110 protein-coding genes, 1 tRNA gene, 1 other RNA gene, 2 pseudogenes and 1 riboswitch (2 of these 115 cut by a window edge) are annotated in these 112,360 nt (G+C 60.1%); of the genes and pseudogenes, 38 read left to right on the top strand and 76 right to left on the bottom strand.

What is annotated here, in order from left to right; all coding sequences use genetic code 11:
* The 8 genes from hscA to trmJ form a co-directional block, all read right to left on the bottom strand.
* Positions 1–168: the beginning of a Fe-S protein assembly chaperone HscA gene (gene hscA, locus ASG55_RS21275; protein WP_039761433.1), read on the bottom strand. 1,698 nt of this gene lie to the left of the window's left edge; 168 of the gene's 1,866 nt are visible here — the first part of the coding sequence; the start codon lies at positions 166–168; the stop codon falls past the left edge of the window.
* Between the two features lie 50 nt (positions 169–218).
* The gene (hscB, locus tag ASG55_RS21280; protein WP_056790165.1) at positions 219–740 is read right to left on the bottom strand and encodes a co-chaperone HscB; all 522 of its coding nucleotides are present in this window, start codon (positions 738–740) and stop codon (positions 219–221) included.
* Between the two features lie 8 nt (positions 741–748).
* The gene (gene iscA / locus ASG55_RS21285) at positions 749–1,072 is read right to left on the bottom strand and encodes an iron-sulfur cluster assembly protein IscA (RefSeq protein ID WP_003227904.1); all 324 of its coding nucleotides are present in this window, start codon (positions 1,070–1,072) and stop codon (positions 749–751) included.
* 34 nt (positions 1,073–1,106) lie between these two features.
* A complete protein-coding gene (gene iscU / locus ASG55_RS21290) occupies positions 1,107–1,493 on the bottom strand; it encodes a Fe-S cluster assembly scaffold IscU (protein WP_003227907.1) in 387 nt (128 codons plus the stop codon).
* A 100-nt stretch (positions 1,494–1,593) separates the two neighbouring features.
* Positions 1,594–2,808: an IscS subfamily cysteine desulfurase gene (locus tag ASG55_RS21295; RefSeq protein ID WP_016773324.1), complete on the bottom strand. Its 1,215-nt coding sequence runs from the start codon at positions 2,806–2,808 to the stop codon at positions 1,594–1,596.
* 50 nt (positions 2,809–2,858) lie between these two features.
* On the bottom strand, positions 2,859–3,350 hold the full coding sequence (gene iscR, locus ASG55_RS21300) for a Fe-S cluster assembly transcriptional regulator IscR (RefSeq protein WP_016773323.1): 492 nt from the start codon (positions 3,348–3,350) through the stop codon (positions 2,859–2,861).
* A gap of 240 nt (positions 3,351–3,590) precedes the next feature.
* Positions 3,591–4,367 carry a serine O-acetyltransferase gene (cysE, locus tag ASG55_RS21305; protein WP_024014221.1) on the bottom strand — a complete coding sequence of 259 codons (777 nt, stop codon included), beginning with the start codon at positions 4,365–4,367 and terminating at the stop codon, positions 3,591–3,593.
* 3 nt (positions 4,368–4,370) lie between these two features.
* The gene (gene trmJ, locus ASG55_RS21310; protein ID WP_041479930.1) at positions 4,371–5,141 is read right to left on the bottom strand and encodes a tRNA (cytosine(32)/uridine(32)-2'-O)-methyltransferase TrmJ; all 771 of its coding nucleotides are present in this window, start codon (positions 5,139–5,141) and stop codon (positions 4,371–4,373) included.
* A 144-nt stretch (positions 5,142–5,285) separates the two neighbouring features.
* On the opposite strand from trmJ, the gene suhB reads away from it, so the two are divergent.
* A complete protein-coding gene (suhB, locus tag ASG55_RS21315) occupies positions 5,286–6,104 on the top strand; it encodes a type III secretion system regulator SuhB (protein ID WP_016773320.1) in 819 nt (272 codons plus the stop codon).
* Between the two features lie 243 nt (positions 6,105–6,347).
* Here the strand turns inward: suhB and ASG55_RS21320 are convergent, their stop codons facing one another.
* From ASG55_RS21320 to queA, 6 genes are all read right to left on the bottom strand, one after another.
* Complete coding sequence (locus ASG55_RS21320) at positions 6,348–6,896, bottom strand: glycine zipper 2TM domain-containing protein (protein ID WP_041479931.1); 549 nt, start codon at positions 6,894–6,896, stop codon at positions 6,348–6,350.
* Positions 6,897–7,017: 121 nt separating this feature from the next.
* Positions 7,018–7,932: a protein translocase subunit SecF gene (gene secF, locus ASG55_RS21325; protein WP_041479932.1), complete on the bottom strand. Its 915-nt coding sequence runs from the start codon at positions 7,930–7,932 to the stop codon at positions 7,018–7,020.
* A 9-nt stretch (positions 7,933–7,941) separates the two neighbouring features.
* Entirely contained in the window at positions 7,942–9,810 is a 1,869-nt protein-coding gene (gene secD, locus ASG55_RS21330) for a protein translocase subunit SecD (protein WP_016773318.1), read from the bottom strand.
* Between the two features lie 65 nt (positions 9,811–9,875).
* Positions 9,876–10,214 carry a preprotein translocase subunit YajC gene (yajC, locus tag ASG55_RS21335; protein ID WP_016773317.1) on the bottom strand — a complete coding sequence of 113 codons (339 nt, stop codon included), beginning with the start codon at positions 10,212–10,214 and terminating at the stop codon, positions 9,876–9,878.
* Positions 10,215–10,257: 43 nt separating this feature from the next.
* Positions 10,258–11,373, bottom strand: coding sequence for a tRNA guanosine(34) transglycosylase Tgt (tgt, locus tag ASG55_RS21340; protein WP_160768392.1), 1,116 nt, complete (start codon positions 11,371–11,373; stop codon positions 10,258–10,260).
* A 14-nt stretch (positions 11,374–11,387) separates the two neighbouring features.
* On the bottom strand, positions 11,388–12,452 hold the full coding sequence (queA, locus tag ASG55_RS21345; protein WP_016773315.1) for a tRNA preQ1(34) S-adenosylmethionine ribosyltransferase-isomerase QueA: 1,065 nt from the start codon (positions 12,450–12,452) through the stop codon (positions 11,388–11,390).
* A 108-nt stretch (positions 12,453–12,560) separates the two neighbouring features.
* On the opposite strand from queA, the gene ASG55_RS21350 reads away from it, so the two are divergent.
* Positions 12,561–12,645: transfer RNA gene (locus tag ASG55_RS21350), tRNA-Leu, on the top strand.
* Between the two features lie 182 nt (positions 12,646–12,827).
* On the opposite strand, the pseudogene ASG55_RS27325 reads toward ASG55_RS21350, so the two are convergent.
* Positions 12,828–13,185, bottom strand: a pseudogene (locus ASG55_RS27325) (DUF7079 family protein).
* Positions 13,186–13,356: 171 nt separating this feature from the next.
* Positions 13,357–13,575 (bottom strand): DUF6429 family protein, encoded by a 219-nt coding sequence (locus ASG55_RS21355; RefSeq protein WP_236708192.1) that lies wholly within the window; start codon positions 13,573–13,575, stop codon positions 13,357–13,359.
* A 220-nt stretch (positions 13,576–13,795) separates the two neighbouring features.
* Here ASG55_RS21355 and ASG55_RS21360 point away from each other — a divergent pair, with 220 nt between their 5' ends.
* Entirely contained in the window at positions 13,796–14,125 is a 330-nt protein-coding gene (locus tag ASG55_RS21360) for a hypothetical protein (protein ID WP_016773313.1), read from the top strand.
* Positions 14,126–14,159: 34 nt separating this feature from the next.
* Here ASG55_RS21360 and ASG55_RS21365 read toward each other — a convergent pair whose 3' ends face one another.
* Positions 14,160–14,909: a hypothetical protein gene (locus ASG55_RS21365; RefSeq protein WP_056790170.1), complete on the bottom strand. Its 750-nt coding sequence runs from the start codon at positions 14,907–14,909 to the stop codon at positions 14,160–14,162.
* A gap of 115 nt (positions 14,910–15,024) precedes the next feature.
* Between ASG55_RS21365 and ASG55_RS21370 the strand changes: the two genes are divergently transcribed.
* The 3 genes from ASG55_RS21370 to ASG55_RS21380 all read left to right on the top strand — a co-directional run bounded on the left by ASG55_RS21370 (position 15,025) and on the right by ASG55_RS21380 (position 18,216).
* Positions 15,025–15,390, top strand: a complete 366-nt coding sequence (locus ASG55_RS21370; protein WP_016773311.1) for a hypothetical protein — start codon at positions 15,025–15,027, stop codon at positions 15,388–15,390.
* Between the two features lie 100 nt (positions 15,391–15,490).
* Positions 15,491–16,225, top strand: coding sequence for a hypothetical protein (locus ASG55_RS21375; protein ID WP_056790172.1), 735 nt, complete (start codon positions 15,491–15,493; stop codon positions 16,223–16,225).
* A 71-nt stretch (positions 16,226–16,296) separates the two neighbouring features.
* Positions 16,297–18,216 (top strand): alkaline phosphatase D family protein, encoded by a 1,920-nt coding sequence (locus tag ASG55_RS21380; RefSeq protein WP_056790175.1) that lies wholly within the window; start codon positions 16,297–16,299, stop codon positions 18,214–18,216.
* 123 nt (positions 18,217–18,339) lie between these two features.
* Here ASG55_RS21380 and ASG55_RS21385 read toward each other — a convergent pair whose 3' ends face one another.
* A complete protein-coding gene (locus tag ASG55_RS21385) occupies positions 18,340–19,512 on the bottom strand; it encodes an aspartate aminotransferase family protein (protein ID WP_056790178.1) in 1,173 nt (390 codons plus the stop codon).
* 102 nt (positions 19,513–19,614) lie between these two features.
* Between ASG55_RS21385 and ASG55_RS21390 the strand changes: the two genes are divergently transcribed.
* Both ASG55_RS21390 and ASG55_RS21395 read left to right on the top strand, forming a co-directional pair.
* On the top strand, positions 19,615–20,541 hold the full coding sequence (locus ASG55_RS21390) for a LysR family transcriptional regulator (RefSeq protein ID WP_016773308.1): 927 nt from the start codon (positions 19,615–19,617) through the stop codon (positions 20,539–20,541).
* 134 nt (positions 20,542–20,675) lie between these two features.
* Positions 20,676–21,377 (top strand): hypothetical protein, encoded by a 702-nt coding sequence (locus tag ASG55_RS21395; RefSeq protein ID WP_016773307.1) that lies wholly within the window; start codon positions 20,676–20,678, stop codon positions 21,375–21,377.
* A gap of 370 nt (positions 21,378–21,747) precedes the next feature.
* On the opposite strand, the gene ASG55_RS21400 is transcribed toward ASG55_RS21395, so the two are convergent.
* The 10 genes from ASG55_RS21400 to hmpA form a co-directional block, all read right to left on the bottom strand.
* On the bottom strand, positions 21,748–22,239 hold the full coding sequence (locus ASG55_RS21400) for a RidA family protein (protein ID WP_016773306.1): 492 nt from the start codon (positions 22,237–22,239) through the stop codon (positions 21,748–21,750).
* A gap of 187 nt (positions 22,240–22,426) precedes the next feature.
* Positions 22,427–22,741, bottom strand: a complete 315-nt coding sequence (locus ASG55_RS21405; RefSeq protein WP_041479944.1) for a helix-turn-helix domain-containing protein — start codon at positions 22,739–22,741, stop codon at positions 22,427–22,429.
* A complete protein-coding gene (locus tag ASG55_RS21410) occupies positions 22,738–23,082 on the bottom strand; it encodes a hypothetical protein (protein WP_056790181.1) in 345 nt (114 codons plus the stop codon). The genes ASG55_RS21405 and ASG55_RS21410 overlap by 4 nt, the downstream gene beginning before the upstream one ends.
* Before the next feature lie 115 nt (positions 23,083–23,197).
* Entirely contained in the window at positions 23,198–24,085 is an 888-nt protein-coding gene (gene cyoE / locus ASG55_RS21415) for a heme o synthase (RefSeq protein ID WP_016773305.1), read from the bottom strand.
* A 10-nt stretch (positions 24,086–24,095) separates the two neighbouring features.
* Positions 24,096–24,431, bottom strand: coding sequence for a cytochrome o ubiquinol oxidase subunit IV (gene cyoD, locus ASG55_RS21420; RefSeq protein ID WP_011335842.1), 336 nt, complete (start codon positions 24,429–24,431; stop codon positions 24,096–24,098).
* Positions 24,431–25,054: a cytochrome o ubiquinol oxidase subunit III gene (cyoC, locus tag ASG55_RS21425; RefSeq protein ID WP_024014230.1), complete on the bottom strand. Its 624-nt coding sequence runs from the start codon at positions 25,052–25,054 to the stop codon at positions 24,431–24,433. The genes cyoD and cyoC overlap by 1 nt, the downstream gene beginning before the upstream one ends.
* 3 nt (positions 25,055–25,057) lie before the next feature.
* Positions 25,058–27,088: a cytochrome o ubiquinol oxidase subunit I gene (gene cyoB, locus ASG55_RS21430; RefSeq protein WP_041479948.1), complete on the bottom strand. Its 2,031-nt coding sequence runs from the start codon at positions 27,086–27,088 to the stop codon at positions 25,058–25,060.
* A 3-nt stretch (positions 27,089–27,091) separates the two neighbouring features.
* Entirely contained in the window at positions 27,092–28,033 is a 942-nt protein-coding gene (gene cyoA / locus ASG55_RS21435; RefSeq protein ID WP_024014231.1) for a ubiquinol oxidase subunit II, read from the bottom strand.
* 827 nt (positions 28,034–28,860) lie between these two features.
* Positions 28,861–29,370 (bottom strand): disulfide bond formation protein B, encoded by a 510-nt coding sequence (locus ASG55_RS21440; protein ID WP_041479949.1) that lies wholly within the window; start codon positions 29,368–29,370, stop codon positions 28,861–28,863.
* A 222-nt stretch (positions 29,371–29,592) separates the two neighbouring features.
* Positions 29,593–30,774 carry an NO-inducible flavohemoprotein gene (gene hmpA / locus ASG55_RS21445; protein WP_056790184.1) on the bottom strand — a complete coding sequence of 394 codons (1,182 nt, stop codon included), beginning with the start codon at positions 30,772–30,774 and terminating at the stop codon, positions 29,593–29,595.
* 163 nt (positions 30,775–30,937) lie between these two features.
* Between hmpA and norR the strand changes: the two genes are divergently transcribed.
* The 5 genes from norR (at position 30,938) to ASG55_RS21470 (ending at position 35,486) form a co-directional block, all read left to right on the top strand.
* Positions 30,938–32,500 carry a nitric oxide reductase transcriptional regulator NorR gene (gene norR / locus ASG55_RS21450; protein ID WP_056790187.1) on the top strand — a complete coding sequence of 521 codons (1,563 nt, stop codon included), beginning with the start codon at positions 30,938–30,940 and terminating at the stop codon, positions 32,498–32,500.
* 293 nt (positions 32,501–32,793) lie between these two features.
* Positions 32,794–33,696 carry a chemotaxis protein CheV gene (locus ASG55_RS21455; protein WP_016773296.1) on the top strand — a complete coding sequence of 301 codons (903 nt, stop codon included), beginning with the start codon at positions 32,794–32,796 and terminating at the stop codon, positions 33,694–33,696.
* Positions 33,697–33,699: 3 nt separating this feature from the next.
* On the top strand, positions 33,700–34,182 hold the full coding sequence (locus ASG55_RS21460; protein ID WP_056790189.1) for a GNAT family N-acetyltransferase: 483 nt from the start codon (positions 33,700–33,702) through the stop codon (positions 34,180–34,182).
* A 144-nt stretch (positions 34,183–34,326) separates the two neighbouring features.
* The gene (locus ASG55_RS21465) at positions 34,327–34,653 is read left to right on the top strand and encodes a hypothetical protein (RefSeq protein ID WP_056790191.1); all 327 of its coding nucleotides are present in this window, start codon (positions 34,327–34,329) and stop codon (positions 34,651–34,653) included.
* Positions 34,654–34,736: 83 nt separating this feature from the next.
* Positions 34,737–35,486, top strand: a complete 750-nt coding sequence (locus tag ASG55_RS21470) for a YkgJ family cysteine cluster protein (protein WP_056790195.1) — start codon at positions 34,737–34,739, stop codon at positions 35,484–35,486.
* Between the two features lie 135 nt (positions 35,487–35,621).
* Here the strand turns inward: ASG55_RS21470 and ASG55_RS21475 are convergent, their stop codons facing one another.
* Positions 35,622–35,861 carry a hypothetical protein gene (locus ASG55_RS21475; RefSeq protein WP_016773292.1) on the bottom strand — a complete coding sequence of 80 codons (240 nt, stop codon included), beginning with the start codon at positions 35,859–35,861 and terminating at the stop codon, positions 35,622–35,624.
* A gap of 406 nt (positions 35,862–36,267) precedes the next feature.
* On the opposite strand from ASG55_RS21475, the gene ASG55_RS21480 reads away from it, so the two are divergent.
* From ASG55_RS21480 to ASG55_RS21510, 7 genes are all read left to right on the top strand, one after another.
* The gene (locus tag ASG55_RS21480; protein ID WP_056790196.1) at positions 36,268–37,428 is read left to right on the top strand and encodes an efflux RND transporter periplasmic adaptor subunit; all 1,161 of its coding nucleotides are present in this window, start codon (positions 36,268–36,270) and stop codon (positions 37,426–37,428) included.
* Complete coding sequence (locus tag ASG55_RS21485) at positions 37,425–40,538, top strand: multidrug efflux RND transporter permease subunit (RefSeq protein WP_056790200.1); 3,114 nt, start codon at positions 37,425–37,427, stop codon at positions 40,536–40,538. Before ASG55_RS21480 ends, ASG55_RS21485 begins: the two co-directional genes overlap by 4 nt.
* 7 nt (positions 40,539–40,545) lie before the next feature.
* Positions 40,546–41,223 carry a heavy metal response regulator transcription factor gene (locus ASG55_RS21490; protein ID WP_016773287.1) on the top strand — a complete coding sequence of 226 codons (678 nt, stop codon included), beginning with the start codon at positions 40,546–40,548 and terminating at the stop codon, positions 41,221–41,223.
* Positions 41,213–42,577 carry a heavy metal sensor histidine kinase gene (locus tag ASG55_RS21495; RefSeq protein WP_056790204.1) on the top strand — a complete coding sequence of 455 codons (1,365 nt, stop codon included), beginning with the start codon at positions 41,213–41,215 and terminating at the stop codon, positions 42,575–42,577. The genes ASG55_RS21490 and ASG55_RS21495 overlap by 11 nt, the downstream gene beginning before the upstream one ends.
* A 299-nt stretch (positions 42,578–42,876) precedes the next feature.
* The gene (locus ASG55_RS21500) at positions 42,877–43,098 is read left to right on the top strand and encodes a hypothetical protein (protein WP_056790206.1); all 222 of its coding nucleotides are present in this window, start codon (positions 42,877–42,879) and stop codon (positions 43,096–43,098) included.
* Between the two features lie 194 nt (positions 43,099–43,292).
* Positions 43,293–44,609 carry an OprD family porin gene (locus ASG55_RS21505; RefSeq protein ID WP_056790365.1) on the top strand — a complete coding sequence of 439 codons (1,317 nt, stop codon included), beginning with the start codon at positions 43,293–43,295 and terminating at the stop codon, positions 44,607–44,609.
* Positions 44,610–44,794: 185 nt separating this feature from the next.
* Entirely contained in the window at positions 44,795–46,303 is a 1,509-nt protein-coding gene (locus ASG55_RS21510) for a sensor domain-containing diguanylate cyclase (RefSeq protein WP_056790208.1), read from the top strand.
* A gap of 149 nt (positions 46,304–46,452) precedes the next feature.
* Here ASG55_RS21510 and lpxC read toward each other — a convergent pair whose 3' ends face one another.
* From lpxC to rsmI, 18 genes are all read right to left on the bottom strand, one after another.
* Positions 46,453–47,364, bottom strand: coding sequence for a UDP-3-O-acyl-N-acetylglucosamine deacetylase (gene lpxC, locus ASG55_RS21515; RefSeq protein WP_007916984.1), 912 nt, complete (start codon positions 47,362–47,364; stop codon positions 46,453–46,455).
* Between the two features lie 112 nt (positions 47,365–47,476).
* Positions 47,477–48,673 carry a cell division protein FtsZ gene (gene ftsZ, locus ASG55_RS21520; protein ID WP_016773283.1) on the bottom strand — a complete coding sequence of 399 codons (1,197 nt, stop codon included), beginning with the start codon at positions 48,671–48,673 and terminating at the stop codon, positions 47,477–47,479.
* 68 nt (positions 48,674–48,741) lie between these two features.
* Complete coding sequence (gene ftsA / locus ASG55_RS21525) at positions 48,742–50,001, bottom strand: cell division protein FtsA (protein ID WP_016773282.1); 1,260 nt, start codon at positions 49,999–50,001, stop codon at positions 48,742–48,744.
* 15 nt (positions 50,002–50,016) lie between these two features.
* Entirely contained in the window at positions 50,017–50,883 is an 867-nt protein-coding gene (locus tag ASG55_RS21530; RefSeq protein WP_039761388.1) for a cell division protein FtsQ/DivIB, read from the bottom strand.
* Between the two features lie 4 nt (positions 50,884–50,887).
* On the bottom strand, positions 50,888–51,862 hold the full coding sequence (locus ASG55_RS21535) for a D-alanine--D-alanine ligase (protein WP_016773280.1): 975 nt from the start codon (positions 51,860–51,862) through the stop codon (positions 50,888–50,890).
* The gene (gene murC, locus ASG55_RS21540) at positions 51,859–53,319 is read right to left on the bottom strand and encodes a UDP-N-acetylmuramate--L-alanine ligase (protein ID WP_039761387.1); all 1,461 of its coding nucleotides are present in this window, start codon (positions 53,317–53,319) and stop codon (positions 51,859–51,861) included. Before murC ends, ASG55_RS21535 begins: the two co-directional genes overlap by 4 nt.
* Positions 53,312–54,382 carry an undecaprenyldiphospho-muramoylpentapeptide beta-N-acetylglucosaminyltransferase gene (gene murG / locus ASG55_RS21545; protein ID WP_016773277.1) on the bottom strand — a complete coding sequence of 357 codons (1,071 nt, stop codon included), beginning with the start codon at positions 54,380–54,382 and terminating at the stop codon, positions 53,312–53,314. Before murG ends, murC begins: the two co-directional genes overlap by 8 nt.
* On the bottom strand, positions 54,372–55,589 hold the full coding sequence (gene ftsW / locus ASG55_RS21550) for a putative lipid II flippase FtsW (protein WP_016773276.1): 1,218 nt from the start codon (positions 55,587–55,589) through the stop codon (positions 54,372–54,374). The genes murG and ftsW overlap by 11 nt, the downstream gene beginning before the upstream one ends.
* On the bottom strand, positions 55,586–56,932 hold the full coding sequence (gene murD, locus ASG55_RS21555) for a UDP-N-acetylmuramoyl-L-alanine--D-glutamate ligase (protein WP_056790211.1): 1,347 nt from the start codon (positions 56,930–56,932) through the stop codon (positions 55,586–55,588). The genes ftsW and murD overlap by 4 nt, the downstream gene beginning before the upstream one ends.
* A gap of 5 nt (positions 56,933–56,937) precedes the next feature.
* On the bottom strand, positions 56,938–58,020 hold the full coding sequence (gene mraY / locus ASG55_RS21560; RefSeq protein ID WP_016773275.1) for a phospho-N-acetylmuramoyl-pentapeptide-transferase: 1,083 nt from the start codon (positions 58,018–58,020) through the stop codon (positions 56,938–56,940).
* Positions 58,020–59,387, bottom strand: coding sequence for a UDP-N-acetylmuramoyl-tripeptide--D-alanyl-D-alanine ligase (locus tag ASG55_RS21565; protein ID WP_056790214.1), 1,368 nt, complete (start codon positions 59,385–59,387; stop codon positions 58,020–58,022). Before ASG55_RS21565 ends, mraY begins: the two co-directional genes overlap by 1 nt.
* Positions 59,380–60,843, bottom strand: a complete 1,464-nt coding sequence (locus ASG55_RS21570) for a UDP-N-acetylmuramoyl-L-alanyl-D-glutamate--2,6-diaminopimelate ligase (protein ID WP_056790216.1) — start codon at positions 60,841–60,843, stop codon at positions 59,380–59,382. Before ASG55_RS21570 ends, ASG55_RS21565 begins: the two co-directional genes overlap by 8 nt.
* Positions 60,843–62,582 carry a peptidoglycan D,D-transpeptidase FtsI family protein gene (locus ASG55_RS21575; protein ID WP_174823877.1) on the bottom strand — a complete coding sequence of 580 codons (1,740 nt, stop codon included), beginning with the start codon at positions 62,580–62,582 and terminating at the stop codon, positions 60,843–60,845. Before ASG55_RS21575 ends, ASG55_RS21570 begins: the two co-directional genes overlap by 1 nt.
* A complete protein-coding gene (gene ftsL / locus ASG55_RS21580) occupies positions 62,582–62,875 on the bottom strand; it encodes a cell division protein FtsL (RefSeq protein ID WP_016773269.1) in 294 nt (97 codons plus the stop codon). The genes ASG55_RS21575 and ftsL overlap by 1 nt, the downstream gene beginning before the upstream one ends.
* Complete coding sequence (rsmH, locus tag ASG55_RS21585; RefSeq protein WP_056790219.1) at positions 62,872–63,819, bottom strand: 16S rRNA (cytosine(1402)-N(4))-methyltransferase RsmH; 948 nt, start codon at positions 63,817–63,819, stop codon at positions 62,872–62,874. The genes ftsL and rsmH overlap by 4 nt, the downstream gene beginning before the upstream one ends.
* The gene (gene mraZ / locus ASG55_RS21590) at positions 63,816–64,271 is read right to left on the bottom strand and encodes a division/cell wall cluster transcriptional repressor MraZ (RefSeq protein WP_056790222.1); all 456 of its coding nucleotides are present in this window, start codon (positions 64,269–64,271) and stop codon (positions 63,816–63,818) included. The genes rsmH and mraZ overlap by 4 nt, the downstream gene beginning before the upstream one ends.
* Before the next feature lie 402 nt (positions 64,272–64,673).
* Positions 64,674–65,027, bottom strand: an RNA gene (rnpB, locus tag ASG55_RS22090) — RNase P RNA component class A.
* A gap of 73 nt (positions 65,028–65,100) precedes the next feature.
* Complete coding sequence (rsmI, locus tag ASG55_RS21595; RefSeq protein ID WP_016773267.1) at positions 65,101–66,006, bottom strand: 16S rRNA (cytidine(1402)-2'-O)-methyltransferase; 906 nt, start codon at positions 66,004–66,006, stop codon at positions 65,101–65,103.
* A gap of 177 nt (positions 66,007–66,183) precedes the next feature.
* Between rsmI and ASG55_RS21600 the strand changes: the two genes are divergently transcribed.
* The 4 genes from ASG55_RS21600 to ASG55_RS21615 all read left to right on the top strand — a co-directional run bounded on the left by ASG55_RS21600 (position 66,184) and on the right by ASG55_RS21615 (position 69,627).
* Positions 66,184–67,995, top strand: coding sequence for a penicillin-binding protein activator (locus ASG55_RS21600; RefSeq protein WP_016773266.1), 1,812 nt, complete (start codon positions 66,184–66,186; stop codon positions 67,993–67,995).
* Entirely contained in the window at positions 67,995–68,357 is a 363-nt protein-coding gene (locus ASG55_RS21605; protein WP_016773265.1) for a YraN family protein, read from the top strand. The genes ASG55_RS21600 and ASG55_RS21605 overlap by 1 nt, the downstream gene beginning before the upstream one ends.
* Positions 68,358–68,458: 101 nt before the next feature.
* Entirely contained in the window at positions 68,459–69,052 is a 594-nt protein-coding gene (locus tag ASG55_RS21610; protein ID WP_008082788.1) for a phosphoheptose isomerase, read from the top strand.
* Positions 69,049–69,627, top strand: a complete 579-nt coding sequence (locus ASG55_RS21615; RefSeq protein WP_024014250.1) for a BON domain-containing protein — start codon at positions 69,049–69,051, stop codon at positions 69,625–69,627. Before ASG55_RS21610 ends, ASG55_RS21615 begins: the two co-directional genes overlap by 4 nt.
* A gap of 153 nt (positions 69,628–69,780) precedes the next feature.
* On the opposite strand, the gene ASG55_RS21620 is transcribed toward ASG55_RS21615, so the two are convergent.
* The 7 genes from ASG55_RS21620 to rplM all read right to left on the bottom strand — a co-directional run bounded on the left by ASG55_RS21620 (position 69,781) and on the right by rplM (position 74,670).
* Positions 69,781–70,194, bottom strand: coding sequence for a ClpXP protease specificity-enhancing factor (locus ASG55_RS21620; protein WP_016773263.1), 414 nt, complete (start codon positions 70,192–70,194; stop codon positions 69,781–69,783).
* A 16-nt stretch (positions 70,195–70,210) separates the two neighbouring features.
* A complete protein-coding gene (locus ASG55_RS21625) occupies positions 70,211–70,828 on the bottom strand; it encodes a glutathione S-transferase N-terminal domain-containing protein (RefSeq protein WP_007961620.1) in 618 nt (205 codons plus the stop codon).
* A gap of 146 nt (positions 70,829–70,974) precedes the next feature.
* Positions 70,975–71,757 carry a cytochrome c1 gene (locus ASG55_RS21630; protein WP_016773262.1) on the bottom strand — a complete coding sequence of 261 codons (783 nt, stop codon included), beginning with the start codon at positions 71,755–71,757 and terminating at the stop codon, positions 70,975–70,977.
* Positions 71,757–72,968, bottom strand: a complete 1,212-nt coding sequence (locus ASG55_RS21635; RefSeq protein ID WP_016773261.1) for a cytochrome b — start codon at positions 72,966–72,968, stop codon at positions 71,757–71,759. Before ASG55_RS21635 ends, ASG55_RS21630 begins: the two co-directional genes overlap by 1 nt.
* The gene (gene petA / locus ASG55_RS21640) at positions 72,968–73,561 is read right to left on the bottom strand and encodes a ubiquinol-cytochrome c reductase iron-sulfur subunit (protein WP_041479967.1); all 594 of its coding nucleotides are present in this window, start codon (positions 73,559–73,561) and stop codon (positions 72,968–72,970) included. Before petA ends, ASG55_RS21635 begins: the two co-directional genes overlap by 1 nt.
* A gap of 273 nt (positions 73,562–73,834) precedes the next feature.
* Positions 73,835–74,227 (bottom strand): 30S ribosomal protein S9, encoded by a 393-nt coding sequence (gene rpsI / locus ASG55_RS21645; protein WP_003228056.1) that lies wholly within the window; start codon positions 74,225–74,227, stop codon positions 73,835–73,837.
* Between the two features lie 14 nt (positions 74,228–74,241).
* Positions 74,242–74,670, bottom strand: coding sequence for a 50S ribosomal protein L13 (gene rplM / locus ASG55_RS21650; RefSeq protein ID WP_003228062.1), 429 nt, complete (start codon positions 74,668–74,670; stop codon positions 74,242–74,244).
* Between the two features lie 244 nt (positions 74,671–74,914).
* Here rplM and ASG55_RS21655 point away from each other — a divergent pair, with 244 nt between their 5' ends.
* Positions 74,915–75,955: an NADP(H)-dependent aldo-keto reductase gene (locus tag ASG55_RS21655; protein WP_056790225.1), complete on the top strand. Its 1,041-nt coding sequence runs from the start codon at positions 74,915–74,917 to the stop codon at positions 75,953–75,955.
* Positions 75,956–76,111: 156 nt separating this feature from the next.
* Here the strand turns inward: ASG55_RS21655 and ASG55_RS21660 are convergent, their stop codons facing one another.
* Positions 76,112–77,248 (bottom strand): acyl-CoA dehydrogenase family protein, encoded by a 1,137-nt coding sequence (locus ASG55_RS21660; RefSeq protein ID WP_056790227.1) that lies wholly within the window; start codon positions 77,246–77,248, stop codon positions 76,112–76,114.
* A gap of 250 nt (positions 77,249–77,498) precedes the next feature.
* Between ASG55_RS21660 and ASG55_RS21665 the strand changes: the two genes are divergently transcribed.
* The gene (locus ASG55_RS21665; protein ID WP_163012735.1) at positions 77,499–78,395 is read left to right on the top strand and encodes a GlxA family transcriptional regulator; all 897 of its coding nucleotides are present in this window, start codon (positions 77,499–77,501) and stop codon (positions 78,393–78,395) included.
* A 173-nt stretch (positions 78,396–78,568) separates the two neighbouring features.
* Here ASG55_RS21665 and zapE read toward each other — a convergent pair whose 3' ends face one another.
* The 3 genes from zapE to ASG55_RS21680 all read right to left on the bottom strand — a co-directional run bounded on the left by zapE (position 78,569) and on the right by ASG55_RS21680 (position 81,763).
* Entirely contained in the window at positions 78,569–79,663 is a 1,095-nt protein-coding gene (gene zapE, locus ASG55_RS21670) for a cell division protein ZapE (protein WP_016773254.1), read from the bottom strand.
* Between the two features lie 90 nt (positions 79,664–79,753).
* Entirely contained in the window at positions 79,754–81,109 is a 1,356-nt protein-coding gene (locus ASG55_RS21675; protein WP_056790230.1) for a tryptophan--tRNA ligase, read from the bottom strand.
* 24 nt (positions 81,110–81,133) lie between these two features.
* Entirely contained in the window at positions 81,134–81,763 is a 630-nt protein-coding gene (locus tag ASG55_RS21680; RefSeq protein WP_056790369.1) for an alpha/beta hydrolase, read from the bottom strand.
* 144 nt (positions 81,764–81,907) lie between these two features.
* Between ASG55_RS21680 and ASG55_RS21685 the strand changes: the two genes are divergently transcribed.
* On the top strand, positions 81,908–82,342 hold the full coding sequence (locus tag ASG55_RS21685; RefSeq protein ID WP_016773251.1) for a YhcB family protein: 435 nt from the start codon (positions 81,908–81,910) through the stop codon (positions 82,340–82,342).
* Between the two features lie 255 nt (positions 82,343–82,597).
* On the opposite strand, the gene ASG55_RS21690 is transcribed toward ASG55_RS21685, so the two are convergent.
* The 7 genes from ASG55_RS21690 to ASG55_RS21720 all read right to left on the bottom strand — a co-directional run bounded on the left by ASG55_RS21690 (position 82,598) and on the right by ASG55_RS21720 (position 93,268).
* On the bottom strand, positions 82,598–83,332 hold the full coding sequence (locus ASG55_RS21690) for an OmpA family protein (protein ID WP_041479972.1): 735 nt from the start codon (positions 83,330–83,332) through the stop codon (positions 82,598–82,600).
* A gap of 120 nt (positions 83,333–83,452) precedes the next feature.
* The gene (locus ASG55_RS21695; protein ID WP_162245422.1) at positions 83,453–84,094 is read right to left on the bottom strand and encodes an MBL fold metallo-hydrolase; all 642 of its coding nucleotides are present in this window, start codon (positions 84,092–84,094) and stop codon (positions 83,453–83,455) included.
* 63 nt (positions 84,095–84,157) lie between these two features.
* Positions 84,158–86,893, bottom strand: a complete 2,736-nt coding sequence (locus ASG55_RS21700; protein ID WP_056790235.1) for a LuxR C-terminal-related transcriptional regulator — start codon at positions 86,891–86,893, stop codon at positions 84,158–84,160.
* A gap of 175 nt (positions 86,894–87,068) precedes the next feature.
* On the bottom strand, positions 87,069–88,433 hold the full coding sequence (locus ASG55_RS21705; protein WP_024014265.1) for a DUF1329 domain-containing protein: 1,365 nt from the start codon (positions 88,431–88,433) through the stop codon (positions 87,069–87,071).
* A 27-nt stretch (positions 88,434–88,460) separates the two neighbouring features.
* Positions 88,461–90,350, bottom strand: a complete 1,890-nt coding sequence (locus ASG55_RS21710; RefSeq protein WP_056790239.1) for a DUF1302 domain-containing protein — start codon at positions 90,348–90,350, stop codon at positions 88,461–88,463.
* 337 nt (positions 90,351–90,687) lie between these two features.
* A complete protein-coding gene (locus ASG55_RS21715; RefSeq protein ID WP_056790242.1) occupies positions 90,688–92,370 on the bottom strand; it encodes a fatty acid--CoA ligase in 1,683 nt (560 codons plus the stop codon).
* 268 nt (positions 92,371–92,638) lie between these two features.
* Positions 92,639–93,268: a LysE family translocator gene (locus tag ASG55_RS21720; RefSeq protein WP_056790244.1), complete on the bottom strand. Its 630-nt coding sequence runs from the start codon at positions 93,266–93,268 to the stop codon at positions 92,639–92,641.
* Positions 93,269–93,508: 240 nt separating this feature from the next.
* On the opposite strand from ASG55_RS21720, the gene ASG55_RS21725 reads away from it, so the two are divergent.
* The 3 genes from ASG55_RS21725 to ASG55_RS21735 all read left to right on the top strand — a co-directional run bounded on the left by ASG55_RS21725 (position 93,509) and on the right by ASG55_RS21735 (position 96,343).
* Positions 93,509–94,474, top strand: a complete 966-nt coding sequence (locus tag ASG55_RS21725) for a 2-hydroxyacid dehydrogenase (RefSeq protein WP_056790246.1) — start codon at positions 93,509–93,511, stop codon at positions 94,472–94,474.
* A 33-nt stretch (positions 94,475–94,507) separates the two neighbouring features.
* The gene (locus ASG55_RS21730) at positions 94,508–95,506 is read left to right on the top strand and encodes a class I SAM-dependent methyltransferase (RefSeq protein WP_056790248.1); all 999 of its coding nucleotides are present in this window, start codon (positions 94,508–94,510) and stop codon (positions 95,504–95,506) included.
* 39 nt (positions 95,507–95,545) lie between these two features.
* A riboswitch (yybP-ykoY riboswitch) is annotated at positions 95,546–95,670 on the top strand.
* An 88-nt stretch (positions 95,671–95,758) separates the two neighbouring features.
* Complete coding sequence (locus ASG55_RS21735; RefSeq protein ID WP_041479980.1) at positions 95,759–96,343, top strand: TMEM165/GDT1 family protein; 585 nt, start codon at positions 95,759–95,761, stop codon at positions 96,341–96,343.
* Between the two features lie 157 nt (positions 96,344–96,500).
* On the opposite strand, the gene ASG55_RS21740 is transcribed toward ASG55_RS21735, so the two are convergent.
* Positions 96,501–97,319: a M48 family metallopeptidase gene (locus ASG55_RS21740; protein WP_016773242.1), complete on the bottom strand. Its 819-nt coding sequence runs from the start codon at positions 97,317–97,319 to the stop codon at positions 96,501–96,503.
* A 1,340-nt stretch (positions 97,320–98,659) separates the two neighbouring features.
* Between ASG55_RS21740 and ASG55_RS27745 the strand changes: the two are divergent.
* Both ASG55_RS27745 and ASG55_RS27750 read left to right on the top strand, forming a co-directional pair.
* A pseudogene (locus ASG55_RS27745) lies at positions 98,660–98,857 on the top strand (HAMP domain-containing protein); the annotation flags it as partial.
* Between the two features lie 111 nt (positions 98,858–98,968).
* Positions 98,969–99,712, top strand: a complete 744-nt coding sequence (locus ASG55_RS27750; RefSeq protein ID WP_371915155.1) for a methyl-accepting chemotaxis protein — start codon at positions 98,969–98,971, stop codon at positions 99,710–99,712.
* Between the two features lie 206 nt (positions 99,713–99,918).
* Here ASG55_RS27750 and ASG55_RS21750 read toward each other — a convergent pair whose 3' ends face one another.
* From ASG55_RS21750 to ASG55_RS21760, 3 genes are read right to left on the bottom strand one after another with little or no spacing between them, the layout of a single operon-like run.
* Positions 99,919–100,542: an SOS response-associated peptidase gene (locus tag ASG55_RS21750; RefSeq protein WP_039761324.1), complete on the bottom strand. Its 624-nt coding sequence runs from the start codon at positions 100,540–100,542 to the stop codon at positions 99,919–99,921.
* A 35-nt stretch (positions 100,543–100,577) separates the two neighbouring features.
* Positions 100,578–100,838, bottom strand: a complete 261-nt coding sequence (locus ASG55_RS21755; RefSeq protein WP_041479982.1) for a putative signal transducing protein — start codon at positions 100,836–100,838, stop codon at positions 100,578–100,580.
* A gap of 9 nt (positions 100,839–100,847) precedes the next feature.
* A complete protein-coding gene (locus ASG55_RS21760; protein ID WP_041479983.1) occupies positions 100,848–101,030 on the bottom strand; it encodes a CPXCG motif-containing cysteine-rich protein in 183 nt (60 codons plus the stop codon).
* Positions 101,031–101,168: 138 nt separating this feature from the next.
* On the opposite strand from ASG55_RS21760, the gene ASG55_RS21765 reads away from it, so the two are divergent.
* Positions 101,169–102,335 (top strand): 1-acyl-sn-glycerol-3-phosphate acyltransferase, encoded by a 1,167-nt coding sequence (locus ASG55_RS21765; RefSeq protein WP_041479984.1) that lies wholly within the window; start codon positions 101,169–101,171, stop codon positions 102,333–102,335.
* Between the two features lie 132 nt (positions 102,336–102,467).
* On the opposite strand, the gene ASG55_RS21770 is transcribed toward ASG55_RS21765, so the two are convergent.
* Positions 102,468–102,746 (bottom strand): hypothetical protein, encoded by a 279-nt coding sequence (locus tag ASG55_RS21770; RefSeq protein WP_016770663.1) that lies wholly within the window; start codon positions 102,744–102,746, stop codon positions 102,468–102,470.
* A 193-nt stretch (positions 102,747–102,939) separates the two neighbouring features.
* Between ASG55_RS21770 and ASG55_RS21775 the strand changes: the two genes are divergently transcribed.
* A complete protein-coding gene (locus tag ASG55_RS21775) occupies positions 102,940–103,146 on the top strand; it encodes a hypothetical protein (RefSeq protein WP_016770662.1) in 207 nt (68 codons plus the stop codon).
* A 348-nt stretch (positions 103,147–103,494) separates the two neighbouring features.
* On the opposite strand, the gene ASG55_RS21780 is transcribed toward ASG55_RS21775, so the two are convergent.
* On the bottom strand, positions 103,495–104,079 hold the full coding sequence (locus tag ASG55_RS21780; protein WP_039761315.1) for a YajG family lipoprotein: 585 nt from the start codon (positions 104,077–104,079) through the stop codon (positions 103,495–103,497).
* 205 nt (positions 104,080–104,284) lie between these two features.
* On the opposite strand from ASG55_RS21780, the gene ASG55_RS21785 reads away from it, so the two are divergent.
* Both ASG55_RS21785 and mqo read left to right on the top strand, forming a co-directional pair.
* Positions 104,285–104,518 (top strand): hypothetical protein, encoded by a 234-nt coding sequence (locus ASG55_RS21785; protein ID WP_039761314.1) that lies wholly within the window; start codon positions 104,285–104,287, stop codon positions 104,516–104,518.
* A 704-nt stretch (positions 104,519–105,222) separates the two neighbouring features.
* The gene (gene mqo / locus ASG55_RS21790; RefSeq protein WP_056790254.1) at positions 105,223–106,731 is read left to right on the top strand and encodes a malate dehydrogenase (quinone); all 1,509 of its coding nucleotides are present in this window, start codon (positions 105,223–105,225) and stop codon (positions 106,729–106,731) included.
* Between the two features lie 138 nt (positions 106,732–106,869).
* Here the strand turns inward: mqo and ASG55_RS21795 are convergent, their stop codons facing one another.
* The 3 genes from ASG55_RS21795 to ASG55_RS21805 form a co-directional block, all read right to left on the bottom strand.
* Positions 106,870–107,157, bottom strand: a complete 288-nt coding sequence (locus ASG55_RS21795; protein WP_041479985.1) for a PA4642 family protein — start codon at positions 107,155–107,157, stop codon at positions 106,870–106,872.
* Between the two features lie 63 nt (positions 107,158–107,220).
* Positions 107,221–107,700, bottom strand: a complete 480-nt coding sequence (locus ASG55_RS21800; protein WP_056790257.1) for a hypothetical protein — start codon at positions 107,698–107,700, stop codon at positions 107,221–107,223.
* 180 nt (positions 107,701–107,880) lie between these two features.
* Complete coding sequence (locus ASG55_RS21805) at positions 107,881–108,438, bottom strand: hypoxanthine-guanine phosphoribosyltransferase (protein ID WP_016773231.1); 558 nt, start codon at positions 108,436–108,438, stop codon at positions 107,881–107,883.
* Between the two features lie 164 nt (positions 108,439–108,602).
* Between ASG55_RS21805 and upp the strand changes: the two genes are divergently transcribed.
* Positions 108,603–109,241, top strand: coding sequence for a uracil phosphoribosyltransferase (gene upp / locus ASG55_RS21810; protein WP_024014279.1), 639 nt, complete (start codon positions 108,603–108,605; stop codon positions 109,239–109,241).
* A gap of 2 nt (positions 109,242–109,243) precedes the next feature.
* Entirely contained in the window at positions 109,244–110,518 is a 1,275-nt protein-coding gene (locus ASG55_RS21815) for a uracil-xanthine permease family protein (protein WP_027612217.1), read from the top strand.
* A 103-nt stretch (positions 110,519–110,621) separates the two neighbouring features.
* Here the strand turns inward: ASG55_RS21815 and hemH are convergent, their stop codons facing one another.
* A complete protein-coding gene (hemH, locus tag ASG55_RS21820; protein WP_056790260.1) occupies positions 110,622–111,647 on the bottom strand; it encodes a ferrochelatase in 1,026 nt (341 codons plus the stop codon).
* Positions 111,648–111,660: 13 nt separating this feature from the next.
* Positions 111,661–112,360: the 3' portion of a TIGR01777 family oxidoreductase gene (locus ASG55_RS21825; RefSeq protein ID WP_056790263.1), read on the bottom strand. The gene runs 203 nt beyond the window's last position; 700 of the gene's 903 nt are visible here — the last part of the coding sequence; its start codon lies beyond the right edge, outside the window — the gene reads right to left on this strand; it ends in the stop codon at positions 111,661–111,663.

Consider the following 112,360-nt stretch of genomic DNA (forward strand, 5'->3'; position numbering starts at 1 on the left):
GGCGGACGGCAGGATGACCTGCCCGTTGGCGTCGGCCAGCGGTTCGGAAAGACCACTGCGCAGCGCAGCGACCAGCGAATTGGTAGTACCCAAGTCGATGCCCACAGCCAGACGGCGCTGGTGCGGTTGAGGACTTTGGCCGGGTTCGGCGATCTGCAGTAGAGCCATGGTGATCAGGTCTTGTCTGTCTGTCAGCGTGCAATCAGGGCAGCACTGGGTTAATCGTCGAGGCGCTCTTCCAGCTGGCGCACTTCGTAGGTGAGCTTGTCGAGGAACTGCATGCGCCGCATCAGGCGTTCGGCCTGCTCGCGTTGCGCTGCATCATCCCAACAGGCTGCGAAGCTTTCGTTGAGCTGTTCCTGAGCCGTCTTCAAACGACGCTTGAATACCGCGACACCGTCGAGGTCAGCGCTGTCCTGCAGATCTTCGAGCTCTTCGCGCCATTGCATCTGCTGCAGAAGAAACTCGGGATCGTGGACGGTGACTTCCATCGGCACTTCATGCCCGCTGATTTTCAGCAGGTAGCGTGCGCGCTGGGCCGGGCTCTTGAGCGTCTGGTAGGCGTCGTTGAGCCGCGCCGATTGCTCGAGTGCCGAGCGCTGCTCGCGCTCGGAAGCATCGGCAAAGCGGTCAGGATGGACGCCGCGCGCCAACTCACGGTAGCGCGTGGCCAACTGCTCGAGGTCCAGGCGAAAGCTCGGTTGCAGCTCGAATAAAGCGAAATGACAAGGAATACCCACGACCAGCCTCAGATGTTGAAGCTTTCGCCGCAGCCACATTCACCGCGCACGTTGGGGTTGTTGAACTTGAAGCCCTCGTTCAACCCTTCCTTGACGAAGTCGAGCTCGGTGCCGTCCAGGTAGGCCAGGCTTTTCGGGTCGATGATCACTTTTTCGCCGTGACTCTCGAACACCTGATCCTCCGCCACTACCTCGTCGACAAACTCCAGCACGTAGGCAAGGCCGGAACAGCCTGTGGTGCGAACACCCAGACGAATCCCTTCACCTTTGCCGCGCCCATCGAGGGAGCGCCGCACGTGTCGAGCAGCCGCTTCTGTCATGCTGATAGCCATCGTTGACTCCTTACTCGTCGCCGAATCTTGAAATTCAGATCAAGCCTTTCTTCTGCTTGTAGTCGCGAACAGCCGCTTTGATAGCGTCTTCAGCGAGCACGGAGCAGTGGATTTTCACTGGCGGCAGGGCCAGTTCTTCGGCCAGCTGAGTGTTCTTGATGGTTTCGGCTTCGTCCAGGGTCTTGCCCTTCATCCACTCGGTAGCGAGGGAGCTGGAGGCGATTGCCGAACCGCAACCGTAGGTCTTGAACTTGGCGTCTTCGATAACGCCCTGGTCGTTGACCTTGATCTGCAGACGCATCACGTCGCCGCACGCCGGAGCGCCGACCATGCCGGTGCCGACATCAGGATCTTCCGCGTTCATCTTGCCGACGTTGCGCGGGTTTTCGTAGTGGTCGATGACCTTTTCGCTGTAAGCCATGATTCTCAATCCTCACTCATCAGGGCCGCTCTTGAGACCCTGCAACTGCGCTGCGTTAACGCCGCGTCGCTACAGGATCTGTATCCGGCGGCTTCTATAGTTAGTGTGCCGCCCACTCGATTTTCGAGATATCGACGCCGTCTTTGTACATGTCCCACAGCGGCGACAGAGCGCGCAGCTTGGTAACGGCCTCGCAGACTTTCTGCGCGGCGTAGTCGATTTCTTCTTCGGTGGTGAAACGGCCGAAGGTAAAGCGGATCGAGCTGTGTGCCAGTTCGTCGTTGCGGCCCAGGGCGCGCAGTACGTACGAAGGCTCCAGCGACGCCGAGGTGCAGGCCGAACCGGACGATACCGCCAGATCCTTGAGTGCCATGATCAGCGACTCGCCTTCAACGTAGTTGAAGCTCAGGTTCAGGTTGTGCGGAACGCGGGCGGTCAGGCTGCCGTTGACGTACAGCTCTTCCAGATGCTCGACCTGCTTGTAGAAGCGATCGCTCAAGGCTTTGATGCGCACGTTTTCAGCGGCCATGTCTTCCTTGGCTACGCGGAACGCTTCGCCCATGCCGACGATCTGGTGGGTCGCCAGGGTGCCGGAACGCATGCCGCGCTCGTGACCGCCGCCGTGCATGGTCGCTTCGATGCGCACACGCGGCTTGCGGCTGACGTACAGCGCGCCGATGCCTTTAGGGCCATAAGTCTTGTGGGCAGAGAACGACATCATGTCGACTTTCAGCTTCTGCAGATCGATTTCGACCTTGCCGGTGGACTGAGCCGCGTCGACGTGGAAGAGCACGCCTTTGGCGCGCAGCATCTCGCCGATTGCAGCGATGTCGTTGATGGTGCCGATTTCGTTGTTGACGTGCATCACCGACACCAGAATGGTGTCTTCGCGCAGTGCGGCGTCAATCATTGCCGGGGTGATCAGACCGTCTTCGGTCGGCTCGAGGTAGGTCACTTCGAAGCCTTCACGCTCCAGCTGGCGCATGGTGTCGAGGACAGCCTTGTGCTCGATCTTGCTGGTGATCAGGTGCTTGCCCTTGGAGGCGTAGAAATGTGCCGCGCCCTTGATCGCCAGGTTGTCGGATTCGGTGGCACCGGAGGTCCAGACGATTTCGCGCGGGTCGGCGTTGACCAGATCGGCCACCTGACGACGGGCGTTTTCGACGGACTCTTCAGCCTTCCAGCCGAACACGTGGGAGCGGGACGCCGGGTTACCGAAGTTTCCGTCGACCAGCAGGCATTCACTCATTTTCTGCGCAACGCGCGGATCAACCGGGGTGGTTGCAGAGTAATCAAGGTAAATCGGCAATTTCATGGACTATCTCCTAAATCAGGGCTGGCGTGCCGCGGGTAGCTCTTCGGCTGTCATTCGACGGCGGACGCTTCAATCTTGTCCAGGCGTGGCGCCTTGCTGCTGCAACGGCGCTGGTCCTGACGCTGGGCCACTTCTTGTACCTCACGGCGAGTGACAAGGTCGGCCAAGCTGATACCGCTCAGAAATTCGTGAATCTGCAGGCTCAAGTCGCACCACAGATGATGGGTCAGGCAGGTATCACCGGAATGGCAATCGCCCTGGCCCTGGCACTTGGTGGCATCGACCGATTCGTTCACCGCATCGATCACCTGGGCGACCTGGATGCCCTGCATGTCGCGGGACAACTGGTAGCCACCACCCGGACCGCGAACGCTGGAAACCAGGTTGCTGCGGCGCAGCTTGGCAAACAGCTGCTCGAGGTAGGACAGGGAGATGCCTTGGCGCTCGGAGATATCGGCCAGAGACACCGGCCCGTGCTGCGCGTGCAACGCCAGGTCAAGCATGGCGGTCACGGCGTATCGGCCTTTTGTAGTCAGTCGCATGGACAGTTACCACGGAGTTCGGAATGGGCGGGAGTATGCAATTCCCGAGCATTTAAGTCAACTATAAGACCTAGTGCTTTAGTCGGGTTTACCCGCAAAAGAGCGCGCGCACTATAGCAAAGACGGGCTGCGGACAGCCAGCGGAACCGCGTGATCGTTCTTCGCGAGCAGGCTCGCTCCCACATTGGAATGCATTGCTCTTGTGGGAGCGAGCCTGCTCGCGAAAAGCAGCGCCGCGGTTCAGCCGGCTTTCGATTCGTCCTTGCCCTTGACGCAAGCGAAGTCTTCTTCACGCAGTTCAGGCAGATCTTTCGCACAGTAATTGCTGCCCAGATCCTTCAGTGCGCCGCACATGCCTTCCAGACGCCCGTCCACTGCCTGCAGATGATCGAGCAACTGGCCAATGGCGCGAGCCACCGGGTCGGGCATGTCTTCGCTGACACCGTAGGCGTCGAAACCGATCTTTTCCGCCATGGCTTTGCGCTTGGCGTCCTGCTCTTCGTCGGTCTTGACGATGATCCGCCCCGGAATCCCCACTACAGTGGCGCCCGGCGGCACCTCCTTGGTCACGACAGCGTTGGAGCCGACTTTGGCACCAGCACCGACTGTGAACGGTCCAAGCACCTTGGCGCCAGCGCCGACCACCACGCCATCACCCAGTGTCGGGTGACGCTTGCCTTTGTTCCAGCTGGTGCCGCCGAGGGTCACACCCTGATAGATAGTAACGTCGTCGCCGATCTCGGCGGTTTCACCAATGACGATGCCCATGCCGTGGTCGATGAAGAAACGCCGACCGACCTTGGCGCCCGGGTGAATCTCGATCCCGGTCAGCCAGCGACCAAAGTTCGACACCAGCCGCGCCAGCCATTTCAGCTCGTTGCGCCAGAGCATGCCGGCCAGACGATGAATCCAGATCGCATGCATGCCGGGGTAGCAGGTCAGGACTTCAAAAGCGTTACGTGCCGCCGGGTCTCGATGGAATACGCTCTGGATATCTTCACGCAAACGCTCAAACATCATTCAATCCTTCCGCTTTAGAAGCTCGCCACGGGCCGCTTTCTGGGTTTCCGTGAGGATGCCACGCAAAATATTCATTTCCGCCCGGCTGACCGAGCTGCGTCCGTACAACCGGCGCAGGCGCGCCATCAAGTGGCGTGGCTTTTCCGGGTCGAGGAATTCGATGGCAACCAGCGTCTGCTCCAGGTGCTCATAGAATCGCTCCAGCTCATCCATGGTCGCCAGCTCGGCGCTTTTCACCGAGGCCACTTCTTCTTTCTCGACCTTGCTTGGCTGACCCTGTGCGGCCAGCCAGGCCATGCGCACTTCATAACTCAACACCTGCACCGCCGCCCCGAGATTCAGCGAACTGAACGTCGGGTCGGAAGGGATGTGCACGTGGAAGTGACATCGCTGCAGCTCTTCGTTGGTCAGGCCGGAATCTTCACGGCCGAACACCAAAGCAATCTCCGCGCCCTGCCCGGCTTCCTCGACCACCTTGTTGCCGCATTCGCGCGGATCGAGCAGCGGCCAGGGAATACGCCGGTCGCGGGCGCTGGTGCCGAGCACCAGATTGCAGCCGACCAGAGCATCTTCCAAGGTGGCGACGACTTGCGCGTTTTCAAGGATGTCACCGGCACCGGAGGCGCGGGCATCGGCCTCGTGGTGCGGGAAGACCCGCGGATCGACCAGCACCAGTCGCGACAGACCCATGTTTTTCATGGCGCGCGCGGCCCCGCCGATGTTGCCGGGGTGGCTGGTGTTGACCAGGACGACACGAATGTTCTGCAGCAAGGGAGGCGCTCTCGGACACAGGAAAGGGGGCAAATCTTACAGAACAGCCTACCGTTAAGCTATGAAAGCGAACAGCGTCCTTCACCTGAAGAAAAGTTCTGATAGAATGCGCGGCTTTCTTTAACAACCTTAGGTGACACATCCATGCAGCCCATGCTGAATATCGCGCTGCGCGCCGCCCGCAGCGCCAGTGAACTGATCTTCCGCTCCATCGAGCGCCTGGATACCATCAAGGTCGACGAAAAAGACGCCAAGGATTACGTATCCGAGGTCGATCGCGCCGCTGAACAGAAAATCATCGATGCCCTGCGCAAGGCTTACCCGAACCACTCGATTCAGGGTGAAGAAACCGGCCTGCACGCTGGCACCGGCATCGAAGGCGAAGAGTACCTGTGGATCATCGATCCGCTGGACGGCACCACCAACTTCCTCCGTGGCATTCCGCACTTTGCAGTGAGCATTGCCTGCAAATATCGTGGCCGCCTGGAGCACGCAGTGGTTCTGGACCCGGTTCGCCAGGAAGAATTCACCGCCAGCCGTGGTCGCGGCGCTCAACTGAACGGTCGTCGTCTGCGCGTCAGCGGTCGTACCAGCCTCGACGGCGCCCTGCTCGGCACTGGCTTCCCGTTCCGTGACGACCAGATGGACAACCTCGACAACTACCTGGGCATGTTCCGCGCTCTGGTTGGCCAGACTGCCGGCATCCGCCGCGCCGGTTCGGCGAGCCTGGACCTGGCTTACGTAGCTGCCGGTCGTTTCGATGCGTTCTGGGAATCGGGCCTGTCCGAGTGGGACATGGCTGCAGGCGCCCTGCTGATTCAAGAAGCCGGCGGTCTGGTGAGCGACTTCACCGGTGGTCACGACTTCCTTGAGAAAGGCCACATCGTTGCCGGCAACACCAAATGCTTCAAGGCAGTGCTGACGGCGATCCAGCCGCACCTGCCGGCTTCGCTGAAGCGCTAAGCTTTCCGCGAAACCAAAAAAGCACCCTACGGGGTGCTTTTTTTATGTCTGCAATTCCAAACAGCACAATTCCCTGTGGGAGCGAGCCTGCTCGCGAATGGGGCGTGTCAGCAAAGAAAATATCCACTGTTAGACCGTATTCGCGAGCAGGCTCGCTCCCACAGGTGAGAATCGCGCGCTGCCCTGAATCGCGAGCACAAAAAAAGCACCCCGCAGGGTGCTTCTTTTCACAACTGTGGAGCCTTACTGAGCCGGCTCATTCTGCGACAGGATCAGCTTGCCTTCCTTGTCGACCGGAATCTGGTTGCCCGGATCGCGATCCATCCGCACCTTGCCTTCCTTGCCATCGAGCGAGTAACGCACGTCGTAGCCGACGACCTTGTCGCTGATGTCATTGACCGTGTTGCAGCGAGTTTGCGTAGTGGTGTAGGTGTCGCGGTTCTGCATACCTTCCTGCACCTTGTTACCGGCATAACCGCCGCCAACTGCACCGGCCACGGTGGCAATCTTCTTGCCGGTACCGCCGCCCACCTGATTACCCAACAAACCACCGGCTACGGCACCGATCGCCGTGCCGAGAATCTGGTGTTGATCCTTGACCGGCGCCTGCCGGGTCACGGTTACATCCTTGCATACTTCACGTGGAGTCTTGATCTGTGTCTTGACCGGCTCAACGGCTAATACTTGCGCATACTCAGGGCCGCTTTTAACCAGGCTGTAGGTGGCAACAGCACCCCCGGCTGTGACACCGACAGCACCCAATACCGCACCAACCAGCAACGACTTGTTCACATGAACCTCCTGACCATCACATGCGGGACGCGCCCGCGCTTCTCCCAGCCTTGGAGCACAAAAAAAGGCGCGAGTTCAACTCGCGCCTTTTGTCGGCTGACAGCCGGGAAATCGCTGGCCGTTATGGACGGTCGTCGACTTCCTTGTCGGTGTTGGCCGGAGGAATCAGATCCTCGGTGGTCAGGTTCAGCCAGATCAGCACCACGTTGGCGATGTAGATCGACGAGTAGGTACCCGCCAGTACACCGATGAACAGCGCGATGGAGAAGCCGAACAGGTTGTCGCCGCCGAAGAACAACAGTGCCGCGATGGCCAGCAGCGTGGAGATCGACGTCGCCATGGTGCGCAGCAGGGTCTGGGTGGTCGAGATGTTGATGTTCTCGATCAGCGTCGCCTTGCGCAGCACACGGAAGTTCTCACGTACCCGGTCGAAAACCACGATGGTGTCGTTCAGCGAATAACCGATGATCGCCAGCACCGCCGCCAGCACAGTCAGATCGAAGGTGATCTGGAAGTACGAGAGGATACCCACGGTCACGATCACGTCGTGGATCAGCGACACAATGGCGCCGACCGCAAACTTCCACTGAAAGCGGAACGCCAGGTAGATCAGGATGCCGCCGAGCGCCAGCAGCATGCCGAGGCCGCCCTGGTCGCGCAGTTCTTCACCAACCTGCGGGCCGACGAACTCGACGCGCTTGACCGTCGCCGGGTTGTCGCCGCCGACTTTCTGCAATGCGTCTGCGACCTGATGGCCCAGCTGCGGGTCTTCACCCGGCATGCGCACCAGCAAGTCAGTAGTGGCGCCGAAGTTCTGCACCACGGCTTCGTGATAACCGGAGGTCGCCAGTTGCTCGCGCACCTTGGTGACATCGGCCGGACGCTCGTAGGTCAGCTCGATGAGCGTACCGCCGGTGAAGTCCAGACCCCAGTTCATGCCCTTGGTGGCGACGCTGAACAAGGCAATGACGGTAAGCAACACGGTGACGCCGAACGCGAAGTTGCGAACGCCCATGAAGTTGATTGTACGTAACATGGCAGCCCCTTAAATCCACAACTTCTTGAAGTCACGTCCGCCAAAGATCAGGTTGACCATTGCGCGGGTCACCATGATGGCCGTGAACATCGAGGTAAAGATCCCGAGGGACATGGTCACTGCGAAACCCTTCACCGGGCCGGTGCCCATGGCGAAGAGAATGCCGCCGACCAGCAAGGTGGTCAGGTTGGCGTCGAGAATCGCGGTGAATGCCCGGCCGAAGCCTTCGTTGATTGCCCGCTGCACAGTCATGCCGGCGGCGATCTCTTCACGAATCCGCGAGAAGATCAGTACGTTGGCGTCGACCGCCATGCCCATGGTCAGGACGATACCGGCGATACCCGGCAGGGTCAGCGTGGCGCCCAGCAACGACATCAATGCCAGCAGCAGCACCATGTTCACCGCCAGCGCGACGGTGGCGATGACGCCGAAGAAGCGGTAGATGGCGATGATGAACAGCGACACGAACAGCATGCCCCACAGGGAAGCATCGATACCTTTGGTGATGTTGTCAGCACCCAGGCTCGGACCGATTGTGCGCTCTTCAGCGAAGTACATCGGTGCAGCCAGACCACCGGCACGCAGCAGCAGTGCCAGCTCGGACGACTCGCCCTGACCGTTCAGGCCAGTGATGCGGAATTGCGCACCCAGCGGCGACTGAATGGTCGCCAGGCTGATGATCTTCTTCTCCTCCTTGAACGTCTGCACCGCAACGTCTTTCTCGACGCCATCAACCACTTGCTTGGTGTAAGTGGTGACCGGACGCTGTTCGATGAAGATCACCGCCATGCTGCGGCCGACGTTGGAGCGGGTCGCGCGGCTCATCAGCTCGCCACCGTGGCCATCCAGACGGATGTTCACTTCAGGCGTGCCGTGCTCGCCGAAACCGGCCTTGGCGTCGGTGACCTGGTCACCGGTGATGATCAGACCACGCTCGATCTGCGCTGGCGGACGGTTGCCTTCGCGGAATTCGAACGACTCGGAAGTGGCTTTCGAAGCGCCCGGCTCGGCGGCCAGACGGAACTCGAGGTTGGCCGTCTTGCCGAGAATACGCTTGGCTTCGGCAGTGTCCTGCACGCCCGGCAGCTCAACCACGATGCGGTTGGCGCCCTGACGCTGCACGATCGGTTCGGCAACACCCAGCTCGTTGACGCGGTTACGTACCGTGGTCAGGTTCTGCTTGATGGAGTATTCACGGATTTCCGCCAGCTTGGCCGGGGTCATCGCCAGACGCAGCACCGGTTGACCGTTGAGATCGGCCGGAACAATGTCGAAATCGTTGAAGTTCTTGCGGATCAGCGCACGGGCCTGTTCGCGAGAATCTTCATCGCTGAAGCCCAACTGAATGGCACCGCCCAGTTGCGGCAGGCTGCGATAGCGCAGCTTCTCTTTGCGCAGCAGGCTCTTGACGTCGCCTTCGTAGACTTTCAGGCGCGCATCGAGGGCTTTGTCCATGTCCACTTCGAGCAGGAAGTGCACACCACCGGACAAGTCCAGACCCAGCTTCATCGGGTGCGCACCGAGGTTGCGCAACCATTGCGGCGTGGTCTGTGCCAGGTTCAGCGCGACGACGTAGTCATCACCCAATGCCTTGCGCACAACATCCTTGGCCGGCAGCTGGTCTTCAGCCTTGCTCAGACGGATCAGACCGCCCTTGCCGCCTGCCGTCAGCGTAGCCGCCTTGACGTTGATGCCGGACTCTTTCAGCGCTGTGCTGACGCGAGCCAGATCGGCGTCATTGACCTGCAGAGCCGTGCTGGCGCCGCTGATCTGAATGGCCGGGTCATCAGGATAAAGATTGGGAGCGGAATAAATCAGACCGATCGCCAGCACCGCCAGGATCAGAATGTATTTCCACAGAGGGTATTTGTTCAGCATCACGCCGCCCGTTATGAACGCGGGGCGCCTTGCGCGCCCCGTCGATTGAGTAGAAGTTGTTGCTCTTAGATCGCTTTCAGCGTGCCTTTTGGCAGCGTGGCGGCGATGGCGCCTTTCTGGAACTTCATTTCCACGGTGTCGGAAACTTCCAGAACCACGAAGTCATCGGCAACCTTGGTGATCTTGCCGGCGATGCCGCCAGTGGTCACGACTTCGTCGCCCTTCTGCAGGCTGCTCAGCAGGTTCTTCTGCTCTTTGGCGCGCTTGGCCTGTGGACGCCAGATCATCAGGTAGAAGATGACCAGGAAGCCGACCAGGAAAATCCACTCGAAGCCGCCGCCCATTGGGCTTGCAGCAGCCGGTGCAGCTGCGTCAGCCATGGCGTTAGAGATAAAAAAGCTCATTTAGCACTCCAGTTGCAAATGTTGAATCTTGGGGTCAGAAAACTCAGTCCAAAGGCGGGACGGGAAGTCCGCGTTTGGCGTAGAAGGCATCGACAAAGGCGGCCAATGTACCCTGTTGAATAGCCTCGCGCAAACCAGCCATCAGCACCTGATAATGGCGCAAGTTATGGATGGTATTGAGCATGCTGCCGAGCATTTCGCCGCACTTGTCCAGGTGATGCAGATAAGCGCGCGAGAAGTTCTGGCAGGTGTAGCAATCGCAGGTCGGATCCAGCGGCGATTCATCATGGCGATGGAACGCGTTACGGATCTTCAGCACACCGGTATCGATGAACAGATGCCCATTGCGGGCATTACGGGTTGGCATCACGCAATCGAACATGTCCACCCCGCGGCGCACACCCTCAACCAGATCTTCCGGTTTGCCAACGCCCATAAGGTAACGAGGTTTGTCAGCGGGCATCTGGCCCGGCAGATAATCCAGCACCTTGATCATTTCGTGCTTCGGTTCGCCCACCGACAGACCGCCGATGGCGAGGCCGTCGAAGCCGATCTTGTCGAGGCCTTCGAGCGAGCGCATGCGCAGGTTTTCATGCATGCCGCCCTGGACGATACCGAACAGCGCCGCGGTGTTGTCGCCGTGGGCATTCTTCGAACGCTGCGCCCAGCGCAGCGACAATTCCATCGATACGCGCGCGACGTCTTCGTCAGCCGGATACGGCGTGCATTCGTCGAAGATCATCACAATGTCGGAACCGAGATCGCGCTGCACCTGCATCGACTCTTCCGGGCCCATGAACACTTTGGCGCCGTCGACCGGAGAAGCGAAGGTCACGCCCTCCTCCTTGATCTTGCGCATCGCGCCGAGGCTGAACACCTGGAAGCCGCCGGAGTCGGTGAGGATCGGGCCTTTCCACTGCATGAAATCGTGCAGGTCGCCGTGCTCCTTGATCACCTGAGTGCCAGGACGCAGCCACAGGTGAAAGGTGTTGCCCAGAATGATTTCCGCGCCCGTGGCGACGATGTCGCGCGGCAGCATGCCCTTGACCGTGCCGTAGGTGCCGACCGGCATGAACGCCGGGGTCTCGACGGTGCCACGGGGAAAGGTCAGGCGACCACGACGAGCCTTGCCATCGGTGGCCAGCAGCTCAAAGGACATTCGACATTCGCGACTCATTCTGTTTCCTCTGGGCCTGTCTGTTCAGGGGCAGTTGGAGCGGGATTGCGGGTGATGAACATCGCATCCCCGTAACTGAAAAAGCGGTAGCCGTTTTCCACGGCGGCCTTGTAGGCGGCCATGGTTTCGGGATAACCGGCAAACGCCGAAACCAGCATCAACAGCGTGGATTCCGGCAAATGGAAATTGGTCACCAGGGCATCGACCACATGAAACGGCCGGCCCGGATAGATAAAGATGTCGGTGTCGCCACTGAACGGCTTGAGCACACCATCGCGCGCCGCGCTCTCCAGCGAACGCACGCTGGTGGTGCCGACCGCAATCACCCGACCGCCCCGCGCACGGCACGCAGCGACTGCATCGACCACATCCTGGCCGACTTCCAGCCACTCGCTGTGCATGTGGTGATCTTCGATCTTCTCGACGCGCACCGGCTGGAACGTCCCCGCGCCGACGTGCAACGTCACGAACGCAGTCTCGACGCCCTTGGCGGCAATCGCCTGCATCAGCGGCTCATCGAAATGCAGCCCCGCCGTCGGCGCAGCGACCGCACCCAGACGCTGGGCGTACACGGTCTGATAACGCTCGCGATCCGAGCCTTCATCCGGGCGGTCTATATAAGGAGGCAATGGCATGTGCCCGACGCGATCGAGCAGCGGCAACACTTCCTCGGCAAAACCCAGCTCGAACAGCGCATCATGACGCGCGAGCATCTCGGCTTCGCCACCGCCGTCGATAAGGATCTTCGAACCCGGCTTCGGCGACTTGCTGGAGCGCACATGAGCCAGCACGCGGTGCGCATCGAGCACGCGCTCGATGAGAATTTCCAGCTTGCCGCCGGACGCTTTCTGCCCGAACAGCCGCGCCGGAATCACCCGGGTATTGTTGAACACCATCAAATCGCCCGGGCGCAAATGCTCAAGCAAATCAGTGAATTGACGGTGTGCCAGGGCGCCGCTCGGCCCATCAAGGGTCAGCAGGCGACTACCGCGACGCTCGGCCAACGGATGGCGGGCGATCAGCGAATCAGGAAGCTCGAAAGTAAAGTCAGCAACGCGCATGATGGGGTTCGTCTAGCAGGGCCGGAAAGTCTAGCGGAAATATCAAAAATTGACCATGAAACGTGATTGACCAACGGTAATCACCTCTCTATACTTCGCCGCCATTGAGCCCTGATGGCGGAATTGGTAGACGCGGCGGATTCAAAATCCGTTTTCGAAAGGAGTGGGAGTTCGAGTCTCCCTCGGGGCACCAACACAGAGGAAAAGGTCTTGCGAAAGCAGGGCCTTTTTTTCGTCTGGTGGAAAGTGGTTGGTGCAATGCCGACCACTAAAGCCCCGCCCGACGATTGAGCTTGAAGCGACCTGAATCACCGCATAGGTGAAACAAAAGGTGGCTTTTACCATCGAGGAATACCAAACCGCATGCAACCGTCCTCATAGCCTAGAGGCTATCTCCTTCCACATGTAGTCATAGTTGTACTCCAACCAACGCACCAATAATCTGTCGTACTGCCTGCGAAACCAATTGCGCCGTCGCGCCGCGAGCCTCTCCTCTATCTCGGATCTGAGCCAATCAGGGTCGAACCCAGTCCATACAGTGGGCAGAACTGCAGCAATGTTTGTGAAACCACACTGGTGCTACTTCTGAATAAAAAATCTTGTAGAGCACCGCTGGATCAACGCCCTTGAGCTGACGAACGACGTAGTCGTAATCAGTGGGGAAATGATTGAAAGGCTCCGATAAGGCATCTCTGACCCTAGTCAGTTGTGGTTCATTCAGATGATGTCCCAATGCAAAAATCCTCCGATTCCTTATCCAGTAACTCGCTACCGTTTCGTCTGCAGATCTGCGTGTAACCGCACCGACGACAATCGTATGCATATCGCTATGGCGAGCCATGGCCAAAACTGACGTCATTTTGCCGAGCAACAGCTCAAGTCCATAATCGGGCGCTTGCCCAACCTATTCCTTAGCCCCAAACATCCGCTCAGCAATCTCCCGCCCCCGCTCCATCCCTTCCTTCGTCAACCATATCGACTTGTTCCTGTTCACCGGATTACTGATCAAACCCTGTTCGTGCAAGCGGTTCATGATTTCGAAGTCATAGCCCTTCCACGCATTGCCGTCGTCGGAGCTATAGGCAGCCAGGAGAGCAAGGACGGCGTCGTCGATCAGTTTCATGTCGTATTCCATGATGGTCACTCCGCTGATGTTCAGTTTTTGTAATCAAAGCGTCGTATCAAAGTGGATGTCAATGCTGCGCGAGCTTGAGAGTTTAGATGGCCGATTGCTGGTTGCCTCGCATGCGATGACCGCCCGTATAATCGCGCCCGCAAAATAGACTTCCGCTGGTACTTCGCGCATCGGGCTCAAGCCCTTCACTTCACTGACAGACATCCCCATGGAAACCTCACTGGAAACCGTCGCCCTCTTCTCCCTCAAACTTGCCTACGAAGAAGAAGGCCTGAGCCCGATCCTGCGCGATGACATGGTCATGGGCGATTATCAGAAAGACGTTTTCGAGTTACTGGTGAAACGCGGCGATGTCGAGGCCATTCAGTTCAAGATGAACGAATGCCTGAACCTGGCGCTGGATGCCTTGGGTGGGGTCGAGAAGCCGTTGGGGCGGGAGTTGCGCAAGTTGTCGGCGGAGTTGGCTCAGGCGCGGTCGGTGGAGCAGCTGGGTCAGCCGCTGCTCGCGCTGAAAGGGTATCTGCGCGACATTCTTTGAGTGCCGCGCTACAACCATGCCGGTATCTCTCCTGTCAGCGACGTGCTTTCAGCACTCGAATATCCGTTGGGAAGCCGTCAGCGCCCACCAGTTTTTTCCAGCCCATGTACTGAAATTCGCCATTGGGATCAATGTAGTCGCCCTTCTCTGGTTGCCCCCCGCCAACTATCGCAACACGCTTCACTTCGCCACAGCCGCCATCCGACGGTCGCACCGTGTAGATCACATAGGGCTTCACGTATTGCGTGGCGCGGAAGTATTGGCCGCAGATTTCGTCGACGGTAATCAGCATGGTTTTCAGGCGGGCTTCGCCGTCGGTGTCTTCGTGCAGTTTCAGGAAAGAGATGTCGCCGACGTCGCTGTAGCCGAGGGAACGGGCGCGTTGGTAGGCGGGGGAGTTCTGGTGTGCAATTCTGCCCTCCTCCACACCGCGTTGCATTTGCGCGGCGAACTCGGCTTTGCCTTGGGCCAGGGTTGCCTCGGCGTGGGCGGCGACGTTTTCGCAGTGGGCGTACTCGCTGGAGTCGAGGTGTTGCGGGAGCAGGTTAAGGCGGCGCTCGTTCATGGAGGCGAGGCTGTCTTGCAGGCCGGACGTTAGTGCATAGGCAGCGGAGACGCGACCGCTCTGGACGTCGGCGATTGTTTCCTGCATCCGCTGGCAATTGGCGAGGTAGTAATCCCAGCTGGCTTGCGGGTGTTCTTTCGCGAAGCAGAAGGCTGGGGTAATGGAGACGGCAAGGGTGAGAGCGCCGAGCAGTTGCAGCAAACGGGTTGTGGAAAACATGGGTAGTCCATTACAGAGAAGGCATGGCGCGACGCTACTATTTTGCTATCGTTCCGTCCACTCTCAACAGGCGAACAAGTTGTCGCCTCTGTCTCGTGGCAAGGAAAGAAATCCGATGGATGCTGTGTTGTGTTTAGTGGTCATGGCGGCAATGTGGTTCTGGGTGGTGCGACAGCGCGGGCACTGGAATCTGTTGTTGGCAAACCTTGCCGGAGCGGGCAGCGCTGTGGTGGCGGGCATTGTCTTCACACTGCTTTATGACGGGCTGTTCGGCACCACTATGGCAGCGCCGGGACTGCATAACAGCCTGGTGGTGTTCATGACCAGCGCGGGCGTTCTGGCGGGTGTGTGGTTGTGGATCGCCAAGCGTCGACAGCCGGCGCATCCGGTTGCACGTCAACTGCTCGCGGGCGCCTGTGGCGTTGCCGCCGGCATGGTCACGTTGATTTTTCTGGCGGCGAATTATTTTCCGCAACCGTAGCCGGACGGCGCGTCTATTTTGCTATCTTGCCGCGCATCGTCGGTGCTCGCTGATCGTCTCGCGCCGCGCTTGGATTGTTGAAAGGTAAGGAAAGGATCAAATGGAGTTTTTGCGTTTTCTGGCGTTCGTCGCTGTCTGGGGTTTCATGTGGCGCTGGGTGGTGAAGAACCGCGGCAGCTGGAATATTTTCTACGGCAACATCGTTGGCGCGGCGGGTGGGTTCATTGTCGGGCTGGTGATGTTGTCGATCACCTTTTCGCTGTTTCCTTCGTCGTTCGATCACGAGGCGCAGGCGCAAAACACGCCAGTCGTCGAGTCGACCTCTGTGTTGCCTGAAGCCGAGGCAGTCACGCCCGTCACCGAGCTGAAAGATGCGCCGGTTTTTGCTGCCATCGAAGCGGACGACAAGCCTTCCCCGCCGGACTCCGCACTGTTGCCGAATAACGTCAGCCGGGCGCCGAAATCAATGGCGGTACAAACGGTGCTGAATCAAAGCGACTACGAGGGTCGCATGGCCCTCGCCGCGCTGAACAAGAAGTTGCGCGGCGACACACAGGCCGACAAATCGATGATCGCGTATGTCATGTGCAGCCCGTTTGTCACCAGCACCCTGCGTTATCCCGCTTCGGCGCGTTTTGCTGACAGCAAAGCGCTGGTCAGTCATCGCTACAAGGATCAGGTCTACAGCTTCAGCAACAGCGTCACTGCGCGCAACATGAATGGCGACGATGTCACCTACCGTTTCGATTGCTCCGTGCAGGAATTGCCACGGGTTGATGCGACGGCTGGGGAGTGGCGTTTGCTGGCGCTGAAACTGCAAAAAGCCGACTCTTAAGGCTGATTTAAGGGATCAAGGCGCCGGCTGCGCTATCATCGCCGGCCTGTGCGCCTTGAACCTTGCCCTCAATGTTTTCAACACCTGATGACCTGATCTCTCTGCCTCCTGTCCTGGCCGGCCCGCTGCTGCGGCGGCTGGAGCCGACGCGCGTGGTGCTGTGGCTGGTGGGCTCGCGTGAACTGGCGCTGACCTTGCGCCTGCAAGGTGTAGGAGATATTCCGCTCGACTCAGAGAAATGCACGGTCATTGCCGTAGGCCGTCATGCGTTCGTGCATCTGATAGACGTTCAGCTTGAAAGCGCCCTGCCCTGCGACACGTTTATCGATTACGACCTGCTGATCGACGACGCCATCGGTATGGCTGAGTGGGCGCCTCATCTGCTTTTCCCCGGCGCTACCTGCGCGAACCTCGTCGTGCGTTCGCGGATCGATCAATTGCTCCACGGTTCCTGCCGCAAGCCACATCATCCGGCAACCGACGGTTTGCTCTGCGTCGATCAATTGCTGGCCGACGAAGCCGATGCGCAACACCGTCCGGCGTTGCTGATGATGAGTGGTGATCAGGTCTATGCCGACGACGTCGCCGGCCCGATGCTGCGGGCGATTCATGCCCTGATCGAGCGTCTCGGTCTGTTCGATGAGCACCTTGACGGTGCCGTGGTCAGCGACAGCGCCAAGCTCTACCAACACCCGGCCAGCTACTACCACCGTGCGGATTTATTACCGGCGCTAGAGAGCAACGAGACCTTGCGCGAGCGATTTTTCGGTGGCGCGCGTAAGCCGATTTTCACCAGCAGCAGTGCCGACAATCACCTGGTGACGTTCGCCGAAGTCATGGCCATGTACATGCTGGTGTGGTCGCCGACGCCGTGGTCGCTGATCAATCCGAGCGCGCCGACGCTGACGCCGGAACGCCGCAAGCGCTACCACCTCGAGCAGACGCGCATCGATGCCTTCAAGACGGGCCTGGGCAATGTCGCGCGGGCGCTGGCGCATCTGCCGAGCCTGATGATTTTCGATGATCACGACATCACCGATGACTGGAATCTTTCTGCGCAGTGGGAGGAAACCGCCTACGGCCATCCGTTTTCCAAGCGCATTATCGGCAACGCGCTGATTGCTTATCTGTTGTGCCAGGGTTGGGGCAACAATCCGGATGCCTTCAAGGACGTGCTGGAGCAAACCGCACGACTGAGCGCCAGCGGTGATGACGGCTATCTGGACATGCCGGTGCAGGACGATCTGATTGATCAGTTGCTGCGTTATCAGCAGTGGCATTTTGTGTTGCCGAGCAGTCCGGCACTGGTGGTGATAGATACGCGCACCCGGCGCTGGCGCAGCGAGATGGCCCTCAAGCAACCGTCGGGCCTGCTCGACTGGGAAGCCTTGAGCGAACTGCAACAGGAACTGCTCGATCACCCTTCGGCAATCATCGTGTCGCCGGCGCCGATCTTTGGCGTCAAGCTGATTGAAACCGTGCAGAAAGTGTTCAGCTGGTGCGGTTATCCGCTGCTGGTCGACGCGGAAAACTGGATGGCCCATCGCGGCGCGGCGCAGGTGATCCTGAACATTTTCCGACACTCGCGCACACCCGGAAACTACGTGGTGCTGTCCGGCGATGTGCATTATTCCTTCGTCTACGAAGTCCTGATCCGCCACCGCAAGGCCGGCCCACGGATCTGGCAGATCACCAGCAGCGGCATCAAGAACGAATTCCCACCGACCCTGCTGGAATGGTTCGACCGCCTCAACCGCTGGCTCTACTCACCACGCTCACCGTTGAACTGGTTCACCAAACGCCGCCTGATGCGCATCGTCCCGTACACGCCGGAACATGCCGAGGCCGGGGAACGGCTGTGGAATTCGGCGGGGATCGGACAGGTGTTTTTCAATGAACAGGGGCAGCCGAGCGAGATTGTTCAGCACAACTCGAATGGGGCGGAGAAGACGAGGATGCTGGCGCCGGAGTTTGCAAATGCGCCGGACTAAAGCCATGCGCTGATCTGTGGGAGCGAGCCTGCTCGCGAAGGCGCAATTTCAGTCGACACCTACTGTGAATAGTCGACCGCTTTCGCGAGCAGGCTCGCTCCCACAGGGTTTTGCGCAGACCAATCAATGTGCGGCCAGAGCCCGCCCAACCCCTCTGACAATCATCCCCACCTCGCGCTCATCAATCGTCAGCGGCGGGAGCAACCTGATGGTCTTGCCACGAGTCACGTTGATCAACAAGCCGTGATCCCGCGCAGCGATCAGCGTCAGGTCGCGCACCGGTTGTTTCAGTTCGATACCGATCATGAGGCCCTGCCCCCGGATTGCCAGCACGTTCGGGTTGTCTGCCAATTCGGCGCGCAAGCGTTCCAGCAGCCGTGCGCCCTGCACCCGCGCATTCGCCAGCAGGCCTTGTTCTTCGATGATGTCCAGCACCGTGCAGCCGACCCGGCAGGCCAGTGGATTGCCGCCGAAAGTGCTGCCATGGCTGCCCGGGGTGAACAGGTCGGCCGCGCGGCCACGGGCCAGGCAGGCGCCGATCGGCACGCCATTGCCCAAGCCTTTGGCAAGGGTCATGACATCGGGCACGATGCCTTCGTGCTGAAAGGCGAACCACTGCCCGGTGCGGCCGATGCCGGTCTGGATTTCATCGAGCATCAACAGCCACGCGTGGCGATTGCACAGGTCGCGCAGGGCCTTGAGATAACCAGGCGGTGCGATTTGCACGCCACTTTCGCCCTGAATCGGCTCGACCAGAATCGCCACGATGCGCGCGCCGTGTTTGCGCTGTATTTGCTCCAGCGCGGCGAGATCGCCGAACGGCACTTTGACGAAGTCCCCCGGCAGTTCGTTGAAGCCCAGCCGCACCGCCGGGCCATCGCTGGCGGACAAGGTGCCAAGGGTGCGGCCATGAAACGCGTTGGCCATGACCACCACCAGCGGCTGCTCGATGCCTTTGCGCCAGCCGTACAGACGCGCCAGTTTCAGCGCCGTTTCGTTCGCTTCGGCGCCGGAGTTGTTGAAGAACGCGCGCTGCATGCCCGACAACACCGTCAGCCGTTTGGCCAGTTGTTGCTGCCAGTCGATGCTGTACAGGTTTGAGGTGTGCAGCAGCAGCCCCGCTTGCTCGCTGATCGCCGCGACGATGCGCGGATGCGAGTGGCCGACGTTGGTCACTGCCACACCGGCAACAGCGTCCAGATATTCGCGCCCCGCCTGATCCCACAGGCGCGTGCCCAGGCCCTTGGTGAAACTCAGGGCCAGTGGTTGGTAGGTGTTCATCAGGGCGGCGGTCATGACGTGAAACTCCATTGCAGGTCGGTGTATTTGCAGTATGGTTAGCCACCTGAGCTGGATAAACCCGGAAAAACTTCAATCATTTAAAAGCCGAGCTTGATAATGGATTTGTTTCAGTCGATGGGCGTGTACGTCAAAGTGGTCGAAACCGGGAGCATGACGGCCGCCGCTGCGAAGTGCGAAATGTCGACGACGATGGTGGGCAATCATCTGCGCGCGCTGGAGCAACGGCTCGGCGTGCAACTGCTGCAACGCACCACGCGCCGCCAGCGCCTGACCGAATTCGGCAGCGTCTATTATCAACGCTGCTTGGAAGTGCTTGGCTTGGTGGCCGACTCCGAACGCCTTGCCGAACAAGCGTCGGACGAGCCGCGCGGTTTGCTGCGTATCACCGCGCCGCTGACCTTCGGCGTCGAACGACTGACCCCGGCTCTCAGCGAATATTCCTTGCTGTATCCGCAAGTGAAACTCGACGTGGTGCTGACTAACAGCCGCCCGGATCTGCTGGAAAACGGCCTCGATGTCGCATTCCGCCTGGGCAATTTCGACCAATCCAACCTGATCGCCCGGCCCTTGATCGACTACACCCTGACGGTCTGCGCCTCCCCTGATTACATCGCGCGGCGCGGCATGCCGCATACGCCACAGGATTTGCAGCAACACGATTGCCTGTCCTTCGCCTATCCGGCTGGGGATGACTGGCAATCGGTGGAAAAACGCTGGCGTCTGAGCGGTCCGGAAGGCGAAGTCCTCGTCGACGTCAGCGGGCCGATGTTGATCAACAGCTCCGCCGGTTTGCACCAGGCAGCGCGCAACGGCATGGGCATCATGATGCTGCCCGACGCGCTGGTGGAGCAGGATCTGCGCGACGGCAAACTGGTCAGGGTAATGACGGATTACCAACCGCCAAGCAGGCCGATGCACCTGTTGTATGCGCAGGATCGCTATCGATTGCCCAAGCTGAGACGGTTTGTCGAGTTTGCGATGCGTACGTGGGGGAAACCCGCTGACGCCATGCTCGGAAAATAACGCACGCCGGGAAAAATCCCGACCACCAGACCGTTGCTCCGTGACAACGCCGCCCCGCTCCCCTAAATTAGTCGGCCTGAAAAAGACCTCGTGCTTTCTCGCCTCAACTCAAGTTAAAAAGTAGTGAAATTTCAATGTCCGATTTCAACACCGCTGAATCCGTAGTCACCCAGTCGTCCAAAGCGGAATACGAAAACTCCATCAATCTTTCACAACACCTGCCTCAAGCCAAAATCATCAGCGAGATGGTCCTGGACGCGTTCCAGTCGACCCGCGAAAGCGACCAGATCCGCGAATTGCGTGCGGCGATCCGTCAGGCGCATGACAGTTTTGATGACGACAAGGCGTACGAGCTGATGGGCGAACTCAAGCGCCTGAAAGACGCTGAGGCAGCCGATATTGCCGCGCTGGAAGACCTGAGCAGCAAGTTCTCGATCGGACGCATTCTGTCCAGCTTCAAGGACGATCCGGCATTCCAGGAAATCGTTTATGGCCTGGCGCTGAAAGTGCTGAATCAGACCCATCAGGCGATCAGCAATCCGAGCGGCGGCAAGAGCAAAGCTGCGAAGAAGAAAGAAGTGGAAATCTTCACCATCAGCAAGGACGGCGCCAGCGTGACCCTGCCAATGCGCACGCCGCGTTCGCGCCTGAATGTTGACCGTGAGGCACTGGAATTCCTCGGTTTCACTTTCGTGGGTGAAGGCGATGAAGCCGAGCTGGAAAGCGAAACCTTCGTCGATAACGCCGGTACCGAACAGGCGGTGAACCGCAAGAACATCATCACCGCGCTGCAGCAGCAGACGGCGTTTGACGGGTACAGCATCGCGGCGCAGTAATAGCGCAGCCGCTGTACGAAAAAGCCCCGCACTGAGATTCAGGCGGGGCTTTTTGTTGTCCGGCTTGTGATTCGTGAGGAGGCGAAAATCGTCGCCCCTCACCCCAGCCCTCTCCCGAGGGAGAGGGAGCCGAATTGTGTGATTTTCAAACCTGAGTTCGGCTCGGTATTTCAGGTCGGCGTATATCTTGAAAGCCCCTCAGTCAGTCCCCTCTCCCGAGGGAGAGGGAGCCGACTTGTGTGATTTTCAAACCTGAGTTCGGCTCGGTATTTCAGGTCGGCGTATATCTTGAAAGCCTCTCAGTCAGTCCCCTCTCCCTCCGGGAGAGGGTTAGGGTGAGGGCAAACCGCTCCCCCACCTCCCCCCCCCCTCAAGCCGAAGGATGCAACGCCGCAATCATGTCCACTTCAATCGCCGCATTCTTCGGCAACTGATACACGCCGATGGTCGTGCGCGTATGCCGTCCGGCATCGCCCAGCACATGGCTGAACACATCCGAAGCGCCGTTGGCCACTTCGCTCAGGTCCACAAAGTCAGCAGTCGACTTCACATACACCGTGACACGCAACAACGCACGAATCTTGTCCAGCGAACCCACCGCATCGACAATCAGCGCCAGGCAACGCATGGCGCTGATGCTCGCCGCGGCTTGCGCATCCTTGAGGTTCAATTCCAGCCCCACGCGACCGGGATACAGAATCTTGCCATTGACCCGCGGCACCATGCCGCTGATGTAGAGCTCGTCGTGATGACGGATCAGCGGCGCGTAATTGCCACCAGCGGTGTTCTCGCCATAGATGTCGTAGTTGAGTTCTTCAGCCAGGGCGATAAAGCGCTCATCGCAGGTCATCCGTTCGGTCATTGCGCCCAGCCTTTTGATCAATGCACGGGTTAGGACAGTCGAGCACCGAAGGATGGCTTGGAGCTACTACTGTCGAGGTTGGATCCAAATCTATGGCGTTTGCCTAAGTTGTGCAACCAGCGTAGATGGAACAAAAGGCCCTAAACCTTTCGGATGCCCCGGACCACAAGCTGGTCTTCAGCGGCGCTCAAACAGTGTTCAAGCGCTCAACCATATCTGGAAATTTTTCAACCAGTCGTATCAATAAGGCTGCTTGAGCATTGGGCTTCGACTTTTCCTGCTCCCAATTTCGAAGGGTGTTTGGACTTGTCCTGATTCGACTGGCAAAAACAGCTTGAGACATATGCAGTTTTTCTCGAAGAGCAACAATTTCCTGTGCGCCCACTTCAGGTACAGGCTTGTCCTCAAGCACTGTATTGCGCAGTGTGATCTTGCCCTCGCGTTGAGCCGCCATCTCATCAACGCCCTGCATTAACTCTGCAAACAGGTCGCGTTTTTTCATGGGGTACCTCGTTTTTTCAACTCTTTATGAATGGCTGTCCTGAGTGCCCTCTCTTGCTCGGCAGTCAGCTTCTCAAGCTCATCTTTGTCGTAAATGGCGAACATCCAGAACTGACCATCATTCATAAGCCAATAGTAGAGAACCCGCAAGCCGCCCCGTCTTCCCTTGCTACGGCGAGAATCAGCCCAGCGCAGCTTACGGAAGCCACCCGTTCGAGGCATTACATCGCCCGCAAGCGGATTGCTCTGAAGGTAGTTCTGCAATGTTCGATATTCGTCGTCCGTCAGATAGCGGCCAACGCTTTTGGTAAATATCGTTGTTTCAAAAAAGATTGTTCGCATAGCCAAACTATAAGCAGCTTGACTATAGACAGCCTATCAACAAATCGCTGCTCGAATAAACAAAAAACCCCGCACATCTCTCAACGTGCGGGGTTTTTCCTGAAGCTTGCAAACCTTACGGCGCGTACGTCAGCAACAGCTCTGTCGGCACCTTGAAGTCCAGGGACATCATGACGCTCAACGCAGTGATGGTGAAGATCGAGAACACGAACAGCTTGCGTGCCCAGACGGTGTCATCGACTGCCTTGTAGCCGGTCCAGGCCATGTACAGCCAGTACATGCCCATGGCGGCGGCGACGGCTAGGTAGCTCATGCCGGCGTAGCCGCTGAAGGTCAGCATCAAGGTCGCCACGAGGAACGCCAGGATGTAGAGCAGGATGTGCTTCTTCGCCACTTGAATGCCGCGTTTCACTGGCAGCACCGGAATCGATGCGGCCAGGTAATCATTGAAACGGAAAATCGCGATGGCGTAGGAATGCGGCATCTGCCACAGGCTGAACATCACCAGCAGGGTAAGTGCGGCCATGTCGAAGCTGTTGGTCACGGCAACGTAACCGATCACTGGCGGCATGGCGCCCGACAGACTGCCCACCAGCGTGCCGTGAACCGACTTGCGCTTGAGGTATAGGCTGTAGAAGCCGACGTAGATGATGAAGCCGATTACTGCGAACAAGGCAGCCAACGGGTTGGCCACCTTGTACAACAAGGCAACGCCGAGAACACCCAGAATGGTCGCGTAAACCAGGGCCAGTTTCAGGGAGATGAGGCCCTGGACCAGTACACGGTTCTTGGTGCGTTCCATCTTCAGGTCGATGTCGCGGTCGATGCAGTTGTTGAACACGCAACCGGAGGCCACGACCAGGGAAGTACCGATCATGGCGGCCAGAAACACCGCCAGATCGACATGCCCTTTCGAGGCCAGGAAGAACCCGCCTGCCACAGAAAGCACGTTACCGAAAATGATCCCCGGTTTGGTGATTTGGATAAAGTGCTTGAGCGACATCGGGTCTACCTCACTTCGCCATCATGTACGTGTGGATGCTGAACATGATCCACAGCGACAGGCCAACCAGCAGCACGATCACAATCGCCGTGAAGACGAACGCGATCACGTTGTTACGCTGTGCAATGGAACGGTCCAGGTGCAGGAAGTAATACAGGTGAACGATCACCTGGATCACTGCGAACAGTAGAACGATTGCCAGCGTCGTCGACTTCGGCAGGGTCGGGTACATCACCAGACCGAACGGAATGACGGTCAGGATTACCGACAGGATGAAGCCGATGGCGTACGACTTGACGCTGCCGTGGCCAGCATCGTGGCTGTCATGGGAGTGTGCATTAGCCATTACAGAGTCCCCATCAGGTAAACAACGGTGAAGACGCAAATCCAGACCACGTCCAGGAAGTGCCAGAACAGGCTCAGGCAGCTCAGACGGGTCTTGTTGGTCGACGTCAGGCCATGCTTGTTGACCTGATACATCATGATGCCCATCCAGATCAGACCGGCCGAAACGTGCAGACCGTGGGTACCGACCAGGGTGAAGAACGCCGACAGGAAGCCCGAACGGCTAGGACCGAAGCCCTCGGAGATCAGCAGGTGGAACTCGTTGATCTCCATGGCGATGAAGCCCGCGCCGAGCAGGAAGGTCATGAACAACCAGCCCAGGACCGCCTGCTTCTTGCCCTTGTACAACGCCAGCATGGCGAAGCCGTAGGTGATCGAACTGAACAACAGCAAAGCGGTTTCGCCCAGCACGTATGGCAGTTCGAAGATCTCGTGGCCCGACGGGCCACCGGCAACGTTGTTTACCAGTACTGCGTACACCGCGAAGATCGACGCAAACAGAATGCAGTCGGTCATCAGGTAGAGCCAGAAACCGTATACGGTCATCTCGCCCGAGTCGTGGTGATGGTCATCGTGCCCATGGTCACCATGGGCGTGTCCAACATTGGTCACTAAGTTCGACATGGTTTAAGCCTGTTCCAACGAGGTTTCAACACGGGTGGCATTGGCCGGGATTTTCCCTGCCGCGACCAGACGCTTGTGCTGCTCGGCTTCGATACGCTCGATCGTTTCAACCGGAACCATATAGCCCTGGTCGTCACGTGCAGCGTGGATCACGAAGTAAACGACGGTGCCCACCAGGCTCGCGATCGCCAGCCACCAGATGTGCCAGATCATCGCGAAACCGAAGACGGTCAACAGCGCGCCCATCACCACGCCAGTGGCGGTGTTGTTCGGCATGTGGATCGGCTCGTACTTGGCCGGACGCTGGTACGCAGTACCGTTTTCCTTGGCTTCGGTGAACGGGTCGATGCAGTCAGCCTTAGGCAGCACAGCGAAGTTGTAGAACGGTGGTGGCGACGAGGTCGACCATTCCAGGGTGTGTGCATTCCACGGGTCACCGTGATCGCAAACGTTCTCTGGCTTGTTGCGGTCGCGCACACTGACGTACAGCTGGATCAGTTGGCAGGCGATACCCACAGCAATCATCACCGCACCGAACATGGCAACGTACAGGTACGGTACCCACTCAGGGTTGGTGGTGGCATTCAGACGACGGGTCATGCCCATGAAGCCCAGTGCATAGAGCGGCATGAATGCGACGAAGAAGCCCGAGATCCAGAACCAGAACGCTGCTTTACCCCAGCCTTCGTGCAGCTTGAAGCCGAACGCTTTCGGGAAGTAGAACGCGAAGCCAGCGATGTAACCGAATACCGCACCGCCGATGATCACGTTGTGGAAGTGTGCGATCACGAACAGGCTGTTGTGCAGCACGAAGTCAGCACCCGGGATGGCCAGCAGTACGCCGGTCATGCCGCCGATGGCGAAGGTCACCATGAAGCCCAGTGTCCACATTACCTGGCTGGTGAAGCGCAGACGGCCCTGGTAGATGGTGAACAGCCAGTTGAACAGCTTCACACCCGTCGGGATGGAAATCAGCATCGTCGCCAGACCGAAGAAGGCGTTGACGCTCGCACCCGAACCCATGGTGAAGAAGTGGTGCAGCCAGACCATGAAGCCCAGTACCGAGATCGCGCCCGAGGCGTAGATCATCGAGTGGTGGCCGAACAGTTTCTTGCCGGTGAACGCCGAGATCACTTCCGAGAAGATGCCGAATGCCGGCAGGATCAGGATGTAAACCTCAGGGTGGCCCCAGGCCCAGAACAGGTTGACGTACATCATTGGATTGCCACCAAGTTCATTGGTGAAAATGTGGAAATCCATGTAACGGTCAAGGGTCAGCAGTGCCAGGGTAGCGGTCAGGATCGGGAACGAAGCCACGATCAGAACGTTTGCCCAGGTGCAGGTCCAGGTGAAGATCGGCATGTCCATCAGTTTCATGCCAGGGGTACGCATTTTCAGTACGGTCGCGAGGAAGTTGACCCCGGTTAACGTCGTACCCAATCCGGATAGCTGTAGCGCCCAGATGTAGTAATCCATACCCACGCCAGGACTGTATTGCAGACCCGACAGCGGCGGATACGCAACCCAACCGGTCTTGGCGAACTCGCCGACGCCCAGGGACAGGTTGATCAGCACAACGCCGGACACCAGCAGCCAGAAGCTCAGGGAGTTCAGGAACGGGAACGCAACGTCACGCGCGCCGATCTGCAGCGGCACTGCAAGGTTCATCAGGCCGGTGAAGAATGGCATCGCCATGAAGATGATCATGATCACACCGTGAGCGGTGAAGATCTGGTCATAGTGTTCAGGTGGCAGGTAGCCAGGCGAACCCTCGGTGGCCATGGCCAGCTGGGTACGCATCATGATCGCGTCGGCAAAGCCGCGCAGCAGCATGACCATGGCGACGATGATGTACATCACGCCGATTTTCTTGTGGTCGACCGAAGTCAGCCACTCGGTCCACAGGTACGTCCACTTCTTGAAGTAAGTGATCGCAGCGAACAGCGCCAGACCACCGAGGGCGATCATGGCGATGGTCACCATCACGATCGGCTCGTGGAATGGGACTGCTTCCCAACTTAATTTACCAAACATCGTTTACTCCTCTGCCCCGGCAGCTGAATGCGAACCCGCGTCAATATCCGTGGCCGCCACTTCTTTCTCTTTCTTCTCGTGCTTCAGCGGCTTGCCCGGCTTCATACCTTCGTACTTGTCGACGATGATCTGGAACTGGTTCGGCGTGACCGACGAGTAGAGTTCGACTGGGTTGTTCTGGCTCGGTTTGGCCAGGGCCGCGTATTCAGCCTGATCAAGCTGTTTAGGCGACTTCTTGACTTCACTTACCCAGGCGTCGAAATCTTCCTGAGTGGTGGAGATAGCCTTGAATTTCATACCGGTGAAACCGGCACCGCTGTAGTTGGCGGAGATACCGTCCATTTCAGCGTTGCGGTCAGCGATCAGGTGCAGCTTGGTCTGCATGCCCGCCATCGCGTAGATCTGGCCGCCCAGGCCCGGGATGAAGAACGAGTTCATCACGGCGTCGGAGGTGATCTTGAAGTTGATTGGCGTGTGCGCCGGGAACACGATCTTGTTGACCGTGGCAATGCCTTGTTCCGGGTAGATGAACAGCCACTTCCAGTCCAGCGCGACGACTTCGATGGTCACCGGCTTGACGTCAGACTCGATCGGACGATACGGGTCCAGCTCGTGAGTCGAGATGTAAGTGATGTAGCCCAGGGCGATGATGATCAGCACCGGGATGGTCCAGACGGCCACTTCGATCTTGGTCGAGTGCGACCACTTCGGCGTGTAGACGGCGTTCTTGTTCGAAGCGCGGTACTTCCAGGCAAACAGGAAGGTCATGACGATGACCGGCACGACGACCAACAGCATCAGCAGCGTGGCGGTGATGATCAGGTTGCGCTGTTCCAGGCCGACCTGGCCCGTTGGATTGAGCAAGGTCATGTTGCAGCCTCCCAGCAGCAACGTGCCGAGCAGCGGCACTAGGCCTAGTAATCTGGGGTACCTGTTTTTACTCATCTCACGACCTCTAAAGCAGCTTGCGCAATGCAGTTGGGTTTTGATCGCCAACACTTCACCCTGCCAAGGGTTGGCATTTTCTTTGGATTGAATAAGGGCCGCCCGTCGCGCGTCTCACGCTCGACAAAACCTTGGGACAGCGTTCAGTTCTTATTCGAATTCGTGGTCAAAGGCCTTGTTACAGACCAATTCCATTTGGTGCGGAAAATTGGAAAGGCACCGACACCAGGGTGTCTCGAAAGCCTCGCGGCTCGCTCGACACCCGACCTCCTGATCAGTTCCTTGATAAAGGCTGAACAGCGTCGGGAATTCAGTGCGGGCGATTGTAGATAGGTAGCGCCCTATACACCATGTCTTATCCCGAAATAATTTTTATCACTCAGAGCAACAATCCATCGCCATTTTTGCAAAAGTTGCGCAAGTTATCGAAAGCGTTTCTCAATAAAAGCGGCAAAATCTGCCAGCGTAACCGCCTCAAATCAGACAGCTCTGCACCCGATCTACAAACGCTGGAGCGGCGCAAAGCCCGATGTTCCAAGGGCTTCGTCCATCTGCCGGCGCCTGTTAAAACTGCCTGCTCTGGTACGTCCGTGCTCAAGCCCGAAAACACTAAAACTGGCCAATGTTTTTATGTAACAGGCGGCCAATCCGCCGCATCCCGAGTCCCTGCGACAGCCCCTGTGTGACAACATGTCGCACATTTGCCGCACGCTTCATTGCCGTTCGTCACGGTGTTTTCACAAACGCTCTGAAATGCAAAACGCCCCGATTTTCATCAACGAAAATCGGGGCGTTTTGTTTATCGGCAGCTCTGCCGAGAAGTTGACTCAGCGCAGCGCTTTTCGATTACGCGAGGTCAGCAACGGCACCAGAATCACCACCAGCACGAACGCCACCAGCGCCCACTGTGCCAGCGACAGGCCGAGGATCGGCGGATACGGCGTCGAGCAGAAACCGTCGACCTGGAAGCCCAGCGGGAAAATTTTCGCCAACGGCAGATCATCGACAATCGGTTGCAGCACATCGACGCCACAACTCACCGCCGGATAGAACTGCGTATAGACGTGATGCCCGGCCACTCCGGCCCCGGCAATCGCACAGATCACTACCAGTGTCTCGAACACGGTGATGCTGCGACGGCTACGCATGCCCGCACCGATGAAGGCGAACACTGCAATCAGCAACAGTGCATAGCGCTGCAGAATGCACAGCGGGCAAGGTGCTTCGCCGAGCACGACCTGCATGTAAAGTGCGCCGCCGATCAACGCCAGGCAGATGATCCCCAGCAACACCAGATAGCGCCGCTCACGCCCCAACCGCATCGTTTCCTCGCTCATTGCCTTTCCTTTGTAAGTCCATGGTCCAGCCGGCCGGCGGCTGAAATTGTCGCAAGTCTACACCGGGGCAATAAACGATAGAGCGGTTAAGGAATGATTAACCAACATGGCTTTGCGGCGCGCAGAAGATTCGCGAGCAGGCTCGCTCCCACAATGGATCTGCGTCGCACGCAATTCCTGTGGGAGCGAGCCTGCTCGCGAACGAGACAACTCGGTCTCGGATCACTCCAGAGCAGCAGCCGGGCCGAAGAACTCGTAACGGCTCTGCTTCTCCGGCACGCCCAACGCTTTCAGGTGCCGTTTGATCGCGCCCATGAACCCTTTCGGCCCGAGGAAGTACGCATCGACATCGCGCTGTGCCGGCAGCCACTGGCCGAGCAGTTCTTCGCTGAGCAGGCCAACCTTGTCCGCCGCCGGGCTGACGCCATCTTCTTCGGCGTAGCAATAGAAGCGTTTGAGCTGCGGATGACGCGCCGCCAGCCCATCGACCCAGTCGCGGAACGCGTGGACGCTGCCGTTGCGCGCGCAGTGGATAAAGTGCACCGGACGCTCGGTTGCCAACGCTGCTTCCAGCATCGCCAGAGTCGGCGTGATGCCGACGCCGCCACTGATCAGCACCAGCGGCTTGTCGCTGGCCACCAGGGTGAATTCGCCCGACGGCGGGAAAAGTTGGATGCTCGAGCCGACGTGCAGTTGATCATGCAGGTAGTTTGACGCGCGACCGTTCGGTTCACGCTTGACGCTGATGCGGTACTGACCATTGTTGGCCAGTGCCGACAGCGAATAGTTGCGACGGATTTCTTCGCCGTCGAGCATCAGCTTCATGCCGATGTACTGACCCGGTTCGGCCGCAAGAATCGGCCCTTTGTCCGCCGGTTCGAAGTAGAACGAGGTGATTTCCGCGCTCTCCTGCACCTTCGCCGCAACGATGAATTCCCGCGCACCGCGCCAGCCGCCGACGGCTTGTTCCTTCTGGTCATAGATCGCGGTTTCCGCGCCGATCAGGATGTCGGCCAGTTGCCCGTACGCAGCGCCCCAGGCACTCATCACCTCAGGCGTGGCGATCTCTTCGCCGAGCACTTCGGAAATGGCGCGCAGCAGGCAGGTGCCGACGATCGGGTAATGCTCCGGCAGGATCTGCAGGGCGACGTGTTTGTTGATGATCTTGGCTACCAGATCGCCCAACTGGTCAAGCTGATCGATGTGCCGGGCGTACATCAGCACGCCGTTGGCCAAGGCACGCGGCTGATCGCCACTGGCCTGATGCGCCTGGTTGAACAGCGGGCGCACCTGCGGGCATTCGGAGAGCATCATGCGGTAGAAATGCGTGATCAACGCCTCGCCGCCGCTTTCCAGCAGAGGCACGGTGGATTTGACGATGGCACGATCCTGGACGCTAAGCATAAGGTGACTCCTGGGCTTTCTGGAAAGATTGCCTTAGGGATATCAGCTTTCATGCCAACTAATTAATCTTTTAAATTCAATAGCTTGAAACCTTCATAGTCATTTCGACACAAATGAACGTATAGTCATCGCGACTACATCTTGTCTATTTGACTACATACCCATGACCGCCAAATCCCTTCTTACCGCCCTGCTGCCTCTGGTCGCCGACCTCTCCCGCGAACTGCCCGAGGGTGAGCGCTACCGGCGTTTGCTCGAGGCCATGCGCGCCTTGTTGCCCTGCGATGCCGCCGCGTTGTTGCGTCTGGATGGCGAATCATTGGTGCCGCTGGCGGTGGATGGTTTGAGTACGGACACCCTCGGCCGCCGCTTCAAGGTCAGCGAGCATCCGCGTTTTGAAATCCTGCTGGCCGGCGCCGGGCCGACGCGCTTCGCTGCCGACAGCGACCTGCCCGATCCTTATGACGGTTTGGTCGATGGCCTCGACGATCATCTTGAAGTTCACGACTGCCTCGGCTGTCCTTTATTCGTCGATGAAAAACTCTGGGGCCTGATCACCCTCGACGCGCTGGACCCGGAGCGTTTCGAGCCGATCGAACTCGACGCCCTGCAAGCCTTCGCCAGCCTCGCCTCGGCCACGGTCAACGCCGCCGAACGCATCGAACGTCTGGCCACCCGCGCCGAAGACGAGCATCAGCGCGCCGAGGTCTATCGTCAGGCCAGCGGCCAGCAGCACCGTGAAATGATCGGCCAGAGCAAGGCGCATAAACGTCTGGTGGAAGAAATCAATCTGGTCGGCGGCAGTGATCTGACCGTTCTGATCACCGGCGAAACCGGCGTCGGTAAAGAACTGGTCGCCCAGGCCATCCACGCCGCCTCCGCGCGCGCCGACAAACCGATAATCAGCCTCAACTGCGCCGCCCTGCCCGACACGCTGGTGGAAAGCGAACTGTTCGGCCACGTGCGCGGCGCCTTCACCGGCGCCACCAGCGATCGGCGTGGCAAGTTCGAACTGGCCAATGGCGGCACGCTGTTTCTTGATGAAGTCGGCGAGCTGTCGCTGACAGTCCAGGCCAAGTTGCTGCGCGTGCTGCAGAGCGGTCAGTTGCAGCGCCTGGGTTCGGACAAGGAGCATCAGGTCGATGTGCGTCTGATTGCCGCGACCAATCGCGATCTGGCCGAGGAAGTGCGCAGCGGTCGCTACCGCGCCGACTTCTATCACCGTTTGAGCGTGTATCCGCTGCGAGTGCCGGCGCTACGCGATCGTGGGCGTGATGTGTTGTTGCTCAGTGGTTTCTTTCTGGAACAGAACCGCTCGCGCATGGGCCTCAACAGCCTGCGCTTGAACAGTGATGCTCAGGAGGCGCTGCTGGCCTACACCTGGCCGGGGAATGTCCGGGAGCTGGAGCATTTGATCGGGCGCAGTGCGCTGAAGGCGCTGGGTAACTGCAAAGTGCGGCCGAAGATTCTGAGTCTGAGCGCGGCGGATCTGGATTTGCCCCGTGAGGTTGTGGATAACGTGGTTGCGCCTGCCAATGCAGACTTGGTCAACGTGATGCCGATGATCGGTGGTGATTTGCGCAGTGCCACCGATGAGTTTCAGCGGCGGTTGATCGGTGCAGCGCTGGAGCGTCATCAGGATAACTGGGCAAGTGCGGCCCGGGAGTTGGGGGTGGATCGGGCGAATCTTGGGCGGATGGCCAAACGACTAGGCATGAAGAGCTAAAAGCACACCCTCACCCTAGCCCTCTCCCAGAGGGAGAGGGGACTGATTGGGGGATACTGAAGAACTCCACTGACGTGAAAGATTTCTTCCGAATCCATAATCGACTCGATCGTTCAGGTCGGTGTCCCCCTCTACCTCTGGGAGAGGGCTGGGGTGAGGGGCAGTGATAGAGAGAACAGCGATCAACTCAAGCCGACTACCCGACAACTAACCTAAAGCCCACCCCTTTAACGCCGATAACACGGCATCAAAGGTTTCTGGCGATTTCCACTCTCGCCCCACAGAAGGTTCTTATGTCCTCCACCAAAGCCCGCGCAGATTCACTTTCGCTTCTGCTGTTTACCTTGCGCAGCGGCAAGCTGATGGCGATCAACCTGCTGAAAGTCAGTGAAATCATCCCCTGCCCGCCGCTGACCAAGCTGCCGGAGTCGCACCCGCACGTCAAAGGCATCGCCTCCCTGCGCGGTGCCTCTTTGTCGGTGATCGACCTCAGCCGCGCGATCGGCGAACGGCCGCTGGAGGATCCCAACGGTGGCTGCCTGATCGTCACCGATGTCAGCCGTTCCAAGCAGGGTCTGCACGTGCAGGCGGTGAGCAAGATCGTCCACTGCCTGACCACCGACATCAAGCCACCACCTTTCGGCTCCGGCGGCTCGCGCGCCTACATCACCGGCGTGACCTCGGTGGACGGCACGCTGGTGCAGGTGCTGGATATCGAAAAAGTCATCCACAGCATCGCCCCGGCGCAGATCGAAATGGCGCCGACCGACCTGACCATGGAAGACGCTGAAGTGCTCGGCAACGCGCGCATTCTGGTGGTCGATGACAGCCAGGTGGCCCTGCAGCAATCGGTGCACACCCTGCGCAACCTCGGCCTGCAATGCCACACCGCGCGCAGTGCCAAGGAAGCCATCGACTGCCTGCTCGACCTGCAAGGCACCGCGCAGCAGATCAATCTGATCGTCTCTGACATCGAAATGTCGGAAATGGACGGCTATGCCTTTACCCGCACCTTGCGTGAAACCCCGGACTTCGCTCACTTGTACGTCTTGCTGCATACCTCGCTCGACAGCGCGATGAACAGTGAAAAAGCTCGCCTGGCCGGTGCCAACGCGGTGCTGACCAAGTTCTCCTCGCCGGAGCTGACCCAACGTCTGATCGAAGCCGCCAAGCACGTCGCGGCCAACGGGCACTGAGTCTTGGCCGAGACGTTTTGCTTTCTGCTGCGCCGCGACTTGAGTGGACCTCTGCCGGATGCTCAGCGGCCGGACGGGATTGAGCTGTCCGTCTACCGCGAGGAGCTGGCGCCGGCGGTGCATCAGTTGATGTACCTCGGACATCTGGAAGGTGGCGGTCGAGTGCCGTCACTGGACGATTGGCAGCGGCGCTTTGCCAGCGACCCTGAATACGATCCAGCGCTGTGTTTCGTCGCCTGCGATGCCGAGGGTGTGGTGGGCGTGGCGCAGTGCTGGACCAGTGCGTATATCAAGAATCTGGTGGTGCACCCGCGAATGCAGGGCCGGGGGCTTGGACGCGCGTTGTTGCTGCATGCCTTCAGCGTCTTTCAACAGCGGCGCGAGGGATTTGTCGATTTAAGGGTTCTGGAGGACAACCTGCGGGCGCGGCGGTTGTATGAAAATGCCGGGATGGTTGTGGTTCGGCGCGAGCCTGTGCCCGACTGATCTACCGCTTTCGCGAGCAGGCTCGCTCCCACAGGTGGATTGCATTTCAAACTGTGGGAGCGAGCCTGCTCGCGAAGGGCAGCACTGGCAACTTCCGCTATCCGACAGACTCCAACCTTGGCCATAACCAAGGATGCCCCAACCATGAAAGCCATCACCCTGGCGCTGCTCAGCCTCATCGCCCTCGCCTCCCAGGCCCATGCCTCCAGCCCCGACGCCTGGGCTGCCTATGACAAGACCGTCCTCGCCAGCTGCACCAAGGCCAGCGGCCTGAAAAACGTCAAACCGGTCGGCACACCGGCGCAATTCGACGACCGCGTCGGTTACACCGCCGTTCTGCTGCAAGGCCAATACCCGCAAAAACACATGAAAGGCCAGCAAGGCAGCGAGCTGTGCCTGTACAACAAACAGTCGAAAACCGCGTACGTCACCGAGTGGGATTCGATTCGCCCGACCGCCAAACCTCAGTGAATGGCGCACAACTTGCTTCGACCCGGCCCTGTGCGGTGGTTTTCCGCCACCGTTTCACACCCTGATTGAAGACAGATCGCTCAATGAATACGACGTTTTCCTGCGTAGGTTGCGGCAAATGCTGCACCGATCACCATGTCCCGCTGACGCTCGCCGAAGCCCGCATGTGGGCGGCGGATGGCGGTCAGGTGATCGTGCTGGCCGAGGCTTTTCTCGGCAATGGCCTGGGGCTGCCAGCGCAACAGCGCGAACATGCCGAGCGCCGTTCGGCGGTGGTCCGCAGTGGCACTACTGATGCTCACGTGGCGATCACCTTTGCCGCCTACAACGTCGGCCCCTGCCGGAATCTTGACGACGAAAAGCGCTGCCGGATCTACGAGCGTCGCCCGCTGGTGTGCCGGATTTACCCGGCGGAAATCAATCCGCACATCCCGCTCAATCCTGCTGCCAAGGATTGCCCACCGCAGTCCTGGGAACAGGGACCGGAGCTGATCGTGGGGGGCGAGTTGGTTGATCGGGAACTGCTGGAGTTGATTCAGCGTTCGCGTCAGGCGGATCGGGATGAGATCAAACTCAAGGATGCGATCTGCGCAATCCTGGGAATTCGCACCACGGCGCTCAAGGGCGACGGGTTCACCGCGTACTTGCCGAACATGGATGCCTTTGCGGCAGTGATCGACCAAGTGAGCGCGCAACCGCTAGCGGCGCAAACCAGTGAATGGCTGTTTCATTTGTCCGGCGATGACGTGGCCGGACAGGTGCTGGCTGCGGGTGGGCAGGTGGTGACTGAACCGGCGCAGACTTATGCGTTTATTTCATTGCGCGCGGCTTGATCTGACATTTGTGCTGTAGCGGCTGTCGCATTCGCGAGCAGGCTCGCTCCCACATTGGATCTGCGCCAAACACAAAACCTGTGGGAGCTAGCCTGCTCGCGAAGAGGCCAGCACAAGCACCATCGCTTTCCGATGTCAGCGCTTGCCCATCGACCGACGCGTCCCCGGCGGCGCCATGCCCGGGGTTTTGGTGTGGCCATTCTTCGCGCCATTCTTGTACCACGGCTGATTCGAGCCTTTCGCCGAGGCAAGCTCGCCCGGCTTGAACGGGAACTTGAACGCCGGGATCTCGGCCTTGGTTTCGCTGGCATCAGCCACTTCAGCCGGGACGTCGCTCACAGCGTCGTCAACCGGCGGTTGGGTCGGGGAAGTCATAAAAGCTCCGGGAACAAAAAGTCGGCCCGATCAGTGAGCCGCAAAGGCGCGCAGTATACCTGTGCGCTCTGGCTCGGCATCTGAAGATTTGCACCGTGCGCTGAACGGTTTTCCCCTCACCCTAACCCTCGCCCTGGGGAGGGTTAGGGTGAGGTGTTTACTCGAGGTTCGCCGACATGGGATACCGAGTCGAACTCAGGTTCGAAAAGCCCACAAATCGGCTCCCTCTCCTTGGGGAGAGGGCTGGGGTGAGGGGCGAATCCAACACAAGAGCATCGCCGCACACTGCTACTCCCCATCTATACAAACGAAACTGACAATCCTGACAGCCAGCCGTCACCCTGCCGACCGCCTGAGCGGTTTATAACTGGTCAATCTGCCCAAACTCCAGACTTCGGCGCCGCGCATGTCCATCCAGAAAAACAAAATCCTGCTGGCCACTCTCCTGATTCTGCTGGCAGCCGCCGGCCTGTGGTTCGCGCTGAAACCGGCGCCGGCCAAACTGGCCAGCCCGACCGCCATTCCTGTGCGGGTGGTGACGGTCAGCGCCAAAGACGTGCCGCGTTACACCAGCGGCATCGGCTCGGTGCTTTCGTTGCACAGCGTGGTAGTGCGTCCGCAGATCGACGGCATTCTGACGAAAATTCTGGTCAAGGAAGGCCAACTGGTCAAAGCAGGCGACCTGCTCGCGACCATTGACGACCGCTCGATCCGCGCCAGCCTCGACCAGGCCCGAGCGCAGTTGGGCGAAAGCCAGGCGCAGTTGCAGGTCGCGTTGGTCAATCTCAAGCGCTACAAATTGCTCAGCGTCGACGACGGCGTGTCGAAGCAGACCTTCGACCAGCAGCAAGCGCTGGTCAACCAGCTCAAAGCCACGGCACAAGGCAATCAGGCCTCGATCGATGCGGCGCAGGTGCAGCTGTCCTACACGCAGATTCGCTCGCCGGTCACCGGGCGCGTCGGTATTCGTACGGTCGATGAAGGCAACTTCCTGCGCATGACCGACACCCAGGGCCTGTTCACCGTCACGCAGATCGACCCGATCGCCGTCGAGTTCTCCCTGCCGCAGCAGATGCTGCCGACCCTGCAGAGCCTGATCAGCGACCCGCAACGCGCCCCGGTCAAGGCGTACATCGGAGCCGATACTGATGGCGAAACCGGCAATCTGCTCGGCGAAGGTCATCTGACCCTGATCGACAACCAGATCAACGCCAACACCGGCACCATCCGCGCCAAGGCCGAGTTCGCCAATGCCAGCCAGAAGCTCTGGCCGGGTTTGCTGGTGACGGTAAAAATTCAGACGGCTGTGGATAAAGATGCGCTGGTGGTTCCGCCCACCGTCGTACAGCATGGCCTCGAACAACACTTCGTTTACCGCGTGAAGGACGACAAGGTCGAGGCAGTGCCGGTACAGATGATTTATCAGGGCAGCGGTCAGGACATCATCAAAGGCGTCAACGCCGGTGACGTACTGGTGACCGACGGCCAGTCGCGGCTCAAGCCCGGGGCGAGCGTGCAAATCATGAGCGAGCCACCGCAAGTGGTACAGGCGGAGCCCAAGCCATGAACTCGCACAAGGGCATCTCGACCTGGTGCATCGATCACCCGGTAGCGACGATTTTGCTGACGTTCGCTCTGGTACTGGTCGGCGTAATTGCCTTTCCGCGTTTGCCGATTGCGCCACTGCCGGAAGCGGAATTTCCTACGATCCAGGTCTCTGCACAGTTGCCCGGCGCCAGCCCCGACACCATGGCTTCCTCGGTGGCGACGCCGCTGGAGGTGCAATTCAGCGCCATCCCCGGCATGACCCAGATGACCTCGAGCAGTGCGCTGGGCTCAACTCTGCTGACCTTGCAGTTCACTCTCGACAAAAGCATCGACACCGCCGCCCAGGAAGTGCAGGCGGCGATCAATACCGCCGCCGGCAAGTTGCCCAAAGACATGCCGACGCTGCCAACGTGGAAGAAGGTCAACCCGGCCGATAGCCCGGTGCTGATCCTCAGCGTCAGCTCGACGCAAATGCCCGGCACCGAACTCAGCGACCTGGTGGAAACCCTGCTCTCGCGTCAGATCAGCCAGATCGACGGCGTCGGCCAGATCAACATCACCGGTCAGCAACGCCCGGCGATCCGAGTGCAAGCCTCGGCGGACAAACTCGCGGCGATTGGCCTGACGCTGGCCGACATTCGGCTGGCGATTCAGCAGACCAGCCTCAACCTGGCCAAAGGTGCGTTGTACGGCGAATCGAGCATTTCCACGCTGTCGACCAACGACCAGTTGTTCCACCCCGAGGACTACAGCGAGCTCATCGTTTCCTACAAGGATGGCGCCCCGGTTCACCTGCGCGATGTCGCCAACGTCGTCAACGGTGCGGAAGATGCCTACGTGCAGGCTTGGGCCGGAGATCGACCTGGTGTGAATCTGGTGATTTTCCGCCAGCCTGGCGCCAACATTGTCGAGACCGTTGATCGCATTCAGGCCGCCCTGCCCGGCCTCGAAGCGATGCTGCCGGCCTCGGTGCAGGTGAAAACCCTGATCGACCGCACGCAGACCATTCGCGCCTCGCTGCATGAAGTGGAAATCACTTTGCTGATCGCGATCCTGTTGGTGGTCGCGGTCATGGCGCTGTTCCTGCGCCAGTTGTCGGCGACGCTGATTGTCTCGGCGGTGCTCGGTGTCTCGCTGATCGCCAGTTTCGCCCTGATGTACGTCCTCGGCTTCAGTCTGAACAACCTGACGTTGGTGGCGATCGTCGTCGCGGTCGGCTTCGTCGTGGACGATGCGATCGTGGTGGTGGAAAACATCCATCGCCATCTCGAGGCCGGCGATGATATGCGCGAGGCGGCGATCAAGGGGGCCGGCGAGATTGGCTTCACCGTCGTTTCGATCAGTTTCTCGCTGGTGGCGGCGTTTATTCCGCTGTTGTTCATGGGCGGTGTGGTCGGGCGCCTTTTCAAGGAATTCGCCCTGACCGCGACATCGACCATCATGATTTCCGTGGTGGTCTCGCTGACGTTGGCGCCAACCCTTGCTGCGCTGTACATGCGCAAACCGGTGCATCACGCCAGCGCCAAACCGGGTTTCAGCGAGCGCTTGCTCGGCTGGTACGAAAAAGGCCTGCGCCGCGCCCTCGACCACCAGAAACTGATGATTGGTGTGTTCGGTTTATCGTTGGCGCTGGCTGTTGCCGGTTACATCTTTATTCCCAAGGGTTTCTTTCCGGTGCAGGACACCGGATTTGTCCTCGGCACCACCGAAGCCGCTGCGGATATCTCCTACGGCGACATGGTGAAAAAACACTTGGCGATGGCCGAAATCGTTGCAGCCGATCCGGCGGTGCAGGCGTTTTCGCACTCGGTCGGGGTTTCCGGCAGCAACCAGACCATCGCCAACGGGCGCTTCTGGATCGCCCTGAAAAAACGTGGCGATCGCGATGTCAGCGCCAGCCAGTTCATCGATCGCATCCGCCCGCAACTGATGAAAGTCCCCGGCATCGTCCTGTATCTGCGCGCCGGGCAGGACATCAACCTAAGCTCCGGCCCCAGCCGTGCGCAGTACCAATACGTACTCAAGAGCAATGACGGCGCGACCCTCGCCACCTGGACCCAGCGCCTGACCGAGAAACTGCGCAGCAACCCGGCGTTTCGCGACATTTCCAACGATCTGCAACTGGGCGGCAGCATCACCCATATCAGCATCGACCGCAGCGCCGCCGCGCGTTTCGGCCTGACCGCCAGCGATGTCGACGAGGCGCTGTACGATGCATTCGGCCAACGGCAGATCAATGAATTCCAGACCCAGGTCAACCAGTACAACGTGATTCTGGAACTGGATACCAAACAACGCGGCAAGGCCGAAAGCCTCAACTATTTCTATCTGCGCTCGCCGCTCAGTGGGGAAATGGTGCCGCTGTCGGCGCTGGCCCGATTTGACGCGCCAACCATCGGCCCGCTGTCGATTGCCCATGACGGTATGTTCCCCGCCGCCAATATGTCATTCAACCTCGCCCCTGGCGTGGCATTGGGCGATGCGGTGATTCAGCTCAATCAGGCCAAGGCCGAGATCGGCATGCCCACCGCGATCAGCGGCAATTTCCAGGGCGCGGCGCAGGCGTTCCAGAGTTCGCTGGCCAGCCAGCCGTGGCTGATTCTCGCGGCGCTGGTGGCGGTGTACATCATTCTCGGCGTGCTTTATGAAAGCTTCGTCCACCCTCTGACGATCATCTCGACGCTGCCGGCTGCAGGTTTGGGTGCGGTGATCATGCTGTGGATCTGCGGCCAGGACTTTTCGATCATGGCGTTGATCGGGCTGGTGCTGCTGATCGGTATCGTCAAGAAGAACGGCATCCTGATGATCGACTTCGCGCTTGAAGCGCAGCGCCAGCGCGGTCTGCCGCCGCAGGAGGCGATTTTCGAGGCGTGCATCACCCGGTTCCGGCCAATCATCATGACCACCCTCGCCGCCCTGCTCGGTGCGTTGCCGCTGATGCTCGGTTACGGCACCGGCGCCGAACTGCGCCAGCCGTTGGGCATTGCCGTGGTCGGTGGTTTGCTGGTCAGCCAGATGCTGACGCTGTTCACCACGCCGGTCATATACTTATGGCTCGAGCGGCTGTTTCACCGGCACTCACACCCACCAGCCGCAAAGCCCGCAACGGCACTGGCGACCACAGACTGAGGCGGTCATGCGCGTTCTGATTATCGAAGACGAAGAAAAAACCGCGGACTATCTGCACCGTGGCCTGACCGAACAGGGCTACACCGTGGACCTTGCCCGCGACGGCGTCGAAGGCCTGCATCTGGCACTGGAATGCGACTACGCCGTGATCGTCCTCGACGTCATGCTGCCGGGGCTCGATGGCTTCGGCGTACTGCGCGCATTACGTGCGCGCAAGCAGACCCCGGTGATCATGCTCACCGCCCGCGAGCGCGTCGAAGATCGCATCAAGGGCCTGCGCGACGGCGCCGACGATTACCTCGGCAAACCGTTTTCCTTTCTCGAACTGGTCGCCCGCCTGCAAGCGCTGACCCGGCGCAGCGGCGGCCACGAACCGGTGCAAGTGACCATCGCCGACCTGTGGATCGACCTGATCAGCCGCAAGGCCACCCGCGCCGGCACGCGCTTGGACCTGACGGCGAAAGAATTTTCCCTGCTCAGCGTGCTCGCCCGGCGCCAAGGCGAAATTCTCTCGAAAACCGCCATCGCGGAAATGGTCTGGGACATCAATTTCGACAGTGACGCCAACGTCGTCGAAGTCGCGATCAAACGCCTGCGGGCCAAGCTTGACGGGCCGTTCAACGAAAAACTGCTGCACACCATTCGCGGCATGGGTTATGTGCTGGAGAGCCGTGGTGTCCAGTAACTCGATTGCCTTGCGCCTCAGCGGCATGTTCACGCTGGTGGCGCTAGTGGTGTTTCTGTTGATTGGCGGCGCGCTGTATCAACAGGTCGACAAGGGCTTGGGATTGTTGCCCGAAGCCGAGCTGGATGCGCGGTACAGCGTGCTCGAATCCACCGTCGGGCGTTATGGCACGCCGGAGCATTGGGTGAAGATCAACAACAAGCTCAAACTGCTCGGCGAGGAAGACAAGCGCATCAGTTTCTGGATCAGCAGCGGTGATCCGCGCTACGAGTACGGCAACCTTACGCCGCAGATTCGCGCGGCCATCAACGGCCCGTTGGGCATGCACGATCTGCAACTGCCCGATCAGCCCTACCCGCTGAAAGTGCTGGTCAGTCAGTTCCCCGCCAAGGATCAGCGCCCGCCGTTGCGTTTCATGATCGGCATCGACACCGAGACGCTGCATCAGACCCAGCATCACTTGCTCATCGCCCTGATCAGTCTGGCGATTGTCGGGGTGCTGCTGGCCTCGGCATTGGGCTATTGGGTCGCAAGAATCGGTCTGAAGCCGCTGATCAAACTGTCGCAGGAAGCCCAGCGTCTGGCCCCACCACTGCGCGCCGGACGCTTGCGCCTGTCGCCGCTGCCGCCGGAACTGGAACAGTTTGTCGAGTCGTTCAACTCGACCCTGGAACGGGTCGAACTGGCCTATTCACGGCTGGAATCGTTCAACGCCGACGTCGCCCATGAACTGCGTTCGCCGCTGACCAACCTGATCGGCCAGACCCAGGTCGCACTGACTCGCGGGCGCTCCGCCGAACACTATTTCGAAGTGCTGCAATCCAATCTCGAAGAGCTTGAGCGACTGCGCTCGATCATCAACGACATGCTGTTTCTGGCCAGCGCCGATCAAGGCAACAAGGCGACCAAACTGACCTCGACGTCAATGGCTGATGAGGTGGCGACGACACTGGACTATCTGGATTTCATCCTTGAAGACGCGCAGGTTGAAGTGCAGGTCAGCGGCGATGCGCAAGTGCAGATCGAGGTCGCGCATCTGCGTCGGGCGTTGATCAATTTGCTGAGCAACGCTGTGCAGCATACCGAACCGGGCCAGGTGATCGAGGTGCGCATCGAGGTTGAAGAACACCAGGTGAGCATTGGCGTGGCCAATCCCGGGACTCCGATTGCCAGCGAGCATCTGCCGAGGTTGTTCGAACGGTTTTATCGGGTCGATGCCTCGCGTAGCAACAGCGGCAATAACCACGGCCTGGGGCTGGCGATCGTCAAGGCGATTGCGCTGATGCATGGCGGGGATGTGTTTGTGCGCAGTGATCGGGGCATGAACACCTTTGGCATTCACCTTCCGGTCTGAATGCTCAGCCAAGCCCTGTGGCGAGGGGATTTATCCCCGCTCGGCTGCGCAGCAGTCGCAAATCCTGTGCACAAGGTCCAAGAATCTTTGAGGCTGGAATTCTTGGGGCCGCTTCGCAGCCCAACGGGGATAAATCCCCTCGCCACAGGCCACCATCACGCACAGACCGGGTTGTTACCCGTGCCGATCTTTGCTTTTGCTGTAACAGTCATTTATGAAAATCGCGCTGTTTCCCAACCCTCGGCAACCTTATCTTTGCCCGCACCAAACAGCACTCGCCAAGCGAGAAGGTTTTCAAGATGTCCAACAGTATGGGTATTGCCAGCGCATTCGTTTTGTCCTCATTGATCCTGTCGTCGATGGCGATGGCTGAAGAATCGCAAGCGTTCGTGGCGCACAACGTCGCGCGCGCACAGGCATTCGATCAGCATCAGGCCGAAGTGATGGCCAAGGCTCAAGACGCGACGCAATCCCCGCAAGCCGCTACTTCCCAGGCTCAAGCGCTCGAGAAAGACAGCTGAGTCTCACCGCGAAAGGTTTCCCTCGACGCGGTTGTTTGGCTCTTCCCGTTCAACCGTCGTCACTCCAGGCCGCTGCCATTCAGCGGCCTTTTTTCGTTGTGGTCTGAAAGCCGTCTGGCGCGTCTGAAAAAACAAGAAACATCAAGCCGCTCATGAACCAGAGCGGCCCGCTGACCCAAGGAGCTCCACCGCACGTGTTTTACCCTGCCTGCCTCACCCCGCTGTTCATTGCAATTGCCGCAACGATTGCTTCCGCCGCCCACGCCGACGAGCTCGCTGAACAAAGTTTCGTCGAAGGCTCAAGCCTCAGCCTCAATGCCCGCAACTACTACATGAATCGCAACCGCTTGCAGAAAGCGGACGACAACATTGAATGGGGGCAAGGTTTTCTCGGGGTTTTCGAATCGGGTTATACCGAAGGCACGGTCGGCTTCGGCGTCGATGTTCATGCCATGCTCGGCTTGAAACTCGATGGCGGAGGCGGTACCGACGGTTCGAGCATCCTGCCGATCAGCGACGGCAACGGCAAAGCGCCGGGCTCGTTTTCAACCGCCGGCGGGACCCTGAAGCTGCGAGCATTCGATACCGAACTGAAGGCCGGTGACCTGTTCCTCACCAACCCGGTGATTGCCGGCGGCGACACGCGGATGCTGCCGCAGACCTTTCGTGGCATCAGCCTGAGTAACCGCAGCTTCGACGGCTGGCTGATCGAAGGTGGCCAGGCCAGTTTCACCAAGCCGTATAACCAGAGCGGTCATACCCGAATCGGCACGTCCTACGGCACGCTCGCCGATGGCGATGACAGCCAACACTTGAACTGGGCCGGAGTGGCCTGGAGCGGCGTTGAAGGCCTGACGAGCAGCCTTTACGCGTCCGAGCTCAAGGACATCTGGAACCAGTACTACTACGACCTCGACTACACCTGGCACTTGAACGATGTGATAAGCCTCAACCCGGGCGTGCACTTCTACCACACGCAAGACACCGGTGATGCGCTGCTCGGCGATATCGACAACAACACCTGGAGCGCGCATCTCACCGTCGGCATCGGCAGCCACAGCGTCACTGCCGCCTATCAGCGGGTCAACGGCAACACGCCGTTCGACTACATCAGCCAGGGCGACAGCGTTTACCTCGACAACTCGCAGCAGTATTCGGACTTCAACGGCCCGAACGAACGCTCCTGGAAGCTCAAGTACGCTTACGACTTCACTGGCCTCGGCATGCCCGGATTGACCTCGGCGCTGTCCTATTCACGCGGCACGGTGGATCTGACCAAAGCCGACCCGAACAGCGCAGGCTATTCCAGCTGGTACAGCGCCGACGGCCATAACGCCAAGCATTGGGAACGCGACATCGATTTGCAGTACGTCGTGCAAAGCGGCCAGGCCAAGGATCTCGCGGTGCGCCTGCAATGGGCCACCAACCGTGGCGGCAACGGCTACGGCGCGATTGATTCGGATACAGATGAATACCGCGTGATCATCGACTACCCGGTCGACGTCTTCTAAGATCGGCGCTGCGTTTTTCAGATCCTGTGATCTACCCTGTGGGAGCGAGCCTGCTCGCGAAAGCTGATTGTCAGTCAACATCTGTGTTGAATGACACACCGCTTTCGCGAGCAGGCTCGCTCCCACAGGTTCGTCCGGCGTCAGCCCAACTAAGCTTATGAAACCACTCCAACCGGCTCCCCATCATGATCGCCAGCCGCACGCCCTCCATCACAGGCCTTACCGGTCGCCCCGAGCGCCTGCTGATCCTTGGCAGCCTGTTGACCGTGATTGCGATGGTGTGCATCGTCACCTTCCTGCTGATCCGCGAGTACGCCAGTGCGCAGGAAACCGCCACCCGTCGCGCCACCACGATTGCGCAATTGATCGATGCCGATGTGCTGCGCACCGTCGAGCTGTACGACCTGACGCTGCAAGGCCTGATCGCCGCCGCTCAGCGTGACGACCTGCAGAACGTCTCGCCGCAGATCCGTCATCTGGCACTGTTCGATCGCTCTGCCACCGCGCGTTTCAAGGGCGACATCCTCCTGCTCGACAAGCATGGCGAGGTGATCGCCGACTCCTCGCGCATCGAAGCGAAACCGGGCAATTTCGCCGATCGCGATTATTTCCTCTCCCATGCGTTCAACCGTGACATGGGCATGTTCATCAGCCGCCCGTTCAAGACCCGTTGCGATTGCGAAGAGGCCGATCAGTGGCGGATCAGCTTCAGCCGGCGCATCTCCTCGCAGACCGGTGAATTCCTCGGCGTAGCGGTTGCGTCGCTGAAACTCGACTACTTCGACGACCTGTTCAAAAGCCTCGACATCGGCACCGACAGCACACTGAACATCATCAACAGCGATGGCGTGCTGCTCGCGCAGAAGCCCTATTTGCAAAGCGATTCGGTCGGCAGAAGCTTCGGCAACCGCCCGAATGTCGTGCGGATTCTCAACGATCGCGATGGCAGCGGCAGTTTCATCAGTACCTCGAGCATGGATAAACAACGCCGGCTCTATACCTACTCGCGGGTCGGCAATCTGCCGTTGACGGTGATGGTCGCGCTGTCCAGCGAGGAGGTGTTCGGCACTTGGCGGCGCACGGCGATCCTGATCAGCGGCGCCACCGGCGTGTTGTGCTTGGGCCTGTTGTGGCTGACGTGGCTGCTCGCCCGGGAACTGCGTTTGCGCCATCGCGCCGAACGCGAACTGGCGCAACTGGCTGCCACCGATGATTTGACCGGCGTTGCCAACCGACGCATGCTCGATCAGACCCTGCGCCACGAATGGTTCCGCGCGCAACGCTCGGGCCAGCCACTGTCGGTGATGATGATCGATGCCGACCACTTCAAGGCATTCAATGATCGCCATGGCCATCAGGCTGGGGATCAGGTGTTGCGTGAACTGGCCAAGGTAATCACCGCGAACGTGCGACGCCCGGCGGATCTGGTCGCGCGGTATGGCGGTGAAGAGTTTTCGGTGATTCTCGCCGAGACCGACAGCGCCGGGGCGCAACAGATCGCCGAGCAGATCCGCCAGGCTGTGGAAAAATTGCCATGGGTTGAAGGCGCTGAGCGGGCGATGACGGTGAGTATCGGCATCGCCACATGGACGACGGCGAGCGAGATGACCCTGGAGCAGTTGCTGTTTGCAGCGGACAAGGCGCTGTATCAGGCCAAGGAAGGCGGGCGCAATCGCGTTGTAGTGTCAATTTAAAGTCAAAAGATCGCAGCCTTCGGCAGCTCCTACATCTGGAATGCGTTCCCCTGTAGGAGCTGCCGAAGGCTGCGATCTTTTGATCTTTTAAAGGGCATAAAAAAAGGCCATCCGAGGATGGCCTTCAAAAAACTAGAGAGGTTTTTTACTTACACCGCCGCAACAGGGCGCATGTAAGAGATCGGTGCGGTGCTGGCGTCTTCGAACGTCACCACTTCCCAAGCATCTGTCTGCTCAATCAATTTGCGCAGCAGCTGGTTGTTCAGTGCATGACCGGACTTGAAGCCTTTGAACTCACCAATCAGGCTGTTGCCCAGCAGGTACAGGTCGCCAATCGCATCGAGGATCTTGTGCTTCACGAATTCGTCTTCATAGCGAAGGCCGTCTTCGTTCAACACGCCATCAGCGTCGACCACGATCGCGTTTTCCACGCTGCCGCCGAGTGCGAGGTTGTGCTTGCGCAGGTACTCGATGTCACTCATGAAACCAAAGGTACGGGCGCGGCTGACTTCTTTTACGAACGAAGTGCTGGAAAAATCCACGCTTGCACTCTGGGTGCGGTCCCGGAATACCGGGTGATCGAAATCGATCTCGAAGCTCACCTTGAAGCCTTCGAAAGGGACGAAAGTGGCGCGCTTGTCGCCGTCTTCCACTGTCACTTCACGCAGGATGCGGATGAATTTCTTGGCGGCGTCCTGTTCTTCCAGGCCTGCCGATTGAATCAGGAATACGAAGGGTCCAGCGCTGCCATCCATGATCGGGACTTCGGACGCGGAGAGCTCGACGTAGGCGTTATCGATGCCCAGGCCAGCCATGGCCGAGAGCAAGTGCTCTACCGTGTCCACTTTGACGTCGCCATTGATCAGCGTCGTCGACATAGTGGTTTCACCGACGTTTTCCGCGCGGGCAGGAATCTGCACCACAGGGTCGAGGTCAGCGCGACAAAACACAATGCCAGTGTCGACAGGCGCAGGCTTGAGGGTCAGATAGACCTTCTCGCCGGAATGCAGGCCTACACCTGTGGCACGGATAATATTTTTCAGTGTGCGTTGTTTAATCATGGCTTGGGCCGCTTCAGCGCAAATTGCGAACTGGTATCAACAAAGGCTGGCGATGATAGCAGACCATGCCTTTGCTGAACACCAATCACCTTCATAGCCCTGATACATTCCATCAATCGGCCTGACGACGCAGGAATGCCGGAATGTCCAGGTAATCCAGGTCATCCTGCGGATTCATCTTCGCGGCAGCCGCAGCACCGGCCTGAGCCTGGTTGCGCATGACGGTCGGACGGTCCAGATCACGGTAGTTCACTGCAGGCTGCTCCTGACGGGCCGGAGCCGGTTGTTGCACCTGCGCCGAAGCCATGGAGGTGTGAACGGTGTTGTCGATGACCTTTACAGGCTTCTCGATTTTCGCGCCCAGACCGGTGGCAACCACAGTCACGTGCAGCTCGTCGCGCATGTCCGGATCGATAACGGTACCGACCTTGACCATCGCGTGCTCGGAAGCGAAGGCTTCGATGATCGAACCCACGTCGGAGTACTCACCCAGGGACAGGTCAGGACCGGCGGTGATGTTCACCAGAATGCCGCGCGCGCCTTGCAGGTTGACGTCTTCCAGCAGCGGGTTGCGGATTGCCGCTTCGGTGGCTTCACGTGCACGATTCGGACCGCTGGCGCAGCCAGTGCCCATCATCGCCATGCCCATTTCGCTCATCACGGTGCGTACGTCGGCGAAGTCGACGTTGATCATGCCCGGACGCTTGATGATGTCGGAGATACCGCGAACGGCACCGGCCAGGACATCGTCAGCCTTGGCGAAAGCCGACAACAGGCTTGCGTCTTTGCCGAGAATGGTCAGCAGTTTTTCGTTCGGAATGGTGATCAGCGAGTCGACGCTTTCCGAAAGCATGCGAATGCCTTCGTCGGCAATCTGCATACGCTTGCGGCCTTCGAACGGGAACGGACGCGTCACGACCGCAACGGTCAGGATGCCCATTTCCTTGGCCACTTCGGCGATGATCGGCGCTGCACCGGTACCGGTACCGCCGCCCATGCCAGTGGTGATGAACACCATGTTGGTGCCGGCCAGCACTTCAGCGATGCGCTCACGGTCTTCCAGAGCGGCTTGACGGCCGACTTCAGGATTGGCGCCGGCACCCAGGCCCTTGGTCACGCCGGTGCCCAGTTGCAGGATGGTCCGCGCGCCGATGTTTTTCAGCGCTTGAGCATCGGTGTTGGCGCAGATGAACTCAACGCCTTCGATGTTGCTCTTGACCATGTGATTGACAGCGTTGCCGCCGCCACCGCCGACACCGATAACTTTGATTACCGGGCTTGCGGGGATGTTGTCTACGAGTTCGAACATTTTCCCTCTCCTTACATTCTCTAGTTTTTTCGCCTACTGCTGTTTGTTGCGGTGTTGCGGTAAAGCTTTTAAAAATTGCCCTGAACCCACTTTTTCAGTCGGTCCAGCAGCGGCGCCTGAGGCTCTTCGCTGCTGTAGCTGTCGCGGCTGCCGATGCCGGAGAACGAAACTCCATCGGACTGCTTTTGCAGGCCGTACATCAACAAACCGACGCCAGTGGAATAAATCGGGTTGCGCACCACGTCATCCAGACCTTTCACGCCATGCGGCACACCAAGGCGCACCGGCATGTGGAAGATTTCTTCGGCCAGTTCGGTGGCGCCTTCCATTTTCGAAGTACCGCCGGTGAGCACGATGCCCGCCGGGATCAGGTCTTCGTAGCCGCTGCGACGCAGCTCGGCCTGGATCAAGGTGAACAGTTCGTCGTAACGCGGCTCGACCACTTCGGCCAAGGCCTGACGCGACAGCTCACGCGGTGGACGGTCGCCAACGCTCGGCACCTTGATGGTTTCACCGGCACCGGCCAGTTTGGCCAGGGCGCAGGCGTAACGGATCTTGATCTCTTCGGCGTACTGGGTCGGGGTGCGCAACGCCATGGCGATGTCGTTGGTCACTTGATCACCGGCAATCGGGATCACCGCGGTGTGACGGATCGCGCCTTCGGTGAAGATCGCGATGTCGGTGGTGCCGCCACCGATGTCGACCAGGCACACGCCCAGTTCTTTCTCGTCGTCGGTGAGGACCGAGTAGGCCGAGGCCAGTTGCTCGAGAATGATGTCGTCGATTTCCAGACCGCAGCGACGCACGCATTTTTCAATGTTCTGTGCAGCGTTGACGGCGCAGGTGACCACGTGAACCTTGGCTTCCAGACGCACGCCGGACATGCCCAGAGGCTCGCGCACGCCTTCCTGGTTATCGATCACGTAATCCTGCGGCAGAGTGTGCAGCACGCGCTGGTCAGCCGGGATCGCCACGGCCTGAGCGGCGTCGAGCACACGCTCAAGGTCAGCCGAGCTGACTTCGCGATCACGGATCGCGACGATGCCGTGGGAGTTCAGGCTGCGGATGTGATTGCCCGCAACGCCGACGAACGCCGAGTGAATGCGGCAGCCGGCCATCAGCTGGGCTTCTTCGATCGCGCGCTGGATCGACTGCACGGTGGATTCGATGTTGACCACCACGCCCTTCTTCAGGCCGCGGGACGGATGCGTGCCGATCCCGACGATTTCCAGCTGGCCGTCGTCCGCGACCTCGCCTACCAGCGCCACCACTTTGGAGGTGCCGATATCCAGACCGACGATCATTTTGCCGCTTTGCACGTTTGCCATGGGTCCTGCCTCTTCTTAATTCTTTGCGACAGCGGGTTGGGCTGTCGTTGGCGCTACGGGTTCCCGCCAGCCAACAGCGAGGCCGTTGGCGTAGCGCAGATCGATGCGCGCAATGTTCGTAATCTGCTCTTTCAGCGTCTTGTCATAGATGGCGATAAAGCGGCGCATCTTTTCCACCAGGTTGCCGCGTCCCAGCAGCAACTCTATGCCGGGGCCGGAACTGCCGGCACCGGTGGTCAGGAACCAGCTGCCGCGTTCACGCAATTCCAGGCGTGCAATCGAAAAACCCAGCGGGCGCAACATCTGGCTCAGCACCTGATACTGCTGCATCACCTGCTGCTGAGCCCGTTGTGGGCCGAACAGCTGCGGCAGGTGTTCGTAGTTCGCCAGTTCCTTGGGCGTGAACGCCTGGCCCTGGTTGTTGAGTAACGACTCGTCGCCCCAACGCGCCACCGGCAATTGCTCTTCGAGGCGGATCACTACCTGATCCGGCCACACCCGACGCACTTCGGCGTGGGCGATCCACGGCATCTGCTCGAGCTCGGTACGCATACCGGCGAGGTCGATGGTGAAGAAGCTCGACGCCACGAACGGCGCGATCCGCTGCTGCACCGCCTGCTGGCTGATGTAGCTGAGGTCGCCCTGCACCGCGATCTTGCTGATCGGCCGGTCGGCGTACGGCAGCAGACGCTGCGCGCCTTCGTAGGTGCCAAAGCCCAGCGCCACCAGCAGCACTGGCCAGAACAGGCTTTTCAGAAAGCTGAAATTGGCTTTCGGCAGGCGCGCGGACATCGGCTCTTTCGCCACCATTCGGCTGGCACCCCGCGGCACCGGCTTGCGGCCGGGTGCGGGTGGCTGATGTCTGAGATGAGCGCCTTGCATGGTCTTAACCTCGCGCCTCTGTTGCGCCTGCGTCTTCAACGCTGGCGGCCAGAATGGCCAGAACCAGTTGCTGGAAATCCAGACCGGCAGCCCGCGCCGCCATCGGCACCAGGCTGTGATCGGTCATGCCCGGTGCGGTATTGACTTCGAGGAACCAGAACTGCCCGTCGGCGTCCTGCATCACGTCCGCCCGACCCCAACCGGCGATACCCAGCGCCTCACAGGCCTTGGCCGTGAGTTCCATGAGTTCCTGTTCCTTGGCCGCGTCCAGCCCGCACGGAATGCGGTACTGGGTATCGTTGGCGATGTACTTGGCGTCGTAGTCGTAAAATGTGTGCGGTGTACCCAGGGCGATTGGAGGCAACACCTGGTCACGCAGGGTGGCGATGGTGAACTCCGGACCTTGAATCCATTGCTCGACCAACACTTGCGAATCGTAGGTACTGGCCGCTTTCCATGCGTCGATCAACTCGGACGCAGAATTCACTTTGGCCATCCCGATACTTGAACCTTCATGCGCCGGTTTGACGATCAAAGGCAAGCCCAGTTCCGTCGCCGCCGAAATACAATCGGCTTCGCTGCACAGCACGGCGTGACGCGGCGTCGGAATGCCAAGGCTGTGCCAGACCTGCTTGGTGCGCAGTTTGTCCATCGCCAGTGCGGAAGCAAGAATGCCGCTGCCGGTGTACGGGATGCCCGCGCACTCGAGCAGGCCCTGCATGCTGCCGTCTTCACCGCCGCGACCGTGGAGAATGATGAACGCACGGTCGATCTTTTCGCTGAGCAGACGCTGCAGGAAGTCTTCACCGACATCGATGCCGAACGCATCGACGCCAGCGCTTTGCAGCGCCTCGAGCACGGCGTTGCCGGATTTCAGCGAAACCTCACGCTCGGCACTCAGGCCACCGAAGAGCACGGCGACGCGGCCGAAGTCTTTCGGCGCGATGGTGGAGAACAGCTTGGCGTAGGCAGCAGTCATTTCAACTTCCCCTCGACCGGCGCCGCCACGGCGCCGGCGAACAATTCACTTTTCAACAGCTTCGGCGCGAGACCGCCGATGTCACCAGCGCCCTGGCACAACAGAATGTCGCCGGCGCGCAGCAGCGGCTTGACCAGCGGCGCCAGGTCAACGCCACGCTCGATGTAGATCGGGTCGAGCTGACCGCGCTGGCGGATGCTGTTGCACAGCTTGCGGCTGTCGGCGCCAGGGATCGGCTCTTCGCCGGCCGGATAGACTTCCATCAGCAGCAGCACGTTGGCGTCGGCCAGTACATTGACGAAGTCGTCGTACAGATCACGGGTGCGGCTGTAGCGATGCGGCTGGTAGACCATCACCAGACGACGCTCCGGCCAGCCACCGCGCACGGCTTTGATCACCGCAGCGACTTCGGTCGGGTGGTGACCGTAGTCGTCGACCAGCATCACGTTGCCGCCGTCCACCGGCAGCTCGCCGTAGACCTGAAAGCGTCGACCGACGCCCTGGAAGCCTGACAGGCCCTGAACGATGGCTTCATCGCTGACGCCTTCGTCGGTGGCGATGCAGATGGTCGCCAGCGAGTTGAGCACGTTGTGGTTGCCGGGCATGTTCACCGACACATCCAGCGGCTCGCGATCCGGGCGCAAGACGGTGAAGAAGGTCTGCATGCCCTGCTGACGGACATTGATCGCGCGCACATCGGCGTCTTCGCTGAAGCCGTAGGTCACGGTCGGACGCTTGACCAGCGGCAGGATTTCGCGCACCACCGGATCGTCCAGGCACATCACCGCCAAACCGTAGAACGGCAGGTTGTGCAGGAACTCGACGAAGGTTTTCTTCAGTTTGTTGAAGTCACCGTCGTAGGTCGCCATGTGGTCGGCGTCGATGTTGGTGACCACGGCCACCAGCGGCTGCAGATGCAGGAAGCTCGCATCGCTTTCGTCGGCTTCGGCGATCAGGTAACGGCTGGTGCCAAGCTGGGCATTGGTGCCCGCCGCGTTCAGACGACCACCAATCACGAATGTCGGGTCCAGACCACCGGCCGCGAACACCGAAGCGATCAGGCTGGTGGTGGTGGTTTTGCCATGGGTACCGGCGACGGCGATACCGTGGCGATAGCGCATCAGCTCGGCGAGCATTTCTGCGCGCGGCACCACTGGAATGCGGCGTTCAAGGGCAGTCGCCACTTCCGGGTTGGACGTGTTCACTGCGCTCGACACCACCAGCACGTCGGCGGTAGCGGCGTTCTCGGCACGGTGACCGATGAAGATCTGCGCGCCAAACGATTCCAGGCGCTCGGTGACCGGCGAGGCTTTCAGGTCGGAACCGGAGACTTGATAGCCCAGGTTCAACAACACTTCAGCGATACCGCACATGCCCACGCCGCCGATGCCGACGAAGTGGATGCGACGGATGCGGCGCATTTCCGGTTGTGGCATGGCTTTCTGATTCTCAACCATGGGCCACCTCCAGACAGGTATCGACCACGCTACGGGTGGCATCGGGTTTGGCCAGTCGGCGGGCCGCTTGGGCCATTGCTTCGAGTCGTTGCGGTTGCATCAAGACCTCTGTCAGGCGCGCGGCAAGATCCGCGGCACCAGTCGTTCTTTGCGGCATCAGGAAGGCAGCGCCTTCGCGGGCCAAATAATCGGCGTTGCGGGTCTGGTGATCGTCGATCGCGTGGGGCAAGGGCACCAGCATCGAGGGCAGACCGGCGGCCGCCAGCTCACTGATGGTCAACGCGCCAGCGCGGCACACCACCAGGTCAGCCCAGCCATAGGCCTGGGCCATGTCTTTGATGAACGGCTGCACCTGCGCTTCCACACCCACGGCGCGGTAACGCTCGGCAGTCACTTCATCGTGATTTTTGCCGGCCTGATGAAACACTTCCGGGCGCAGGTCGGCAGCGACTTGGGCCAGGGCTTCAGGCAGCAATTTGTTCAACGGTTCTGCGCCCAGGCTGCCGCCAAGGATCAGCAAACGCGCTTTGCGCCCGGCCAGTGCCGGTCGCGATGTGTCGAGGAACAGCTCGCTGCGCACCGGATTACCGGTGGTACGGCGGCTGTCCGACAGAGTAAAGGTGTCGGGGAACGCTTCACACACTCTGGCGGCGAACGGCACCAGCAACCGATTGGCGGTGCCGGCGACAGCGTTCTGCTCGTGAACGATCACTGGCACGCCGGCCAGTTTTGCGGCAAGACCGCCGGGGCCGGTCACGTAACCGCCGAAGCCAACCACGCACACCGGTTTCAGGCGGCGCATGATCGCCCGCGCCTGCCACACCGATTTCAGCAGCATCAGCGGCGCCTTGAGCAGCGACAGCTTGCCCTTGCCGCGCAGACCGCTGGCGTTGATCCGGTGCAGTTCAAGCCCAGCCGCCGGAACCAGTTCGTTCTCGATGCCGCGTGGAGTGCCGAGCCAGTGCACGGTGTAGCCGCGCGCCTGAAACTCGCGGGCACAGGCCAGCGCCGGGAACACGTGGCCGCCGGTACCGCCGGCCATGATCAATACGTTAGCGCCCATGAGTCGGCTCCTCGGCGAAGTCGCTCTCCTGGAATTCCATCTCTTCGCTGCCCAGGTGGGTCCGACTCTCCCACTCGATGCGCAGCAACAGGCCCAGACAGGCGCAGCAGATCACCAGCGAGCTGCCGCCGTAACTGAGGAACGGCAAGGTCAGACCTTTGGTTGGCAGCAGGCCGACGTTCACACCGATGTTGATCAGGAACTGACCAATCCACAGGAACGACAAGCCGTAAGCCACGTAAGCGGCGAAGAACTGCTTGGCCTTCTCCGCCCACAGGCCGATGTACATGCCGCGAATACACACGAACACGAACAGCGCGACGGTGCACAACGAACCCACGGCGCCCAGTTCTTCGGCAAGTACCGAGAACACGAAGTCGGTGTGCGCTTCCGGCAGATAAAACTGTTTCTGCACGCTGTTGCCCAGGCCGACGCCCAGCCACTCGCCGCGACCGAAAGCGATCAAGGCCTGCGACAACTGATAGCCGGCACCGAACTGGTCGGCCCACGGGTCGGCGAAGTTGGTCAGACGCGCCATTCGATACGGCTGCATCTGAATCAGCAGAACCACCGCGCCAACCGCCAGCACCACCATCAGCGAGAAGCGGAACAGCCCGACCCCGCCAAGGAACAGCATCGCCGCCGCCGCGCCCATCATGACTACGGTGGCACCGAAGTCCGGTTCCATCAGCAACAGACCTGCCATCGGCAGCAGGACGATGAACGGCTTGAAGAAGCCCATCCAGCTCTCGCGCACTTCTTTCTGCCGGCGCACCAGATAACCGGCGAGGTAGATCACCACGAACACCTTGGCGATTTCCGACGGCTGCACGTTGAAGAAGCTGAAACCGATCCAGCGCATCGAACCGTTCACTTCGCGGCCGATGCCGGGGATGATCACCATCACCAACAGGCCGAACGCACCGATCAGCATCATCCAGCCGAGGCGCTGCCAAGTGGCGATCGGGATCATCATGGTGACAATGCACGCGCCCAGACCCAGCACCACATAGATAAGGTGGCGAATCATGTAATACAGCGGACTGCCCGACTGAGCCGCCGCCACTTCGGTGGACGCCGAAGCGATCATGATCAGGCCGAGACCGAGCAGCGCCAGGCAACCGGCGAGCATCGGGAAGTCGAGGTCGATGCCACGCCCGGTGATCAGCGGCGACGGGTACGGCTTGATGATGTTTCTCAGGTTCATGCCAGTTCCTCCACAGCGCGGACGAACTGGTGACCACGGTCTTCGTAATTCTTGAACATGTCGAAACTGGCGCAGGCCGGCGACAGCAGCACCACATCGCCCGGTTGGGCAGCGGCGCGGCATTGCGCGACGGCGTCGACCAGCGAGGTCGCGCGGATCAGCGGCACGGCATCGCCAATGGCTGCGCCGATCTTGTCGGAGTCGCGGCCCATCAGGACCACAGCGCGGCAGTTGGCCGCCACCGGATCGCGCAGATCGTTGAATTCGGCGCCTTTGCCGTCACCGCCGGCGATCAGAATGACCTTGCCGTCGATGTCCGCACCGAGGCCTTCGATCGCGGCCAGAGCGGCGCCAACGTTGGTGGCTTTGGAGTCGTTGTAATAAGCCACGCCGTCGAGATCGCGCACCCACTGGCAGCGGTGTTCGAGCCCGGCAAACGTGCGCAGCGCCGCGAGCATGGCGTCGAACGGCAGACCCACAGCGTGCCCCAGTGCCAATGCGGCGAGAGCGTTGGACTGGTTATGCGCACCGCGAATCTTCAGTTCACGCACGGGCATCAGGTTCTGGAATTCGAAGGCGAGGTACTTCTCGCCGTCTTCTTCGCGAATGCCGAACGCTTTGAAATCCGGTTTGCTCAGGCCAAAGGTCAAGCATGGCTGACCTTCACCGATCAATGGACGGCTCAGGGCGTCCTGACGGTTGACCACAAACTGCTTCGCGCCCCGGAAGATCCGGTGCTTGGCCAGGTGATAGGCCGGCAGACCGCTGTAGCGATCCATGTGGTCTTCGCTGATGTTCAGCACGGTGGCGACTTCGGCGTTGAGCTGGTCGGTGGTTTCCAGTTGAAAACTCGACAGCTCCATCACATACAACTCGACGTCATCGCTGAGCAGGTCCAGCGCCGGGGTGCCGAGGTTGCCGCCAACGGCGACGCGTTTGCCCGCCGCAGCCGCCATCTCGCCGACCAGCGTGGTCACGGTGCTTTTCGCGTTGGAGCCGGTGATCGCGACGATCGGCGCCCGCGCGTAACGCGCGAACAACTCGATGTCGCCAGACATTTTCACGCCACGGGCAGCGGCGGCTTGCAGGGCCGGAGTCGCCAGCGCCAGGCCGGGGCTTACGTAGAGCTCGTCGGCACGGCAGAGGAATTCGACGTCCAGCTCGCCACAACGCACTTCCACGTGCGGATAGTCACGCTTGAGCGTGGCCAGTTCCGGTGGATTTTCCCGCGTGTCGGCCACAGCAAACGACGTGCCCCGGTTCGCCAGGAAGCGAACCAGGGACATGCCGCTCTTGCCGAGGCCGACAACGATGCGGAAGTGGTCAGAAGCGATCAGAGACACTCGTTCTACCTCAGCTTCAGGGTGGCAAGGCCGACCAGGACGAGAATCACGGTGATGATCCAGAAACGGACGATCACGCGCGGCTCAGGCCAGCCCTTGAGTTCAAAGTGGTGGTGAATCGGCGCCATGCGGAACACGCGGCGACCGGTCAGCTTAAAGGAGGCAACCTGAATGACCACTGACAGGGTTTCCATCACGAACACGCCGCCCATGATGAACAGGACGATTTCCTGACGGACGATCACCGCGATGGTGCCCAGTGCCGCGCCGAGTGCCAGGGCACCGACGTCGCCCATGAACACCTGCGCTGGATAGGTGTTGAACCAGAGGAAACCGAGACCGGCACCGATCAGCGCACCGCAGAACACGATCAATTCGCCTGCGCCCGGCACGTAAGGAATCAGCAGGTATTCGGCGAATTTCACGTTACCCGACAGGTAGCAGAAAATCCCCAGGCCGCCGCCGACCATCACCGTCGGCATGATCGCCAGGCCGTCGAGGCCGTCAGTCAGGTTGACCGCGTTGCTCGAACCGACAATCACGAAGTAGGTCAGCACGATGAAACCGGCGCCCAGCGGGATGCTGTAGTCCTTGAGCATCGGCAGGATCAGTGTGGTTTCCACCGGCGTCGCGGCAGTCATATAAAGGAAGATCGCAGCGCCGAGGCCGAACACCGACTGCCAGAAATACTTCCAGCGGCTCGGCAGGCCACGGGAGTTTTTCTCGATGACTTTGCGGTAATCGTCGACCCAGCCGATGGCGCCGAACAGCAGGGTCACCAGCAGCACCACCCAGACGTAGCGGTTGCTCAAGTCAGCCCAGAGCAAGGTGCTGACGCCGATCGAAGACAGAATCAGCGCGCCACCCATGGTCGGGGTGCCGGATTTGGACAGGTGCGATTGCGGGCCGTCGTTGCGCACCGATTGGCCGATCTGACGGTTCTGCAGAGTACGGATCATCCACGGGCCATAGCACAGCGACAAGACCAGCGCGGTCAGCACACCGAGAATCCCGCGCAGGGTCAGGTACTGGAAGACCGCGAAGCCTTTGTAGAACTGTTGCAGATACTCCGCTAGCAGCAGCAGCATTAATGTTTCTCCAGACTGGACCCGCACAGAGCCGCAACGATGTTTTCCATCGCTGCGCTGCGCGAACCCTTGATCAAAATGGTGGTGTTTGTGTCCTGCTCGGCGGCGAGGGCCTGGATCAGCTCGGCCTGGGTGCCGAAGTGCTGCGCCTGCTCACCGAAAGCGTTTACCGCGTGGACCATGTTCGGCCCGACCGCGTAAAGCGCAGAAACCTTGCCTCGGGCGTACTCGCCCACGTCGCGGTGCCCCTGCTCCGCCCAGTCGCCCAACTCGCCGATATCGCCGAGCACCAGGACGGTGCGGCCGGAAAAGCCGGCGAGTATATCAACGGCCGCGCACATCGAGGTGGGGTTTGCGTTGTAGGTGTCATCGATCACGCGCATGCCGTTTTTTGCCAGTTGCGCGACGGTGCGCCCCTTGACCGGTTGCACCGCGCCCAGCCCGGTGGCGATGCCGAACAGCGACACGCCCAAGGCGTGGGCAGCAGCGGCGGCAGCCAGGGCATTGGCGACGTTATGGGTACCGAGCAGGTTCAGTTGCACGCGCTCACTGCCTTCAGGGGTGTGCAGGTTGAACGCCGGGCAACCGCGGGCATCAGTGGCCAGATCGCTGGCGTGGAAATTCGCCTCGCTGTTGCTCAGGGCGAAGGTCAGCACCTGACGACCGGCAGCGCGGGTCTTCCAGATACCGAAAGCCTTGTCATCGAGGTTGAGCACGGCGATGCCATCGGCGGCCAGGCCTTCGATGATTTCACCTTTGGCTTCGACGATTTTTTCCGGACCGCCGAACTCACCGACGTGAGCGGTGCCGGCGTTGTTCAGGATCGCTACGTGCGGCTTGGTCAGGCCGACGGTGTAAGCGATCTCGCCCAGACGTGAAGCGCCCAGTTCGATGACAGCCGAGGTGTGTTCCGGCGCCAGTTCGATCAGGGTCAGCGGGACGCCGAGGTCGTTGTTCAGGTTGCCACGGGTCGCCAGCACCGGACCGCGCGTGCGCAGGATGCTCGCGAGCATTTCCTTGACCGTGGTCTTGCCACTGGAACCGGTCACCGCCGCCACTGGCTGGGTGAACGCAGCACGGTTCAACGCGCCGAGTTGGCCCAGCGCCTGACGGGTGTCCTTGACCAGCAATTGCGGCAGCGCGCTGTCGGCGACTTCGCGCTCGACCAGTGCCGCCACGGCGCCTTTGCCGGCAACGTCGTTCAGATAATCATGACCGTCGAAACGCGGGCCGGTCAGGGCGATGAACAACTGGCCGGGCTGGATCGCACGGCTGTCGATGCTGACGCCGTCGAAACTCGCATCAGCGCCGATCAAACGGGCTTCGAGGACGTTGGTCAGTTCACTGAGTGTCAGGGCCTTAAGCATGGGCCACCTCCCACGCGGTCAGAGCATGATCAGCCTCGACCAGATCGGAGAAGGCATGGCGCACGCCGTTGATTTCCTGATAGTCCTCGTGACCTTTGCCGGCGAGAACAATCACGTCGTCAGCGGTCGCGCCGGCGATAAGTTGTGCGATGGCCTGGCCGCGACCGGCGACGAAAGTGACTTTATCCACAGCGGTGAAACCGGCGCGGATGTCGTCGAAGATCACTGCCGGATCTTCAGTGCGCGGGTTGTCGTCGGTGACTAACACTTGGTCAGCCAGACGCTCGACCACTTCGGCCATCAACGGGCGTTTGCCGCGATCACGATCGCCACCGCAACCGAACAGGCACAGGAGCTGGCCTTTGACGTGCGGGCGCAGTGCTGTGAGAACTTTTTCCAGTGCATCAGGGGTGTGGCCGTAATCGACCACCACCAACGGCTGCGTGCCACCACCCAGACGCTGCATGCGACCGGCCGGGCCTTCGAGCTTCGGCAGCACTTTGAGAATTTCGTCGAGGGCGTAATCCAGACCGAGCAAGGCGCCGACTGCGGCCAGCACGTTACTCAGGTTGAAACGACCAAGCAGCGTACTGCGCAGGTGATGCTCGCCCTGCGGCGTGACCAGCGTGGCGCGTACACCATGGTCGTCGAACTGCGCTTCGCGGCAGAACAGGTAGGCACTGCTGTCGAGCAGGCTGTAGGTGATCAAACGCGACTCGCGTTTTTCCGCCGCCAGTTGCCGGCCGAAATCGTCGTCGAGGTTGACCACGCGGCACTTCAGGTCATTCCAGGCGAACAGCCGGGCCTTGGCCTCGGCGTACGCCTGCATGGTGCCGTGATAATCCAGATGATCGCGGGACAGGTTGGTCATCACCGCCACGTCGAACGCCAGCGCGGTGACCCGGCCCTGATCCAGACCGTGGGACGAGACTTCCATGGCCACGGCTTTGGCACCGGCCTTTTTCAGGTCACCCAGGGTCGCTTGCACGGCAATCGGGTTCGGCGTGGTGTGCAGGCCGCTTTCCAGCGCGCCGTAGAAACCGGAACCCAGCGTACCGACGATGCCGCAATGCTGGCCGAGCAGATCCAGCGCCTGCGCGACCAGTTGGGTCACGCTGGTCTTGCCATTGGTGCCGGTGACACCGATCAGGTTCAGGTGATGACTCGGCTCACCGTAAAAACGCCCGGCGATGTCCGACAGTTGCGCCGCCAGACCCTTGACCGGAATCAGCGGCACGTCAGTGATCGGCAGCACGGTGGCGCCTTCGACTTCATAAGCCACGGCAGCCGCGCCGCGTTGCAAGGCATCCGCGATATGCGCACGGCCATCGAAACGGCCGCCGGGCACGGCGAGAAACAAGTCGCCGGCGCGCACGTTGCGGCTGTCCAGCGCCAGTTCACGGATCAACAGATCGTGGCCGGCGTGGGGGAATATCTTGTTCAGACTTAATGACATCAGCCGCGCCCTCCATTGGCTTTCAGCGGAACGACCGGGGTGGCGTTGGCCTGTTGCGTAGTCGGCAGGTTGTCCGGGGTCACGTTCATCAGGCGCAGGGTGCCGGACATCACACGGCTGAATACCGGCGCGGACACCAGACCACCGAAGTAACCGGCCTTGGTTGGCTCATCAATCACCACAACAATGGCGTAACGCGGATCGCTCATCGGGCCGAAGCCGGCGAACAGTGAGCGGTAGGAGTTTTCCGCGTAGCCCTTGGTGCCGACCGAAGTCTTGCGCGCGGTACCCGACTTGCCGCCGACGTGATAAGCCGGCACCTGCGCACGGAACACGCCGCGCGGCGCTTCGATTACCTGCTGCAACATGCCCTGCATGGTTTTCGCCACGGCTTCCGGCAGCACTTGGGTGGTCTGCGGCATCTTGTCGGTTTTGATCAGGGTCAGTGGCGCGAGACGACCGTTGTTGGCCAGCGCCGAGAACGCGTGTACCAACTGGATCGCGGTCACGGAAATACCGTAGCCGTAAGACAAGGTTGCAGTTTCAGCCTTGCGCCATTCGCGGTAGTTGGGCAGATTGCCGACACGTTCGCCGGGGAAGCCCAGGCCGGTGTCCTGACCGAGGCCGACTTTCTGCGCGAGACGGAAAATGGTTTCGCCGCCGATATCGAAGGCGACCTTGCTCATGCCGACGTTACTGGAATTGATCAGGATGCCGGTCAGATCGAGCACTGGCCCTTCGGTCTTCGACACGTCTTTGATGGTGTATTTGCCGATCTGCAACGAGCCCGGATACACCTCGACGGTGTCGCTCGGTTTCCAGCGGCCGGTTTCGATCGCCGCGCTCATGGAAATCGCTTTCATGGTCGAACCCGGCTCGAACACGTCGATCATGGCGCGGTTGCGCATCATCGCCGGTTGCAGGTTGCGACGGTTGTTCGGGTTGTAGGTCGGCTGGTTGACCATGGCCAGGATCTCGCCGGTCTTCACGTCCATGATCACCAGACTGCCGGCCTTGGCGCCGTTCTCGATGATCGCGTTGCGCAGTTCGCGGTTGGCCAGGTATTGCAGACGCAGGTCAATCGACAACGCCAAGGGCTTGCCGGCCTTGGCGTTTTTGGTGACCTGAACATCCTTGATCAGCCGGCCACGGCGATCCTTGATGACTTGTCGTTTGCCCGGCACCCCGGCCAGCCATTCGTCATAGGCCAGCTCGACGCCTTCACGACCGTGATCGTCGATATCGGTAAAGCCGACCATGTGCGCGGTGACTTCACCGGCCGGGTAGAAGCGGCGGAACTCTTCGATGCCATAGACGCCCGGCACTTTCAGGTCGAGCACAGCCTGACCCTGCTCGGGGGTCAGCCCGCGCACCAGATAAATGAATTCTTTGTTGGCCTGGGCTTCGAGGCGTTCGCTCAGGGCTTTCGGGTTCTGGCCCAGCGCAGCGGCGAGCGCCGGCCACTTCTCTTTGGCCGACTGCATTTCCTTGGCATTGGCCCACAGCGTAGTCACCGGCGTACTGACCGCCAGAGGCTCGCCATTACGGTCGGTGATCAGGCCACGGTGCGCCGGAATCGGAATATGCCGCAGGCTGCGCGCATCGCCCTGCCCTTTGAGGAAGTCACGGTCGACCACTTGCAGGTCGATGATGCGCCAGCAGATCGCCGCGACCATCAGACCGAGCAGCGCCACCATCAGGCGGAAGCGCCATGGGAACAGCGCGCCTTCGAGTTTCATCATGGCGCCACCATCTTCACGTCAGCCGCGCCAGGTATGTGCATCTTCAGTTGTTCGGTGGCCAGCACTTCGATGCGGCTGTGCGCAGTCCAGGTGCTCTGCTCGAGAATCAAGCGGCCCCACTCGGCCTGCGCCTTGTCGCGCACGCTGAGTTCGTTATAAAGGGTGTTGAGCAACTGCCGGTTCCAGTGCGCGCTGTACGACACGGCAATGGCCGAAAACAGCACGCCGATAAACAGCAGCAGCATCAGAAAGCTGCCGCCCGGCAGTGGTTTGGCGAAAAGCTTGCTCACCGCAACTTCTCCGCGACACGCATGACGGCGCTACGGGAACGTGGGTTGGCTTTGAGTTCGGCGTCGGAGGCCGTCTGCGCTTTGCCGTGGATTTTGATTTTCGGTTCGAAGGCGACGTGGCGAACCGGCAGGTTGCGCGGCAAATTGTCGGCCTCGCCTTTCACCAGCTTGCGCATGAACAGTTTGACGATGCGGTCTTCCAGCGAGTGGAAGCTGATCACCACCAGACGGCCGCCAACTTCCAGCGCTTCCAGCGCGGCGTCGAGACCGGCTTCCAGATCGCCGAGTTCGTTATTGACGTGAATGCGCAACCCCTGGAACGCGCGGGTGGCCGGGTTCTTGCCCTTTTCCCACGCCGGGTTGGCGACTTTCAGCACTTCGGCCAGATCGGCGGTGCGCTCGAACGGCTTGATGTCACGACGCTCGGCAACGGCACGGGCCATACGCCCGGAGAAACGTTCTTCGCCGTATTCCTTGAACACCCGGGCGATTTCTTCCACAGGCGCGGTGTTGACGAATTCGGCAGCGCTGATGCCACGGGACGGGTCCATGCGCATGTCCAGCGGCCCGTCATTGAGGAAACTGAAGCCGCGCTCGGCGTCATCGAGCTGCGGCGAAGACACACCGAGGTCGAGCAGAATGCCGCTGACCTTGCCGGTCAGGCCTTGCTCGGCAACCACCGAACCGAGCTCGGCAAAGCTGCGCTGCACAACGACAAAGCGGCCGTCTTCGGCCGCTAGCGTTTGCCCGGTGGCAATCGCTTGAGGATCCTTGTCGAATCCGATGAGTCGACCGTCCGGCCCGAGCTGGCTGAGGATCAACCGACTGTGCCCGCCGCGCCCGAACGTGCCATCCAGATAGCAGCCATCAGCACGTACGGCGAGAGCCTCGACGGCTTCGTCAAGCAGTACGGTGATGTGGTTAAAGCCGCTATCAATAGTCACAGGATCAAATCACGCAGTTCATCAGGCATCGCGCCCGGTTGTTGAATAGCAGCAAGGTCACCGGCAGATACCGCATTCCATGCATCCTCGTCCCACAATTGGAACTTGTTCAGTTGGCCGACCAGCATCGCGCGCTTATCGAGCTTGGCGTATTCGCGCAAACGCGGCGGAACCAGGAAACGACCACTGCCATCGAGTTCGAGGTCGACGGCATTACCAATCAATAAACGTTGCAGGCGACGGTTCTCTTCGCGAAGCGAAGGGAGTGCGCGCAACTTGGTTTCAATAATTTCCCACTCATCGAGCGGATAGACACACAGACATGGATCAACGGCATCAATGGTCACGATCAATTGGCCGGAACTGCGCGAATCGAGCTCGTCACGGTACCGGCTCGGCATGGCGAGACGGCCCTTTGCATCGAGACTGATAGCGTTAGCTCCGCGAAACACGTCAGCGTTTCTCCAATTTTTATCGTTTTGAGCTCAAAAAACCCACTTCATGCCACTTTCCGCCACTTGCGCACACTATAGGAATGCGCCCACCACACCGTCAAGGCGCGGATTAAAGGAAAAGCCTTACAGAACGGAGATTTAGCGACGTAAAAGGAGGCTTAACGAGAATCTGACGTGAAGTTTTGGTCAATAACTTGATGCAGCACTGAAAGCTGCGCTCGAAAGTTAAAGTAGTTTGTTAAGAGTAAGATTTTTTCGGTATTACAAAGGCGCTTCGGCTGTTGATTGAAGCAGGGTGGGAAAAGGCTATTACCGCGTTTGCCGCTGCCGGAATTTCAGACCAGGCCGGCTGATATTACACAGCCGCGTCTTCTTTGTTTCAAGCAGGGAAAGAAAAAGGTGGAGAGTCGATCTGTAAGCCGGGTTCTGTCTTGAACAGTCATTCGTCTACGATGGCCATCACTGGACATCTTTAGCAACCTACCCGGTCCCAGCGCGGGCCACGCCTTGGGACCCTATTTGGTCTTGCTCCAAGTGGGGTTTACCTAGCCACGAACTGTTGCCAGACGTGCGGTGCGCTCTTACCGCACCTTTTCACCCTTACCGGCGCTTGCGCGCTTAGGCGGTTATTTTCTGTGGCACTTTCCGTAGGCTCACGCCTCCCAGGCATTACCTGGCACTTCGCCCTATGGAGCCCGGACTTTCCTCCCCCCCCTAATTTTCATAGAGGGCAGCGACTGTCCGATCGACTCTCCGCCGCGAAGGTTAACGGCAGAGCGCCGGAAGAACAAGCGCTAAAACCCTCAAGAACGCCATGGGCGACGGCTTACACGCCTTTCTGTTTATCCAGCGCCACCTGATACAACACGTTTTTGCGCTCGCCAGTGATTTGCGCTGCCAGTGCGGCGGCGCGCTTGAGCGGCATTTCCTCAAGCAGCAAATCGAGGATGCGCATGGCTTCGCTGCTGACCGCGTCCTCCGACTCCGGCGCCGTCCAGCCGGCCACCAGAACCACGCACTCGCCGCGCTGCTGATTGCTGTCGGACTCGACGAACGCACGCAGTTCGCTGAGCGGCAGGCCTTTGAGGGTTTCGAAGGTTTTGGTGATTTCCCGCGCCAGCAGAGCCTGACGCTCGCCGCCAAACACTGCTTCCATATCCTGCAGGCATTCGAGAATGCGATGCGGCGCTTCATAGAAAATCAGCGTGCGCGGTTCTTCTTTAACCGCTTCCAGACGCGCTTTGCGTCCGACCGACTTGGCCGGCAGGAAACCTTCGAAGATAAAACGGTCGGACGGCAATCCCGCCGCCGACAGCGCCGCGATCAAAGCGCAGGCACCCGGCACTGGCACCACGTTGATGCCGGCGGCACGGGCCTGACGCACCAGGTGATAACCCGGATCGGAGATAAGCGGCGTGCCGGCATCGGAGATCAGCGCGACGTTGTCGCCCGCCAGCAATCGGGTAATAAAGCGGCTACCCTCATCCCGTTCGTTGTGTTCGTGACATGCGGCCAGCGGCGTACCGATGCCGAAGTGCTGCATCAGGCGCGCCGAATGCCGGGTGTCTTCCGCTGCAATCAGCGCCACTTCACGCAGGATTTTCAAGGCCCGGGCGCTGATGTCGTCCAGGTTGCCGATGGGCGTCGCCACCACATAAAGCGAGCCAGCAGCGGAATTCAAAGGACCTGGAGCAGTCAAAGCGCACACCTCGTGATCGGTAAAAGCGGCCATTGTAGCGCGTCATGAGGCTTGCGATGCGCTCCCGCCGAGTGCGGTTTTTCGCCCGGTTGTGCGCTGCCGCAACATTTACTCCAGCTAAATTGACCGATTCACGCCAGTAACATCGCGCCCCGGCCAGTGCTTGGGTACAATTCCACGCTAATTTGATCGAGTATCAGGAACACTTACATGATCGCTTGCCTGCGGCTGTTCACTGCCCTCTGCCTCGCTGCCTTGTTGGCCGCGTGTGCCAGCTCCCCTTCCTCCAGCCTTGGCGAACTTCCACGGACTCCGGACGCCAGCATCGAGCAACTGCTCGAACAGGCTGCCCAGGCTAAAACCCCGGAACAAGCCGCCCTGCTGCGCCTGAGCGCAGCAGACCAGGCTTATCGCCAAGGCAATGCCGGCCAGTCCGCGCAAATCCTGCAACAAGTGCCGGTGGAGCAACTCAAGCCAGGCCAGCAGATTTTCGCCAATACGCTGTCCGCCGAACTGGCCATGACGCGCAATCAGCCTAAAGCTGCGCTGACCGCCCTGAGCCATCCGAGCTTCCAGAAGCTCAGCGAAATGCCGGAAGAGCAGCAAGTGCGCACTGGCACTGTTCACGCCCGCGCCCTTGAAGCCGATGGCCAGACGCTGGCCGCTGCCCGTGAGCGTGTGTTCATTGCACCGATGCTGGAAGGCGAAGCGGCGAGCAAGAACCACGAAGCGATCTGGACCCTGATCGCGTCGCTGCCAACCGATCAATTGCAACCGAACAACACCGACGATCTCGGCGGTTGGATGGCTCTGGCGCAAGCGGTGAAAACCGCAGGCACGCTGGAACAGCAACAAGCCGCAATCGACAACTGGCGTGCGCAGAATCCAAAGCACCCGGCGGCTGTCAACCTGCCGCTGCCATTGACCAAACTCAAGGAACTGGCCAGCCAGCCACTGAGCAAAATCGCCCTGCTGCTGCCACAGGACGGCCAATTGGCGTCGGTCGGCAAAGCGCTGCGTGAAGGCTTCATGGCCGCGCATTATCAGGCGCAACAGGCCGGCCAGAACCCACCTGCCATCGAGTTCTACGACAGCTCGAAGCTGACCTCGATGGACGAGTTCTATCGCAAGGCTCAGGCTGACGGCGTGCAACTGGTAGTCGGCCCACTGGAAAAACCACTGGTCAAGCAACTGAGCACTCGCCCGCAACTGCCGATCACCACCCTGGCGCTGAACTACAGCGAAGGCGAGCAAGGCCCGGCGCAGTTGTTCCAGTTCGGTCTGGCGGCTGAAGACGAAGCTCGCGAAGTTTCCCGTCGCGCCCGTGCCGACGGCCTGCATCGCGCCGCGATCATGGTGCCGAAGGGCGAATGGGGCGATCGCGTCCTACGCGCCTTCAGCCAGGACTGGCAAGCCAATGGCGGCAGCATCGTTGCCACCGAGCGTGTCGATCAGCCGGTGCAACTGGCCCAGCAGATTGCCGACATGTTCCAGCTGCGTCAGAGCGAAGCTCGCGCCAAGAGCCTGCAGAATGTTGCCGGCACCAATGTCGCCGCGCAGCCTTCGCGTCGTCAGGACATCGAATTCATCTTCTTGGCCGCCACGCCGCAACAGGCCCAGCAGATCAAGCCGACCCTGAATTTCCAGTACGCCGGTGACGTGCCGGTCTACGCGACCTCCCACGTCTACAGCGCCAGCGGCGACGTCAATCAGTACAACGACATGAACGGCATTCGCTTCTGCGAAACCCCATGGCTGCTGGAAACCAGCGATCCGCTGCGCCAGCAAGTAGCTGCGCAATGGCCGCAAGCCAATGGCAGCCTCGGTCGCCTGTACGCCATGGGCGCCGATGCCTATCGCCTGGCACCGCGCCTGGGTCAACTCAAGGCCCTGCCGGACAGCCGCATCGAAGGTCAGTCGGGCAGCCTCGGCATGACCCAGACCCAGCGCGTTGTGCGCCAGTTGCCGTGGGCACAGTTCGTCAGCGGTCAGGTGCAGCGCCTGCCGGACACCCCGCGCTGATGCCCGACAGGTCACGCTCGCAAAGCGGCAAGGATGCCGAGCGCCAGGCGCTCGAACATCTGCAACAACAAGGGCTGCGCCTGCTGGCGCAGAACTGGTTATGCAAACGCGGCGAGCTTGATCTGGTCATGCTTGATGGCGATACAGTAGTATTCGTTGAAGTTCGCTACAGAAAAAACACTCAATGGGGTGGCGCGCTCGCCAGTATCGACGAGCGCAAGCAGCAGAAACTGATCTTTGCAGCACAGTATTTTCTTCAGCGCGAGTCGCGTTGGGCCAATTCCCCCTGCCGCTTCGATGTGGTGGCAATCGACAGCCACCCGAATCAGCTGAACTGGTTGCAGAATGCTTTCGACAGTTGATCGCCTGCATCCTGCCCCGTTTTCGTCCGACACATTTTGCTCTTTGCTTTGCCGGCTGCACATTCACGTGCCGAACAGCCGCGCCACTTAAGGTCACACAGATGGACATGCAATCCCGAATTCGCCAGCTATTTCAGGCCAGTATCGACACCAAGCAACAGGCGATGGACGTACTTGCACCGCACATCGAGCAAGCCAGCCAGATCATGGTCAATGCCCTGCTCAACGAAGGCAAAATGCTCTCGTGCGGCAACGGTGGCTCGGCCGGCGATGCCCAGCATTTTTCTTCGGAGCTGCTCAACCGCTTCGAGCGCGAGCGTCCGAGCCTGCCGGCGATTGCGCTGACTACCGACACTTCGACGATCACTTCGATCGCCAACGATTACAGCTACAACGAAGTGTTCTCCAAGCAGATCCGCGCGCTCGGCCAGCCGGGCGATGTGTTGCTGGCGATTTCGACCAGCGGCAACTCGGCGAACATTATTCAAGCGATCCAGGCCGCACATGATCGCGAAATGATTGTCGTAGCTTTGACCGGACGCGATGGCGGCGGCATGGCGTCGCTGCTGTTGCCCGAGGACGTCGAGATTCGCGTACCGGCCAACGTCACTGCACGTATTCAGGAAGTCCACTTGCTGGCGATCCATTGCCTTTGCGATCTGATCGACAGCCAACTGTTCGGGAGTGAAGAATGACCCCTAATCGCCTTGGCCTTCTGGCCTTGACCCTGTGCCTCGGCATCAGCGGCTGCACCTCGGTGGTGAATGCTAGCCGTGAAGCGCCGATCGAAGACGACCGTGGCACGCGCACATTCGGCAGCAAGATCGACGACTCGCTGATCGAGACCAAAGCAGGCGTGAACATCGCCAAGGCCGATCCGGCACTGGACAACGATTCGCACATCGTCATCACCAGCTTCAACGGCGTGGTATTGCTCGCCGGCCAGACTCCGCGCGAAGACCTCAAGGCCAAAGCCGAACAGGCCGCCGCCAATGTCCAGCGCGTGAAGAAGGTGCATAACGAACTGCAAGTGCTACAACCGTCCTCCCTGCTCGCGCGCCAGAACGACGCGTGGCTGACCACCAAGATCAAGACCCAGATGCTCACCGACGCCAGCATTCCTGGCTCGCGCATCAAAGTCGTGACCGAGAACGGCATCGTCTATCTGCTGGGCCTGCTGACCAAACAGGAAGCCACTCAGGCAACCAATCTGGTTCAGGGTGTGTCCGGTGTGCAGAAGATCGTGAAGCTGTTCGAATACATCGACTGACCTGATTACGCAGGAGCTGTGTAGGAGCTGACGAGTGCAACGAGGCTGCGATCTTTTGATCTTGCTTTTAAAAATCAAAAGATCGCAGCCTCCGGCAGCTCCTACACGACCAATGCAGGCACAAAAAAGGCGATCCATCCGGATCGCCTTTTTTTATTTCACAACCTTCAAGCTTGGCCGGCCACTCGGACGTGGCGGCTCGCTGCCCGGTGGCGGCGAGTCGTCATCCGGATCAATGTCTTCCTCGTCGTCCATCGGCAACTCGAGGTCAAACACCATGCCCTGGCCGTTCTCCCGGGCGTAGATGCCCAGGATCGCGCTGATCGGCACGTAGAGACTGTGCGGAACACCGCCGAAGCGGCCTTCGAACGTCACCACGTCGTTATCCATGTGCAGATGACGCACGGCACTGGGCGAGATGTTCAGGACGATCTGGCCGTCACTGGCAAAACCCTGTGGCACCTGCACCGCCGGGTACTCGGAGTTGACCAGCATGTGCGGGGTGCAATCGTTATCCACAATCCACTCGTAGAGCGCGCGGACCAGATAAGGTCGACTGGAGTTCATAGCGGCTCCTTAAGCCTTAGCGCATATCGCGTTCGACACCAGACAGACTTGCCTGGAAAGCCTCACGCGCAAACTGACGCTCCATATAATCAAGCAGCGGCTTGGCCGGCCGCGGCAGTTCAATACCCAGAATCGGCAAACGCCAGAGTATGGGTAATAGGCAGCAATCCACCAGACTTTGTTCCTCACTGAGGAAGAACGGCTTGTCGGCGAACAGCGGCGAAACGCCGGTCAGGCTTTCGCGCAATTCCTTGCGCGCCACGACCCGTGCAGCCTCTTTGCTCTTGGGATCCAGAATCAGATCCACCAGCCCGCACCAGTCACGCTGAATCCTGTGGATCAGCAGACGACTGTTGGCCCGCGCCACCGGATAAACCGGCATCAGCGGCGGGTGCGGGTAACGCTCATCCAGATACTCCATCACCACGGTCGACTCCCACAACGCCAGGTCACGATCGACCAGCGTCGGCAGACTGCCGTAAGGGTTCACCTCAATCAGTTTAGGCGGCTGGCGGCCCGCTTCCACGTAGATGATTTCGGCGCTGACACCCTTCTCTGCAAGCACGATGCGCACTCGGTGGGAATAGTGGTCGGCGGGGTCGGAGTAACAGGCCAACCGATTGGTCACGCCCATGGCGATCCTCCTCGCTTGTTGAATTTGTCGGAACCGGAAAAACGCGCGCGCCCAGAGGGCACCTCCCGCAGGGTCTGACTGAGCAGACCCTGCTTTAGCGGAGGCGCCCTTGGGCGCGCGCGATTAACAGCAATGCTTGAAGCGTATCAGTGCACGTCTTTCCAGTATTCACGCTTGAGCAGGTAGGCGAACACAAAGAAGAACGCCAGGTACAGCAAGACATAAGTACCGATGCGCTGATGTTGCAGCTTAACCGGGTTAGCCGAGTAAGCCAGGAAGGTTACCAGATTCTTGACCTTCTCATCGAACTGCTCTTCGTTCAGAGCACCGGACTTCGGCACGATGGTCAACTGATCACACGCTTCATGAGTCAGCGGCGTGCCGGTCAGCGGATCGTATTGCTTCTTGCCGTCCTCGACGATCTGCACCTGCTTGCAGCCGACGACCTGCCGACCTTGCAGGCCGACCAGCACGTTAGGCATGCCGACGTTCGGGAAGACCTTGTTGTTCACGCCCCATGGACGCGCCGGATCTTCGTAGAACGACTTCAGGTAACCGTACAGCCAGTCGGTGCCGCGTACCCGCGCTACCAGAGTCAGGTCCGGCGGCGCCGCGCCGAACCAGGTCTTGGCGTCGGCCGGCTGCATGCCGATGTTCATGTGGTCGCCAATCTTGGCACCGGTGAATACCAGCTTCTCCAGCATCAACTCGTGCGGAATGCCGAGGTCATCGGCAACGCGCTCGTAACGCTGGAACTTGGCGCTGTGGCACCCCATGCAATAGTTGGCAAAGGTCCGTGCACCATCCTGCAGGGCGGCTTTGTCGGAGACGTCGATATCGACACTTTCCAGTTCCGGGCCATGGCCCCCGGCAGCAAAAGCCAGGGAAGGCAGCGCAGTAAAAATCAGAGCAAGAAATAACTTTTTCATCAGCCAGTCACCCTTTCCGGAACCGGTTTGGTCTTCTCGAGCCGGGTGTAGAACGGCATCAGAATGAAGTAGGCGAAATACAGGAAGGTGCAGACCTGCGACAGCAACGTGCGCCCCGGCGTCGGCGCAAGAACGCCGAGGATGCCGAGAATCACGAAAGAAATGCAGAACACCACCAGCCAGATTTTGCTCATCCAGCCCTTGTAGCGCATCGATCTCACCGGACTGCGATCCAGCCATGGCAGCACGAACAGCACCGCAATCGCCGCGCCCATGGCGATAACGCCCATGAGCTTGTCCGGCACCGCACGCAGGATTGCGTAAAACGGAGTGAAGTACCAGACCGGGGCAATATGCTCAGGCGTCTTGAACGGGTTAGCCGGCTCGAAGTTTGGTTTTTCGAGGAAGTAGCCGCCCATTTCCGGGAAGAAGAACACAATGAAGCAGAAGATGAACAGGAACACCACGACACCGACAATGTCCTTCACCGTGTAGTACGGGTGGAAGGCGATGCCGTCCAGCGGGATACCGTTTTCGTCTTTGTGCTTCTTGATATCGACGCCGTCAGGGTTGTTCGAGCCCACTTCGTGCAGCGCCAGGATGTGCAACACCACCAGACCGAGGATCACGATCGGCAGCGCGACAACGTGCAAGGCGAAGAAGCGGTTCAGGGTGATTCCGGAGATCAGGTAGTCACCACGAATCCACTGGGTCAGGTCATCGCCGATCAGCGGAATCGCGCCGAACAGCGAGATGATCACCTGGGCGCCCCAGTACGACATCTGGCCCCACGGCAGCAGGTAACCCATGAACGCTTCGGCCATCAGCGCCAGGTAGATCAGCATGCCGAACACCCAGACCAGCTCGCGCGGTTTCTGGTACGAACCGTAGAGCAGGCCGCGGAACATGTGCAGATAGACGACGATGAAAAACGCCGAAGCGCCGGTCGAGTGCAGCAGACGCAGGATCGAACCGTACTCGACGTCGCGCATGATGTATTCGACGGAGGCGAAGGCCTCTTCTGCCGACGGCGTGTAGCTCATCGTCAGCCAGACACCGGTGACGATCTGATTGACCAGCACCAGCAGCGCCAGCGAACCGAAGAAATAGAAGAAGTTGAAGTTTTTTGGTGCGTAATATTTGCTGAGATGGTCTTCCCACATTTTGGTCGCGGGAAAGCGCGCATCAACCCAATCCATGAACTTGCTCATCACGCTTTCTCCGTATCGACGCCAATGACAATCAGCTCATCGGTCTCATAGGAATGCGGGGGAACTGGCAGGTTCAAAGGCGCAGGTTGCGACTTGTAGACGCGGCCAGCCAGATCGTAGTGGGAGCCGTGGCACGGGCAGAAATAGCCGCCTACCCAGTCTTTGCCCAGATCCGCAGGTGCCACTTCGGGACGGAAGGTCGGTGAGCACCCCAGGTGCGTACAGATCCCGATCAGCAGGAGAATCTCCGGCTTGATCGAGCGTACTTCCGGGTCGACATAAGTGGGTTGCGTGGAGTTTTTGGAGGTCGGATCGGAGAGCTGACCCTCGATCTTCTTGAGATTCCCCAGGATTTCCTCGGTACGGCGGACAATGAACACCGGCTGGCCGCGCCATTCAGCAATCATCTGCTGGCCTGGCTCGATTTTGCTGACATTCACTTTCACCGGTGCACCGGCAGCTTTCGCCTTGGCACTGGGAAACCATGACCCCACGAACGGGACCGCAGCCCCCACCGCTCCTGCAGCACCGACCACGGATGTGGCTGCCACCAGGAAGCGACGCCGGCCTGCATTCACGCCGTCATTGCTCATTCAGTCCTCTCCCATCAGCTTTTTTGGCCTGTTAAATCAGGCGTCTACTAAATAAATCAAATGTTACTTATAAAAATTTTGCCCGAATGGTAATGAAAACCCCCAATTCTGACAAGGTTAATTCCCCGGGGCTCAACCCCTCAAGCCTTGGAGTATAGGGGGTCTACGGCTGTGGCAAGTTGTCACAACGCAATTCTTTGATAAATCGCACGCATAAAAAAACGCCCGCTTCCGTGAGGAGGCGGGCGTTCTTTTTTGAACGTGGAAGCGGAATTAACGCTTCGAGTACTGCGGACGCTTACGCGCTTTACGCAGACCAACTTTCTTACGTTCAACTTCACGGGCGTCGCGGGTAACGAAGCCAGCTTTGCGCAGAGCGCTACGCAGGGTTTCGTCGTAGTCCATCAGAGCGCGGGTGATGCCGTGGCGGATTGCGCCAGCCTGACCACTTACACCACCGCCGATCACGGTGACGTAGATGTCGAACTTCTCGACAGTCTCGGTCAGCTCCAGCGGCTGACGAACTACCATGCGGGCAGTTTCGCGGCCGAAGAAGTTATCCAGCGAACGGTTGTTGATGGAGATGTTACCAGTACCCGGACGCAGGAAAACGCGTGCGGTTGCGGTCTTGCGACGGCCAGTGCCGTAATTTTGAGTCGCCGACATAATGAACTATTCCGTTAAATCTTCAGTTCTTGGGGCTGCTGAGCAGTATGAGGGTGTGCAGCGCCCGCATAGACTTTCAGCTTACGGTACATGTCGCGACCCAGTGGGTTTTTAGGCAGCATGCCTTTAACCGCGGTCTCGATCACGCGCTCAGGGGCTTTGGCGATCAGCTTTTCAAAGTTGATCGACTTGATGCCGCCCGGGAAACCGGAGTGGGAGTAGTACATTTTGTCAGTGGTTTTAGCGCCGGTAACACGGATCTGCTCGGCGTTGATGACGACGATGTAGTCGCCGGTGTCAACGTGAGGAGTGTACTCAGGCTTGTGCTTGCCACGCAGACGGCTCGCGATTTCGGTGGCCAGACGACCCAGGGTCTGACCAGCAGCGTCGACGACAAACCAGTCGCGCTTTACTGTTTCCGGTTTAGCAGTAAAAGTTTTCATTCTTTATAGCCTCAGGGGCCGCCTGTAAATAAGACGGCGGATCTTACTGAATAGTGCGTACTTTGACAAGTCAAAGGCAGCCGGATACAGACGCTTTCGGGGGCTCGGGTCGGCGCGTCCGTTCAACGGCAAGATTCTTCGGCGGCGGCGCATCACTTCCACTGCAGAAAGAGGTCGGCAATTATGCAGATTGCGAAAAATTTTTCAACCTGCTTTTATGATTGTTTTGCCCAAGGAGCACCCGATGGACTATCGCCAGCTAGGCCGTACCGACCTGAACGTGAGTGCAATCTGCCTCGGCACCATGACCTGGGGCGAGCAAAACACTGAAGCTGAAGCCTTCGCCCAGATCGAAAGGGCCAAGGAAGCCGGGATCAATTTCCTCGACACTGCCGAAATGTATCCGGTGCCGCCCAAAGCCGAAACCTACGCCACCACCGAGCGCTACATCGGCAATTACTTCAAGAGTCGCGGTGACCGTGCCGACTGGATCCTCGCCAGCAAGATCGCCGGCCCCGGCAACACCATCGACTACATCCGCGACAAGAACCTGCGCCACAACCGCCAGCACATCACCGAGGCGCTGGACGGCAGTCTCAAGCGCCTGCAGACCGATTACATCGATCTGTACCAACTGCACTGGCCGGAACGCAGCACCAACTTTTTCGGACAGCTGGGCTACAAGCACAAGATCGAAGCCAACCTGACGCCGCTGGAAGACACCCTCGAAGCCCTCGACGAACAGGTGAAGGCCGGCAAGATCCGCCACATCGGCCTGTCTAACGAGACGCCGTGGGGCACCATGCGCTTTCTGGCTCTGGCCGAAGCCCGTGGCTGGCCGCGTGCAGTGTCGATCCAGAACCCGTACAACCTGCTCAACCGCAGCTTCGAAGTCGGCTTGGCCGAGATCGCCATCCGCGAACAGTGCGGCCTGCTCGCCTATTCGCCGCTGGCGTTCGGTTTCCTCTCCGGCAAGTACGAGGGTGGCGCCCGTCCAGCGAAAGGACGCCTGAGCCTCTACAGCCGCTTCAGCCGCTATTTCAACCCGCAATCCGAAGCGGCGTGCAGCCGTTACGTAGCCCTGGCCCGTGAACACGGTCTGGACCCGGCACAAATGGCCCTGGCCTTCGTGACCCAGCAACCGTTCGTCACCAGCAACATCATTGGCGCGACGACGCTTGAGCAACTGGACAGCAACATTGCCAGTTTTGATCTGAAACTGTCCGATGAAGTGTTGGCCGGGATCGAGGCGATTCACAAGGATCATCCGAATCCGGCGCCGTAACTGACCGCCAAAAGCTTCGCGAACAGGCTCGCTCCCACAGTGGAACACTGTACTTGTGGGAGCGAGCCTGCTCGCGAAGAGGCCAGTCGGATTACCTCAACAGCGGAACGCGGAGCGTCCCCGGCGGCATTCCCACGCAGAGCGTAGGAACGATCATCAAAGCGACCGCGCAATAATCTCTTTCATGATTTCATTGGTGCCGGCATAAATCCGCTGCACCCGCGCATCCGCCCACGCCCGGGCCACCGGGTATTCCCACATGAAGCCGTAGCCGCCATGCAGTTGCACGCATTCGTCGAGCACTTTGCATTGCAGGTCGGTGCCCCAATATTTGGCCATCGCCGCCGTCGGCACATCGAGTTTGCCTTGCAGATGCAGCTCCAGGCAGCGGTCAACGAAGACCCGGCCGATCTGGATCTCGGTGGCCATTTCGGCCAGTTTGAAGCGAGTGTTCTGGAAATCGGCAATCGCCTTGCCGAACGCCTTGCGATCACGGGTGTAATCCAGCGTCCATTGCAACGCCGCTTCAGCCGAGGCCAGGCCGCCAATCGCCACGGTCAGGCGCTCTTGCGGTAACTCCTGCATCAGATAGGCAAACCCGGCCCCCGCCTGGCCGAGAAGGTTCTCCTTCGGCACGCGCACGTCCTGAAAGAACAGTTCCGAGGTGTCCTGCGCCTTCATGCCGACCTTCTCCAGGCGCTTGCCTTTCTCGAAGCCCGGCGTATTCGCCTCCACCAGAAACAGGCTGGTGCCCTTGGCCCCAGCCTTGGGGTCGGTCTTGGCCACCACGATGACCAGATCAGCCAGAAAGCCGTTGGTGATAAAGGTTTTCGAGCCGTTGATCACATATTCGTCACCGTCGAGCACCGCCGTGGTTTTCACCCCTTGCAGGTCGGAACCGGCGCCAGGCTCGGTCATGGCAATCGCCGTAACCATTTCGCCCGAGACCAGTTTCGGCAGGTATTTGTGTTTCAGCGCCTCGCTGCCGTAATGCAGGATGTACGGCGCGACGATATCCGAGTGCAGGGAAAAGCCGATGCCGGTGAGTCCCAGGCGCCCGACTTCTTCAATCACCACGGTGCTGTAGAGGAAATCCGCGCCCAGCCCACCGTACTCCTCCGGCAGATGCGAACAAAGCATCCCCGCCTCCCCCGCCTTGTTCCACAGTGCGCGATCGATGTGCCCCTGCTTCTCCCACTGCGCGTGATACGGCACGGCCTCTTTTTCGAGGAAAGTTCGCACACTGTCGCGGAACAATTCGTGCTCGGGGCTGAACAGGGTTCTGGGGATCATGCGGCACCTTTCTTTGTTGTTGGAGGGATTCGGCTCTCAGAGACTAAGCCCGACTTCCGCTACGGGACACTGGACACATCCGACAAAAAATAAGACGATCCAGCCGTCTGGTGACCACTTTCCCTTATAAAAACAAAACAAAAGTTGAATTATGTCTAAGCACGTCTCCCCGCCCTTGCGGCGCGTCAGCATCCTGGCCATCGACCGGGTTTTCGCTTACACCCTCATGCAGGCCAAGGATTTTTTCCATGTGGCCAGCCTGCGTTACGGCAAACAACTGGGCCACGGCCTGACACCGGCGTTTGAAACGCGCCTGGTCAGCCCGGATGGCAAACCGGTGAAAAGCTTCAGCGACGTGGTCATGCCGGTCGACGGTGGCCTGGAAAACGCCGATGTGATCATCCTCCCGGCGTTCTGGGACGACTTCGATACGCTGTGCGGCCGTTATCCGCAAATCCTGCCGTGGCTGCGCGAACAGCATGCGCGCGGCGCGGTGTTGTGTGGCGAAGCCACCGGGGTGTTCTGGCTCGCCGAAGCCGGACTGCTCAACGGCAAGGAAGCGACCACCTACTGGCGCTTCTTCAATGCCTTCGCCGAGCGTTTCCCCAAGGTCTATCTGAATCAGGACAAGCACCTGACCGATGCCGACAATCTCTACTGCGCCGGCGGTACTACCTCGGCATGCGATCTCTATATCTATCTGATCGAACGCTTCTGCGGCGCGAACGTGGCGCAAGCCGTGGCCCGCGACATCCTCTACGAAGTGCAGCGCAGCTATTCGCCGGGACGTATCGGTTTCGGTGGGCAGAAGCTGCATCAGGACGTGATCATCCTGCAGATCCAGCAGTGGCTCGAAGAGCATTTCGCCGACAAGTTCCGCTTCGAAGACGTCGCCCGCGAGCACGGCATGAGCATCCGCAACTTCATGCGCCGCTTCCAGACCGCCACCGGCGACAAGCCGCTGCATTACTTGCAACGCCTGCGCATCGAGACGGCCAAGGGCCTGCTTTCGGGCACGCGCAAGAGCATCAAGACCATCAGTTATGAGGTCGGTTACGACGATGCTAGCTTCTTCGCGCGACTGTTCCGCCAGCACACCGAACTGTCGCCTAACCAGTATCGGCAACAGTTTCAGCAGGCTGCGTAACTCAACTGCGCGATCCAATGTGGGAGCGAGCCTGCTCGCGAATACGTACTTACCTGCAACATTGACGTTGCTGACACTGCGCTTTCGCGAGCAGGCTCGCTCCCACAGGGAAAAACTTCAGCGCATAAAAAAGGCCTGCAATCGCAGGCCCTTTTTTGTCGCCGAGACTCCGCTTAAGGCTTGTGCGCCCGCGACAGAAACTCGTGGGATTGCATCTCCAGCAGTCGGCTCAGCGTGCGCTGAAACTCGAAGGTCAGGCGTCCGCCGGTGTACAGATCCTTCAACTCGACTTCAGCAGAAATGATCAGCTTGACGTTGCGATCGTAGAACTCGTCGACCATGTTGATGAAGCGCCGGGCGATGTCGTCGGTGGTGACGCTCATCTGCTCGACGCCGCTGAGCAGCACGGCGTGGAAAATCTTGCCCAGTTCGATGTAGTCGTTCTGGCTGCGCGGGCCGTCGCACAGTTCGCGGAAGTCGAACCAGGCCACGTCGTCGCAGGTGCGCAGAGCGCGGATTTCGCGGTTCTCGATGATCAGCACATCGTTTTCAACCGCCGCCGTGCACTCCGGCGTCAGCGCCTTGAAGCTCTTGCGCAGGCTTTCGTGCGCGGCTTCGTCGAGCGGATAGTGGAACAGCTCGGCTTGCTCGAGGTGACGCAGACGATAGTCAACACCGCTGTCGACGTTGACGATCTCGGTGTTCTGCTTGATCAACGCGATGGCGGGGAGGAAGCGCGCGCGCTGCAGGCCATCCTTGTACAGGCCGTCCGGCACGATGTTCGACGTCGCGACCAGGGTCACGCCGTTCTTGAACAACTCTTCCATCAGCGTGCCGAGGATCATCGCGTCGGTGATGTCGGAGACAAAGAATTCATCGAAGCAGATCACCCGCGACTCGGCCGCGAAGCGCTTGGCGATGATGGTCAGCGGGTTCTTCTCGCCGCCCAGGGTCTTCATTTCTTCGTGCACACGCTTCATGAAGCGGTGGAAGTGCGTGCGGGTCTTTTCCTTGAACGGCAGCGCTTCGAAGAAGGTGTCGACCAGGTAAGTCTTGCCGCGACCGACGCCGCCCCAGAAATACAGGCCCTTGACCGGTGCCTGATCCTTTTTGCCAAACAGCTTGCCGAGCAAGCCCGGCTTGTTCTGGTCGGCGGCGATCAAGTCGTCGTACAGACGCTGCAAGTGACGCACAGCAGTTTCCTGCGCGGCGTCATGGAAGAAGTCCGGGCGTTTCAGATCAGCTTGATATCGTTCTAGGGGCGTCATAATTCGTTAGCAAGGCAACAAAAACGGGCCGTCACTGTAGCGACGGCCTGTGGGAATGGCAATCGGCCCTTGGTCGGGTCGTGCCGCCGATCAGTCTTGAGCTGGAGTCAGTGCGACGCGCAACGCCTCGATGGCGGCGTCCCGCGCACCGATGTTGGCAAACGCCGGGCTGTCGCCCACGCACTCACCGGCCAGCCAGACGCTGAAGCTCAGGTCATCAGTACGCACATCCAGCGACTCGCCGGACTGCAACTGTTTGGTCACCTGGCCGGCAGTCTTGCCGTCGGCGAAGTTGCGCGACAACAGCAATTGCTCGCCATCGGCCGCCAGCAGACGGAAACGGAAGCTGCCGTCGTCCTCGCGGAAGCTGACGAAACGTGCGGCTTTCGCGGCTTTCTTCTTGGTGGTGGCGGCGACCTGAACCTGATTGACGAAAGAACGCAGGCCAACGGCTTCACGCAATTCATTGAGGAACGGCGTGGCCACGGCGCGGGCCTTCTTCGCACCAATCTGCAGAATGTCTTCCAGATCCGCAGGACGCTCGATCAACTGGTGATACTTCTCGCGCGCCTCGCCCAGCTCATTGTCGAGCAACTGGAACAGGCGATTCTTCGCCTCACCCCAGCCCAAACCACCGAGCAGTTCGCTGCGGAACTCGTCAGCCTGCGCCGGAGTGGCGAAGGCCTGGAACAGAGTGAACAGGTGCGAGTTGTCCGGATCTTTCGCTTCGCCCGGGGCCCTGGAGTCGGTGACGATCCGCGAGATCGCGTCCTTCATTTCTTTCGCGCTGCTGAACAGCGGAATGGTGTTGTCGTAGCTCTTCGACATCTTGCGACCGTCGAGGCCTGGCAAGGTCGCCACGCTTTCTTCGATCAGCGCTTCGGGCATGGTGAAGAACTCTTTGCCCTGGCCGAACAGATGGTTGAAACGCTGACCGATATCGCGGGCCATTTCCACGTGCTGAATCTGATCGCGACCGACCGGCACCTTGTGCGCGTTGAACATCAGGATGTCCGCCGCCATCAGCACCGGATAGCTGTAGAGGCCCATGGTGATGCCGGCATCCGGGTCTTCACCCGTCTCAACGTTCTTGTCCACCGAGGCCTTGTAGGCGTGCGCGCGGTTGAGCAGGCCCTTGGCAGCGACGCAAGTCAGCAGCCAGGTCAGCTCGGGGATTTCCGGGATGTCGGACTGGCGGTAGAACGTCACGCGGTCGACATCGAGGCCACCGGCCAGCCAGGTCGCGGCGATTTCCAGACGCGAGCGCTGGATGCGCAGCGGGTCATCGCATTTGATCAGGGCGTGGTAGTCGGCCAGGAAATAGAACGAATCGGCCTGGCTGTCGCGGCTGGCGAGGATTGCCGGGCGAATGGCCCCAGCGTAGTTGCCCAAGTGCGGCGTGCCAGTGGTGGTGATGCCGGTGAGAATGCGGGTACGGTTGGTCATGGGTAATCGCTTGTCAGACTGCAATCAATTCGAGAGACGCGGCAGCAGCAGATCCTTGAGATCGGTCAGCTTGCCGTGAAAAAAGTGTCCGCATTCTGCCACTTTCAGCAGCTCATGGGGGCGCTGGAGTTGTTCCGACCACTGGTAGACCAGTTGCGGATCGATGACTTCATCGGTTTCCGGCTGGATCACGGTCAACCCGCCGTGCTGCGGCAGTTGATCCTGTTCACCCAGACGCATCACCGCCGGGGCAACCATGAACAGGTGCTCAAGCTGCACGCCCTGGGCTTCGAGACGGCCGCCGAGACTTGCTGCAACAAATCCGCCGAAGGAGAAACCGAACAGGGTCAGCGGCAGATCCGGGTGTTTTTTCCGCAGCCATGTGGCGGCGGCCTGGGCGTCGTCGACTTCACCGGCGCCCATGTCATGCGTGCCCTGGCTGGCGCCGACGCCGCGATAGTTGAAACGCAAGGTGATCAGACCTGCGTCACGCGCGGTGCGCTGCAGGGTCGAGACGACCTTGTTGAGCATGGTGCCGCCCTGTACCGGGTTCGGATGGCAGATCAGCGCGATGCCGCGCGGCTGCTCGTTATCCAGGTAAAGGCTTTCCAATTGACCCACCGGGCCGTCAATAACTACAGGGGTTTCACGCATCAGCAAGGGAGGAACTCCGTGACCTCGAATCGGGTCGACTCGTCTAGCAAATTGTCTGTGCCAATCTATTGCGAGTGAATCGCGGTATACAGCGCAGGTTCGAGCCGTTAACGTAAAGCAAAGCCGTTTATAGAGGAAGGACTCGTGGAACACTCGCTCTTAGTTTGGTTGTTACCGACTCTTGCCCTGGTTGTGGGTGTCGCCATTGGATTCCTGATCGCGCGCGTTGCGCCGAACGCCGCACCGAGCCGCACGCAGCGTCAACTGGATGATATCCAGGAGCGTTTCGACAGTTATCAGAACGAAGTGGTCACCCACTTCAACAGCACAGCGATGCTGGTCAAGAAACTGACCCAGAGCTATCAGGAAGTGCAGGACCACCTCGCCGAGGGCGCCAATCGTCTGGCCCTGGACGAGCAGACCCGCCAGCGCCTGATCGCCGCCCTGCACGCCGACGCAGCGCAAGCACCTCGCGAACGCCTGACGCCACCGCGCGATCAGGAGCCACCGCGTGACTACGCACCGAAATCGCCAAATTCCCCTGGCATGCTCGATGAACATTATGGTTTGAAGAAGTAAGCAGTCTTCGCTGCGAACAAAAAGCCCCCGGACATTGCTGTTGTCCGGGGGCTTTTTTGTATCGGCTGATTTTGCGGTCACAACGCTGGCCTCTTCGCGGGCAAGCCCGCTCCCACAGGGGTCAGGTGTGGAACAAAGACTTTGTGGCCACCGCCAATACCGGTGGGAGCGGGCTTGCCCGCGAAGAGGCCGGCACTGCCCAGACAAAAAAATGCCCGATCACAGGATCGGGCATTTCTTCATTCAGGCAATCGCTTATGGATACTGCTGCACCGTACCCGGCTGTTGCTGCTGACCACCATACTGCTGACCCGGAATGGCTTTCAGGTTGACTTCAACGCGGCGGTTCTGCGCGCGGCCGTTGACGTCGCCGTTGCTGGCAATCGGGTTATCCGGGCCGGCGCCACGGGCCGACAGGTTGGCACCGCTGACACCTTGCGAGGTCAGGTAGGTCGCCACGCTCTGCGCACGACGTTGTGACAGGTCCATGTTGTGCTGGCGGCTGCCGGTGCTGTCGGTGTAACCGACGATTTCGATCTGGTTCTGGTTGAACTCCTTCAGCGAGTTGGCCAGGTTGTTCAACGGCTGGTAGAAACTCGGGGCAATGTTCGCCGAATCGGTGGCGAAGGTGATGTTGCCCGGCATGATCAGCTTGATCTGATCGCCCTGCCGCTGCACTTCAACGCCAGTGTTGGCCATGCTCGCGCGCAGTTTCTTTTCCTGCTGGTCGGCGTAGTAGCCGTAGCCGGCAGCGGAGGCACCGACGACAGCAGCGCCGATCAAGGCGCCCTTGCCACGGTTGTCGTGACCGATGGCGGCACCGGCGAGTGCGCCGGCCAGTGCACCGAGGCCACCGTATTTGGCGGTTTTGCTCATGCCTTGCGAGCCACCGTCGGCCTGACCCTGATTGTCATACGGATTAGGCGAGGCGCAGCCGGACAGCACGGCCACGGCAGTAGCGACAATAATCAAACGACGCGTGGTGAACATGGAGAGCTCCTGGTTTTCTGCATTCTGTGGTGCAGCGGCCACTGATCAATCAATGGACCTGCGCGGGCGTTGGATCATGACAATGCCTAAAAATTCCGCCCGCTGCCCGTGACAAAAAATTCAGGCACGCACAAACGGGTTCTCGCGCATCTCATCACCCAGACGCGTGTCCGGGCCGTGCCCGGTGACAACCGTTGCGTCCTCGTCCAGCGTATACAGCCGCTGCTTGATCGAACGCACGATGGTCGCCTGATCGCCACCCCACAAATCCGTACGCCCTACCCCGCGACGAAACAGCGTGTCGCCGGCTATCAACAGCTTAGCCTCGGAAAACCAAAAGCTCATGGACCCGGGTGTATGTCCCGGCGTGTGCAGTGCCACACCGCAACCGCAGGCTAGTTCTTCGTCATCGCTCAACCAGCGATCCGGCGATGGAACCGGGGTGTAAGGCACGCCGAACATTTGGCATTGCATCTCCAGATTGTCCCAAAGGAACTGGTCTTCCTTGTGCAGATGCAGGGTCGCGCCGGTTTTCTCCTTCATCTGCCCGGAAGCGAGAAAGTGATCGAGATGCGCGTGGGTGTGGATGATGCTGACGACTTTCAGGCCATGGGCATCGAGGCGCGCCATGATCAGGTCCGGGTTGCCGCCGGGATCGACGACGATGGCTTTTTTGGTGAGTGGGTCGCCGATGATCGTGCAGTTGCACTGGAGCGGGCCGACGGGGAAGGTTTCGCGGATAAGCGCAGGGCTGGGCGTGATCATGGAAAAATCCTGGACAGGGTCAACGCCGTTGGCAACGGCCGATGGCGAATTTTACCGTCGCTAGAGCAATAACCCCAACGCCTTCGCCCGCGCCACTGCCTGCGTACGCCGCTCGACCCCCAGCTTGCTGTTGATATGGCTGGCGTGGGTTTTCACCGTGTGCAGGGAAATGAACAACTGCTCGCTGATTTCCTGATTGGAACAGCCTTGGGCGATCAGGCGCAGCACCGCCAGTTCGCGGCTGCTGAGTTGTTCGGTAGCGGAGCTTTCCACGGCCGGGCGTGGCGCGGCTGTTGGAAAATGCGTGAGCAATTGCTGGCCGACCGCGTTGCAAGTGAGCGCCTGCAATTGTCCGCGCAACCAGTCGGCATGGTTTTTCAGCAGCGCATCAAAAGGCTGGTAAACGCCGCCGGCCGCAGCTTCCAGCGTCTGACTCAACACCTTGCGCGCATCGGGCTCGCGTCCACTCGACAGCAACAGCGCCACCTTCTGCGTCAACGCCATCACACTGAGCAACTGGCGTCCGGTCCGCTGGCCGTTTTCATGCAACACGTTCAGCCGCCCTTCGGCGAGCATAGGCTGCCCCTGAATCACATCGAGCAGCGCCTGTTGAAGTTCCACATGCAGCGGCAGCTGTGGATGAAACTCCGGTGGCGCCGCAGCGTTTTCGCCGGTGTAGGTCTGGCCCAATCGTGCAAGCCACGCCTCGGCGAGATCAATCCGGCCCTGGGCCAGCCACAGCTCGCATTTGACCAGGGTGATCATCGCCAGATAGTAGATCGGCGGCACGTCCCAGATGTGCATCAGGCGTTCGGCTTCGGCGAGTTCGGCGAAGGCCTTGGCGAACTCGCCGCTGGCGCCGTCGAGGCGGGCAATCACGCAGTGGCCGATCAGCACGCTGATGTCGCGACAGGCGCGCGCCTCGCCAATGCCGGCCAGCAGACGCACGCGTGCGGCTTGCGGCTGCAAACGCATCGCCAGCAGGAAACCTTCGTACAACGTCAGCCGCGCGCGTACAGCGTACAGGCGTTGCGGCGACAGACCGCGCAAGCGTTCCAGGCCCTGATGCACTTCATCGAGCGCACGCAGAATCTCGCCCCTCGATTGCAAGACTCGAGCTCTGTCGTAGTGAGCCAACGCTTCGAATAATGGATTGCCGACCCGTTGCGCCAGCTCGAGGGATTCACGGTTCAGGCCACGGGCGCGCCACAGATCACCGTCGGCGATCGCCAGATTGGACAAGGTCGACAGGCACATCAGCCGCTGGCCATAACGCTTGGCCGGCAGGCTCTCCAGCGCTTCACTGCAATAACGCAGGGTCAAATCGCGATGGCCGCGCCCGCGAGCGATGATCCCGCTCAGCGCCAGCCACTGCGCCAGCATCGACTTCTGCGCGGTGGCCGAAGGCGCCGGCAGGAAACGGCTCAAATGGCTGGCCAGCTCTTCAGCGGCGTCGAGCTGACAGGCCAGCCCCAAGGCCCAGCTGTAGAGCACGATCAGCCGTGGCGTGCTGATCAGCAGGCTGTCGGGCAAGTCCATTTTCCAGCGCAGCAGCATGCCGACGTTCTGCTCGGCGAGCAGCTGTTCTTCGGACAGGTTCTGTACCAGATTCGCCGCAACATCGAGATGCCCGGCACGCAACGCCTGCTCCACCGCTTCGTCGAGCAGGCCCTGCGCATTGAACCAGCGGCAGGCGCGCAAATGCAGGGTGGCGTTCGGCACCATCGCCTGGGCGATTGGCCGGCTGCGCAACAAGTCGGAGAACAAATGGTGATAGCGATACCAGTGACCATGCTCGTCCAGCGGCACCAGAAACACTTGGTGGGCGAGGAGAAAGCGCAGGATTTCCGCGCTGTCATGGGCTTCGCGGACCGCGTCGCACAGCTCGCTGCAAAAGCGTTCCTGCGGAGCGGTTTCGTAGAGAAACGATTGCACTTCGGCCGGCAAGCAATCGATGACTTCTTCGAGCAGATAGTCGCGTATCAACCCCTCGCCGCCGTTCAGCGCCTGCGGCAGCGCGGCATCGTTGCCCGCCTCGGCCACCGCCAGCAGCCAGAAGCGCAGGCCGGCGACCCAGCCTTCGCTGCGCTGGATCAGGCTTTCCAGTGCTTCGCCGCGCAGTGAGCTGCTGTGGCGGTCGAGCAAGGTCAGGGCTTCGTCGTGGGTCAGGCGCAAGTCCTGTTCGTGCAGCTCGAGCAACTGCCGCGACAGGCGCAGACGCGCTAGATGCCAGTCCGGGCGCTGACGGCTGGTGACCATCACCAGCAAGCCATCGGGCAGATGATTGAGGAAGAATTGCAGGCAACGATCCAGCACCGGCCCTTGGGCGAGGTGGTAGTCGTCGAGCACCAGCAGCAGCGGTGCAGCAGGATCGAGATGCAGCGCCAGCTCATCGAGCAGACCGTCGAGCCATTCTTCAAAAGCGAATGGCTGATGACGCTGACGCATTTTCAGCAGACCAAGAGCGCCAGCGCCCAACGCAGGAAAATAGTCCTGCAGACCTTCGAGCAAGCGCTCAAGAAAACGTCCGGGATCGCTGTCCCGTGGGCTCAAGCCCAGCCAGAGACTTTGCCAGTGCGCCGGCAGGCTCTGACAGAACTCCACCGCCAGCGAGCTTTTGCCGAACCCGGCCGGGGCGCTGACCAGCAGCAACCGACCTCCGAGCCCGGCCTGCAGACGCTGGCAAAGGCGAGGCCGCAAGACATAGCCATCAGGCAGCGGCGGGCGGAAAAAACGCCCGTCCAGTGCTGCGACGGTGATGCTTGCGGGACCCGGAAGTGGGGACAGATCAGTCATGGCCGGCTCTTGTTCGAAGGCGATTGGCGGCGTTGCAGATGTCCGCAGCCTAGCCTTAAACGAAGAGGTAATGAAGGTCACTGCTACAAATGGCTACAAAAAGGCTACAGACACAAAAACGCCCCGAACCGGTCGGGGCGTTTTCACGAGGATGCGGCCTCGGGTTTACGCAGGTTTAGCGAACACCATCCTGACGCAGAGCGGCCGGGGTGAAGTCGCTGGTGGTAGCGGTGAAGCCGAAGTCATACGCCTGCTTCTCTTCGTTCTTCATGCCCAGTGCCAGATAGCGGCCGGACTGCAGGTCGTAGAGGGTTTCGAGGGCGTACCACGGCACTTGCTTGTCGTAGTAGTTCTCGGCATGCGCCTCGGCTACACGCCACAGTTGGCCGCGACCGTCGTAGTGGTCGATGACCGCTGCCTGCCAGGTGTCCTCGTCGATGTAGAAGTCACGTTTGGCGTAGATGTGGCGCTGGCCTTCCTTCAGGGTCGCGACCACGTGCCAGACGCGGCGCAGCTCGTAGCGAGCCAGGTCCTGGTTGATGTGACCGGCCTTGATGATGTCCGAGTACTTCAGTTTCGGATCGTCGAGCTTGTAGCTGTCGGAGGCGATGTACATCTCTTTCTTGCCTTCGAGCTTCCAGTCGTAACGATCCGGCGCGCCGTTGTACATGTCGAGGTTGTCCGAGGTACGCAGGCCGTCGGCGGCAGTACCCGGGCCGTCATACGACACTTGCGGTGCACGGCGCACACGACGTTGCCCGGCGTTGTAGACCCACGCCGAACGCGGCTCTTTGACCTGGTCGAGCGTCTCGTGCACCAGCAGTACGCCACCGGCCAGACGCGCCGGCGCGGTCACTTTCTGCTTGAAGTAGAACAGGATGTTGCCCGGGTTCGCCGGATCGTAATCCTTCATCTTGTCGCGGAACACGAACTGATCCTGGAAGTACACCAGGCTGTACGAGCCGTTCGGTTGCGGCGTGGCCTGGGTCACCAGACGGGTCACGCTGCCGCCGCGATAACGGGTGATGTGGTTCCAGATCACTTCCACACCGGTTTTCGGGATCGGGAATGGTACGGCGGTATCGAAGTTTTCCAGACCGTTGCCGCCGGACACCAGGTTGGTGCTGGTGGCGTTCTTCTTGATCGCGGCGAACACGTCATCCGGCACGGTGGCGCCGCGATGGGACGGATAGACCGGCATCTTGAAGGTTTCCGGGTAGCGCTTGAACATCGCGTACTGGCCCGGGGCAAGCTTGTCCTTGTACTTGTCGACATCCTTGGCGGTGATGGTGAACAGCGGCTGCTCACTGGCGTAAGGGTTGGACAGGAAGCCCTTGCTGTCGACGCTGCCGGCATTTTTCGGCAGCGGTTTCCAGGCCGGGATCGAACCGTCGGCATTACCGGCCATTTCCGCGCCCATTGGCGTCAGGCTCTTGCCCAGTTTATCCGCTTCGGCAGCAGGCACCGCCGCCATGACGCTGGTCGCCAGCAGCGACAGGCCCAGAACACCGGCGTGGAACAGACTCTTTGTTATTTTCATAAATTCGTTCGTCCTGAAATGCAGTGCTTAGAAGTTCACGCCGAAGCTGAGCGCCACGAAGTCGCGGTCATCCACGGTGGTGTACTTGCCGTCGAAGAAATTGGTGTAAGCCAGGCTCGCGGTGTAGGTGTTCTGGTATTCGGCGTCGACGCCCAGGCTGACCGCTTTGCGACCTTCCTCGAAGTTGCCGCCAGGGCCTGGCGAGTAACCGCTCACGTCGTGGGACCAGGCCACGTTCGGCTTCAGGTTCACGCCAGCGAACACGTCGTTGTATTCCCAGATCGCCCGACCACGGTAGCCCCACGACATCGACGTGGTGAAGCCGTCGTTTTCGCAATTGCGGCTGCGGTTGTTCTGCGGCGAACCCGGGCCTGCGCCGTTGATGGTGCTGTTGTTGAGGATGTTGGCGCAGGTATCGACTGTGCCAGTAGCCGGCAACTCACCCGGACCGTAGACCGGATCACGGCCGTAACGCTTGTCGGAACGGCTTTCCAGGCCACCTACGTAGGTCGCGCCGACTTCACCGACGAGGGTCAGACGGCTGGCGCCCATGACCTGATCGAAGAAGTGCGTGAACGTTGTCTGGATCTGGGTGATTTCCTTGCGCTCGTAACCATGCAGATCCTGACCCGGCACGCCAGTGAGCAGCGAAGCGTTGGTCAGTGCACCGCCCAATGGACGCACGCCGGCAAACAGGATGTCGGTGGAGTTCAGTTGTACCGGCGCGTTCGGACGGTAGCTGATCTCACCGCTCCACGCCGTACCGGTAGGCAGGGTGGTGGAGAAACTCAGGCCGTAGAGACGAATGTCTTCCGGGTATTCGATGAAGTAATTCGAATTGCCCGCGACCAGCAGCGGTGCGAGTGCGGCGAACGGCCCCGGCAGCGCGGCGGCAGTGTTGTAGACCGACTGCGGTGCGCCGGTTGCACTGAAGATCGGCGCACGGCTGTGGTAGTTCATGAAGTACGCGCCGAACTCGGTGTCGAGTGGCTCGAACATGTATTTGAGGGACGCGCCCCACTGACCGCTGTCGCGCGCGTCACGGTCCGGCCCACGGCGCACCAGCACGCCTTCTTGGTCGACGTTCACACCGTTGGCGGCCAACGGCCCCAAAGCGATCGCCGGAATCTGCGAACGCTTGTTCAGCACGCGCAGATTGCTGTCGCAACCGTCAGCAACGATGTCCGGCTGGGAGAAGAAGGTGCCGCAGTTGTCGACGACGGTCTGGTCCCATTCCAGTTGGTAGAACGCTTCGGCCGAGAGGTTATCGGTGAGGCTCTGCGACACGTAGAACATGTTGACCGGAATCAGGCCTTCCTTGATCTCGGCGCCCGGACGACGGAACGCGGAGACGTCGATCGGGTTGATCGAGTTGATGCCGCCGCCGATGAAGGTACTTTCACCCCAGCTCACTACCTGCTTGCCCAGACGCACGGAGCCCGGCTGATCGGCAATCGCGTAGTTGTGGTAGACGAAGGCGTCGAGGATCTGCCCGCCGGAGGACTTGGCGCCCTCTTTGCGGTTGCTGTCGCTGATGTCCTTGAATTCGCGGCTCTCGTCCTTCAGTTCGAAGTCGTACCAGTATTTGCCACGGACGAACACGCCGGTGTCGCCGTATTTCAATTCAAGGTCATGGATGCCCTTGAAGATCTTCGAAAAGGTTTCGCCGCTCTTGAAGTTGGCGTGCCCGTCATCGGAAGTCTGCGACAGGCCACGGCCGCCGTTGTTGACGCCGATAAGGTTCTTGTTCGGGCTCTGAGTAGACCAACTGGCACCGATCGACAGGGACGAGTCGAACTGGCCTTCGATTTCACCGACGTTGAAACTGACGCCGAATGCAGGCCCGGCGAGCGAGGAGGCAAGACTGACCGCCAGAGGCAGTTTCGCCCGGCGCCAGAACTGGTTTACTGAGGTCATCGACGCTACTCCATGTGCATTATTGTTATGGCAGTGAGTACTTTTAAAAACGCTGTGGAGGACCGGGCGCCAGGGCTGCCCGAAATCGTTCCAGAGTTGCTCGCCCCGTTCAGTGCGTGTGCTCCGTTTTCAAAAAGTCCTTGAGCGGACTATAGCCAGCGGGTGGTAGTGCTTGATCCCTCTAAAGTGTGATTTGCAGCCGCCAACCACTCTGGAACAGTCCTTTCGCCAGTCCGACACACGTCGGCACGGCAAGGATGGCTGATTTTTTCGATTTCACAAGCCAAGCGCTTGCTTGGTGGGTCTGGCGCGCCGGTTTCGGCGCGCCAGCAGACACTCAAAGTGTCGAAAGGAAGGTGCTGTTGTTGGCCTGCCACTCGGTAATGTCGAGGCGAATGCGCTTCTTGTCGAGCTTGCCGACGCTGGTCTTGGGAATTTCGGTAACAAGGGCGATCTGACTGGGGATCGCCCACTTGCTCAAGTGTCCCAGCTCGACGAACGGCTTGAGGTGTTCCTTCAGTTCCCGTGCACCGATCACCTGCCCTTCGCGGACCACCAGCAAGGCAAACGGGCGCTCGCCCCACTGCGGATCGGCGATGCCCACCACTGCTACTTCGCGTACCGCCGCATGGCGGCTGATGAGGTCTTCGAGGTCAAGGGAGGAGATCCACTCGCCGCCGGTCTTGATCACGTCCTTGATGCGATCACGAATATCGATCACGCCCATGCTGTCGAGCGTGGCGACGTCACCGGTGTGCAACCAGCCACCGGCCCAGAGCTCGGCGCCCTTCTGCGGTTCATTGAAATAGCCTTCGGTCAGCCACGGCGCGCGCAGCACCAGTTCGCCCTGGGTTTCACCGTCGGCCGGAAGGAAATTGCCCTCGCCGTCGACAATCGCCGCTTCGACCAATGGCCCCGGCACGCCGGCCTTGATCCGGTAAGTGGTGCGCTCGTCTTCGCTGCCGGCCATCAGTTCGTCGTTGAGGTGCGCGCAGGACACCAGCGGCCCGGTTTCCGACATACCGTAAGCGGCCGTCAGCTGAATGCCACGGGCCTTGGCGTTTTCATAAAGACTACGATTGAGTGCGCTGCCGCCAATGACGATCTTCCAGCCGCCGAAGTCGGCACCCTGCGCGGCCTTGGCGTTGAGCAGCATCTGCAGGATGGTCGGCACGCAATGGGAAAAGGTGACCTTCTCCTTGCGCCACAACTCCACCAGATATTCCGGATCGTAACGACCCGGGTAGACCTGCTTGAGCCCGAGCATGGTCGCCACGTACGGCAAACCCCAGGCGTGGACATGGAACATCGGCGTGATCGGCATGTACACATCGTTGGTGCCGAGCAGCCGTACGCTGTCGATCGAACCCATGATCGTCGCCACGCCGATGGTGTGCAGCACCAGTTGCCGATGGGTGAAATACACGCCTTTCGGATTGCCCGTGGTGCCGGTGGTGTAGAACGTGGTGGCGACCGAGTTTTCGTCGAAGTCCTGGAAATTGTATTGCGCACTCGCAGCGGCCAGCAGTTGCTCATATTCGCCGACGAGGTTCGGCAGCTCTGCGGTTTTCTCCGGCAGATCGCTCAGCAGCAGGGTTTTCTCCACCGTGGTCAGCTGCGGCGCAATCGCCTGATACAGCCCGACGAACTCGCTGTTGACCAGCACGAAGCGGTCCTCGGCATGGTTCATGGTGTAGAGGATCTGCTCGGGCGACAGACGCACGTTGATGGTGTGGATCACCGCGCCGATCATCGGAATGGCGAACATGCATTCCAGATAACGGTGGCTGTCCCAGTCCATCACCGCCACGGTGTCACCGGCCTTGACCCCGGCAGCCGTGAGCACGTTGGCCAGCCGCGCAACCCGCTCGATCAGGGTCGGATAGCTATAGCGCAACTGGTCGCGGTAGATGATTTCGCGGGTTTTCTCGTAACGGGCGCCGGACATCAGCAACCGTTTGATCAGCAATGGATACTGGTAGGCCCCATCGGCCGGCGGAATGACCCGAGTCTGCAACATAAGAATCCCTTTTCTGACTGCACGGTGTTGGCGGAGAGATTCGTACTCTAGTGCGCCTGCATGACAGTCAAATCAGCCAAAGGAATGATTTGCAGAGCCGTACAAATGCTAGCTTTGCGCCAGCACCCCAGGTATCGGGAAATTGGATATGGCCCCTGTACCAGCTGCCGAAGGCTGCGATCTTTTGATTTGCTTATGAAAAGACAAGATCAAAAGATCGCAGCCTCGTTGCACTCGTCAGCTCCTACAAGAGAACAATGCGGCCCGGTCAGTGCATCTCGGTGAACGCGATTTTCACGCCGAGAGCGATCAGCACCGCGCCCATGGTGCGGTCGAACCAATGGCCCATGCGCGCGAAGCCGGCGCGCACGCGGTGTTGGCTGAACAGCATCGCCACCAGACAGAACCAGATCGCCGTCGCCACCGCCAGGTAAACGCCGTAACCGGCCTGCACGGCCAGCGGCGTGTGCGGATTGATCACCACGGTGAACAGCGAGAGAAAAAACAGCGTGGCTTTCGGGTTCAGGCCGTTGGTGACGAAGCCCGAGGTAAACGCGCCCCGCGCGGTGCGTACGCCGGTTTCCCGGTGCAAATCATCGGTGACGGTTTTCGCCGGTTGCGCGCGCAAGGCCTTGAAGCCGATGTAAAGCAGATACGCGGCGGCGGCCCACTTCAGCGCGTTGAACAGCACGATCGATTGCGACACGATCAGACCGATGCCGAGCAACGAATAGCCGACATGCAGGAAAATCGCCGAGCCCACGCCCAGCGCGGTCCAGGTGCCGGCGCGGCGCCCATGGGTCACGCTCTCGCGCACGACCACGGCAAAGTCCGGGCCGGGGCTGGCCACGGCGAGCAAGTGGATCAGGGCAACGGTCAAGAACTCGGTCCAGTACATGGGGGCTCCTCAGGATTCGAATGTTCACACTGGACTCATTGCCGAATGCTTTCCCTGTGGGAGCGAGCCTGCTCGCGAAAGCGCTGGGTAAGCCAACAGAGATGTTGACTGGGCCAGAGCTTTCGCGAGCAGGCTCGCTCCCACAAGAGTTCAAGGCATCTCGGTGTCGAGTAACCAATTGTTTCATCTGGTAGGCTCGGCAGAGTACGCCCTCCGCTCACAGCACAAAAGGTACAGTTGATGACGAACACGCGCCGCGCGGTATTCCTTGATCACCCTTCGCTGGATCTCGGCGATCTGGACCTCGGTCCGTTGCGCGAATGCTTCAGCGACTTGCAGCTGTTCGCCCAGACGTTGCCGGAACAGGTCAGCGAACGCCTGCACGGCGCCAGTGTGGCGATCACCAACAAAGTCGTGATCGACGCCGCTGCAATGGCTGCCAACCCGCAACTGAAACTGATCCTGATCAGCGCCACCGGCACCAACAATGTCGACCTCACTGCCGCCCGCGCTCACGGCATCACCGTGTGCAATTGCCAGGCTTACGGCACGCCGTCGGTGGCGCAACACACGATCATGCTGTTGCTCAACCTCGCCACGCGCCTGGCCGACTATCAGAAAGCTGTGAGCGCAGGCCGCTGGCAGCAGGCGAAACAGTTCTGCCTGCTCGACTACCCGATCGTCGAACTGCAAGGCAAAACCCTCGGCCTGCTCGGCCATGGCGAGCTCGGTGGCGCCGTGGCGCGATTGGCCGAAGCGTTCGGCATGCGTGTGTTGCTCGGACAGATTCCCGGGCGCCCGGCTCGGCCGGATCGCTTGCCGCTGGAAGAACTGCTGCCGCAGATCGACGCCCTTACCCTGCACTGCCCGCTCAACGAGCACACCCGGCATTTCATCGGCGCCCGCGAACTGGCCTCAATGAAGCCCGGCGCATTTGTGGTCAATACCGCCCGCGGCGGCCTGATTGATGAGCAGGCGCTGGCCGACGCTTTGCGCAGCGGTCATCTCGGCGGTGCGGCCACCGATGTGTTGAGTGTCGAGCCACCGACCCTGGGCAATCCGCTGCTCGCCGCCGATATCCCGCGCCTGATCGTCACCCCGCACAACGCCTGGGGCAGCCGCGAGGCGCGCCAGCGTATCGTCGGGCAACTGAGCGAAAACGCCCAGGCGTTCTTCAGCGGTGAGGCGCTGCGGGTCGTCAGTTGATAAACTGCGGCACTTTTTTTTCAAGGAGCAGTTATGGATCCGCGCAGTGAAGTACTGCTTCGTCAGGCCGAGTTATTCCAGGGTTCGCTGCTGTTGGCCGGCCTGCCCGCCGATGATTTGCTCGGGCGTCTGCCCAATGCGTTCGGCTGGTGCTGGCACGCTGGCGACCAAGCCGCACTGGACGCGCGTTTTGAGGGCCGCAGCCAGTTCGGCGTGAATGTCCCGGAGCGCGAGTTCGACAGCGCTGTGGTGTTCCTGCCCAAATCCAAGGACCTGACCGATTACATCCTCAACGCCGTGGCGTCGCGTCTGGCCGGGCGTGAGGTGTTTCTGGTCGGGGAAAAACGCAGCGGCATCGAAGGCGCATCCAAACAGCTCAATCCTTTTGGCAAGCCACGTAAACTCGACAGCGCGCGTCACTGCCAGCTCTGGCAAGTCACCGTGGCCAATGCGCCTGAAGCGAAATCCCTGGAAAGTCTTGCGCAGACCTACGAACTGCCCCTGGCCGAAGGGCCGTTGAAAGTCATCAGTTTGCCGGGCGTGTTCAGCCACGGTCGACTGGATCGCGGCAGCGCCCTGCTGCTGGAGCATCTGGACAAACTGCCGAGCGGCCATCTGCTCGATTTCGGTTGCGGCGCCGGCGTGCTCGGGGCTGCGGTGAAACGTCGCTATCCGCACAATCAGGTCACCTTGCTGGATGTCGACGCGTTCGCCGCCGCCAGCAGCCGTCTGACCCTGGCCGCCAACGGCCTGGAGGCGGAAGTGCTGACCGGGGACGGCATCGATGCCGCGCCAATGGGTTTGAGCGCGATTCTGAGCAATCCGCCGTTCCATGTCGGCGTGCACACCGATTATTTCGCTACGGAGAACCTGCTGCGAAAAGCGGCGAAACATCTGAAAAACGGTGGCGAACTGCGCCTTGTGGCGAACAGCTTTCTCAAGTATCAGCCGTTGATCGAGGAGCACTTGGGCGTGTGTGCGATCAAGGCTGAAGGCAATGGTTTCCGGATTTACCGGGCCAAGCGCGGTTGAAAATTTGTTCTTGCCCAATCGGATTTGCCTAGGCAGAATCCGCTCCGTCCTAGGGGAGTAGTCTCCCACGAGCGCCAAGCTCGTCCGGCATACGTCAACATACTTGATCCTCAGATCATGGCGTATGCGACCCAAGCGTCCGCACCAGACGGATCGCAGGGTTTGACAAGACCTATGACACGCACACCTTACCCGGGGCGGGAAGGCTGTACGTGTCATAGCCGTGTCGACCCGCCCCTTAGGAAATCCCTGATGCTGGACTCGTTACTCGTTCCCACCGCTATCGTTGCCTTGGCCGAAATCGGCGACAAGACGCAACTGCTCGCGCTGATTCTCGCCGCTCGCTTTCGCAAACCCTGGCCGATCATCGCCGGGATTGTCGCCGCGACTTTGGCCAACCACGCAGCAGCCGGTGCGGTAGGCGCCTGGGTCGGCAGTTTCTTCTCCGACGCCGTTCTGCACTGGATCCTCGCCGCCAGCTTCGCCGCCACGGCACTGTGGACGTTGGTCCCGGACAAAATGGATGACGACGAAGCCAGCACGGCGCGCAAGTTCGGGCCGTTCCTGACTACGCTGATCGCGTTCTTCCTCGCGGAAATCGGCGACAAGACGCAGATCGCCACGGTGATGCTCGCCGCGCAATATCCGGAACTCTGGCTGGTGATTATCGGCACCACCGTGGGCATGCTGATTGCCAACGTGCCGGTGGTCCTGGCGGGTAACTTTGCTGCAGAGAAACTGCCGCTGACCCTGATCCGCCGCCTCGCGGCTTCGGCGTTCATGATTCTGGCGATTGTTGCGGTTTATAAAGCGATGCAGAGCAGTGGCTGGGTTTAACCCCGTCTACTGAACTACCCAAAACCTGTGGTGAGGGGATTTGAAGGATCGTTCCCACGCTCTGCGTGGGAATGCCTCAAGGGACGCTCCGCGTTCCAATGGGACGCAGAGCGTCCCGGGCTGCATTCCCACGCAGAGCGTGGGAACGATCATTGGCTCAGGACTTCGGGGCTTTTTCGTACAACGGCATCACCTTCGGAATCGCTGCCTGCAACGCAGCAATGCGGCTGCTGGATGCCGGGTGAGTGCTCATGAATTCCGGTGGCGCGCCTTCGGAAGCCTTGCTCATCTTGTCCCACAGGGTGATCGCCGCGTTCGGGTTGTAGCCGGCGCGGGCGGCCAGTTCCAGGCCGATCAGGTCAGCCTCGTTTTCGTTGGCGCGGCTGTTGGGCAAGGTCATGCCGTAGTTGGCCACGGTGTCGGCCAGCGCAAGGCTGTCCTGACCCAGACCAAACAAGGCACCGGCGCCTTGCTTGGCCATCTCCATCCCGTATGCCTTGGACATCGCTTCACGACCGTGCTCGCGCAGGGCGTGGGCGATTTCATGGCCCATGACCGCAGCGATCTCATCGTCGGTGAGTTTCAGGCTGTCGATCAGCCCGGTGTAGAAAATGATCTTGCCGCCGGGACCGCAGTTGGCGTTGAGCTCATCGCTCTTGATCAGATTGACTTCCCATTGCCACTGCGCCGCGTCCGGGCGGAAGGTCGGCGCCTGGGCGATCAAGCGGTTGGCGATGGTCTGCACGCGTTTGGCTTCCGGGCTGGTCTTGTCCAGCACACCTTTGCTCGACGCCTCGCCGACAGTCTTCTGATACGACTGTGCGTACATCTGGTCGACCTCTTGCGAGGACAGCATGCTGAACATGTACTGCTTGCGCTCCACGCCCACGGCGCCGCCGCTGGTGGTGTTGACCGACTGACAACCGGCCAGCAACAGCGCTGCGCTCAAAGCACTTACCACTAATGTCTTGTTCATTCAAAAGCTCCCTGAAAACCTGAGGCGTATCCTAGGCGGCTAATTGTATTGGCGCCAGATACAACGGACGCATTGCGCGTACATCCACCTAAGGCCGCAAGACTGGCTGGAAATTCCTCGACGCGCATTGAATCCGCCGTGCACCGATCCATCAGCGACATCGCGCGGCGATTCCGACCAGCGTCTCTCATGGCCGCGCCCACCCCGCCGATAAATCCCTCGCAGATTGTCCTCTTGCGTGCGGAGCTCCCATGAAGTTCAAGTCGATCCAGTTTTCCGTCGCCGCTCTGGCCGGCGCCATCGTCCTCAGCGTGGTCGCGGCGCTGGTGCTGTACGCGCTGTTCTCCGGCGCCCGCACTCAAGAAATGGTGCAACAGCGCACCCAGGCGCAGTTCGAGCAAGTCATCGAACAGCGCCTGACCTCGCTGGCGCAGACCCAGGTCAGCCAGATCCAGCGCGAACTCGAAGCGCCGCTGCTGATTGCCGGCGGCCTGGTGCGCGTCAACGCCCTGCTCGGTACAACCGGCGCCGACGGCCAGCCGCGCCTGAGCGTCAGCCGCGAGCAACTGATCAGCCTGATCAAGGAAAACGTAGAAAAGAACCCGAAGGTTCTCGGCACCTACATCGGCTGGGAAAAAAACGCACTGGACCACAATGACGCGGCCTACATCGGCAGCGCCGTGGTCGGTATCGATCCGGCCACCGGGCGCTTTTTGCCGTGGTGGTTCCGCAATACCGACGGCAGTCTGGGCGTGGACAAACTGGCCGATGTCGACGATCAGAAAACCTTGTCCACCGGGGTGCGCGCCAGCGAGTACTACCTGTGCTCGAAAGAGACGAAGAAAGCCTGCGTGATCGACCCGGCACCGTACAAGGTCGGCGACAAGATCGTCATGCTCGCCTCGTTCATTGAACCGATCATGGTCAACGGGGCGTTCCAGGGCATCGTCGGCGCCGACCTCTCGGTGAACTTCATTCAGGACATGCTCCTCGCCGCCAACCAGAAACTCTACAGCGGTGCCGGCGAAATGGCCCTGGTCGGCGGCAATGGGCGGATCGTTGCCTATACCAAGGATTCGAGCAAATTCGGCGAAAAAGTCAGCGACATTCTCGACGCCGAACAAACCAGCAATCTGGCCAGTCTCAAGCGCGACGAGGTCACCTACTCGATGAATCAGGCCAAGGGCCGCATCGAACTGTACCTGCCGTTCGGCATCGGCCAGACCGACGCACGCTGGACACTGATGCTGCAATTGCCGCTCAACGCGGTCATGGCCGATCTGCAAAACCTCCAGGCTGATCTTGATGCCCAGCGCAAATCCGACACCTTCGGCATGGCCATGGTCGGCCTGATCATCGCCGGCATCGGCCTGCTGGTGATCTGGCTGGTGGGCCACGGCATTGCGCGGCCACTCAAACAAATGGTCGCCATGCTCGATGACATCGCTCAGGGCGAAGGCGATCTGACCCGTCGCTTGAGCAGTGACCGCAGCGACGAATTGGGCTCGATTGCCAAAGGCTTCAACACTTTCCTCGCGAAGTTGCAGGCGATGATTACCCAGGTGGTGACCTCGGTGCAGAGCGTCAGCGATTCCTCGGAACACACCGCCGACATCGCCATCCGCACCAACATCGGCGTGCAGAAACAAATGGCCGAAATCGATCAGGTGGCCACAGCGGTGCAGGAAATGACCGCCACCGCCCAGGACGTGGCGCGCAACGCCACGCAGGCCGCACAAGCGGCAAGCCACGCCGATCAGGCCGCCAGCCAGGGCATGCAGATCGTGCGCGACACCTCGAATTCGATTGGCGTACTGGCGGTGGAAATCGGCAAGGCTGTCGAGGTGGTGCAGACGCTGGCCAAGGACAGCGAAAACATCAACGCCATCCTCACTGCGATTCGCGGCATCGCCGAACAGACCAACCTGCTGGCACTGAACGCGGCAATCGAAGCCGCGCGCGCCGGCGAGCAGGGTCGCGGTTTTGCCGTGGTCGCCGACGAGGTGCGCAATCTGGCGCAGAAAACCCAGAAGGCCACCGAAGAAATCCAGAGCATGATCCAGCAGTTGCAACAGGGCACCCGCGATGTGGTGCGCGTCATGGAAGACAGCCAGAACCGCACCGACGAAAGCGTGCAGCACGCGGCGAAAGCGGCCGAAGCGCTGGAGACGATCACTCAAGCGGTGTCGGTGATCAACGATATGAACACGCAGATTGCCAGTGCGGCAGAAGAGCAAAGCGCAGTGGCCGACGACATCAACCGCAATGTGATCAACATCGGTCAGGTGGCGAATGAAGTGGCGGGCGGTGCGGATGAATCGAGCTCGGCGAGCGCCGGCTTGACCAAACTGGCGGAACAGCAGCGGCGGTTGATCAATCAGTTCAAGGTCTGAAAGATCAAGAGCCCCTCACCCTAGCCCTCTCCCGGAGGGAGAGGGGACCGACCGCGATGTCTTGCGCTATACATCGACCTGAAAAAAACAGTCGATTATGGATTCACAACAGATCGTTCAGGTCGGTGTACCTCTCAAGCGTCCCCCATTCGGCGCCCTCTCCCTCCGGGAGAGGGCTGGGGTGAGGGGCTTTTGATCCACGCAAATCAAGCCGGGGTCAAACACTCCGGCCCATTCAACTTCGGATCATTCACCAGATTCGCCAACACCCGCTCACGCAGCGCCGCCGGCTCACTGGCGAGCAACCCCTGCAGCACATGCAGCGGCGTTTCGGGATCAAGCCAGGCAGCCTGCCCCGCTTCATCGAGAATCAACGGTCGCCGCTGACTCGCCGCCGATTGAGTGATTACCGCCGTGCTCAGCCAGACCTGTTCCTGCACCGGATACGCTTCCCAGATCGCGGCGAAAAACAACGACGAGCCCTCCCCCGGCGTCAACCAGTACGGCCGCTTGCGCTGAGTGCCGCGCCATTCGTAGAAACCGTTGGCCGGCAGCAGGCAACGCCGCAGACGCAGCGCCTCACGAAACATCGGCTGCTCGGCCACGGTTTCGGCGCGAGCATGGGCCGGGGTCTTCGACAGATCGGTCAGCCACGGCGGTGTCAGGCCCCAGCGCGCACGGGCCAACGTGCGCTGGCCGTCTTCGTCGGCACGCAGCATCAACACCGAATCATTGGGGGAAATGTTCCACTGCGCCTGTTGATCGGCGGGAAAACCTGGCAGGGCCGCAAAGTCGCGGTTCCAGCGAAACAGGGCATAACGTCCACACATGGGGCAACATAACTCTGAATAAAACCAGCGCCAGCCTAACAGACCAGCGTCCCGGGGAAGCTCTCCGGTTCGTCGCCGTGTAGCGGCAGCGCGGCATTGTACAAGTTGATCAGCTCGCGGGCGTATTCGGCCTGATCGTTATCCACCGACAGCCCGAGCAGGCCGAAGATCGGCAGTTCACCCGTACCGCCCACCAGATCACAGCCGATCAGGTGCGCCTCGATTCCTTCGTTGGCGAGCATGCCCTTGAGCATCTCGCCTTCCATCAGGTTCGCCGGTTCGTAGATGCGCTGCATACGCGGCCCTCACTCGTTTTCGCTGAAGACTTCCAGATGCCACTCGTCCTCATGGACTTGCAGGACAAAGGTGATCGGACGACAGCACACCTGGCAATCCTCGATATACGTTTGATCGCCGCCGGACAAATCCAGCGTGGTCTCGACTTCCTCACCGCAATACGGACATTCATACCGTGCATCTTCCAGCATCGCGGTCTCCCAAGTGACTTGTGCGTATAATCGCCGGTCTATTTGCAGGGCTATTTTTGTCTGGCTACTTTTCAGACCGTGCCCTGCGGGTTTTCGATCAAACCCTTTACTTACCCTAGCCGTTTCCAACAAGAGAGCATGATGGGCGAATTCGATGCCATCCGACCTTACGACGACAGCGAAGTACCTGCGGTACTGGCAAGGCTGCTCGGCGACAAGGCGTTTCTAGATATCCTCACCCACTTCCGCTTCCCGCGTTTTGCCGGTGCCTTCGGCTGGATGCTCAAACCTCTTATAGCCCATCGGCTGCGTCGTGAGTTTGCCGACGTGAATTCCGTGGCTACCTTACAGGACAAAGTCGAGTTCTACGTCGACCACACCATTGAGCGCGCCACCGACGGCGTGACGTATACCGGTGTCGAGCAGTTCAAGTCCGGCAGCGCCTACCTGTTCATCGCCAACCACCGGGATATCGTCATGGACCCGGCCTTCGTCAATTACGCCGTGTACCACGCCGGCCTGCCGACGCCGCGCATCGCGATTGGCGACAACCTGCTGCAGAAGCCTTTTGTCAGTGACCTGATGCGCTTGAACAAGAGCTTTATCGTCCACCGCTCGATCACCGGCCGCCGCGAGAAGATGGCTGCTTATCAGTTGCTGTCGGCGTACATCAACCACTCGATCCGCAACGACTGCGCGTCGATCTGGATTGCTCAGGCTGAAGGTCGGGCGAAGGACGGCGACGACCGCACCGAGTCGGCGATCCTCAAGATGTTTCACATGAGCCGCAAGGACGAGCCGTTCGGCGAAGTGATCCGCTCGCTCAACGTGACGCCGGTGTCGATCAGCTATGAGTACGACCCGTGCGACCAGGCCAAGGCCCGCGAACTCTACATCCGCGCCACCACCGGCACCTACGCCAAGGCGCCGGGCGAGGATGACGTGAGCATCGCCAAGGGCATCACCGGTTACAAGGGCCGGGTCCACGTGAACTTTGCCGCGCCGATCACCGAAGTGTTCGAGGACACCAAGCAATTGGCGATCGAGATGGACAAGCAGATTCTCGGCGGCTACCGGTTGTTCCCGGTGCATTATCTGGCGTACGCGCAGTGGGCGGATGCCGATCCGCAACTGAATGTGCCGACGGCGGCCGAGGTGTTCCCGGCTGACGAACTGGCCAAGGCGCAGGATGAGTGGCAAAGCCGTCTGGACGCCTGCCCCGCTGAGCATCGTCCGTACCTGGTGCTGCAATATGCGACGCCGGTGCGTAATCAGTATCGGGTCAAGGCTGGATTGCCGCTGTAGGCAACGGCTGTGGCGAGGGGATTTATCCCCGTTGGAGTGCGCAGCGCTCCCAAGTTTTTACCTGAGAAAAACGGGGCCTGCTACGCAGTCCAGCGGGGATAAATCCCCTCGCCACAGGGTTTGCTTTTGCTTTCAGAAGCGCGTGCTGATCCAGGAGACGATCAAAGCAAGCCCCAGGCAAGCAAATCCGAAGCGATAGAAAAACCGGTTCATGCGCAACGTCGCCCAATCGAGCATCGGCTCGGCATTGGGCTGCGCCTGGCGCTGTGCCGCCAGACTGGCCTGGGCGCGTTGCTCACGGCGGCGGGTCGCGTGCAGCAGCCAGCTGCCGGGAAAGGCCAGGAGCAAGGCCAGCAGGTTGATCAACTTGGCGGGATGGGCGGTAAACAGCGTCATCAAGTGCAGCGACATCACAGACCTCGAACTTAACCGGTGTGGCAGACGCCAGACCGACGACCGCGGCGCGGATTCTACCCAAACCCTGACGCCCTGCCCCAGCCTTTGCGACAAATAACCTGACAATCGACCGATGGCTGTCCTGTGTCATGGCATCGTCACGTGGATGCTTCACCCTGCGCGCCTCGAAACCCGAATGGAATGCGACATGCTGCACGCGGAAAACCAGGATCGCCTGTACCTCATCACTCCTTACGACGACCAGCAAAGCCTGGTCGGCAGCCTTGCCTTCAACGTGCAGGATCGGCACTGGCTGGTGTATTGCGCGCTGGGCGGGCATCAGCATGCGGACCTGCCCGAGACCGATTTGTTGACTGGCGTGAGCGTGCTTGATTTCTATTCTCAGGCTGCCTGAACGTCAAAAGACCCTCACCCTAGCCCTCTCCCAGAGGGAGAGGGGACTGACCGAGGTGTTTGCGGTAGATACGCCGACTTGAGATACCGCGCCGAATTCAGGTTTTGAAGCACACGCGATCGGCTCCCTCTCCTTGGGGAGAGGGGACTGACCGAGGTGTTTGCGGTAGATACGCCGACATGAGATACCGCGCCGAATTCAGGTTTTGAAGCACACGCGATCGGCTCCCTCTCCCTCGGGAGAGGGCTGGGGTGAGGGGAATCGATTTCCCATACGACACAAATCTCAGATCCACAAAAAAGCCCGGAACCATCACTGGCCCCGGGCTTTTTCATATTCGCCGCAAGCTTACTCAGCGAGCACCTGACCCACGGTCGGGTCCTTGAACAGACGCGTCAGTGCGTCACTCAATACATCGCTGACCAGTTTGGTATTGGTCTCCTGATTCGGCGCCATGCCGAAGCGCTGGTCCAGCGACGCACCGTAACGGCCGCTGTAACGGCGGTTGGCGTTCTGCACGTCGGAGCGGAAGGTCGCGCCGATGGTGGCTTCGGTCACGTACATGCCTTCTTTCGGCGACTGGTATTTCAGCTCGGCCAGGGTCACGGTCAGCTGCGGCGCGTTAGGTGCGCTGGTGGTCGGGGTGAAGCCGAGCAAACGTACGGCGGCTTCGGCCTGGGCCTGCAGCTTCGGCAGGATCTGCTCGCGCTGCACGGTGATGGCGCTGGTTTCCGGGTACAGACCGCCACGGGTGCCGAGGGTTGGCGACGGACGACCGTCGACCACACGCACGATGACAGGCTGGCCGCGACCGACCGCTGGCAGTTGCGTGGTCAGCTTCGGCTCCGGATTCAGTTGTTGCGGGCTGTGGGCGCAGCCGGCGAGGGTCAAACCGGCGACAGTGATCAAACCGAACAACAGGCGTTGCAACATGCTCTTCTCTCCAGAATCAGGCACAAACAGGCCGGCAGTATAGCGGTGGGCCACTGCGCGTAACCAGCGTCGCACAGTGAATACTGAAATGTCTGACAAACCCCGCTGAAAGCGGTTCCTGTCACACATTCTTCACCGTCCATACACCGCGACGTCACGGCCCACCGGCAAGCTTCACAGCAGTCCTCCTTCAAGGAACTCTGCCATGCGTTATCTGATCTCGCTGTTCGCCCCACGCCCGCTGCATCGCAGCTTTGCCCTGCTCGACCGCAACGGTCATTGCCAGGCCTTCAAACAGTGCAGCCTGCAACCGATGGGCGACGGCTGGGTGGAAATCGAAGAAATCCGCCTGACCTGGCTGAACCAGCCGCTGCCCGCCAGCGCCCGGGTCGTACCGCGACAAATGCGCGCACGGGGTCAGGTGCAGTTGAGCATCTGACCGGATGCCTAATAAAAGTCATTAAACACGAGCAACTGCGCGCATTTCTTCGCTACAATCTCCCCCCGATTATAAGGACGTCTCCTGATCGGGCCCCGCAACAGCGTCAATGCGCATGCATCGACATCAAAATCGCCCACAGAGAGCCGCCCACACAGATCGAGTGAAGTTGGCGCGCTTGCCTGTTCTTCCGGCAAAAACCCGCTTTTCGCGAATCTGCAGAGCTGTCATTCGCTCGGCCACCGCGTTGTTTTGCCCTAGCGGGCAGGTGCCAGGCCAAGGCAGCCCTTTTTTGAGGTTCACGTCTTCAAAAGAGCGTGAAAAAAACGGGTTTTCACAACTTCACAAGAGTGTGGCGAGCAAATGAATAGTTTTGCGTCTGAACATGCACCATTAGCGTCTGAAACAGCCCAACGACACAGGACCGGGTATACCTCGAACATCGGAGCCTGAAGCCTGTCCGCTACGGATTTGGTTGCACGAAAACGGATGACTCGACCATAAGTCGAATTGCCAGCCCTGCGCGAAAATGCGTTCATGGAACGCTTGAAACCAGGCCGCACGCATCCGTCGAAGTTGCGAAAAATTGCGAAGATTCGGACATGGCCCACCTGACCACGGATAGCCCGGGCCCACTGACCTGCCCTGGAACGCCTGGCAGCCATGCCGACAATTTGGTGCTGCAGATTTGGGAGACGCGTTAAATGGCGCATAACGAAGCAGTCGACGTAGTTCTGGTAGGGGCCGGCATCATGAGTGCCACCCTGGCCGTACTGCTCAAAGAGCTCGACCCCGCGATCAAGCTGGAAGTCGTCGAGCTGATGGATTCCGGCGCCGCCGAGAGTTCCAATCCGTGGAACAACGCCGGTACCGGTCACGCCGGCCTGTGCGAGCTGAACTACACGCCGCAGGCCGCCGATGGCAGCGTCGACATCAAGAAAGCCGTGCACATCAACACCCAGTTCGAGGTGTCGAAGCAGTTCTGGTCGTACCTGACCAAAAAAGGCACGTTCGGCTCGTGCAAATCCTTCATCAGCCCGGTTCCGCACCTGAGTTTCGTTCAGGGCGAGAGCGGTGTGTCGTTCCTCAAGGAGCGCTTCAATGTCCTGAGCAAGCACCACGCGTTTGCCGACATGGAATACACCGAAGACAAGGGCAAGATGGCCGAGTGGATGCCGCTGATGATGCCGGGCCGCTCGCCGGACGAAGTCCTCGCCGCCACCCGTGTGATGAACGGCACCGACGTCAACTTCGGCGCCCTGACCAATCAGTTGCTCAAGCACCTGAGCAGCGCCCCGGACACTCAGGTCAAATACTGCAAGCGCGTGACCGGCCTCAAGCGTAACGGCGCCGGCTGGACCGTCAGCATCAAGGACGTCAACAACGGCAACACCCGCGAAGTCGACGCAAAGTTTGTCTTCCTCGGTGCCGGTGGCGCGGCCCTGCCGTTGCTGCAGGCTTCGGGCATCGAAGAAAGCAAAGGCTTCGGCGGCTTCCCGATCAGTGGCCAGTGGCTGCGTTGCGATAACCCGGAAGTGGTCAAGCACCACCAGGCCAAGGTCTACAGCCAGGCGGCCGTGGGTTCGCCACCGATGTCGGTGCCGCACCTCGACACTCGCGTCGTCGACGGCAAGAAATCCCTGCTGTTCGGGCCATACGCCGGTTTCACCACCAAGTTCCTCAAGCATGGCTCCTTCATGGACCTGCCGATGTCGGTGCGCGCCGGCAACATCGGGCCGATGCTGGCGGTGGCGAAAAACAACATGGACCTGACCAAGTACCTGGTCAGCGAAGTGATGCAATCGATGGAACAGCGCCTGGAATCGCTGCGGCGTTTCTACCCGCAGGCGAAAGCCGAAGACTGGCGCCTGGAAGTGGCCGGCCAACGGGTGCAGATCATCAAGAAGGACCCGAAAAAGGGCGGCATCCTGCAGTTCGGTACCGAACTGGTCGCGGCGAAGGACGGCTCCCTCGCCGCCCTGCTCGGCGCTTCGCCAGGCGCGTCGGTGACCGTTTCGATCATGCTCGAACTGATCGAGAAGTGCTTCCCGGCCAAGGCGTCCGGCGAGTGGGCTACCAAACTGGCCGAGATCTTCCCGGCCCGTGAAAAGGTTCTGGAAACCGATGCTGCGCTGTATCGCAAGATCAACACGCAGAACAACATCGCTTTGGAACTGGTTGAAGAAAGCAGCGAGACGCCAAGCTTCGCTTGATCTTGCGGCATGAAAAAACGCCCCGATCGGGGCGTTTTTTTATGGCCTTGAAAAGCAAAAGATCGCAGCCTTCGGCAGCTCCTACACAGGTTTTGTGTTCAACCTGTAGGAGCTGCCGCAGGCTGCGATCTTTTGATCTCAGGAGCGGGACTTTTCGATCAGCTCGATGTAGTCCGGGGCGTTGCGCTGATCGGCGATCAGGTCAACAAAGGTCTTGCCCTGCTCATCCTTGCCATCAACGTCATAACCCGCCGCAACGAAGAAGCCCAGAAAGCGCTCGAAATCATCGATGCGCAAACCGCGATAGGCCTTGATCAGTTTGTGCAGCGACGGCGAAGTGGCGTCGACCGGCTCAAAATCGAGGAACAGCTTGATCTGCTCATCGCCGATCTCGTCACCAATCACTTGTTTCTTATCTTTACGCATTGCCGACTCCAGCTCGCAGACATGACACGGGGCGGGCAGTTTACCCTTGCCCGGCCGCCCGGCTCAACGCGGACGAATCGCCCCGGTATGAAGATCGGCCCAGATATGGCCATTGGCATAACTGAGGAACTGCACATACACCGTGTCGTTGCGCAGCAGATCCATCACCACGCGGTACTGAGCGAGCGGATAGAACAGCGTCAGGGTTTTGCTTTTATCGTCGTAGGCCGGTTTCTTCAGGCTCTTGCTTTCGCCGTCGAAACTCACCAGCACCTGGTTGATGTTCGCGCCTTTGTTCAGAGACTTGCCCTTGAGGCGGATCAACAAGGATGAGGTGACCGGAATCGGCTGCTGATTGGACTGGCGCTGCGCACCGACCACCACCGAATACTCGCTGACTTGCAGCAGTTGCTGCTGCTCGGGTTCAGCGTCGCGCAGGGTCAGATCGTCCGGCGGCAGGAACTGGCTGTGCATCGGCGCGGCGGACAGCGGCAGGCTGAGGGACAGCAACAGGGCGGCGAGACTGCGGATCAAGAGGCGCATGACAGGCTCCGGGGGGCGGGGCCGAGCACTCTAGCATGGCTGTCGCGCAAGGATCAGCACACACAAAAACAACTGTGGGAGCGAGCCTGCTCGCGAAAGCGGTGTGTCAGTTTTCAATGATGCTGACTGACACGACGCCTTCGCGAGAAGGCTCGCTCCCACAGGGGGCAATGCAGGTTCTTACATGCCTTTAACGGCGTAAATCCCGTTGGCGTTGCGCCAGTAGCCCTTGTAGTCCATGCCATAACCGAAGATGTAGCGGTCGATGCATGGCAGGCCGACGAAATCGGCTTTCAGGTCAGGACGTGCCTTGCGGTCGTGGTCCTTGTCGATCAGCACGGCGGTGTGCACTTTGCGTGCGCCGGCGTGTTTGCAGAAGTCGATGATCGCGCCCAGGGTATGACCTTCGTCGAGGATGTCGTCGATGATCAGCACGTCGCGGTCGATGAACGAGACTTCCGGCTTGGCTTTCCAGAACAGGTCGCCGCCGCTGGTTTCGTTGCGATAACGGGTCGCGTGCAGGTAGGACGCTTCCAGCGGGAATTGCAGATGCGTCAGCAGTTTGCCGGAGAAGATCAGGCCGCCGTTCATCACGCAGAACACCACCGGGTTGCTGTCAGCCAGTTGCTCGTTGATTTGTGCACCGACGCGGGCGATGGCCGCCTCGACTTCAGACTCGGTGTACAGGCAGTCAGCCTCTCGCATGATTTGACGGATATGCTCGAGATCAGCGGACATGGCGCTCTCCAGGGGTTGGCGGAATTGGAAAAGCGGGCAAAGGTACGCATCCCGCGAGGTCGAATCAAGCTCTTATGGACTAACGTACAGAATGTCCTATAGGACATCACCCTCGGATAGATTAATCTAGGCCGGTTTTTTTGCCCGCCGCCGGAGCCTTTCCCATGCCCATCCTCGAGATCCGCCATCCGCTGATCCGTCATAAACTCGGCCTGATGCGCCGCGCTGACATCAGCACCAAGAATTTCCGCGAGCTCGCTCAGGAAGTCGGCGCCCTGTTGACCTATGAAGCTACAAAAGATCTGCCGCTCGAATCCTACGACATTGCCGGTTGGTGCGGCACCGTGTCGGTGGAGAAGATCGCCGGCAAGAAGATCACCGTCGTGCCGATCCTGCGTGCCGGTATCGGCATGCTCGAAGGCGTGCTCAGCCTGATCCCGGGCGCCAAGGTCTCAGCTGTGGGCGTTGCCCGCAACGAAGAGACCCTGCAAGCGCACACCTATCTGGAAAAACTGGTACCGGAAATCGACGAGCGCCTCGCGATGATCATCGACCCGATGCTCGCCACCGGCAGCTCCATGGTTGCCACCATCGACCTGCTGAAAAAGGCCGGTTGCCGCGACATCCGCGCCATGGTCCTGGTGGCCGCGCCAGAAGGCATTGCTGCCGTCGAGCAGGCGCACCCGGACGTGACCATCTACACCGCGTCCATCGATGAACGCTTGAACGAGCACGGCTACATCATTCCTGGGCTTGGCGACGCCGGTGACAAGATCTTCGGCACCAAGCAGAAGGACGCGTGACCATGCAGCAAGAGTTCAACGATCCGCTCTGGCGCACGGTGCTGTCCGGCGCGCAGATGCTGTTCGTGGCCTTCGGCGCCTTGGTGCTGATGCCGCTGATCACCGGCCTGGACCCCAACGTGGCACTGTTTACCGCGGGTCTGGGGACGATCCTGTTCCAGATCGTCACCGGGCGTCAGGTGCCGGTGTTCCTCGCGTCGAGCTTCGCCTTCATCACGCCGATCATCCTCGCCAAGGGCCAGTTCGGCCTCGCCGCGACCATGGGCGGCGTGATGGCGGCCGGTTTCGTCTACACCTTCCTCGGCCTGGCTGTGAAGATCAAAGGCACCGGCTTCATTGACCGTTTGCTGCCGCCGGTAGTGATCGGTCCGGTGATCATCTCCATCGGCCTGGCCATGGCGCCGATTGCCGCGAACATGGCGATGGGCAAGGCCGGTGACGGCACCGAGCTGATTCACTATCAGACGGCGATGATGATTTCCATGCCGGCGCTGCTGACCACGCTGATCGTGGCGGTGTTCGGCAAAGGCATCTTCCGTCTGGTGCCGATCATTTCCGGCGTGCTGGTGGGTTTTGCCATGTCGTTCTATTTCGGCGTGGTCGACACGGCGAAAATTGCTGCAGCGCCATGGTTCGCTCTGCCGCACTTCACCGCGCCGGAGTTCAACTGGCAGGCGATTCTGTTCATCGTTCCAGTGGCACTGGCCCCGGCGATCGAACACATCGGCGGCGTGATTGCCGTGGGTAGCGTGACCGGTCGCGACTATCTGAAGAAGCCGGGCCTGCATCGCACCCTGCTCGGTGACGGCATCGCCACCACGGCCGCCGGCCTGTTCGGTGGCCCGCCCAACACCACTTACGCCGAAGTGACCGGCGCGGTGATGCTGACCAAAAACTACAACCCGAAAATCATGACCTGGGCGGCGATCTTCGCCATCACCCTGGCGTTCATCGGCAAGTTCGGCGCGCTGCTGCAGAGCATTCCGGTGCCGGTGATGGGGGGGATTCTGTGCTTGCTGTTCGGTTCGATCGCAGCGGTGGGTATGAACACCCTGATCCGCCACAAGATCGACCTGGGCGAAGCGCGCAACCTAGTGATTGTTTCGGTGACGCTGGTGTTCGGCATTGGCGGCGTGCTGGTCGGCACCGGCACCGGTCCTGATGACTTCGGCCTCAAAGGCATCGCGCTGTGCGCGGTGGTGGCGATTGCGCTGAACCTGATCCTGCCGGGCAATGATGGCTGGAAGAACAAGAAAGCGGATGAGCCGCTGATTTAAGTCTTTAGAGCTTCATCGCCTGACACACCGCATTCGCGAGCAGGCTCGCTCCCACAGGTTGGAATGCATTTACCCTGTGGGAGCGAGCCTGCTCGCGAAGCTTTTAAAGGGCCAGCGGCGCTCGTTCGCAGAGCGTGGCCAGCGCCTTGGCCCATTGCGGGTCGTCGTTCAGGCACGGCACCAGCACCAACTCCTCGCCCCCCGCTTCGCGGAACTGTTCCTTGCCGCGATCGCCGATCTCTTCCAGCGTCTCGATGCAATCGGCGACGAACGCCGGGCACATCACCAGAATCTTTTTCACCCCGCTTTTGGCCAGTTCATCCAGCCGCGCTTCGGTGTACGGCTCGATCCATTTCGCCCGGCCCAGGCGCGACTGAAACGACACCGACCATTTGCCGTCAGCCAGCCCCATGCTTTTGGCGAAAGCGGCGGCGGTGCGGAAACACTGCGCGCGATAACAGGTCGCCAATACCTCCGGCGAGGCGGTCTGGCAGCAATCGGCGCCCTTGAGGCAGTGATTGCCCGTCGGGTCGAGTTTGCTCAGATGCCGCTCAGGCAAGCCGTGAAAGCTCAGCAGCAGATGATCGTAGTCCTGCTGCAGATGTGGTCGAGCGCTGGCGGCCAGTGCCTCGATGTATTCCGGCTGATCGTAGAACGGTTGCAGGATCGACAACTGCACGTCGAGTTTCTTCTCGCGCAGCACGCGCCGGGCTTCTTCGATCACGGTGGTCGTGGTGCTGTCGGCGAACTGTGGGTACAGCGGCGCCAAAGTGATCTTCTTATGTCCCGCTTTGACCAGACGCAGCAGACAGGTTTCGATCGACGGCTCGCCATAACGCATCGCCAGATCTACCGGGCCGTGTTTCCACGTGCGGGTCATCTGCTCTTGCAAACGGCGGCTGAGCACCACCAGCGGCGAGCCCTCTTCCCACCAGATCGAGGCATAGGCATGGGCCGATTGCTCGGGACGCTTGATCAGGATCAGCGACACCAGCAGCCGCCGCAGCGGCCATGGCAGGTCGATCACGTAGGGGTCCATCAGAAATTGATTGAGGTAGCTGCGCACATCGGCCACCGAGGTGGAGGCCGGAGAGCCCAGGTTGACCAGAAGCAAAGCGTGATCGGTCATGCAACGTCCTATTTCAGAGGCGGCTGGAGAGGTCATCCAAGGCCGCGCGTAAATCCGTAAAGCGGAAGCTGAACCCCGCTTCCACCAGGCGTGCCGGCGTCGCGCGCTGGCCGCCGAGCAATAACAGTGACAGCTCGCCGAGCATGACTTTCAGCGCCAGGGTCGGCATCGGCATGAACGCCGGGCGGTGCAACACACTGCCCAGGGTCTTGGCAAATTCGCGGTTGCGCACAGGTTTCGGCGCGCAGGCATTATAAGGACCGCTGGCCTGATTCCGGTGCAGAAGAAAATCAATCAGGGCGATTTGATCGTCGATGTGAATCCACGGCATCCACTGCCGACCATTGCCCAAAGGCCCGCCCAGCCCGAGCTTGAACGGCAGCAACAGCCGCGACAAAAAGCCGCCCTCAGCCGACAGCACCAGACCAGTTCGCACCAGTACCACGCGGATGCCGAGGTTTTCGGCGCGCAGGGCGGTTTCTTCCCAGGCGATGCACAATTGGCTGGCGAAGTCGTCGATGCCGGGCGGCGACTCTTCAGTCAATTCGCGCTCGCCACCGTCGCCGTACCAGCCGATCGCCGAGCCGGAAATCAGCAGCGACGGTTTCTGCGCGCGAGTTTCCAGCCACGCCAGCAGCGTTTCCGTCAGGGTGATGCGGCTGCTCCACAGCAACGCCTTGCGACGATGGGTCCAGGGGCGGTCGGCAATCGGC

It is taken from the genome of Pseudomonas sp. Leaf434, from assembly GCF_001425545.1.
In the GTDB taxonomy this organism is placed as follows: Bacteria; Pseudomonadota; Gammaproteobacteria; order Pseudomonadales; family Pseudomonadaceae; genus Aquipseudomonas; species Aquipseudomonas siliginis.

What these genes read in the sequence shown, in the direction of transcription:
- ASG55_RS21615 (WP_024014250.1), top strand. Translation starts at nt 69,049, where the DNA reads ATGACCCCTAATCGCCTTGGCCTTCTGGCCTTGACCCTGTGCCTCGGC.
- rplM (WP_003228062.1), bottom strand. Translation starts at nt 74,670, where the DNA reads ATGAAAACTTTTACTGCTAAACCGGAAACAGTAAAGCGCGACTGGTTT.
- ASG55_RS21575 (WP_174823877.1), bottom strand. Translation starts at nt 62,582, where the DNA reads ATGAAACTCGAAGGCGCGCTGTTCCCATGGCGCTTCCGCCTGATGGTG.
- iscU (WP_003227907.1), bottom strand. Translation starts at nt 1,493, where the DNA reads ATGGCTTACAGCGAAAAGGTCATCGACCACTACGAAAACCCGCGCAAC.
- ASG55_RS21750 (WP_039761324.1), bottom strand. Translation starts at nt 100,542, where the DNA reads ATGTGTGGACGTTATGCCCTGTTTCGCTGGAACCGCGACTTTGCGGCC.
- ASG55_RS21385 (WP_056790178.1), bottom strand. Translation starts at nt 19,512, where the DNA reads ATGACCGCCGCCCTGATGAACACCTACCAACCACTGGCCCTGAGTTTC.
- ASG55_RS21775 (WP_016770662.1), top strand. Translation starts at nt 102,940, where the DNA reads ATGCTGCACGCGGAAAACCAGGATCGCCTGTACCTCATCACTCCTTAC.
- ASG55_RS21295 (WP_016773324.1), bottom strand. Translation starts at nt 2,808, where the DNA reads ATGAAATTGCCGATTTACCTTGATTACTCTGCAACCACCCCGGTTGAT.
- ASG55_RS21805 (WP_016773231.1), bottom strand. Translation starts at nt 108,438, where the DNA reads ATGTCCGCTGATCTCGAGCATATCCGTCAAATCATGCGAGAGGCTGAC.
- rpsI (WP_003228056.1), bottom strand. Translation starts at nt 74,227, where the DNA reads ATGTCGGCGACTCAAAATTACGGCACTGGCCGTCGCAAGACCGCAACC.
- hmpA (WP_056790184.1), bottom strand. Translation starts at nt 30,774, where the DNA reads ATGCTTAGCGTCCAGGATCGTGCCATCGTCAAATCCACCGTGCCTCTG.
- cyoB (WP_041479948.1), bottom strand. Translation starts at nt 27,088, where the DNA reads ATGTTTGGTAAATTAAGTTGGGAAGCAGTCCCATTCCACGAGCCGATC.
- secD (WP_016773318.1), bottom strand. Translation starts at nt 9,810, where the DNA reads ATGCTGAACAAATACCCTCTGTGGAAATACATTCTGATCCTGGCGGTG.
- ASG55_RS21465 (WP_056790191.1), top strand. Translation starts at nt 34,327, where the DNA reads ATGAAAGCCATCACCCTGGCGCTGCTCAGCCTCATCGCCCTCGCCTCC.
- ASG55_RS21800 (WP_056790257.1), bottom strand. Translation starts at nt 107,700, where the DNA reads ATGCGCCTCTTGATCCGCAGTCTCGCCGCCCTGTTGCTGTCCCTCAGC.
- ASG55_RS21715 (WP_056790242.1), bottom strand. Translation starts at nt 92,370, where the DNA reads ATGTTGCAGACTCGGGTCATTCCGCCGGCCGATGGGGCCTACCAGTAT.
- ASG55_RS21390 (WP_016773308.1), top strand. Translation starts at nt 19,615, where the DNA reads ATGGATTTGTTTCAGTCGATGGGCGTGTACGTCAAAGTGGTCGAAACC.
- ASG55_RS21355 (WP_236708192.1), bottom strand. Translation starts at nt 13,575, where the DNA reads ATGAAACTGATCGACGACGCCGTCCTTGCTCTCCTGGCTGCCTATAGC.
- ASG55_RS21780 (WP_039761315.1), bottom strand. Translation starts at nt 104,079, where the DNA reads ATGTTGCAACGCCTGTTGTTCGGTTTGATCACTGTCGCCGGTTTGACC.
- ftsZ (WP_016773283.1), bottom strand. Translation starts at nt 48,673, where the DNA reads ATGTTCGAACTCGTAGACAACATCCCCGCAAGCCCGGTAATCAAAGTT.
- ASG55_RS21680 (WP_056790369.1), bottom strand. Translation starts at nt 81,763, where the DNA reads ATGCGTGAAACCCCTGTAGTTATTGACGGCCCGGTGGGTCAATTGGAA.
- cysE (WP_024014221.1), bottom strand. Translation starts at nt 4,367, where the DNA reads ATGTTTGAGCGTTTGCGTGAAGATATCCAGAGCGTATTCCATCGAGAC.
- ASG55_RS21605 (WP_016773265.1), top strand. Translation starts at nt 67,995, where the DNA reads ATGCCCGACAGGTCACGCTCGCAAAGCGGCAAGGATGCCGAGCGCCAG.
- tgt (WP_160768392.1), bottom strand. Translation starts at nt 11,373, where the DNA reads ATGTCCTTTGAGCTGCTGGCCACCGATGGCAAGGCTCGTCGTGGTCGC.
- ASG55_RS21410 (WP_056790181.1), bottom strand. Translation starts at nt 23,082, where the DNA reads ATGCGAACAATCTTTTTTGAAACAACGATATTTACCAAAAGCGTTGGC.
- ASG55_RS21530 (WP_039761388.1), bottom strand. Translation starts at nt 50,883, where the DNA reads ATGCAAGGCGCTCATCTCAGACATCAGCCACCCGCACCCGGCCGCAAG.
- ASG55_RS21725 (WP_056790246.1), top strand. Translation starts at nt 93,509, where the DNA reads ATGACGAACACGCGCCGCGCGGTATTCCTTGATCACCCTTCGCTGGAT.
- ASG55_RS21620 (WP_016773263.1), bottom strand. Translation starts at nt 70,194, where the DNA reads ATGAACTCCAGTCGACCTTATCTGGTCCGCGCGCTCTACGAGTGGATT.
- secF (WP_041479932.1), bottom strand. Translation starts at nt 7,932, where the DNA reads ATGTTACGTACAATCAACTTCATGGGCGTTCGCAACTTCGCGTTCGGC.
- ASG55_RS21710 (WP_056790239.1), bottom strand. Translation starts at nt 90,350, where the DNA reads ATGACCTCAGTAAACCAGTTCTGGCGCCGGGCGAAACTGCCTCTGGCG.
- ASG55_RS21735 (WP_041479980.1), top strand. Translation starts at nt 95,759, where the DNA reads ATGCTGGACTCGTTACTCGTTCCCACCGCTATCGTTGCCTTGGCCGAA.
- ASG55_RS21500 (WP_056790206.1), top strand. Translation starts at nt 42,877, where the DNA reads ATGTCCAACAGTATGGGTATTGCCAGCGCATTCGTTTTGTCCTCATTG.
- ASG55_RS21475 (WP_016773292.1), bottom strand. Translation starts at nt 35,861, where the DNA reads ATGACTTCCCCGACCCAACCGCCGGTTGACGACGCTGTGAGCGACGTC.
- ASG55_RS21535 (WP_016773280.1), bottom strand. Translation starts at nt 51,862, where the DNA reads ATGACTGCTGCCTACGCCAAGCTGTTCTCCACCATCGCGCCGAAAGAC.
- mqo (WP_056790254.1), top strand. Translation starts at nt 105,223, where the DNA reads ATGGCGCATAACGAAGCAGTCGACGTAGTTCTGGTAGGGGCCGGCATC.
- lpxC (WP_007916984.1), bottom strand. Translation starts at nt 47,364, where the DNA reads ATGATTAAACAACGCACACTGAAAAATATTATCCGTGCCACAGGTGTA.
- ASG55_RS21675 (WP_056790230.1), bottom strand. Translation starts at nt 81,109, where the DNA reads ATGACCAACCGTACCCGCATTCTCACCGGCATCACCACCACTGGCACG.
- cyoD (WP_011335842.1), bottom strand. Translation starts at nt 24,431, where the DNA reads ATGGCTAATGCACACTCCCATGACAGCCACGATGCTGGCCACGGCAGC.
- ASG55_RS21375 (WP_056790172.1), top strand. Translation starts at nt 15,491, where the DNA reads ATGGAGTTTTTGCGTTTTCTGGCGTTCGTCGCTGTCTGGGGTTTCATG.
- ASG55_RS21690 (WP_041479972.1), bottom strand. Translation starts at nt 83,332, where the DNA reads ATGTTCACCACGCGTCGTTTGATTATTGTCGCTACTGCCGTGGCCGTG.
- ASG55_RS21360 (WP_016773313.1), top strand. Translation starts at nt 13,796, where the DNA reads ATGGAAACCTCACTGGAAACCGTCGCCCTCTTCTCCCTCAAACTTGCC.
- ftsA (WP_016773282.1), bottom strand. Translation starts at nt 50,001, where the DNA reads ATGGCAAACGTGCAAAGCGGCAAAATGATCGTCGGTCTGGATATCGGC.
- ASG55_RS21570 (WP_056790216.1), bottom strand. Translation starts at nt 60,843, where the DNA reads ATGTCATTAAGTCTGAACAAGATATTCCCCCACGCCGGCCACGATCTG.
- ASG55_RS21625 (WP_007961620.1), bottom strand. Translation starts at nt 70,828, where the DNA reads ATGGGCGTGACCAATCGGTTGGCCTGTTACTCCGACCCCGCCGACCAC.
- ftsW (WP_016773276.1), bottom strand. Translation starts at nt 55,589, where the DNA reads ATGAACCTGAGAAACATCATCAAGCCGTACCCGTCGCCGCTGATCACC.
- ASG55_RS21490 (WP_016773287.1), top strand. Translation starts at nt 40,546, where the DNA reads ATGCGCGTTCTGATTATCGAAGACGAAGAAAAAACCGCGGACTATCTG.
- ASG55_RS21470 (WP_056790195.1), top strand. Translation starts at nt 34,737, where the DNA reads ATGAATACGACGTTTTCCTGCGTAGGTTGCGGCAAATGCTGCACCGAT.
- ASG55_RS21600 (WP_016773266.1), top strand. Translation starts at nt 66,184, where the DNA reads ATGATCGCTTGCCTGCGGCTGTTCACTGCCCTCTGCCTCGCTGCCTTG.
- ASG55_RS21795 (WP_041479985.1), bottom strand. Translation starts at nt 107,157, where the DNA reads ATGCGTAAAGATAAGAAACAAGTGATTGGTGACGAGATCGGCGATGAG.
- queA (WP_016773315.1), bottom strand. Translation starts at nt 12,452, where the DNA reads ATGCGCGTTGCTGACTTTACTTTCGAGCTTCCTGATTCGCTGATCGCC.
- ASG55_RS21565 (WP_056790214.1), bottom strand. Translation starts at nt 59,387, where the DNA reads ATGCTTAAGGCCCTGACACTCAGTGAACTGACCAACGTCCTCGAAGCC.
- petA (WP_041479967.1), bottom strand. Translation starts at nt 73,561, where the DNA reads ATGAGCAATGACGGCGTGAATGCAGGCCGGCGTCGCTTCCTGGTGGCA.
- mraY (WP_016773275.1), bottom strand. Translation starts at nt 58,020, where the DNA reads ATGCTGCTGCTGCTAGCGGAGTATCTGCAACAGTTCTACAAAGGCTTC.
- ASG55_RS21395 (WP_016773307.1), top strand. Translation starts at nt 20,676, where the DNA reads ATGTCCGATTTCAACACCGCTGAATCCGTAGTCACCCAGTCGTCCAAA.
- ASG55_RS21400 (WP_016773306.1), bottom strand. Translation starts at nt 22,239, where the DNA reads ATGACCGAACGGATGACCTGCGATGAGCGCTTTATCGCCCTGGCTGAA.
- ASG55_RS21365 (WP_056790170.1), bottom strand. Translation starts at nt 14,909, where the DNA reads ATGTTTTCCACAACCCGTTTGCTGCAACTGCTCGGCGCTCTCACCCTT.
- ASG55_RS21370 (WP_016773311.1), top strand. Translation starts at nt 15,025, where the DNA reads ATGGATGCTGTGTTGTGTTTAGTGGTCATGGCGGCAATGTGGTTCTGG.
- ASG55_RS21380 (WP_056790175.1), top strand. Translation starts at nt 16,297, where the DNA reads ATGTTTTCAACACCTGATGACCTGATCTCTCTGCCTCCTGTCCTGGCC.
- ASG55_RS27750 (WP_371915155.1), top strand. Translation starts at nt 98,969, where the DNA reads ATGGCCGAAATCGATCAGGTGGCCACAGCGGTGCAGGAAATGACCGCC.
- ASG55_RS21630 (WP_016773262.1), bottom strand. Translation starts at nt 71,757, where the DNA reads ATGAAAAAGTTATTTCTTGCTCTGATTTTTACTGCGCTGCCTTCCCTG.
- ASG55_RS21480 (WP_056790196.1), top strand. Translation starts at nt 36,268, where the DNA reads ATGTCCATCCAGAAAAACAAAATCCTGCTGGCCACTCTCCTGATTCTG.
- ASG55_RS21730 (WP_056790248.1), top strand. Translation starts at nt 94,508, where the DNA reads ATGGATCCGCGCAGTGAAGTACTGCTTCGTCAGGCCGAGTTATTCCAG.
- ASG55_RS21660 (WP_056790227.1), bottom strand. Translation starts at nt 77,248, where the DNA reads ATGATCCCCAGAACCCTGTTCAGCCCCGAGCACGAATTGTTCCGCGAC.
- ASG55_RS21405 (WP_041479944.1), bottom strand. Translation starts at nt 22,741, where the DNA reads ATGAAAAAACGCGACCTGTTTGCAGAGTTAATGCAGGGCGTTGATGAG.
- murC (WP_039761387.1), bottom strand. Translation starts at nt 53,319, where the DNA reads ATGGTTGAGAATCAGAAAGCCATGCCACAACCGGAAATGCGCCGCATC.
- ASG55_RS21635 (WP_016773261.1), bottom strand. Translation starts at nt 72,968, where the DNA reads ATGAGCAAGTTCATGGATTGGGTTGATGCGCGCTTTCCCGCGACCAAA.
- cyoC (WP_024014230.1), bottom strand. Translation starts at nt 25,054, where the DNA reads ATGTCGAACTTAGTGACCAATGTTGGACACGCCCATGGTGACCATGGG.
- ASG55_RS21485 (WP_056790200.1), top strand. Translation starts at nt 37,425, where the DNA reads ATGAACTCGCACAAGGGCATCTCGACCTGGTGCATCGATCACCCGGTA.
- ASG55_RS21700 (WP_056790235.1), bottom strand. Translation starts at nt 86,893, where the DNA reads ATGACTGATCTGTCCCCACTTCCGGGTCCCGCAAGCATCACCGTCGCA.
- ASG55_RS21510 (WP_056790208.1), top strand. Translation starts at nt 44,795, where the DNA reads ATGATCGCCAGCCGCACGCCCTCCATCACAGGCCTTACCGGTCGCCCC.
- upp (WP_024014279.1), top strand. Translation starts at nt 108,603, where the DNA reads ATGCCCATCCTCGAGATCCGCCATCCGCTGATCCGTCATAAACTCGGC.
- iscR (WP_016773323.1), bottom strand. Translation starts at nt 3,350, where the DNA reads ATGCGACTGACTACAAAAGGCCGATACGCCGTGACCGCCATGCTTGAC.
- ASG55_RS21755 (WP_041479982.1), bottom strand. Translation starts at nt 100,838, where the DNA reads ATGCAGCGCATCTACGAACCGGCGAACCTGATGGAAGGCGAGATGCTC.
- ASG55_RS21770 (WP_016770663.1), bottom strand. Translation starts at nt 102,746, where the DNA reads ATGTCGCTGCACTTGATGACGCTGTTTACCGCCCATCCCGCCAAGTTG.
- suhB (WP_016773320.1), top strand. Translation starts at nt 5,286, where the DNA reads ATGCAGCCCATGCTGAATATCGCGCTGCGCGCCGCCCGCAGCGCCAGT.
- zapE (WP_016773254.1), bottom strand. Translation starts at nt 79,663, where the DNA reads ATGACGCCCCTAGAACGATATCAAGCTGATCTGAAACGCCCGGACTTC.
- norR (WP_056790187.1), top strand. Translation starts at nt 30,938, where the DNA reads ATGACCGCCAAATCCCTTCTTACCGCCCTGCTGCCTCTGGTCGCCGAC.
- ASG55_RS21785 (WP_039761314.1), top strand. Translation starts at nt 104,285, where the DNA reads ATGCGTTATCTGATCTCGCTGTTCGCCCCACGCCCGCTGCATCGCAGC.
- ASG55_RS21655 (WP_056790225.1), top strand. Translation starts at nt 74,915, where the DNA reads ATGGACTATCGCCAGCTAGGCCGTACCGACCTGAACGTGAGTGCAATC.
- ASG55_RS21720 (WP_056790244.1), bottom strand. Translation starts at nt 93,268, where the DNA reads ATGTACTGGACCGAGTTCTTGACCGTTGCCCTGATCCACTTGCTCGCC.
- hemH (WP_056790260.1), bottom strand. Translation starts at nt 111,647, where the DNA reads ATGACCGATCACGCTTTGCTTCTGGTCAACCTGGGCTCTCCGGCCTCC.
- ASG55_RS21765 (WP_041479984.1), top strand. Translation starts at nt 101,169, where the DNA reads ATGATGGGCGAATTCGATGCCATCCGACCTTACGACGACAGCGAAGTA.
- ASG55_RS21440 (WP_041479949.1), bottom strand. Translation starts at nt 29,370, where the DNA reads ATGAGCGAGGAAACGATGCGGTTGGGGCGTGAGCGGCGCTATCTGGTG.
- ASG55_RS21740 (WP_016773242.1), bottom strand. Translation starts at nt 97,319, where the DNA reads ATGAACAAGACATTAGTGGTAAGTGCTTTGAGCGCAGCGCTGTTGCTG.
- ASG55_RS21455 (WP_016773296.1), top strand. Translation starts at nt 32,794, where the DNA reads ATGTCCTCCACCAAAGCCCGCGCAGATTCACTTTCGCTTCTGCTGTTT.
- ASG55_RS21815 (WP_027612217.1), top strand. Translation starts at nt 109,244, where the DNA reads ATGCAGCAAGAGTTCAACGATCCGCTCTGGCGCACGGTGCTGTCCGGC.
- iscA (WP_003227904.1), bottom strand. Translation starts at nt 1,072, where the DNA reads ATGGCTATCAGCATGACAGAAGCGGCTGCTCGACACGTGCGGCGCTCC.
- ASG55_RS21705 (WP_024014265.1), bottom strand. Translation starts at nt 88,433, where the DNA reads ATGAAAATAACAAAGAGTCTGTTCCACGCCGGTGTTCTGGGCCTGTCG.
- ASG55_RS21610 (WP_008082788.1), top strand. Translation starts at nt 68,459, where the DNA reads ATGGACATGCAATCCCGAATTCGCCAGCTATTTCAGGCCAGTATCGAC.
- murG (WP_016773277.1), bottom strand. Translation starts at nt 54,382, where the DNA reads ATGGGCGCTAACGTATTGATCATGGCCGGCGGTACCGGCGGCCACGTG.
- ASG55_RS21760 (WP_041479983.1), bottom strand. Translation starts at nt 101,030, where the DNA reads ATGCTGGAAGATGCACGGTATGAATGTCCGTATTGCGGTGAGGAAGTC.
- cyoE (WP_016773305.1), bottom strand. Translation starts at nt 24,085, where the DNA reads ATGTCGCTCAAGCACTTTATCCAAATCACCAAACCGGGGATCATTTTC.
- cyoA (WP_024014231.1), bottom strand. Translation starts at nt 28,033, where the DNA reads ATGAGTAAAAACAGGTACCCCAGATTACTAGGCCTAGTGCCGCTGCTC.
- yajC (WP_016773317.1), bottom strand. Translation starts at nt 10,214, where the DNA reads ATGAGCTTTTTTATCTCTAACGCCATGGCTGACGCAGCTGCACCGGCT.
- rsmI (WP_016773267.1), bottom strand. Translation starts at nt 66,006, where the DNA reads ATGGCCGCTTTTACCGATCACGAGGTGTGCGCTTTGACTGCTCCAGGT.